Source organism: Paenibacillus sp. SER-28 (assembly GCF_052906305.1).
The window spans coordinates 57,672-173,014 of sequence record NZ_JBRECM010000003.1 but is presented as its reverse complement, the minus strand read 5'-3'; the positions used below and the strand labels follow the sequence as shown (position 1 = coordinate 173,014).

The following is a 115,343-nucleotide window of genomic DNA, read 5'->3' as shown; positions in this document are numbered from 1 at the left end:
AATACGGCCGTGTCCCTGTATTGAAAGGAAGTGCTGTCCTGGCTGCTATCGGTATCATTCTAGTGATCTGGGGACAGCATTACCTCATAGCCGGATTGGGCGTCGTATTATGGGGGCTTGGAGCCTCACTTGGTTTTCCTGTGGGCTTATCTGCTGCCGGAGATGACCCTCGTGGTGCAGCTATCCGGGTTGGAGCCGTAGCCACGATCGGTTACATTGCCTTTTTAGTAGGTCCCCCAGGATTAGGGTTTTTAGGTGAACATGTTGGACTTCTGCATGCCTTGATTGTAGTGCTTGTTGGCGTTATTGTTGCTGGTTGGATATCCGGTGCAGCCCAACCTATTGGGGTGAAAGAAAAGAAATCAGATTAAAATATAAAGGGGATTGTCGCATGACTATGAAAACGGAAAAACAAAAGATGATGGATGGGGAACTGTATGTAGCTGCTGATCCTCAATTAACGCAAGAAAGAGAGTATGCGAGAAGATGTGTACGTCTTTTTAATCAGACGGCAGAGACGGATCGTGAGTACCGTGAAAAGTTACTTAAGGAGCTTTTCGGATCAACTGGTGAAAATATAGGCATGGAACCCAATATACGCTGTGACTACGGATACAATATCCATGTTGGGGAAAATTTCTACGCCAACTTTGACTGTACCATTTTGGATGTTTGCGAAGTGCGTATTGGAGATAATTGTTTCCTGGCTCCAGGAGTTCATATTTACACAGCAACTCACCCCATAGATCCGTTTGAGCGAATCGCTGGCCCAGAGTATGGGAAACCTGTAACGATTGGCAACAATGTATGGATTGGCGGTAGAGCAGTTATTAATCCCGGTGTTACGATAGGTAATAATGTCGTCGTGGCATCAGGAGCAGTAGTAACCAAGGATGTTCCAGATCATGTGGTTGTAGCTGGAAATCCGGCACGAATAATTAAGCAAATTAAAATCTCCTAGAACAGCATACAAGTAAATCATTTAATTTTTGTACCGATGATCCTATTAAAAGGGCTCCTTATTTTAATAGGATCATTTAATTTAAAGACTTGAACACTTAGGATCTCTTGGAGGACTATACAGAGTAATAAATAATCATATTCATCCGAACCAGTGTTTCTCCTAGATTATAGTAAATGTGTGGCCGGTCTGCTTTAAAGCGGATCGAATCTCCAGCTTTAACCGTGTACATTTCTACGCTGATTTTTACCACCATCTCACCCTCAAATACCGTAATAAACTCTTCAGTACCTTCACGGTGCGGCGCTGAACTCAGTTCTCCGCCTACTTCAATCTCTACGGTGTAAACCTCAAAATTTCTACTTCCTTCATAGGGGAAAAACGGATACAACCGATAGTGATTATTTTCTTCAAGCACTTGTACTTTGCTTTTAGGAACGACTACTGCATCTGCAGGTGGTTCATTAATCAGAGCAGTGAAAGAGATTTTTAAGCCGTTCGCAATTTTCCATACGGTTGTAATCGAGGGATTAGATTCTCCCCGCTCAATCTGACCGAGCATCGTTTTACTGATCCCCGTCAGATCAGCTAATTTATCTAGACTTAATTTTCTTTCATTTCTTAGATACTTCAAATTTTTACTTAAAATCAGATTAATATTCTCCATAATTCTTCGCTCCTATTGTGCTTTATAAAGAACATATTGTACAATCATAAAGTACAAATGTGCGCTTAAACGTACATTTCATTCAATTATAACATACGGGAGTTGATTGTTGCATGCCGTTTATTCCGTTCCTTTCTTATGTACTTGTTACCAGCTTTACGCCAGGTCCCAACAATATTATGTCTTTAGACAGTGCCAGACGGTTGGGTTTGAAAAAAGCATTCCCATTCTTGCTGGGAGTAACAGCAGGCTGTTTCGCTATTATGCTGTTAGCCTGCTATTTTAATCTTGCTTTGTATCATTTTTTGCCACGGGTTAAGATCTGGATGAATGTCCTCGGCAGTCTGTATATGCTCTATCTGGCGGTGAAAATTGCAAAGAGCAAATCCTCTACGGACGATAGTGATCACAATGAGGGATATTCCTTCAAATCAGGACTGCTGCTGCAATTTATCAATTTAAAAATCATTTTGTATGGTATTACGGTCATTTCAACGTTTGTAATGCCTTATGATGTATCGTATATAGAGCTTATTACGATTTCATTACTCCTGACCTGTATTGGTTTTGTAGCTGTAGTATGCTGGGCGATTTTTGGCGCTGTGTTTCAACATTTCTTGAATAAGCATGAGCGTTCCTTCAATATCATAATGTCCTTATTGCTCCTTTATAGTGCACTATCGATATGGATGTAAATGAGCACCTTATTCATCATAGAAAAGAAGGGTTCCTGACTAAAGTCAGGAGCCTTTTTTTCGTGTGAATTGAGCTTATTTTACGAGTCATAACATACAATCGAACAGAATGGATGAGTCTCCTGATCATTTAGCTGCAAAACGGGTATTACCTTAATAGATAAAGCTGTTGACATCTTGTATATACATGACTTAATCTTGTATATACAAGATGTTGAAAGCGTTATATTATTTTTACGCTACTTCATTTCGTAAGAAAGGAATGAGCATGAATGGAAGCAATGAACAAGACTTTAATTCCTCAAGATAAAGACTGGTGGCGTAAATCAGTAGTCTATCAGGTTTATCCCAAAAGTTTTAACGATACAACGGGCAAAGGAACCGGTGATATAAGAGGACTGACGCAAAAGCTGGATTATTTGAAAAAACTGGGTGTTGATATTGTCTGGTTGCAGCCCGTATATGTCTCACCACAACGTGATAACGGGTATGATGTAGCTGATTATTGCCAGATTAATCCTGATTATGGAACCATGCAGGATTTTGAAGAATTGAGCGAGGGAATCCGGGCACGTGGGATGTACTTAATGATCGACATCGTGGTTAACCATTCTTCCACAGAACATGCCTGGTTTCAGGAGGCACGGCTTTCTAAGGATAGTGAGTATAGAGACTATTATATCTGGCGTGATCCAGCAACCGATGGTGGACCTCCAAACAATTGGGTTTCCAAATTTGGTGGACCTGCTTGGCAATATGACGAGGCAACAGGCCAATATTTCCTGACACTATTTGATAAAACTCAGGCGGATCTAAACTGGGAAAATCCCAAAGTCCGTCAGGAAGTTGTCAATCTGCTGGAATTTTGGGCTGAGAAGGGAGTCAGTGGTTTCCGGCTCGATGTCATTAACTTGATCTCCAAAGATCAACAATTCTCGAATGATGATGGGAGCACGGTTCCTGGCGACGGACGTAAATATTATACGGACGGTCCACATGTGCATGAATACATTCATGAGTTACATGAGAAAGTATTTGCGAAACAGAATAGCGTTACTGTGGGTGAGATGTCCTCTACCTCCCTAGAGCACTGCATCCGTTATTCCAATCCAGAGAGAAAAGAATTGTCCATGACCTTTAATTTTCATCATTTGAAGGTGGATTACCCAAATGGACAGAAGTGGGAACTCATGCCATATGATTTTGAAATGCTGAAAAAGCTATTCTCGGATTGGCAAACGGGCATGCAACAGGGTGGCGGCTGGAGTGCATTGTTTTTTAATAATCATGATCAGCCAAGAGCAATCTCTCGCTTTTTGGATGATGGCCAATACCATGCGGAAAGCGCCAAGCTGCTGGCAACCACGCTACATGGTCTTCAAGGTACACCTTATATATTTCAAGGTGAAGAAATTGGGATGGCCAACCCGCAGTGGGCAGACATTGAAGAGTTTCGGGATGTTGAATCTCTGAATATGTATCGTATTTTACAGGAGCAAGGCAAAAGTGCAGAAGAAGCATTGAATATCATTCGAGAGCGGTCTCGTGATAATTCGAGAACACCGATGCAGTGGGATGGCACTCGCAATGCGGGCTTCACTACAGGCACTCCTTGGATTAAAGTAGATGAACGATATCCACAGATTAATGTTCAGGCTCAGTTAGAGGACCCGAACTCTATCTATCACCATTATCGTAAGCTAATTCATCTGCGTAAGACGGTGCAAGTCATTACCGATGGGAATTATCAACGCTTGGACGAAGCTCATCCTCAGGTCTACGCCTATCAACGCAGCAATGAAGAGGAGACTTTGATCGTCATCTCTAATTTTAGCGGACAGGATGCGCAATTCCGTATACCGGATTCATTTTATTCACGATTAATAAATCAAGCGTTGGATGCGGCTGAGCTCTTAATTGGTAATACCCAGCACGCCCCAGAGCTAAAACAAGTGATCTCTTTAACCCCATATGCTTCATATATGTGGATTGTTCGTAGACTTAGTGAATAGTATGGAGACATCTAGTAGCACCCCGGGCACGTTATTTTGATAACCGGGGTTGCTACTTTAAAATGAGCAAACGTTAAGGGAGTGGGCTAAATGGCGATTGAAAGATCACAGGTAGAAGACATTATAAAAGCCGTTGGTGGCAAAGACAACATAGAGGCCTCTACGCATTGCGTAACTCGTCTGCGATTTGCCCTTTATGATGATAAGCTGGTTGATAAAGATGCACTTGAACAAAATGATCTGGTCAAAGGCCAATTTTCTTCACAAGGACAATATCAGGTCGTGATTGGCCCAGGTCTGGTGGATAAAGTATATGACGAAATGATCTCCATTACAGGAGGTAGTCGGGCTTCTAAAGATGATGTCAAAAATGCGGCAAGCAAAAAACAAAATCCAATTCAGCGTGCCATCAAGACGCTGGCAGATATTTTTATCCCCATCTTGCCCGCAATCGTGACTGCAGGCTTATTGCTTGGAATAAATAATATTTTGACTGGCAAGGGAATCTTCTTCGAAGGTATGGCTCTGGTTCAAGTCTATCCTCAATGGACCGACTTTGCTGCTATCATTAACACCATTGCCAGCACCGCCTTTACATTTCTACCTGCCTTAATTGGATGGTCGGCTGTTGTCCGGTTTGGCGGCAGTCCTTTACTCGGGATCGTACTGGGTTTGATTCTGGTTCATCCGGATCTGCTAAGTGCATACGGTTATGCAGATGCTGTTACCAAAGGAACCGTCCCGGTTTGGAATTTGTTTGGGTGGGAAGTGAACAAGATTGGTTATCAAGGACAGGTTTTACCCGTTTTAGTATCCGCTTACGTGCTCGCGCACATTGAGAAATTCCTAAATAAGAAGATAGCAGATTCATTTAAACTGTTACTTGTAGCACCGATTACATTATTAATAACGGGATTTCTGGCATTTACAGTGATCGGTCCGGTTACTTTTATGATTGGTAATGCTATTACGTCTGGTCTTGTATACGTTTTCGATTTGGCTCCTGCGCTGGGAGGCCTGATTTATGGAGGCTTGTACTCCTTGCTCGTGATTACGGGAATGCACCATACTTTCCTGGCCGTGGACGTGCAATTAATTGGTACGCAGGGTGGAACATTCCTTTGGCCGATGCTGGCGCTGTCCAATATCGCTCAGGGTGCCGGAGCACTGGCAATGATGCTGGTATTGAAGGAGCAAAAGGGAAAAGGATTGGCTCTTACCTCTTCAGTGTCTGCATTTCTGGGTGTAACCGAGCCTGCCATATTCGGAGTGAATATCCGATATAAATATCCGTTTGTATTCGCAATGATCGGTTCCGGTATTGCAGGTATACTGCTCACCGTAAATCATGTGATGGCTTCTTCCATTGGTGTGGGCGGGATTCCAGGCTTCTTGTCTATTTTCCCAAACAACTGGGGTGTATTCTTCATCGGGATGGCGATCGTGTTAATTGTGCCATTTGCTTTAACTTTAATGTATGGCAAGTTGTTAACTAAGCGCCGTCAGGCTGCACCAGCCAATGATTCCGTACAAAAAGACTCGCTTCCGCAAAATACCGCAATAGATGTGCTTGAAGTGAGGACTCCCGTACGAGGACGTGTTGTACCGTTGGAACAAGTTCCTGACCCGGCTTTTGCCGAACGGCAGATGGGGCAAGGTATTGCAGTGGAACCGAAGGATGGCAAGATTCTTGCCCCATTCAGGGGAAAAGTTATTCATATCATGATGAAAAGCAAGCATGCCTTGATTTTGGAGCATTCGACAGGTGTACAGATTCTGGTACATGTGGGGATCAATACGGTGTCACTGAAGGGTGAGGGATTCACCATGCATGTGGAGACCAATCAAACCGTGGAGCAAGGACAACTATTGATGGAATTTGACCGTGATCTGATTCAGAAATCCGGATATCCCGTCATTACACCAGTCATTGTCCCGGATGGTCAGAGTATGATTGAATCGGTTGAGGAACTGCCAGGTGAGGCAGACGATTTGCAGTATACCTTAATGAGAATTCATTTGAATTCTTCATCAGGTCATAGGAATTAATTCAGATTCAATTCGCACAGTCTATTATAGTGAACAGGGAAGTGAAAGAATGCTACAATGAACGTGGTGATGAAAATTGACAAAGAATATATTTTTGCAAATTTATCAGGAGTACTCGGGACAGATCCAGACAGGCGAATTGGCTCCAGGCACGAAAATGCCATCTGAAAATGAACTGGCCCGAGAGTATAACACTTCTCGTGAAACCGTACGTAAAGCACTTCACTTGCTTGCACAAAATGGGTATATCCATAAAATAAAAGCTAAAGGATCTTTTGTTCTGGATATTGGACGGATGGATTTTCCTATAGGAGGACTGGTCAGTTTCAAGGAAATGTCTGAACGAATTGGGCGTACATCACGAACCATTGTACATGAAAATCAGCTAATTCCAGTTCCAGATGACATAGCCAATCATCTTGAGATTGACAAAGACAAGTATTTGGTCTGGAAAGTTATTCGTGCGCGTGAGATTGAAGGTGAATGCGTCATACTGGATAAAGATTACTTTCGATCAGACATTGTACCTGTGCTTACCGAGGAAATTAGTCGTGGGTCCATCTACGAATATTTGGAGGGAGAGCTCCATCTTCAAATTAGTTATGCCAAAAAAGTGGTTTCTGTAGAAAATGCAGACGAAGAAGATCATAGGCTGATGGACCTTCAGAACTACACTCATGTGGTCGTAGTGCGTAACTATGTTTATCTGGAGGACACCACGTTGTTCCAGTATACCGAGTCAAGGCATCGGCTAGACAAATTCCAATTTATCGACTTTGCCAGACGTTCCCACGGTGAAGACAAGAAAGCAGATTTTTTAAAATAACGATCATAAAATAGTTAAGAAACCCCGTCTTTTAAGACGAGGGTTTCTTTTTTACCTTGGATGCAACTGCTAAGCAGCTTGTATACTGGCATTTGAGGGATTTGAATTTGCGTTTTATCCAAAAGCTGTTTATTGGATATTAAAAGGTTATATACTGTTTAGAATACAATTCCATGATCAATGCAATGGGAACGAGGTGTATGTTATTTATGTATAGAGTGGCTATCTGCGATGATGAGCACAAGCAGAGAGAACTTGTTAAAAATATGCTGATTACTTTGTCGATAAAGACCAGTATAGAATTTAAAGTTGAATTATTCGACTCCGGAGAACAGCTGGTATCTCATTATCAAAACCATGAGTCTCCATTCCATATCTTAATATTGGATGTTGAAATGAATGGCATGAACGGAATTCAAACCGCCCAAAAAATAAGGAGTTTAAATCACCTGGATGAACAGATTGTTTTTTTAACGAGCTACCCTGAATATATGGTGGAAAGTTTTGACGTAGTCACATTTCAGTATTTAATAAAACCGATTGCTCCCCATATCTTTGAGGAAAAAATGATAAAGCTGTGTCAATATTTTCAATCTCTCGATAAAAAATTCGTTATCATCAAGTCAGCTTATGAGGAAGTGCTTTTAAAATATGATGATATCATTAGTATTGAAGTGGTCAAAAGCTTAACCATAAAAAACAAACTGCATTTTGTAACCTCTACTCAAACCTATGATAGCAAAGGGATTCTTTCGGACTATGCTTCAGCATTAAAAGAACATAATTTTCTACAAATTCATCGTTCGATTATTATAAACTTAATTCATGTGAAAAAATTTGCTGGCGGTGATGTTTTGATGTCAAATGATGTGAAGTTACCTATTGGGCGTTCTAAAATAAAAGAAGTTAAAGATCTATATACCAAATTTATGATCATGAAGATGCATTAATATGATGGAATATAATTCCATGCTTCTTAATCTTTGCGTTGTCCTTGTTATGTGCTTTCAAGTGAATTTTTACTTTAACTCGGTTTTTGATAAGTCCAATCGAAAGCCGAACAGATTCGTGTACTTCATTGTTTTTGGGTTGCTGGATTCCTTATATTTAAGTGTTTATTTGACTCCTGCGGTATCTTCGATTTTAGCATTACTTGTCATATTTAGTTTAGCGCAATCGTATACAGTGGAAATAAAGACAAAGATCATTTTTTCTATTCTTTATGCTGTATTGATAACCATCGTTAATTTTATATCTCTTTATATTTTATATGCTGTAGGCTCCGTTAAAATTAGCAACTTCAGCCATTTGAGTGGACAAGATCACTTGATATTCTCTAAGGTTATGTTACTCAGCTGCATTATCATGTTTGCTGTCATTCAGATTATACGGCTATTTGCCAAACGCAGAACCTTCCCTTTGCAGCATCGTTACTATATTTTATTTCTAATCGTTCCCATCATAAGTTTATACCAGGTCAATGTTTTATCTGTTTATAGTGAAAAGAATATGTATTATTTTGGTTCTATTATTGGCTTTATTTCCTTAAATGTTTTTATCATATATATTTTTGATAATGTCATTGAAAAATTTCAATTAATGCATGAAAATGCTCAATTACAACATCAGATGGACTACCAAGATGCCAACTACGAAAAAACGGTTCACAGCTTCAAAAATATAAAAAGAATCATTCATGATACACACCAACAGTTTTTGTATATTGAAGAATGTATCAAGAGAAATGAATTGGCAGAGGCGAGTGAACATATTAAGGTTACCTTAAATAAAATCGAAGGAGCATATCAAAGGGTTAATACCGGTAATCTGGTTATAGATGCCCTTGTCACGAATAGTCTTAATATTGGGCAAGCCAATGGCATAAAGATAGATACCCAACTTAACTTATATTCACAGAAAGTAAATATTGAACGTTATGATTTATGTGTAGTTCTAGGGAATATGCTGGATAATGCCATAGAAGCATCCAAAAAGATCAAGATTGCCGATGACAGGTACATTCTTATTAAAATACATTCCAATGAGTCTGCGCTTTTCATTCACATCCTTAATCATGTGGAGAATGAAGTGGCTCATTTGCATAGTCAAAAATCAAATCCGGATGTTCATGGCATTGGCTTAACCAATATATCTAGAATATGTGACAAATATGGTGGGAATATGACCATTGAAACGAAAAATAAAGTATTCAATAATATGGTTTTATTGCCATTTTATAAAGACATTCCTTAGACATTATGTTGTTTAGGGATTGTTTTTTACATTTAAGGGTGTTTTTTTATATAGAATCCTCGTTCATTGTATGATCAGGTCAGTAATAAAGCCTGGTGAAGCTATAAGAGGAGGAAATATGGAATGAAGAAAATAATAGCTGTGTTCGTTTCTGCTATGCTTTTTGTACTGCCGATGACGAATACTTTTGCTCAAGGCACTGCTGAACCCATCAAGGAAAAGGCTCGCAGTCTAGCCTCGGAGCTGGTATCCAAATACGGTGCTAGCGGTGTACAGTATGCCATTATGGACCAAGGAAACATTGTATTATCGGATAGCGTGGGTGTAAAGAATAAAGCAACCAACGAGCCGATCACCAAAGATACGATGTTCGGTATAGGCTCTACAAGCAAAATGTATGTATCTGCTGCAACGATGATGCTGGTCGATGCCCATAAGGTAGATATTGATCAGCCGCTAACAACATACATTAAGGACTTTAAAATGTCTGATGAAAGATACAAACAAATTACACCCCGTATGCTGTTAAATCATTCGTCAGGTCTTTACGGTGCTCACTATAAAAATAGTATGTTATTTAATGACAATGATACAGAAAATCATGATGAGCTCTTGCTAAGGTTGCAATCAGAAACTTTAAAATCAAACCCTGGCGAATATTCCGTATATACCAATGATGGATTTCAATTGCTTGAAATATTGGTTGAGCGGGTGAGCGGTCTAAGTTACACCGATTTCCTGGCAAAGCATATTAGTACACCTTTAGGTTTGAAATCTACCAAAACACCTCTCGATCAATTTGATAGACAAAAGCTGTCCAAAACTTATTTTCCTGCGATTGAGGGAGCTTTACCGGTTGAAAATGCCAATGTCATCGGGACAGGGGGCTTATACTCCACCGCAGAAGAGGTGGCTATGTTTTCAGAAGTATTAACGGGGAACAGACCCGATATTCTGTCTGCACAATCGGCGAAGTCCATGAAAAGTCATGAATATCGAAATGGAATATGGGTACCTGAAGAGACAAACAGCTTTAATTATGGACTTGGTTGGGATGCGGTTCAGTTGGCACCGTTTAGTGATTACGGAATAACTGCGTTATCCAAGGGTGGGGATACTGTTTTGTATCACTCTACTTTGATCACCATACCAGAGCATCATATTTCTATGGCTGTGCTTTCATCTGGAGGGTCTTCCATCTTAGATAGTATTTTTGCTTCTAACATTTTATTGGAAGTTTTAAAAGATAAGGGCATCATTAAAGACATCATACCGGAGAAAACATTTGAGCCTCCTGTAAAAGTGGAAATGCCATCTGATTTACTTTCTTATTCGGGATTATACGGTTCTGTGGGTACAACCATCAATGTAGAGATTAAAAACGGTGAGTTTGATTTACCTGCTTTCTTGGATGGATTCGTCCCGGCGCAAAAATATGTGTATACAGGCAATGGACAATTCAAAAGCAGTGATGGCAGTGTAGCCATAAGCTTTGACAAACAAAAAAACGGGAAAACGTATATTAAGGCTAACCTATATTTAAACTTTTCGGGATTAGGTCAAATGGTTATGGTGACTTATGAATATCAAAAGCTAGATGCCAATCCTGTAAATCCCACAGTTAAAAAGGCATGGGAAAACAGAAACGGGAAAAATTATTATGCTTTGGATGAAAAGATATCCTCCATATTTTATCTGGCCCCCTCATTTATAACGAAAAAAATATCCTTTGATCATGATGGATACGCAAGTGGTACTAAAATTGTGGATGAGAATAAAGCAGTAAATGCCGTTGAGATTCCTGTTATGAGTGGAAGAGATGCATTTGATCTGAATTTTTATACCAAGGATGGTTCGGAGTATTTAACCATAGATGGACAATCCTATATCAGTGAAGATGCTGTTAAACCTATCTTGGGAGGAAAGTCAGTGTACACCATACCATCTAATGGCCAAGCCACATGGTATAAAATAGATAAAAACTCAGCCAATAAAACGATGACCGTTGATTTTCCAACAAGCGGAGGGTTCGCTGTCTATGATGAAAACGGAGCGGTTGTACAATTTTCAACTGCTAGCAATAACAATTCGGTTGTACTGCCCAAAGGTGGCTTGATCGTTTTGGGTGGCAATGCAGGGGATGTATTTAAAATCAATTTGAATTAAGCGTGTAGCCGCTTCTGGAAATTCAGGAACGACCGTTGCAGCGTTGGAAGGTTAAGTAGATAACCGCGAATTTTAAGTCGAATTGGCCTTTATATAAGGCCAATTCGACTTTTTCATTCAGCAGATGAGCCTAAATCCGTAATAGATAATTTTATATCGAAGGTTACGGGTATTTTGCTGAATTTGTAATCCCAATCATCCTTTACCTTTTTCCACACCTGAGGTTTCTCGATATGCAAATGATCACCAAAACCGGCAACATCGACTTTATATTCTGACTGTAATTTGTGCATAACAGACTTAATCCTGCGAGTTACTTGTTCTTCAAACTCTTTCTCAGCCTCCTTCATGTTTTGTGTCTCAGTCGGGTCCGCTTTATCATCCCAGTTTTCGATTAGACGTCCTTTAGATTCAATTTTTACGTGGAACGAGATATCGTTGCCCTCGGTCACCTTGGTTGTTATTTTGCTTTTTACCGATTTGATTTCGTAAGTTATGGCTTCATTCCGCTTGTCATACGTTTTGACAGCCCCACCCTTAACATCACCTGTAATCCATCCAATACTCTCCACGTCTTGTTGGTCCAAACTGCCTATCCAGTGACCGGTATCTCCTTTAATAATGCCAGCCCCTGAAAATTCTAATTCCCCATCGGATTCAGTGATGTTTTGTAATATATAGCTTTTTTTGGAATGCATCATCCCATCCAATTCAGACAAATTGACCCCCCTCATTACCTTGCTGGTTCTGAAATGGTTACGAAGCATATACAGAATATGAATGGATGGGACTTCTTCTTTATATTTGGTAACTAAAGTACTAGCTGCTCGTCCCTTGCTTAAAAAGACCAAACAACTCGGGCGAATATCATTATCACGAAGCACAAAATCCATTAATTGCTGCATCGTCTGTTGTTTTGCCAGTTCGGTGGAAACCACCATGACCTTTAGATGGTGGCCAATAACGGGGCGATCCAAACGGAGAGAGAGTTGGCGGAAGATTTCAAGCAAAGAATCTCCTGTGCCAGTTATGTTGTTATAGTTTGGCTCTTGTCCCCCTCCTCCGCCTTGTTGGTTTGGGCTTCCAGATGATTTTTTGGGGACGATTTGTACGCTGGCCGTAATTTTATTTTTCTTGAAGTAACGGCTGCCTTTCTTCTCCAGATCCTGTTCCAATGGAGTGAGCTCCCCCTGATCCAGAGAAAGTCCTGTATATATGCTAAGTTCCTCTACTTCTTTGCTGCTCCAACAACCGACTTGAGTCACCAGAAGAATAAAGGCAAGCAGTACAGATAGGATAGGTCGTCTACACATTTTGCTTCATTCCCTTCTTCCTGATCATGAACACAATGGAGAGAAAAACCGGAATCAAAATAAATAATAGGATTCCCATATATCCGATCGCATCGCCCAGGCTAAACACTTCCATCATACGAACAGGAGTCATTGTGGAGATAAAGATTATCGGGATTAAACCGAAAACCGCATAACGATATTTAAAACCAAACACCTGTGAAACACCTAAGGATGCATTGAAGAAAAAACTGCAGGAATTACAAAACATTTGCATCATCCAGATCACTAGCAGTGGAAACTCAAGCCGTTCAAAAAGAAATCCGGGGATTTCAAAACTGCGCATCAAATTGATGGTAGGCCAAGTACTTGTCACAGTGGAATCTACCGATAGCCCGCCGATCACCATAACTACGGTCAAAAAGTACAAAATTAAAGGGATACTGATCCCCACTACCATGGCCTTAAATGCTTTCTCAGGGTGCTGCATAAAAGCGACCAGTGTCATGACGACTTCACATCCACTGAAAACAAGGATAGTTGATTTCAGCCCCTTGATGACAGGTAAAATCCCCTCACTCAGTACAGGGCGAAGATGATCAATCTCAAAAATCCTTAAGCTAAAGAGAAAACAGAAAAGCAGAAAGAAGAGGCTGATAGGAAGTACAATCTGGTACAGTCGCGCGATAGGATTAATGCCTCCAAAAACCAAATAACTCCCTACCCAGATAAATGGAATCACAATCGCCCAGATGGGTGTGCCTTCGAGTAGAAAAAAAATCGTAACTTCAGCTAACACACGGATTTCAAAGCCGGCGATGATTATAAAGTATATAATTAATAGCACGCTTAAGAATCCTCCCGGAATAGTGCCTACAATTCTTCTGGAGTATTGATATATGGTGTTTTCAGGAAACTGTTGACTTAATTTCACCATGAGCCAGACGACGAATATGACAATACATCCACCGAGAAGGACAGAAAGCCATGCATCAGGAGTCTGTACCTTTTCAGTTACACCTCTCGGCAGTGTCAAAATCCCTGCGCCCAATACGGTGTTGGTCAGAAATACAGCCGCCTGCTTAGTTGTAATCTTGTCATCAGAGCGTCTAAACACCATAGCTCCTCCTTCGTCTTGGCGTCATGGTCTACGCTTGCGTTGCTGCGTTTTCATCATAACAGGTCTTCGTTTCATCAGAGATATAGGAGCCCGGATGTACACATCCTTCCAATCGCTTGGTCGCATGGGGGAAAAGGGAGTTACATACGGTACACCAAAGCTTTTCAACTTCGTCAGATGGATACAAATTAACAGAAAGAACAATATGGTTCCGAGCATACCCAGGATTGCCGCAAAGAACATGCCGACGAAACGCAAAAGACGCAAGGTAATGCCCGCACTGTATGTCGGTATCGAAAACGAAGAAATGGCAGTAACCGCAACCACAATCACCAGGAAGGGGCTAACAATACCCGCATTGACAGCAGCGTCGCCGATAACCAAGCCTCCCACAATGCCCATCGCAGGACCAATGGGTTTGGGCAAGCGAATGCCGGCTTCCCGCAGGATTTCGATCGAAATTTCCAGAATCATAACTTCAATGACGGATGGAAAAGGGACGCCTTGACGAGTCTGAATGATGCTAATGACCAGCTTGGTCGGAATCAAACCGGGATGAAACGATATAAAAGAGATATACAAAGCAGGACCCATCAGCGCTATGAAAGCTCCAAAAAATCGCAGAAGACGTAAAAGTGAACCTGGAATCCAGCGCTCATAATAGTCTTCAGGTGATTGAAGCAGCATACTGAAGGTCACCGGAACAATAAGTGCAAAGGGAGTCCCATCCAGCAAAATAGCTATTCTTCCTTCCAACAAAGCATTAATGACACGGTCGGGACGCTCTGTGTTGTGAGCCTGCTGGAACGGACTTAAATAATTGTCTTCAATAAGTTGTTCCACATAACCGGATTCAGCCAAAAAATCCATATCTATCTTTGAAATTCTGCGGGTTACTTCTTCGAGGAGATCTGGATTCACAATATCCTTTATATACGCGACAACCAGGTCTTTTTTGATTCGGCTTCCCACTTGAAATTTTTTCATTTCCAGACTTTTGTTTAAGCCTTGGCGTCGAAGCATCGAAGTATTTTCACTTAATACCTCCGTAAAACCAATGCGGGGACCCCGAAGTAATGCTTCAGAGGTTGGTTCATTGACGGAGCGAATGGCGCCATTGGGCGAGCCCACCAGCAGTGCTCCCTTCATTCCTTCAATTAATAAAGCAGTATGGCCTAAAAGTATAGACTCCTGCAGGTCCTCCATATCAGCAACTTCACTAATTTGCGTAAGTGGCATCAAGTTTTCTTTTATAAAGGAGTTACTTATACTTTCCTGCTGTTCCTGTGGGCGCTGTGGGTCTTGCTGGCCCTCGAACATCAAGACCTCCAATACCTGCTTGCTCATAAGCTTTTCATCCTGCATACCTTCTATGAAGACTAACACGGACCGAGCATGATATTTCTTTACTACAAACTCACGAAAATGCACATCACTATTTTCGCCTATAGCCTCTCGGATCGACTTTAAGTCGGAATCATAATTCCCTGTAATTTTGGAGCTTGGTTCATGCTGTTGATCAGCATCGCCTTCGTTATGTTCGTCGGAAAGCGGACGATCAGAAGAATGTTTGGATTTTGCCCCCTTACTGCCGACAAACGAATAAATCGATGTGTTTATATAATAAATTCCTAAAGGAATAACCAACGCGAGGCCTGCTTGAAAGAGTGTACTCCAGCTTGGAATATAAGAAATAATTTTAGACCACATGATGATCACCTCCATACGATTCAATTCATGTTTCCTTAAGATACAAGTTGTTCCTAAAGTATTCCTTATAAAGGTTGTAATTACACATGAAATGGAAAGATTCGTTCGATGAATTGGGCAAGTGATGTATTTAATATTGTGAAATTTGATTTCGGGCTCTTACCTTTATCCCTTGAAATAGAATAGGGAAATCCCTAAACATTCTTAATTTGAACTATATTGTGACTGTAATCACATATAGCTCTGTCTGCTGTATTAGAATAGAAGCATAAGCAATATTCATAGGAACGTAGGAGATGTCGTCGGATAGGGAGTATCGTCGAATGAATGGAGGAACCGGTATATGATAAACAGTAAACAGAAACTTGTGGTTATAGGGAACGGGATGGCTGGTATCAATACGGTCGAACAAATTTTAAAATTAACAGATAAGTATGAAATTACGGTCCTGGGAAATGAGCCGCATCCGAACTATAACAGGATCATGCTCTCTTATGTGTTGGAAGGCAGTAAAACGATTGATGATATCATACTGAACGATTTGCAATGGTATGCGGATCAAGGGATTACTTTGTATACAGGAAAAATGGTGAAAAGCATCGACGGTGAGAACAAGAAGATTCACACCGAAGACGGACTGGAAATTGATTACGATGTAGCTTTGGTAGCTACTGGCTCACAATCATTTATTCTACCTATTCCGGGTAAAGAATTACCGGGTGTCATCGGTTTCCGAGATATCGCCGATTGCTCGGCAATGCTTGAGGCAGCGAAGACCTTTAAAAAGGCAGCTGTCATTGGTGGAGGTCTGTTAGGGCTGGAAGCAGCTAAAGGCTTGGTCAACCTGGGAATGGATGTTACGGTCGTTCATTTAATGGAGGATTTGATGGAACGCCAGCTGGACCGGGAAGCCTCTGCGATGCTGAAAGCAGAACTAGAACGCCAGGGAATCAAGTTTGCTATGCAAATGCAAACTGCGGAGGTGTACGGTCAAGATCGGGTACAAGGGCTGCGGTTTTCAGACGGAAGCGAGCTAGAAGCGGATTTGGTCGTTATGGCCGTCGGGATCAAGCCTAATATTCAGGTGGCTGTGCAAAGTGGTATGGAAACGAACCGTGGTATCGTAGTCGATGATTTGATGAGAACCTCCGTACCGGATGTATACGCCGTAGGGGAATGTGTTGAACATCGCGGAATCTGTTATGGTCTGGTAGCTCCGCTGTTTGAGCAGGGAAGTGTCATTGCCAAACATTTGGCAGGTGTGGATACTGAAGGTTATATGGGATCGGTAGTTTCCACCAAGCTCAAAATTTCAGGGGTGGACGTTTTCTCAGCTGGCGAATTCATAACCCAGCCTGAACATACGGTGATTGTTGCAAAGGATGAGTGGAAGCGCACATACAAAAAAGTGCTGCTTCGTGAAAATAAGATTGTTGGAACTGTACTGTTTGGCGATGTGAGTGAATCTGCTAGTCTTCAAAAATATGTGCGTCAGCAAACGCAGATGACAGATGAGATATATGGACAGATCATGGGTACTGGATGTAGCAATCACGGGGCGAAAACATTATCCGCTGAAACGATGGCGGATGATGAAATTGTCTGCGGCTGTAACGGTGTGACTAAAAAGGCGATTGTGGATGCAATTAATGATAATGGACTGACCACAGTCGATGAAATTAAGGCATGCACCGGAGCAACGCGTTCCTGTGGAGGATGTAAGCCTGTCGTTGAGCAAATTTTACAATATGTTCTTGGAGACAGCTTCAAGACGTCAGCCAAGCAAGGAATATGTGGTTGCACATCATTGAGTCGGGACGAGATTGTGGAAGCGATCAAAACCAAAGGGCTGACAACAACGCGTGAAGTTATGAATGTACTGGGTTGGCATAATGATGAAGGATGCTCCAAATGCCGCCCGGCGCTGAATTACTATTTGGGAATGATTAACCCGGATACCTATGAAAATGAGGGAGATTCCCGTTTTGTAAATGAGCGATTGCACGCAAACATTCAAAAGGATGGAACGTTTACAGTTGTTCCTAGAATGTACGGCGGTGTAACGACTCCAGAAGATTTGAAGAAGATAGCAGATGTTTCTCTTAAATACAACGTTAAGGTCGTTAAAGTAACAGGAGGACAGCGGTTGGATTTGATCGGTGTCCGTAAAGAGGATCTGCCTAAAGTATGGGAAGAACTCGATATGCCGTCGGGATATGCGTACGCGAAGTCGCTTCGTACAGTTAAAACCTGTGTTGGATCGCAATTTTGCCGGTTTGGTACACAGGACTCGATGGGAATGGGAGAAGTGCTGGAACGGAAATTCGAACGATTGGATTTCCCAGCAAAATTCAAATTAGCGGTTAATGGGTGTCCACGCAACTGTGCGGAATCATGTACCAAAGATATCGGGATCGTAGGCAACGATGGGGGCTGGGAGATCTTTATCGGTGGTAATGGCGGTATTAAAGCACGGTTGGCTGATTCACTCTGTAAAGTGAAAACCGATGCCGAGTTGATTGATATTGTAGGTAGCGTAATGCAACTCTACCGGGAAACAGGACAATACCTGGAGCGCACGTCGGAGTGGGTGGAACGGATCGGTCTGGAAGAGATTCAGAAGGCTGTCGTTCAGGATACAGATCATCGACAAGCTTTAGTAGAACGCATCGAATTTGCACTACAACAGGTGGAAGACCCGTGGAAAAAGATCATCAATGATGAGGATACTCGCAAAAATCTATTTGAGGTTGTCACTCCGTCTATTGTGTAATTGTATCTAAAATGCCTGAGGAAGGGAGCGATCAAGCAAATGATCAAAAATGCCGAATGGCTTGTTGTCGGTCACAGTAAGGATTTTCCGATCAGAATAGGGCGTACCATCCATATCAAAGGTGCTGAAATTGCTGTTTTCCGCACTTCGGAGAATGAGCTTTATGCCGTTGAAAATATCAATCCTCATCCCAAAAGAGGTCCTCTTACAGAGGCGATAGTATCTGGTCATTATATTTATGATCCTTTATATGACTGGAAAATTGATCTGCAGACAGGCATCGTTCAAGAGCCTGATCATGGACAAGTTAAAACATTCGCCGTTTGTGAAGAGGGAGAAGAAGTTAAAGTATCACTCGAAACGGTTTAGTTCGTCTGATGGAATACAAATAAAAAAGGGCTTGACAGGAACAATCCTGTTGGGCCCTTTTTTCGTCTTGGATCAGGTAATGGTAACGCCTGCACTTGCATAACCTACGATAGTGTTTACGAGGGAAAGTCCCGTAGCTGTTGCAGAGAAGACAAGGAGCAGACGAGTCTGTGCGGTTACCGGTATAGCCAACCCGGTAGTAATACCGCTAGAGATCGTTCCCAAAGCAATAATGCCAGCCAGTGAAGGGGCCAATGTAACGATAGCTCCGGGAACTGCTGTGAAGGTATTATTAGGTGTTGGGGAACTAAACAATTGGGCAGTAATCGTCGCAGTTGAACCCACGAGAGTTAACGCAGCTGTTGTACTGAAGTAACCAGCAATAGATGTAATTACGCCATCCCGTGGTACGGAAAAAGCAAAGTTGATCAGAGGTCCTACAAGTGTACCTGTCAGGTCAATGGCCCCGCCTACAAGGCTAATCCCTGTTGCTGAGCTTCCAAAGCCGATCAAACTGGTGGTTCCTACCACCCCGCCAAGAACGGTTGTCAGGATAGCAGGTCCGCCCGAAGCAAACGGAATGATGGCTCCCGAACCGGTCGCTCCAGTAACACCAGCCGTGCCCGTGGCTCCGGTAGCGCCAACCGCGCCTGGCAGCCCATCAGCTCCGGTCGGCCCTGTGACCCCAGCAGGTCCGACTGCGCCAACCGCGCCCGTAGCGCCCGTGGCGCCTGTCACACCCCCGGCAGGTCCCGCAGCACCCGTAGCGCCGACAGGTCCGGCAGGGCCTTCCGGTCCAGCGGCCCCGATAGGCCCGGCGGCGCCAATAGGTCCAGCTGCTCCAACTGGTCCGGCAGGCCCCACAGGCCCCACAGGCCCCACAGGCCCGGCAGGGCCGACTGGTCCAGCCGCACCGATAGGTCCAGCGGCGCCGATAGGTCCGGGAGCCCCTTGTGGGCCTGGTCCACCTACTGGTCCAGGCACACCGCCGGGTCCCGCAGGTCCAGGAGGTCCTTGTGCACCGGGCTCCCCTGACAAGTATGTTTCACCTAATACGTTGCTAACCGTCTTTCCAGCGATTCTGATCGCGCTGATTAAGCTGTCTTTAAGAGCAGGATCGAGGGATTCTTGTAAAACGATGGACAATAGGGCATCCAGCAATTGTTGCAGTGCAGTACCTACGCCGATCGGAGAGAAGGGTGTAGCTTCTAACGCAACAATAGCAAGCTCCAGCGCTGCCAGTAAGTCTGCCTTAACCCCGCCTCTAAGTCTTAAGCTTTTCGCCAGAGACAACAAACGTCTTAAAATCTGTTGCAAGGAAGATACATTAGTCGCAGAGGGGTTTGCGAATACGATGGGGATGATCGCGGTCAATTCATTAATCAGTCTGAGAAGATCTTCGATACTTCTATTTACTCTTGTTGGTTTACAGTCTTCGTCTTTTTTTGAAGCACCACTGAACCTGAACGGTTTTTTATGTTTCATGCTCAAATATCTCCTCCTCATTCTTCCTACTGTAGAGGTGACAGGTGGTTCATCGCCCCGCTTCGCAGATATTCATAATATATTTACTGAAGCGAAAAGGGTGAATATACAAGCAAAAATGATTGTTAAAGGCTTGTACATAAAATATACATAAAAAAATACGGCCCCCAAAAAGCATGGAGGCCGCGTTGTATGTGCGTATACTCATCTGATCTATGAAGCTTAAAACGTCTTATTTAAGAATACGTACCAGCAGTTCAGCCATCTCACCTCTGCTGATAGCCGCTTTTGGCTTGAGTGTTCCATCTGGATAACCGCTGATCCAACCGGAGGATACTGCATTCTGGAATGCTGCGGAGGCCCATGCTGCAATCTGCTGCTCATCCTTGTAGGATTGCAGTGCGGCAGTGCTGGAAATGGATGTCTGATTCTGCATCGCGTGTGACAGGATCACCATCGCCTGTTCACGGGTAAGACTCTCATCAGGTCCGAAAGTTTGAGCTGTTAGCCCTTGAATCCATCCCTGGCGGTGAGCAAAATCCACGGCTGATCCAGCCCAGTGTCCCTGCATATCTGTAAATGAGGTAGAAGGGCTCTCATCTCCAGCAGTTCCCAATGCTCTGGTCAGTATGGCTACAAATTCTGCACGGCTTACAGCGCGATCAGGGCGTATGTTGCCGTCTTTATAGCCTTGTATCCAGCCTTTGTCTGCAAGAGATTGCAGGGATTTCGCTGCCCAATGGCCTTGTACATCCGGCCATACCTGAGCTAGCCCTTGCGAATCTGACGAATTGATGGGGTCATTTTGCACACTGGCATTATTGGTTTGAGTCTTGGCATCTGTGGCGACGGCAAAGGTACCTAACCCGGTCGTATTCAGACTCACACCCGACAACATCCCTTTTGAATCCATTACAGCAGTCCCTTTTAGAATCTCACGCTCACCATTCTCATGAATAACAAGAATGGAGAACTGGGGCTCTGCATTGTGTAACTCACCTAAGGATTCGTTATCCAGCGGTAGAATGATCGACGAGGTCCCAGTCACATTGGCTTTGATGTCTGTAACCGGACCCATCAGCGTCAGGCTGGATTGTTGCTCGGCCCAGTCACGGATCTGCTGTGCACGTTGTACATCTGCCTGCTGGAATGACAATGTAACGTCCTGCTTGCCTGAGGCCATGCTGGTTAGAGTGTCACTGGACATCATCAGTGTTCCATATCGGGATATTACCGATGCACCAACCTTATCCCATTTATTCAGTAAAGAATGAGAAAGGATAACACGACTCAGTTGCTTTTCCTGCTCCAAACGAATGTCTGCGTATGTTTTGCCTTCGCGAAGTGCTTGCTGTATCTGCTCATCCAGAAATGCCGGCGAAGGAACAAAGAGGGAGAACTCTTTCCCTTGTTCGGAAAATCCGATCTGTGGTACGAAAGCAGATAGATCCTCATTCTTATCTTTGTTAGATTTGCCTGTGTTCGCAATTACCTTGGCAGGGACCGTGACTTCTATGGCTTGCGTGAAAGCATGAGAACCATCGCTTACCCTCATAACATCCAGCATGATAGTTACAACGGAAGGAGTATCTGCTTGAATAATAGTTCGGTCTGTACGCACGATGTCTGGTTGGCTACTGCTGCTGATGGTCACACGGAAGCCATCAGGTACAACAGGCAACCTGAGCAGTGTATCACTTGTTGTAGGAGCTGCTATGCTTGTGATGGAATCCGCAACGCGCTGCGCGGTTAACCCTTGCGGATACACTAGCCCTGACGGAGCACTCTTCATGCCATTTACGTTCTGCAGCACATAGTAGCTGGCTCCTTCAGGAACAGGTGTAAATGTATATCTTCCCTCTCCCGAAGCAATTCCTTCCGCTATAAGCTCCTGCTGGGCATTGTACAGCTCAAGCCGTGCGCTCGGTAAGGCGCCTGTAACGATCACTGAGGCTATATCCTCAGTGCCTGCTGCGGCTGTAACAGCACGAGGCAGCACGTTTATACGGCGTTCTGCCGGTTCTGCCGTCCAGCCCCCATTGTCGCTATAAGCATAGTTCAATACGTATACGCCAGGTACATTTGTATCGACATTCCCGCTACCTGAAAGCTCAGGGATCAGGATATTGCCGTATACGCTGTCCAGTACGCTGGCTCCTGGATCAGTGAAGCTATCGCCGGTTTCCAGAACAATTGGATTACTGCCGTTCAATCGTACGTAAGGTGTATTCGGTAATGCCTTCAGTACTGTGATCGTGAATGTTCTTTGTACAGAAGCTGCACCTTTAGAAATAATGGCCATTAATTGTACATTCACATCACCATCTGTATATTTAGGCCGATTCACCTGACCGCTGTTGCTGAGGATATCTGGTTGATCCGAAGACCAGTCGATCTGGGTGTCAAATGCTCCTGTACGAGGTAGAGCGATGGAATCCTTAATCCCTTGCGGATAATCCAGATTCAGTGTATTTGCTGCCAAATTTACGGCTTCATCAGCGCTTACAGGCAGTGCGGGCACGAGCAGACTAAATGTTTTTCGTAGCTCAACCGCGCCTCGTGATACAACTGCTTCCAGCGTGATGGTCTGATCGCCCTGTACATAGCTTGGGAAGGTTACATGCCCAGTATGATCCAAGAACTGGGGTTGATTCGATGACCATGACACCTGAACACCATTCAGAGCATCTTTTGGCAAATATACGTCTCCCGTTACTGTCGTTATCGGCAGTTCAAGTGCTTTGTATGCTGCGTCTACGGCTTCAGTGTCGCTCATCGGCAGACGGAGTACGTGTGCAGTAAAATCCTTTGTTTTCGTTAAGCCTGCAAGTTGCAGGGTAGCCGTTAGGGTAACATCCGTATCTCCACTGTTATAGGAGGGTCTGGTGAGTGTTCCATCTGCTGCAATGACAAGAGGTTTGGACGAGGACCATTCGATCTGCGCTCCGCCATAACCGGATAAAGGAAGAGAAATATTTTCTGTTAGCGCAGACAAATCGCCAAGCGAGAGGGTGTCTGCTGCTTGATTTAATGTATCTTGAGCAGTGATCTTCGCTACGGTAACCTCAAAAGTTTGGGTATCTGAGGCGCTTCCCTTCGCAATCGTTGCTGTCAGTTTTACTTTTCGGTCACCCAGATCATACTGTGGGCGTGTGACAGCCCCCTCGTTCGTAATGATGTCAGGAGTATCCGAACTCCAGCTCACCGTCGTATCATTCAACCCAGCGAGTGGTAGCGTCAGCTTTTGGGATACGGAATCAGCTGTATCTCCAGGTGCGAAGCCTAATGCAAGAGCAGCTTTTGCCTGTGCAACTCTCTCGGCATCGGTAAGTATGTTCACTTTAACCTCTGAGGGAGTGCTCTCTCCCTTAGCATTCACAGCCTGAACCGTGTAAATTGCTTCACCTGGCGGCAATTCTGAAGTGTCTATGAATTGAGTTAAGTTACCTGAGTAAAGCGTTACACTATCTCGTATGACTTTGTATGAGGTTGCATAAGGAACAGCATCCCAGCTTAACTCCACTGTATTTCCATTTTTGGTTCCTGTAAAATGACCCGGAGCCTGCGGAACGGGCAATCGCTCGCCATAAGCTGCGAATTCCATGATGGAAGCCCATTGATTGTTTCTCGCATTTCCTTGATCAATATATACTCGCAAGTATCGTGTAGTTACAGGAGTAATACTCTTTTCAACATTAGAGCTCCCATTATTCTGGACGGTATCCACAGTTACCCAATTACTTCCGTTGCTGCTTGTTTGCAATCGGAAACTGTATGGATCACGTTGATCATGCCACCCATAATGGACACCCATACCTGTAACAACGTATCGATCTACGATATACCAGTCTCTCAGATCTACCTGAATCCATTTCTCACCGTTGCTGGCTTGATACCAGCGGCTTGTCGGTCCGATTGACCCATCCACAGCTCTGGAGGGATCATAGGGCTGGCTATAGCCACTGGATGTCGCTGGTTTGCTAAGTACCACATTTTCCCACCCGGCAGCGTGAACCTCATTCGTCCCTATGAGCAGGAACGTACCGCCGATAAATGGCAGCAATGGAACCAGCAAGCGATACGGTTTAAAATTGTTGCGTGTGAAGTTATTGCCTTCGAGCACGCCATCACCTCTTCTTCATTAAGTAGCACACCATTGAACATTTCATTATGGACGGGACGGGAATCCTCCTACGGTTGCAATGTAGTAATCTACATTCGGCATTGGAGAGGCTCCACGCAAATCAGGCAATGCAAATGTGGTTGTTCCATTCCCCCCGAAATTAGTACCCAATAGACTGAACAGTGCTGTATTTTGCGAAATAGATAAGAGCTGACCTTCACACTTTAGCCATCCATTGGGAGCGAACGTGTAAGGATACATCGTAATTTCCCCAAGATAAGGTTCGGTCGATGCTTGAGCCTGTTTGGGACTGATCGCCGTTCCCCCTAACAAAATGACCGCTAACAAACTCAACACAGCGGCTTTCTTCCAAAAATGCTTCTTCATACCTACAACTCCTTTTTAGATTCGAATAATGGCCCACGAATTCAACAAATTTGTGACATTAGTCATAGAATGAATAGATATTATCATGGAATTCCACTTTTGGCACTACAGTTCATCTATCAAATTCACCTTTTTATTCCTTTTGTGAGTAAAGAAATTTATTCCATTGTCCATGCATCTTTTTTCTAATCCAGGTAAATCTATATACAAATCATCTGGAAGTGAAGGAGGAAAGAGTATGTGGCAGGTCATCGGAACTCATATGCCCAAATGGAACGTGTGGATGGAAGCCTTCTTTTTATCCATCATACCTTTGATTATTTTTCTGACGGTACGACAAATCAGAGCGATGGATGGTCGAGAGAGCAGACGTATGGAACGATTAAAGCTTTTAGAAGAAGAAGACCGTTCGCAGCATGCAGATCATGATCCGTCTGTAAGTGAGGCTGAGAAGGAAAAGGGAACCTTTACCGAAGATTATGAAGCCAATGTAGCAAAAATCAGACAAGCCGTCACGGATATGTCGGACGTGAACGAACGATCCATTTTTCTGGAAAAATTGAACGCTGTAGGTACACTTTTTTTTGTGGATGGATTAACAGACAAGGTTGGCATGGATCAGAACATACTAAAGCCGCTGATGGATTGGGGCAGCTCCGGACAAGGCGGGGAGGATCTTCCGAGAGGAAAAGAGCTCCGGGATATGTTTATTCGTCAGGTCATGTTGGTATCGGAGACACAGTACACGTTAGAGGTGCAGTTCTCCTTGCAAAAGGTGCTGTTCGGTTCAGTCATACTCATGATACAGGGCATACCGGGTGCTTTTGTGCTGGGCACACCCAAAGGGAGCACACGAGGGGTGGAAGACCCCATATCGGAATCGGTGCTGCGGGGACCGCGAGTTGGTTTTACCGAGACCCTTAGCGACAATACGGCAATGCTGCGCAGGCATGGAGAAAGTACAGAACTGGCCATGTCGTCCTTCAAAGTGGGCAAAAGAGTGGAAAAGCAGCTGATGGTGGTGTATTTCAGAGACATTGCCGACCCGGAGCTTGTGGACGAGGTGAAGCGGCGGGTCAAAACCATTGATATGGATGAGGTGTTGGAGTCGGGCTATGTAGAGCAGCTTATTGAGGATAATTTTCTTAGTCCCTTTCTGCAAATTCAAAATACGGAGAGACCGGATCGGGTTATGGCTGCATTGCTGGAGGGACGGGTGGCGATTCTGCTGGATGGTACACCTTTTGCGCTCCTTATGCCTGTGACGTACGGGATGATGCTCCAGTCTCCCGAAGATTACTATGAACGATGGATACCGGGGTCGCTTATTCGATTTCTTCGTTTTATGGCAACTACGATATCTCTGTTCGCCCCGGCGCTCTATATCTCCTTTATCTCGTTTCATCCCGGACTGATTCCAACCAAGCTGGTCATTTCCATTATCAGTGCGAGACAGGGGGTTCCGTTTTCGACGCTGATTGAGGCCCTAATTATGGAAATTTCCATCGAAATTTTACGCGAGGCGGGACTACGGCTGCCCAAACCCATCGGTCCAGCGATGGGCATCGTCGGCGGTCTGATCATTGGACAGGCCGCTGTTGACGCCGGGATTGTAAGTCCGATTCTCGTTATTGTGGTAGCAGTCACGGCAATTTCTTCCTTTGCCTCCCCTGTATACAGCGCAGGGATCTCTATGCGTATTCTTCGTTTTGGGGCCATGTTCACGGCGTCTATCTTTGGTTTGTATGGAGTGATCATGTTTTTCCTGCTGCTGAGCATTCATATGGCTAAATTACACAGCTTCGGCGTGCCATATCTTAGTTTAACGGTCCCCCGTTCATTAAAGGACTGGAAAGATTACTTCTTGCGAGCACCGCTACAATTTATGAAAAATAGGCCCATTCTATTGAAGCATAAAGACCCTAAGCGACAAGGATGAGTTCAACAACACAGGAGGGAGCAAGATGGCCCGTGGGAAAAAAATAGATAAAATTACAACATTACAGACGACGGCAATTGTGCTTTGCTTTATGCTGGCAGCCGGGCTGCTTACTCTTCCCAGAGTAGCCGTTGAAACTGCAAAAACACCGGATGCATGGATGTCTGTCATTTTAGCAGGGGCTGCCACTTTCCTGTTCGGATGGATTATAGTCAAACTAAGTTCACGGTTTCCAGAAAGCACCTTTTACCAGTATGTTCAGCAGATAACCGGCAAAGCCATCGGCAAAGTGATGGGCATGTTGTTCGTCATCTATTTTATTTGTATAGCTGCATATGAAATTCGATCTGTGGAGGAAGTAACGTCGTTCTTTTTGCTTGAAGGAACTCCAGCGTGGGCTATTTCAGCACCTTTTATGTGGATCTCTCTGTATCTTTGCTTGGGGGGGATAGGCACGTTGGGGAAAATATGCCAATTTATATTCCCGATTACGGCGTCTATCTTTTTGTTAATATGCTTGCTGAGTTTGAATATTTTCGAATTGAATAATTTGCGTCCTGTTTTGTCCGAGGGTGTGATGCCAGTGCTTAAAGCTCTCAAGACTACAACCCTAACCTTAACAGGGACAGAGTGCTTGCTGTTTATTCTTTGTCGGATGGAAAAACCAAAGAGAGCAACCAGGGCAATCGGACTGGCGATCGGGATCTCGACCGTTTTTTATATAGCTACGCTGATCTTATGCATTGGTGCCTTTTCGGTGGAAGGGGTTATGAGCAGAACCTGGCCTTTTTTAGATTTGGCCCGCAGTTTTGAAGTGGAGTATCTGTTATTGGAACGGTTCGAATCCTTATTGTTGACCATTTGGATCATGCAAATTTTTGCTACATTCAGCATAGCTTTTTATTGCGCTTCGCTCGGAGTTTCTCAAATTTTGAATAGCTCTTATTCCAAGGTGTTATTTATTTTGCTCCCGATCATCTACGTCCTGTCCCAAATACCCAAAAATTTGAATGAGTTATTTTCTTTTGGAACGATCATCGGGAATGCAGCATTCGTTTTATTTGCTGTACTTCCACTGCCACTGCTGCTTATTTCTCGCTGGAGGGGTGTGGGGTCATGATGAAGTTCCGTTCAGGAATACTCGGAATAGCGGTTCTTCTAATATGCAGTACACTTTCAGGTTGCTGGAGCAGCTCTCCCGTGGAGGATCTAAATCTGGAGACAGGCATTGCTATGGATATAGCGACAGAATCTTCACAAGAAGAGCAAATTAATCAAAAAGGAGGAGATTATCCGAAAAAAGAGTTAATTACGGGAACCTTTCAATTTATCATCCCAGAGGAAAGCGGCGGTTCCAATAGCTCCTCACCGCAAGCTAAAAAATTTTTTAATATTACAGAAACAGGGGATTCCGTTTTTGAGATGTTAAGAGAAATTTCATTGCGAACCAACCGACCGCCCATTGGGCAACATTTGAAAACGGTTATTATCAGCTCCAGTCTGCTTCGCAAGATCCCGTTGTACGAGCTGCTGGACTTTTTCTTGGGGGATAATGACATTCGGCTCAGTGTCCAGCTACTGATTAGTACAGACAAGGCGAGCAATGCGCTTCAGGAAAAAACTCCTGGTCAAATTCCTGCCTATATCCTAAAGGATATTTTCCAAAATCGTAAACGGAACGCACGGTTGATAAAGCCCGTGGCTTTGGTTAAAGTGGTCGGGCCCATGAAGAGTAAGGGAAGTTTTATATTACCCAATGTCATTTCGACGGAGAATGAAATCAAGGTCGCAGGTGCGGGGATCATCAAAGGAAAGACGCAAACATACGGTGGTTTTCTGAATGAATCAGAGGTCGAGGGTCTTATGTGGATCAAGGGCCAATTGGTTGGAGGCGTGTTGAAAGGTAACGATCCTCAAACCGGTAAAAATATAGCCTATGAGATCAAAGCAGTGAAAAGCAGGATCAAGGCCATCGTTCAGGGGGACGACATTTCCTTCCAAGTAAAAATGACCTCAGAGGGGCGCGTTTCCGAGGTTTTAAACAAGAAAGAAAATTTGCGCAGCAACGCTGTGCTCGGACAAGAAGAAAGTATCTTTCAGGAGAAAGTGAATTCATTAGCTGAACAAACTGTAGCCAAAATGCAAAAGCTGCAGGCTGATGTCGGAGGTTTCGGAGAAGCCTTGAGGATTCAGCATCCTAAAGCTTGGCGTAAGGTCAAAGAGGATTGGGATACCACTTTTAGTACCATTCCCGTACGTTTTAGCACAGATATCCATATTGAAGATTACGGCTCTTCGATTACGACGGCAGACTAGTTTGTATGTATTTTAGAAAAACCTTCAATACCACGAATCTACGTGGCGTTGAAGGTTTTTTAGGCTATTCAAACAGGGATAGTGTATCTTCCAGCCACGTAATATAGCTTTCTTCCCGATTAATGGCACGGCTCAGCACCAGATAATGCCCGAATTGATTAGAACCGGGGGCCTGAAGGTTCTCGTCCTGCCGTTGGAGGGATTTCTTACTTTCGTACAGATACTCCAGCTTCTCTTTACGTTTGGTTATCTGGTCCTCGAACAATCGCTTGTTCTCTTCCTTGGGGATGGCTGCTGAGAAATACAGCATGAGCATAAACTCATCCTTTTCCGTTTCTGGTAACTCTTTGGGACTTAGAAGCCATTCGGTCAGTTCTTGGGTCCCTTTGGGGGTAATGCAGTACAGCTTCTTTTCCAGCTTGGCTCCTGTAATGGAGGTGCGATATTCAATAAGCTCCTCTTCGGTCAGCCTTTTTAACTCAGGATAAATCTGACTGTGTTTGGCGCTCCAAAATTGTCCGATTTCCTTTTTGAATTGACTCGTAATATCGTAGCCGCTCATTTCCTCTTTATGAACCAGGCCCAAAATGGCGTATTTTAATGTGCGTTTCAACGTAGCTCTCCTTGTCAAACGTTATTTGACACTAGTATACCATAGTGCTACAATTTATATGTATTTAAAAACATGTTTAATATTACATGTTTTGAATTGAATATTTATTATCTTTGGTCTCCTATTCAATTCATAAAAACTTATAATTTAGGAAAGAAGGATGCAAGATGGACAAGTTTATCGGCAGCCACATGATCTACACTTATGAGAATGGTTGGGAGTACGAAATATATATTAAAAATGAAGATACGATCGATTATCGCATTCATAGTGGTATGGTAGGCGGCCGCTGGGTACGTGATCAGAAGGTCAATCTGGTGAAGCTGGTGGAAAATGTGTATAAAGTATCGTGGACCGAACCGACAGGCACTGACGTTTCTCTGAACTTTATGCCTGAGGAAAAACGTATGCATGGCATTATTTTCTTCCCTAAATGGGTTCATGAGCATCCGGAAATCACTGTGCGCTATCAAAACGATTTTATTCCGCTGATGGAGGAATCGCGCGAAAAGTATGAAACGTATCCGAAGTATGTGGTTCCTGAATTTGCAGATATTACATTCATCGAAAATGCGGGTGTGAACAACGAACAATTAATTTCCCAAGCACCTTATACAGGAATGACAGACGACATTCGTGCAGGTAAACTGCAAGTGTAATCAACTCTGTGCTGAAAGTGTAAAAGCCTGGCCTGTGATACACAGTCTCAGGCTTTTTTACGTGAACTGGAAAGTGGATTGACAATGGAGTTGTGGACGATATCTAGAATGAATAGTAGACCAGGCCATGCTCTATGAGATATGAACGACTAATCCGAGAGGGGAGGATGGTCGCTGTTGGGGAGAGAATGTGCTGGTTCGCATGGGCAGTCAGATCGGATAAGGCAGATAGAGCCAGCTCTGTTTTATCAGGTCCCCAGTGATCAGCGTGGTGCTGAATATATTGCTCAGCCTCGGTTAAGGACAGACCCTTGAGCGAGGTAAACACGGAAGCCCAGCGGACGAGGTCAAAAGCGCCTTTAATTTTAGGTAGCTCATATTCCGCCAGACCTTGAGCGCCGTTACACGACATAGTAAGCAAGCCACAGCAATGGTGTTGATAAGGTTTTGAGTCAGGAAATTGACGATAGTCGTATTGAATCATTTCCATGGAACCAATGCGTAATTGGGTCGCTTGGGACGTTGTGGGCTGGGCAAGCGTCATGCTCATGCTAGAACGGCCTCCTTCTTGGATTCACTGTAAATAGGGATGGAAGAATCATACGTCACAGAGGATGTAATGTAAATCACGGATACAAGTGTAAAATGAGGATATATGGCAAAAAACGAGCTTTAATGCCAATGGAAACGGATACTTGCATCCATTTCTTTTATTATCTTGGGGAACGTCTTTATATCATAAAAAAACAACCCCAGATCTCCCCAGGGTCGTCTCTACTAAAAATATAGTTCAGCATTTCGCAAAATGCTTGTTTTGCTGATCACACGGGTGTGACGTCCTGAATCTCTTCTTCTTTCCAGATCACGTTCTCGCGATAGTTTGATCCCCAATCGTACATTGCTCTTAGTACCGGAATCAGGCTTTCGCCATGCTCTGTCAGTGAATATTCCACATGCGGAGGGACGACAGGATAGACTTTACGAAGAATGAGCTTATCTTCTTCCAGCTCACGCAATTGGTTGGTCAGCATTTTTTGCGTAATGTGGGGGATTAGCTTCTTCAATTCACCAAACCGCTTGGTGCCTTCCATACCGAGATGCCACAAAATAATCAGCTTCCATTTTCCACCGATGACCGCGAGAGTCAATTCCTTATCACAATTAATCAGCTTCAAATCAATCCGGTCTTTTACAGTAGTGATATTCATCGACCTCCTGTCCGTAGTTATTCCAAGTATACTATCTATAGCTACTATACGCAAAAGGATATACATCCATTTTGGAAACTATGCATATGCTTGGGCACTTATAGACCGGACAGGGATACCTAATGATGTGTGCAAGACTGGAAGAGTCCAGAAATCTGCGGCGTTAAGAAGGAATCACAATAGTGTTAAAGGACTCCGGCTCCAGCTCCAAGCGGTGTGTTGTTTCACCGAGAGACAGATTCAGCACACGCGATTCCTTGAACGGATTGGCGATGACTACCACCCTTTGCCCGTCTGTATTTTGAAAAGCAACTGCATTTCCAGTCCATGAGCCACGAAGTCCGATGCGTCGGGCACCCGGTAATACAAAATGAGAAAAGTGCTTCATGACGTAATATTCTGGATTCAGGACTGGTTTTCGATCCGCCGGATCAACGGTGATCATCGAATTTTGCTCCCAGCCCCATGTACTCTTGCCTTTCGGTTCCAAAACCATATTCCAGTAAATATAAGCATTCACGCCATTGGTAAAGTAGTGCTGGTACAGATTATATACATATTTGGCGTAGTCCCATGAGTTTTCTCCGTTCCCGCATTCATTTTCTGTTTGCATGTAACGAAGCTCAGGATAACTGCCAACAGTGCGCTGAATGGCATTTTTGCCTGCCCACTGGTAGCCTACGCCTTTAATATATTTGTAGGCCTCGGGGTCACTCAACACGGTGTGGGCATACTCATCGAATCCGGTCGAAGTCTTTTTCATTAATTCCTCCCACGGATCGGGTGCGTTAATGGTGCCCAGCCAAATTTCCGTATCCAGTCCGTGTTCCTCAAAAGCAGGACCCAAATAGTCGCGAATAAATTCACGCAGTTGCTCTCCGGTCCATACACAGGAAGGGAACTTCTGATCGGCAATGACTTCATTTTGAACATGAATCTGATGGATCGTAATACCTGCCTCTCGATAAGCCTGAACAAATTTGACAAAGTATAATGCATACGCTTTCAAAATATCCTTTTCCCAGCGCAGCGTGCCGTAATTGTAGGCCTTCGGTGATTTCATCCATGTTGGCGGGCTCCACGGTGAAGCGAACAGCTTCAAGTCCGGATTGAGTTGTAACGCTTCCCGAATAAAAGGAATGAGATATTGCTGATCACGCTTAATGGAAAAGTGCTGCATCTCCACGTCACCGTCTGTTTCATTGTGGCTATACCACTCCAGCGCGTAGTCACTCGCTCCAATAGGAAGTCGGCAAATCGCAAATTTGTGCTCGCCCTCTGGATGAAAGAGAGAATGAAGCACCCGATCTCGTTCGTCTTTTTCCAAATGGTTCAGGGCCACATAACCTAATTCATTAAAACAGCCACCAAATCCTTCGACAAGCTGATGTGTTTCTCCCGTAAGGATTAGATTGGCACTCTCTTGAGTATCGGTCAAATGATGAGCTTGGGATTGCCAAGCTTTAGCTTTGGAAGTGGAAAACCACTGAATGGTTTGATTACTCATGTATTACCCTCCTGTTCAAGCTTTTGTATCTCTTCTTATTATAGGGTAGGATCATAGGAGATGAGATGGTCTGAGCCACGACAAATTTGCCCTAATCCATGGTTGAATTTGCGGATGAGAAGTGTCAAGAACACATAAAGTACACATGTCTTTGATATGCTGGTGTCCTAGAATGACCGAAAGAGGGAAGTCGATTGAAGAAAAGAGTTCTTCTCGTGGAGGATGAAATACGTATTCGTGAAGTGATTGCTGACTATTTTAAACAGAATAATTGGGAAGTCTATGAAGCAGGCAATGGAAAAGATGCACTGATCTGGTTTGATTCGGTGCAGCCGGACCTGATTATACTCGATATTATGATGCCGGAACTGGATGGTTGGGAAGTGTGTCGCCAGGTGCGTAGCCGCTCAGGTGTGCCGATCATTTTGTTGACAGCCAAATCCGGTGATGATGATAAAATATTAGGCTTTGAACTGGGAGCCGATGATTACGTGACCAAACCCTTCAGCCCCAAGGTGCTGATCGCCCGCGCCAACGCGCTGATGAAACGGGTGGAGGGACATGTACAGCCGGAGTCGCATATTTTGCGGTTCGGTAGTGCCATTCTCAACACGATGGCTCATCGGCTTGAGGTGGATCAGGCGGAAGTCGAGCTGACGCCCAAGGAGTATGAGCTGCTGCGGCTGCTTATACATAATAAAGGCATAGTTATTTCACGGGATGCGATACTGAACCGGGTGTGGGGCATCGACTTTGAAGGAGATACACGAGTTGTCGATACGCATATCAAAAAGCTGAGAAGTAAGTTAGGCCGTGAATCACGCCATATCCGTACGGTTTTTGGTACAGGTTATAGGTTTGAGGAGGAAGAATGAACAAACGGGGAGTTACCTTTAAGTTGTTCATTATGACGGTTGTGTTTTTCCTGTGTTTTTACGGTATGGTGATTCTAAGTCAATTGCTGTTTTTTGAAAATTTTTATCAAGAACAGAAGATTGGTCGTGTGGAAAGCCGCTTGCAAAGCTTCGGTCAAAGTTATGTCCAGGAGGCTTGGGGATCGGGCAGGGTTTCCCGTGAGGCAGCTCGCTTTATGCTTCAGAATAAAAACCAGCTGGCGATTGTAACGCTGGACGGCAAAGTAAAGCTGGATGATGCGTTTCATATCAATCTAAGAAAAGCGGATGGTAAAATCGTTAAAATATCGCTGTCTCTGTTTATGAGCGAGTACGGAGATGAACTGAGAGCTGCTCGGATTCAGCCCGGTGATACGGTAACGGTTGAAGGTGAGGGATTAGGAACGGACGGCATCTCTACCGCCAATTTAATTTATCCAACCGGCATACAGAAGTTTGGTTTCAAAAATATAGGATCGACTTCGGAAGAGGCAAGCACAGCTGGCAGTGTAAGGTTTTCCGGTACGGTGACAGAGATTGTACTGCCGGATCTGAAAACATGGAGTCAGCGACAAGGCTTACTGTTTAGTGCGCTGGAGGAATGGTTCCCTTTATCACAGGCGCATCTGGAGAAACTTAAGAATTTCGAAGTGTTGGAGGAAGAATGGACGGAACCTTGGACAGGGGTACGCAATGCAGTCATAGTCCATCCTGTTCGTCAGGACACAGGCGAGATCGACCTCCTGTTCACAGTGACATCGTTGCAGGAAATTAGTGAGACGAATGAAGCTCTGCGCTGGTTTTATCTGTACCTAGGGATCGGGGGATTTGCACTCATTCTGATTTTGTCCCTGTTCTATTCTCGGATGGTGACCCGTCCGCTCATTGCTTTGAATAATACCGCCAAGCGGATGGCTAAGCTCGATTTTACAGCCCATACACCAATCCGGCAGAATGATGAACTGGGCAGCCTGTCCTACAGCATGTATACCCTGTCCCAGAACCTGGACACAGCTTTGCGCGAGCTTCAGGAGGCCAATCAGCAATTGGTGGAGGACATGGAACAGAAGCAGAGGATGGAGGCTGTGCAACAAGACTTTTTTGCCAACGCTTCTCATGAACTGAAAACCCCGCTGAGTATTATTAAAGGCTTCGCAGAAGGATTACAAGATGGGGTTAGCGCCGGGAAGCAGGATCATTATATGAAAGTCATTGTAGAGGAAGCGGACAAAATGGAGCGATTGGTCAAAGATATGCTGGACCTCGCCAAATTGGAATCGGGTACCCTCAAGCTTCGCAAGACGACCTTTATCTTGAGTGAGCTGGTGGAGGAGGTCGTGGACAAGTTATTCCATTTGTTGAAGGAGAAAAAGCTGGAAGTGGTCATTATTCCCGCCAATGAGATGCCGATCCATGCCGATGTAGGATGGCTGGAACAGGTGATTATCAACTTTGTTGTCAATGCCATACGACATGCTGAGGAAGGAAGCTCGATCACGATTCGTATCGAAGGTGCTGGGGAAATCAGTTTTTTTTCCATTGAAAATAAAGGTGAGACCATTCCTGACGATCAACTGGAGCAGATATGGGATCGCTTTTACCGGGCCGAGCTGTCCCGAAGTCGCCAGACAGGTGGGACAGGGCTCGGGCTGTCGATCGTCAAACGAATTTTGGATTTGCACGAATTTCGCTATAAGGCGGAGAATACCAAGGACGGCGTCCGTTTTGTTGTTATATTCGGAGGCTAAGCTACGGCAAAGGAGTTAAGAGTATGAAATGGAATTGGTTGCCCTCACTATGCACGATTGCAAACCTGGGGGCAGGGGTCTTATCCCTGTATTTCACGATTCATGAGCAATACATGACCGCTTTTATTCTCGTGGTGGTGGCTGCTTTATGGGATGTATTAGACGGTTTGCTGGCAAGGCTGCTGCATTGCTCCAGTGATTTTGGCAAACAGCTCGATTCGCTGGCGGATGTTGTCTCATTTGGGGTTGCCCCTGCTTTCTTGATCTTGTTATACAAGCTGGGAGATACCCATTGGATAGGACCGCTTGTGGCTGTTTTGTTTGTCATATGCGGTGCGGTAAGATTGGCAAGATTCAATCTAATGGCTTTTAGCAAAGGCTTTGTAGGTATGCCGATTACGGCGGCGGGTGTGATTTTGTCCTTTATGTTTTTATGGAGTGAGCATTTGAAGCCGGGGTTGTTGCTTGCATTAATGGTAGTGCTGTCGTTCCTGATGGTTAGCCGTATTCCCTTTCCGTCCTTCAAAAAATAATCGGTCAGGAGGTGGCTCCCCTATGGAATGGGTCATCAGCATGATTACACAATACGGATATATCGCTATTTTTGCTCTTCTTGCTCTTGGGATTATCGGCCTACCGGTTCCAGATGAAATTATTATGGTGTTTGTCGGCTATTTATCTTCTATTATGGTACTGAATTATTCGGTGTCTATATTAGTCAGCTTCATCGGTGCAATGACAGGGATGATGATCAGCTACACGCTAGGCAAAAAGCTGGGTCAGCCCTTGGTGGATAAGCACGGCAAGTGGGTTGGATTGACACCGAAGCGATTTGCAAGAGTTAAGGGGTGGTTTGCACGCTTTGGGTTGTGGACCATTTTGTTCGGTTATTTTATCCCAGGAGTCAGACATGCGACAAGCTATTTGTCCGGCATTAGTGCGATGCCTGTCCGAAAATATATGCTGGTGGCAAGCGCAGGTTCTCTGATATGGACGCTTATCTTTATCTCCATTGGTTATATTGCAGGGGCGAATATAAACTTTCATTAAGGTGACCCCAAAAGTAATGTAGCATTTTTCACGTATACCACCGATAATATAAATAAAGATACTGTACAACCAGTGAGGGGATCTGTATTGAATGTACTAATGAAGTATATTGAGAAGTTACCTAGTTTTCTGCAAATGATCTTGAATATCTCGCTGTTTCTGGTCGGGCTGATTTTAAGCTTCTTACTGCTAAAAGAAACATGGTCCATTTTTTCTTATGTTTTTTTGTACGCAGAGGCCGACAAAAATTACTATGAATTCACGGAAGAGTTGCTTGTGTTTTTCTTGTACTTTGAATTCATAGCATTAATAGTTAAGTACTTTAAAACCAATTTTCATTTTCCATTACGTTATTTTATCTATATTGGGATCACGGCTGTCATCAGGCTCATTATTGTAGATCATGATGATGCTAAAAATACATTCTGGTGGTCTATTGCTATCCTAGTCATGGTAGGTTCTCTATTGATCGCTAACAGTAAATTGTTAAAAAGAGAAAGTTGATGCTCAGGAAGATTGCAAAGTTGACAGTCAAGTGGGAGAGAGGGAATAAAGACGAATGGTAAGAAACTGGATGAATCATGCGGGCGTCAGGCGGGTAGCCGTCCTTGCGATAATCGTTTTGCTGTTGTTTATGTTAAGAAGCATGATGAATATTATGTTGTTAACACTGCTGCTTACGATCTTGATTGGCAGTATATATAACGGAGTGAATAAGCTGGTCAAGCGGTTCGTCAATGTGCCGTCAATGATCGTGCTACTACTGGTGTATGGGTTGCTAATTCTGATTATGGTGTGGGGCGTTTACCGAATGGTGCCGCTAATCGTTGTACAGGTCAAGCAGGTGTATCTCATGATTCAGCAAGCGTATATGTATCCTGATCGTAATCAATGGAACGAAACGATTATCGAATTTATGGACACGCTGAATGTTCAGCGGCTATTTGAGCCTGGCCTGAGTGCAGTGATGAAGGTCAGTCAATTGGGAACACAGCTTCTGGTGTCGATTATTTTGAGCTTGTTCTTCCTGATGGAAAAATCCTATATTACACGTTTTACAGCTACGTTTGTAGATAGCAAGCTGGGTTGGTTTTTCAAGGAAGTGGGTCATTTTGGCCGTATGTTTCTGGGTACGTTCGGGAAGGTATTGGAGGCTCAACTGCTGATTTCACTTATTAACTGTATATTGACCACGATTGCGCTCTGGATTATGGGCTTCCCTAATCTGCTCGGTCTTGCGCTCATCATTTTCGTACTGGGATTGGTTCCGGTGGCAGGTGTGTTTATCTCACTGGCACCGCTTGGCCTGATCGCTTTCAGTGTCGGCGGCATTCAATATGTGGTTTATCTGGTTATTCTGATCGTGGTGATTCATGCAATTGAGGCCTATTTCTTAAATCCGAAGCTGATGTCATCCAAAACGAATTTACCGATCTTCTTTACCTTTGTCGTACTTATTTTCTCTGAGCATCTGATTGGTATTTGGGGCTTGATTGTAGGTATTCCGTTGTTTGTTTTCTTCCTGGATCTGATTGGGATAAAACGCAAGCAAGAGAAGGATACTTGATTCAGCACTACAGATTCCACCCTAGTATAGTGACTATTGATTCATTACCAATGCCTGCGAAGCCGCAGGCATTTTTTTATTGCCCGTTTGTTCATAGGAAGAATCGCTGACGTTCATTATCATGCAGGAGGTGTCCAACGGCATTCTAATGCATTTTCACTTACTTTTTAATTCTCTTGTTAGCTATAGTACACTAAATATGCAAGATTAGATCAAGCTTAAAGAAATGAGATGATCGGATGGAACGGAAAATTAAGGTATTGGCTATATCGGGTAGCCTTCGTCAAAAATCCTCCAATACAGCGCTTATGAAGGCTACTATGGGGCTGGCTTCTGAAAATATGATGTTTACAGTCTATGATGGATTGGGGGATCTTCCGCATTTTAACCCTGACTTGGATGTAGAGGAGGGGGCAGCTTCCGTAAGAGAGCTGCGGGAACAATTGAAACAAGTGGATGGAGTGCTGATCTGTACACCGGAATATGGGAATGGTGTGCCGGGTGCTTTGAAAAATGCCTTGGATTGGCTCGTATCTTCAGGTGAATTTGTAAATAAACCTACAGCAGTCATCAGCGCGTCACCGTCTCCTATGGGCGGCCATCTGGCGCATGCCTCGCTACTGCTCACATTGCAAATGATCAATGCAGAGATTGTGGAGAATGGAAAGGTCATTATTCCGCATATCACCTTGAAGCTAAGCCAGGAAGGTGAAATTACAAACGCTGAAACTAGGCAGGAGCTAGAAGCATTACTTCAAGGGCTTGAGCAAGCTTGCTTAAGCACAGGAACTCTTTAGATTTTTGAAGTTTAATAAAGGAAAAGCAGCGGCAGTCTAAGATTTCATTGTCACCTTCGAAGCTGCCGCTTCCTCTTTTAATTGATTTTAAAGTTTGAATTTTAGACGGTGTCCAATAAGTTCTCGTATACCTTTAATCGGGCATATACCGTTTCGAGTATGGGGTAAACAGTATTACTGGTTGAAGCCAATGCAAGCAGTGAACCATGTAGATGACTGGCTTCAATCGGAAGCTTTTTATGCATATCGCGTTGCATGGATGACATCATCTCTGGTCGTAAGGATTCCATCGTTTTCAGTGTATGAGCTTCCATCTCCGAATCAATCGGCATCCCTGTGTTGCGAGCAAGTGTGACAATCTCATGCAGCAGCTTTTCGTAAATAGCACGTGACTCTGCCGTGGCAAGTATAGTCCCAACCGAGGCATCCATCAGTGTTGTAATTGCACTCAAGCTGGCAACGAATATATATTTCTGCCAAACTTCACGCTGAATATCGTGACTTCGTGCCACTGTGAAGCCTGCATGATCAAGATGATTCAGCAGCAGTTGTGTACGCTCTGATTGCACTCCGTTCCATTCACCGAAGACGATACGGTGGAACGGACTTGTCTGAACAATAGAACCATCATGATCCAACGTAGTTTCAATATAACAAAGTCCACCCAGCACTTTTTCAGAACCGAATTGTTTGCGCAAAAAGTCAAAATGTTCGTAACCATTAAGTAACGGAAGAATCATGGTATGATCACCGACATAAGGCTCAAGATCGAATTGCAATTGGGGAAGATGATACGCTTTGACCGAAATGATAATACAGTCGAACGGATCGGCAGCTTCACCATTTGTAATAGCACGGATTGGCGTCTGGAAATCTCCATGAACACTTCTAACAATTAGACCGTCTTCTGCCAACTGAGATTTTTTTGAAGGGCGTACGAGGAAGGTCACGTCTTCTCCTTTTTGAACAAGAAGTCCCCCAAAATAACCTCCAATCGCCCCTGCACCTACAATCAGAAATCGCATTATAGGGTCCCTGCCTTTACTTTTGCATTCCCGTATAATCCTTCTACTACGTTCTCATCTGCCTTAAAAACATGCTCCTCGCCTGGGAAAGAACGATTCTTCACGTCTTCGACATATTGCCCGATGCTGTTACGAATCAAAGCACCTATATCCGAATAGGTTTTGACGAACTTTTTCTCCCGGTAAGGTGCTGAGTATTGTAACATGTCATGATACACCAAAACCTGACCATCACAGTATCTCCCCGCACCGATGCCAATGACCGGAATAGATATCTCCTGGGTGATGTTCTTCGCCACTTCCTCTGTCACCAGCTCCAGCACGATGGCAAAAGCTCCCGCTTGCTCCAGGGCCCGGGCATCATTTAGAAGGCGTTCAGCGGCCTGTGAGTTTTTACCTTGAATGAAGTATCCGCCGATTTGATGCACAGACTGTGGTGTAAGTCCGATATGTCCCAGCAGGGGAACGCCAGATTGAACAATTCGCTTCACGGTGTCGCAAATTTCCATGCCCCCTTCTAGTTTTACGGCATGAGCATGTCCCTCTTGCATGAGCCTGCGCACATTAGTAAGGGCTTCTTGACTACTCCCGTGGTACGTCATAAAAGGCATATCCGCGACAATAAATGTATGTTCCGCACCGCGCACGACAGACCGTGTATGATAGACCATATCATCCATAGTGACGGGCAGTGTGGAGTTATAATTAGATAACACATTACCTACGGAATCACCGACAAGGATGATATCGATCCCGGCTTCCTCAGCCAAACGAGCAGATGGATAGTCATACGCCGTAATCATACTTATAGGTGAACCTTCTTGTTTCATTTTCTTCAATTGCAAAATATGAAGTGCTTTCGAGGTTGCCATGGTTGCATTCAAATCCTTTCCTACCTTTATTTTAGATCACAAAAAAAACCTTTCAGCACATGGCTGAAAAGGTCCGAAAGGCAAAAAAAGAGTCAATTTGCGACCGTTCTTTTGTCTCGGTCCTTGCGGATCAGAGCAAAATCCAACGAGTTCACCTCCATAGGCTCACACATCTACATATTGAATTACACTAACTAGAGTACCGTTCGAATGTATCGATACAGCCTCTCACGGAAGTATACCAAAATATAGGGCTGTTGCATAACATTCTCTACTATATGAACAAAACAAGCCCCTCTAACTTCCTGTTCGGAAGTGAAGGACTGTCAGCTTGCAGATACAGTATGTAAAATATCGCTAAATCTTTAGGACGTGTATGAAGTCATGGACGGTCGATAAATTCATATAGAAAGGATTGACCCTTCCGGTAGAAACGCCTTTTTGCTTGCGCGTCATATCTGGCTTTTTGACTGAGCCGTATAAGGCCAAGCCAAACAATGTGTGTGTGAGGGTATCCATAATGACTCTCCTTTTAGCACAGTTCCCTAATTGTAGCACGGACCCGGTGTATTCGGAGTGCACGGAGATGATATAATAGGGCGCAAATAGGTTCATAGTTCGACAACTTGGAGCAGAGGAGAGAAGGCTGGTGTTTGAGCAAATTGTAGCATATGGTCTGAGCCAAAAAGAGGCTGTTAAGGATTATCCATTTGGTGCTGATCCCCTGGTACTAAAAGTAGGGGGCAAGATGTTTGCACTTCTAACTGAAAAGGATGACATTTGCCACGTATCCTTGAAATGTGATCCAGTCATTGCGGTAAATCTGCGTGAACAAAACAAGGCGATTAAGCCAGGCTATCATTTGAATAAAAAGCATTGGAATACGATTGAGGTTGATGCTACCTTCCCACTGGAGGATTTGTACAGCATGATCGACCATTCGTATGAGCTGGTCTTCAAGAGCTTAACCAAAGCGCAACGCGAAGCGATTACGATGAGAATACGGGCAACGGATCTGTAAAGGGCTGGTATAAGCCCTTAGGTTGTATCCAAAAATACTTATTAACATTATTATAGTTTTACTTGACAGAAATCACGAATGGATATATTCTTAATTTAAAGATAATTCATTTGAAAATAATATCAAGGAGTGGAACTTAACATGAGCGAACTGGTGAATATTATTCAAGAGAGAAGATCAGCTTCTAAATTTATTCCTGATGTTACTATAGATGCAAAAGAACTAGAAGAAATATTTCAGCTGGTGAAGTTTGCTCCATCGGCTTTTAATTTACAGCATGCGCGTTATATCGTAGTGCAGGATGCTGATACCAAACAAAGACTGCATGATGAGGCAAGTAAGCAGTATAAAATATTAACGGCTTCGGCGACCATTGTAGTGCTGGGGGATACAGAGGCTTATACCAAGGTAGCCGACCTCAACGAAGGATTCCTGAATTTGGGCGTTCTGAGCAAGCAGGAATATGATAGCACAGTAGAGTCGGTAACTCAGTTTTATCGCGAGCGGGGACCTGTCTTCCAGAGAGAAGAAGCGATCCGTAATGCCAGCCTGTCGGCTATGCAATTGATGTTGATTGCCAAGGACAAAGGCTGGGATACATGCCCGATGATCGGTTTTGATCCGGCGAAGGTGCAGGAAGTACTGAATATTCCAGAGCAATTTGTACCGGTAATGATGATTACCTTGGGTAAAGAGGACGAATCGGGTCAGCGGGCACGGGGATACCGCAAGCCGGTTGGACAATTTGTCAGCTACAATGGATTTTGAAATTTGTAAATCATTTGTGTAAATAAATCAACATGTTAATGAAGGAGTGATAAAGATGTCATTGAAAACCGCTGGAATTCACCATATCACGTCCTTTGCAGGCGACCCGCAGGGCAACGTTGATTTTTACGCAGGCGTACTTGGTTTGCGATTGATTAAAAAGACGATCAACTTTGATGCTCCAGAAGTATACCATTTGTACTTTGGTAATGAAGAGGGCAGCCCGGGCACGATCATTACTTTTTTTCCAGCTCCGGGTACACGCAAGGGTAAGATTGGAGGCGGACAGGTCGGGATTACGACGTATGTCGTGCCGTCCGGTGCTTTGGAATACTGGGAAAACCGTCTGCACAGCTTGAAAGTATCTTTCACGAAGGCCACTCGTTTTGACGAGTCATTCATCCAGTTCCGAGACAACGAGGGCTTGCATCTGGAGTTGGTGGAACGGGAAGATGGCACGTTGAACACGTGGACAGCCGGGGGTGTGCCTACGGATAAAGCTATCAAGGGCTTTGGCGGGGCGGTACTGTACAGTGCGGATTCCAAACATACGCAAGGGGTGTTGGAGAACGTCCTGGGGATGACTCTTATCGGAGAAGACGCAAATGCAGGCTACATCCGCTATCAGACGACAGGTGATTTGGGCAACCTAATCGATATTCCGGTCAAAGATGTCCCGTGGGGGAATGGCGGCGCCGGTACGGTTCACCATATTGCCTGGCGCGCGCAGGATGATACGGAGCATCAGGCGTGGAACGAATGGGTTCATCAGCATGGTTTTGGGACCAGTGGTATTGTAGATCGCCAATACTTCAATGCCGTATACTTCCGCGAGCGGGGCGGTATTTTATTCGAGATCGCAACCGATCCACCCGGATTTACCGTGGATGAGGAATTGAATGAGTTGGGACATAAGCTGATGCTGCCTGAATGGTATGAGCCTCAGCGTACCCAGATTGAGTCTAACCTGGTTCCCATTGAACCTAGAGTATTAAAACAGGATTAATCTGTTTGATCCAAACAATCATATTAGAACGAAAAAGGTCCAATGCGGGAAAATTTTTACCGTCAATTGGACCTTTTTTGCATGTGGAATTGTCATACTAACGTAAAAATAAGCGTGGAGAGTTGGCTAGATCATGAGCAGTTCGCGAATCTCCAGCTCGGTCAGTGCCGAAAGGGTTTCTTGCCCCGGCTGAATGACCTGGTCGATCATATTTTTCTTTTTTTGTTGCAGCTCATACATTTTGTCCTCTACCGTACCTTGGGCGACGAGACGAATAACCTGCACGACTTTTTTCTGGCCCATTCGGTGTGCTCGGTTGGTAGCCTGCTCCTCTACAGCGGGATTCCACCACAGGTCATACAAAATGACCGTATCTGCACCAGTGAGATTCAGGCCAGTACCTCCTGCTTTTAGGGAAATCAGGAACAGCTCGCGTTCTCCTTCGTTGAAGCGACTGCACAGCTCGACTCGTTCCAGAGCGGGAGTCTGCCCATCCAGGTAAAAGTAGGACACCCCTTCTCGAGCAAGCTCGCGTCCGATCATTTGAAGCATTGTGGTGAACTGTGAAAAAATGAGCATCCGTTTCCCGGAGCTGAGACATTCCGTAATGATCTCCAACAGCTGTTCAAATTTGGCAGAGCTACCTGTATATCCTTCGATGAACAAGCCTGGATGACAGCAGAGCTGACGAAGTCGGGTCAGGCCTGCGAGAATTTTAATCCGATTTTTCTGAAATCCTTCCTCGTTGAGATGCTTCAACGTTTCATGCTGAAGCTTGGCCAGATAGGCGGTGTACAGCTTTTTTTGATCTGGCAGAAGCCGGGATACCTGCACGGATTCGATTTTCTCCGGCAGCTCCTTGAGGACATCACTCTTAAGACGGCGCAGCAAAAACGGACGAACCCGCTTGGCGATCACATTTCGAGGCAGGTTGTGAAACGCTCTTTTCCCGCCGGGAAATAGCGCGGGAAATACAACGTCAAAGATGGACCACAGCTCTTCCAGCGTATTTTCTACGGGCGTTCCTGTCAGGGCAAACCGGTAACGAGCTTTTACATCCTTAACAGCCTGTGCCGTCTGGGTGGCATGGTTCTTGAAAGCCTGCGCCTCGTCCAGAATGAGCGTATGAAACGATGGCTTGCTGTACACATCTGCATCGCGCCGTAGCAGCGGATAGGACGTAATGACGACGTCATAACTGGCGGCATCCCGTATGATTCGGCCGCGTTCTTCCGGGCTGCCATCTGCGATAGTGACGCGGACGTGTGGAGCAAATTTCTCCAGCTCATTCCGCCAGTTGTACACCAGTGATGCAGGGGACACGATCATGGCTGGAAGCTGCTGGCTGCGAATCTCCGGCAATACTGAGACGAGAAAGGCGATACTTTGCAGCGTTTTACCCAGCCCCATATCATCTGCCAAAATGCCCCCAAAACGGTAATGCGCCAATGTCTTAAGCCATTGAAAGCCGTAAACCTGATAATCTCTCAAGATTGGGGCAAGCATGTCTGGAACTGGAAAGTCGAGATGGTCTGGGTTGCGTATATTTTCCAGTAGCTTGCGAAAGGTTTTACCCAAAGTCAGATTTTTTCCATGATCGTGAGGATCAATTAAGTACAGTCCTTGCGTGACGGGAACACGAATTTGTGCTGCATCCAGATCACTTTTGCGGATACCTGTTTCATTCATGAACCGAATCAATTCCTTGTACTCCTCTGTTTCGAGCGGCAGCAAGGCACCATTCGGCAGACGGTGATATTTCTGTTTTTCCTCTAACGATTTGAGCAGTTTGCGAATTTCCGGTTCCGGTATGCCCTCCATATCAAATTTAAATTCAAGCCAATCTGTACGTTCATCCCACTCCGCGCGTATCCTTGGGGTAGGCAGAGTATTGTTTATTTTTGCTTTGACTGCACCTGTAGCATAGACGTCCAGCAGCTTTTCCAGCTGCGGAACAGTATGATACAAAAAATCATACTCTGCATCTTCATCTTCCATAAAATATCCGCTATCTGTTCTGGCAAAGGAGCTATGCTCCATCAGCTCCAAAATCCGCTGCTCCTGTTCCCCATCACGTATTAGAATTCGGTCGATACCAGGCGTTCGTGTATCTGTTTCCAGCGGGTTGATGATGATATCCCCATATTGGAACTCCAGCCCTGCCAGCAGCTTGTCTCTTACCCGGTCCAGATATAGCTTTGCCTTCAATGGCTGCTGTGTGACCCGATCTGAGACGGACCGAGTCATATGAACACGTCCGAGCTTCATTAACCCGGGTACAACCTTGTCCATAAAAGATTCCATCTGCTCTGGCGCAATCTGAACTTTTCGCCTGTGGTGTACTTCTACCATCCGTTTTAGCTCGGACAAACGCCGTAAGGGATCGGCTTTCTGTTTGACAAGCTTGCCATCGGCAATGACGACACCATAGTCTTCCATGATGGTCAAGTCATCTAATCCTTGAATGCTTAGCTGGTAGCCTTCGATTTCGGCCTCATCAAATTCAAATTGCAGCGGAAGCATCAGGTCGGACTGGGGAATACCCTCGCTCATGTTTCCGTGAATTTCAAAGTAGACGCCCTGTGCTGCTGTCAGCAAGGGGAGCAGCTTTTCCCAAGCCGCAGGCGGGATGAGGAGCATTCGCTCGCCGCTCATATGACTACTGGAAGATGAATACGTGCCTGAGGTTTCCCGAATCATACGCTCATGGTGGCACACTTGGGATAATTGCTGGAGAATAGCGTCATGTTCAGGTCGGAAGCGGTATACCTCAGGCTCGTATGAGAAGCTTTTCGTGAACATGTAGCTATCCCCACGGTCAATACTATCCAGAAACGGACGAATTTTCTGCACGATATATAATCGTTTGGGCCCAGCCTTCATTTCCACACCAAACATATATTTTTGGTAACCGTAGGCAAAAGGCCGGATGATGAACTGAAAATCCAAGACCGCGCGAGTATCCAGCAGGGTTGGTGTGCTGCGAAGCGGTCGCTTGCGGTCAAATAGTTTTAACATACTGTCGGTCAGCTGGAGATCGCCTCGTGTGATGTCAGAGGATCGTGCCGTTCTAGCAGTGTGATCATATGGAGCATCTGTAGATGTGTACATCCCGTCTGAATCCATGCTTCCTGCTGTATCTGGGGCAGTACCGGGATGAAGCCTGGAGGCATAGGAGCGCACAGACAGACTTTTTCCACGGCGTATATCATGGGCGTTAAGGAGAACAGCTGCGATATGTTTACAATATCGTCCAGTGTTCTGAAATGTGCTACAGGTGCATTCTGCTCGGATACTTCCATTGGATCGGATCATCGCCGCAACAGCATAAAAGCTGCTTCCTTTGACCGTAGCTTCGTACACACCTTCATCATGATCTATTTGTGTAAAGGCCACTCTTTTGGCCCGGTAATAGGCATCCCCGTCGTCATAAGCGGCTTGACTGCATAGTTGTCTGATGGCTCGCCGGGTAAGTTCAAAACTCATGATTCGTAATCCTTTCCTGGGTTATTCCGTTTTCTTACATGATAACAGAACAGACAGGAGGATGGACACTTGGGTGCTTATCTGTGGGTTAGAGAAGCTTTTACAAGCTGCACATAGCAGGATACAATGGAAGTGTTAAAGAAAGGAGACGGATACCTTTGCAAAATGAAGAGAAAAAGACCGATTCCAAATCCGGCTCATCCAAATGGTACCTTGGTAGTGCAGCAGCATTGCTTCTTCTGAAAGGCAAGTCGTTACTTGCCCTTTTAAAATTCAGTAAATTTGGCGGTGCGCTGATATCTATGGCGATAACGATTAGCACATATGCGATCATTTACCCGTGGGGATTTGCGGTTGGATTCGTGTTGCTGTTGTTTGTGCATGAGCTGGGACATGTATTGGCTGCCAAGCGCAAGGGGCTTCCCGTGTCAGCACCGTTATTTATTCCTTTTCTCGGTGCGCTGATTACAATGAAACGGCAACCTTTGGATGCGCAGACAGAGGCTTATGTAGCCATGGGCGGCCCGTTACTGGGGACGGTTGGGGCTATGGCGGTATACGCAGGAGCCTATGCAACAGGCAGTCCCCTGTTGTATGCGCTCTCGTATGTCGGTTTTTTCCTGAACCTGATCAACCTGCTGCCGATTCATCCGCTCGACGGAGGACGGATTTCCACGGCAGTGACGCGTTGGCTGTGGCTGGTGGGCTTATTGGGTGGAATTGTAGTCGTAGTATATTTAAAATCCTTTTTATTTTTCTTCATATGGGCGTTCTTTGCCTACGATTTGTACAAAAAATATGTTAAACGCAATAAAGGAGAGGTCAAGATCCAATCCTTTTTGCAAAAGCCGCTGGTGAACGTACAGCATCTGTATGAGCAAGGATATCCACTGCCCGGACCGGAGCACACACGCAGATTATCCTTTAATACCTACTCGGATTTGGAGGGGCAGCAATATGTGACGGTGTATATGGAAAGTTTGGATGTGGAGCAGACACTTAAGCTGCCACAGCAGTGTCTTGTCCAGCATGTATGGCTGAACGGTGTGGAACATATACCGACGCCGGATGCGTACCAGCTCAGATTGCTGTGTGGGATTGATTACATTCCGTTTGAAAATGATAAATATTACGAAGTGCCCGCATCATCGCGCTGGAAATTTGGCATCAGTTACTTAGCTTTGGCCGTATTCCTGATGGGGATGATGTATGTGGTGCACCAGCATATAGGGGATATTAGGCTGTGATCTGAATAATGAGTGCTTGGTCAAGATTTTAGATCATTAAGGCAACGGTACAGCTTATAGAAAATAGAGACAAAAGAGCGTGACAACCGCGATATTCGGTGTCACGCTCTTTTTTTGGTTGAATAACACGGTGGAGCTTTTGCTATCCGTCCTTATATCTTAATCCTTTGTTCATCAGTAATCGGTTTTAACGTCTGGCGGTATTTAAGTGGGCTGGTGCCTGTCCAGCGCTTGAACTGTCTGCTGAAATGAGCCAGACTGGAGTATCCGAGCAGGGAAGCTACCTTGTTGAGTGGCAGATTGGGTTGCTGGATCAGCACCTTAGCCTCATGCAGCTTGGTCTCCGATAGATAGTGACGTGGAGAATAACCGTATACCTTGCGGAACACTTCCTGGGCATAGCCGGGACTGATCCCGAGGGAAGCCGCCACATCTTCAAGACGGAATGCTTGCTCGCCAGATTCATCTTCCCGATAAGGCTTAAACCTTGATTGAATGGCTTCCATGATGGCCTTGGCATATTGAACGGATGAAGGCGCAATTCTGGGCTCCAAACCGGTAGATATCATTTGCGAGAATATCCCGAATAGCTCAAATAAGGCAATTTGCATACGAAAACGGTCTGCTGTCGTATATTCTCCGCTTTCCTGCACCATGTCAATCCAGCTATGGACGACCTTTTGCAGCTTGGTATTCGTTTCAGTACCCGCTGGAAAAAAGAGCTGATTGCTCTTAATCATTTCCTGACGGAATAATGGATCATCGACATTAAAATGAGAGCTAAAATAGTACATGCCGTTTGGGGAAACACATTGACTAACATGCTTGAAACCCGGCGGAATAATTAAAATATCACCTTCCCCAACCGAATATACGTTATTTTCCATAATCGTTTCCTGACGACCTTCTAAAATGAGTGCAATTTCAAAACCGATATGAGACTCCTCCGGCATGCACCAATCCGCTTGGACCCGGTGAATATGGGCGCCAAAAAATTTCACATTCCAGTCAATAATGGGCAGCCATTGGCAATCATGAAATAGAGCTGGATCAACATCAGGATTTAATATCATCAGATCACCTTCGATTAGGGCAAATTTTACACCGCTTAGACAATCTCATTGTATCTAACATTTAACTATAATAAAAGAGCGTTTACAAATGCTATAGTATAAGCTTTTATATATAAAAGAAAGCGCTTGCTCTGCTATTTATACGGATTATGTTGGCATATCTGTTTCTATTATCAGTACTTTATTCGTACTAGCCCGTATATGGGATGCACTTAGCGCTCCGATCTTCAGCGTGATCATTGACCGGGCCAATCTAAAGGGCGGCTTGGTTCGTCTATATCTTGCACTTCGGAGCGACTGGAATTGAATTTTGCAAAATCCTGATGAACCTAATTGGAGGACGACTTGATGAAAAAGCTACTGTACGGTGTTGCCTATTATGATGAGTATATGCCTTATGACCGTTTGGACCAAGATATTCAAATGATGAAGGATGCGGGCATCAACGTGGTGCGGATTGCCGAATCCACTTGGAGTACGCATGAACCGCAAAACGGCGTGTTTGATTTTACTTCTGTGGATCGGGTGCTGGACGCCATGCATAAGGCGGGCATTGAAGTCATTGTGGGGACGCCCACCTATGCCGTACCCACATGGCTGGTGAAAGAGCATCCTGATGTATTGGCGACAACGCCTCAAGGTCCGGGCAAATATGGAGCTCGCCAGATTATGGACATTACGAACCCGGTGTACCTGTTCCATGCCGAGCGAATCATACGCAAGCTGATTGGGCGGGTGAGTCAGCATCCGGCGGTTATTGGCTTTCAGACGGATAACGAGACGAAGCATTACAACACGAGCGGGCCCAATGTGCAATTGCAATTTGTAAAGTATCTGCGGGAGCGGTTCGAATCGCTGGAGGAGCTTAACCGCAAATTTGGTCTGGATTACTGGAGTAATCGCATCAATAGCTGGGAGGACTTTCCTTCGGTGGTCGGAACGATTAATGGAAGTTTGGGCGCAGCCTTTTCCCAATTCCAGCGCAAGCTGGTGACGGACTTTCTGGCATGGCAGGTTGCGCTGGTGAATGAGTATAAGCGGGAGGACCAATTTGTTACGCAAAACTTTGATTTTGCGTGGAGAGGTCATTCCTTTGGTGTTCAGCCAGACGTGGATCACTTTGCGGCATCGCAAGCCTTTGATGTGACTGGGGTGGATATTTACCATCCATCACAGGATGACCTGACTGGCACTGAAATTTCCTTCGGTGGCGATGTGGCACGTTCGACGAAAAATAACAACTATCTAGTGCTGGAAACGGAAGCGCAGGCCTTTACCCACTGGGTTCCCTATCCGGGGCAATTGCGTCTGCAAGCGTTCAGCCATCTGGCTTCTGGGGCCAATATGGTGGCATACTGGCACTGGCATTCCATCCATAATTCCTTCGAAACCTACTGGAAGGGTCTGCTGAGCCATGATTTTGAGCCGAATCCTGTGTATGAAGAAGCACAGACCATAGGGAAGGATTTTGCAAGATTGTCTCCGCATCTGGTCAACCTGAAAAAGAAAAATAAAACGGCGATTCTGGTCAGCAACGAAGCATTGACGTCGATTGACTGGTTTAAATTTAATATGAGTAGCCCGTTAAATTACAATGACATCGTACGTCGTTTGTATGACGAGTTGTATAAACTGAATATCGCGACGGATATCGTTCATCCAGGTACAGAATCGTTTGACGACTATGATCTCTTGATCGTCCCAGTTCTCTATTCTGCCCCAGATGCACTACTGGAGAAGCTGAACCGATATGTGGAGAAAGGTGGTCATGTAGTATACACATTCCGAAGCGGATTTACCGACGAGCATGTGCAGGTAAGAACGTCCCGGCAGCCGGGCGTGATTAGCGAAGCCTGCGGCATTCATTACAGCTTGTTCGTGGAGCCGAAGAAGGTGACGCTTAAGAATAATCCTTTTGAGGTGGCAGCAGAGGACAATCAGGTAGATACGTGGATGGAGCTGATTACCCCGACGACTGCTGAAGTATTGGCCTATTACGATCATCCGCATTGGGGAAAATATGCCGCGATTACGCAAAACCGCTATGGTCAGGGAACAGCGACCTACATCGGCTGTGTCGTCAGCCCGGCGGTTATCCGCGAACTACTCAGCTCTGTAGCCAAAAAGGCAGGAGTATGGGGACTGGATCAGGAAGCGTCTTATCCGATCATTGTTAAATCCGGCACGAATGAGCTGGGACGGACAATCCGGTACTATTTTAACTATTCCGAACAAGCAGGCTCGGTGGTATATCCTCATGGAGACGGCAAGGAGCTGATTGGGGAGCATGCGGTTACCCAAGAGCAAACGCTTACATTAGAGCCTTGGGGTGTTATAATTATCGAAGAAGCGTAAATGATGAATAGTGAGCCGAAACCGACTCACGAATAATATCATATAGGTATTCTCCGGGAGTATCCGGTACATGAAGCGCCCCTGCGAATTGCGGGGCGTTTTCGCATATGGCTGAATAGAGGAGTGCATCGCTATGACAACCCGAGCAGTCCACTGGTTCCGGGCGCTGACGGCCCCGTATCGACGCAGCATTCAGCTCAAGCTGATCTTGACGATGATTGTTCTATCTGTGCTGCCGGTCATTGCTGTCACGGTGCTGGCTGCGGAAAAAAGTAGAGCTTCCATGGAAGCTGAAGTAGTAGAGACGAACATGTCCAATATGAAATGGACGGGGATCTATATCAGCGACCAGCTAGATCGTCTAAATCATCTGATTTACAGCATTCAGATCAGCCCTGATCTGAGCGATTATTTGAATGAGCGCGAGCCTGACAATCTTTCAAGCCAATTTAATGCCCAGCGAAAAATGCTGAATACGATGGCGAATGTGTATTATTCGGCCGGAAGTCATGTGATCGGCATCCAGCTTTATTTGAAGCAATCGCAAACCTTGTTTACCTTCAATAGTATGCAAAATGAAATTACGACAGTGAGCGGTATTCCCCCACAGTATACCGAGATGTGGCAAGCGAATAAGGATTATTCGATTCGTCCAAGCTCTGCTGACCCGGAACGCTTTATTTTGACGCGCAGTATTCGGCGTTTTGAAGACCAGAAGCAGACGGGGGCTATTTCTTTGGATGTATTGTGGTCGCAATTCGATCAGACGCTGGGCCTGCTGGGACGAGGGGATCAGCATCAGGTGCTTATTACAGATGCAGATGGCGGGGTTATGTATCCAGCACAGGCTCGGCAGTCGCCTCCTCCTGCAAGTGTGCTGTCAGCTCTTCATGACGTTAAGCCGGGCCCCGGGATGATTCAAACTGCTGAACATTATGTATTCTATAATGATCTGGATGTAGTTGGGCTGAAGCTGGTCAAAATCGTACCTACTTCCTCCATTAACCACAGCGCTTTTTCAACGATGCTGTATGGTATTATCGTCGGCGTAATTTCAATCCTGGTTTCCATCTGCATTGCCGTTTTCATCGCATGGCGGACTGCACGTCCGATTGTTCATTTGGCGCGTTCCGTACAGGAGTTGGATATGATCAAAGGACCGATTGGACAGCCAAGTACACGCCCGGATGAGATAGGGCTGCTGGAAAGAAGTCTGCATGGGATGGCAGGCCGAATTCGCGAGCATATTCAGGCGGAATACAGTATAAATTTGCAAAAAAAGACGGCTGAATTGAAAGCGCTCCAAGCGCAGATTCATCCACATTTTCTGCAAAATACGCTGCAAATGATCGGAAGTATGGTGTTTTCGCAAAAGCCGGAGGACACCTATGAAGTCATTCGGTCGCTGAGTGAGATGTTCCGTTACGTGGTACGGGAACCTCAGGATTTGGCCTCTTTACGCGCAGAGCTCGACCATGTGGGACACTATATGCGCATCCAGCAACGGCGATTTCCACAAAGATTGGTGTTTCAGGTGGAGACGGAAGAACAGGCGATGGATATTCGATTGCCTAAGCTATCGCTTCAGCCATTGTTGGAAAACGCGTTTCAGCACGGTCTTGATCGAAAGGCGGGGGCATGGAGAATGGGGATTCGGGTGGAGATTATGAAAGAAGATGTGTGTATTACGGTTTGCGATAATGGAAACGGCATGGCCCCGGACAAGCTGGAAAAAGTACGGGCAAGGCTGGAAAACGCGTCGGAGGAACCGATCTGGGCGCAGGGTAGTCATATCGGATTGAGCAATGTGTCTTCACGCATACGGATGAATTTTGGAGTGCGCTACGGAGTGACGATAGATAGTGAGCAGGGAGTCGGTACACGTGTCACTATCCGCATTCCATTTACCTCAGCAGAGGAGGGAAAAGTATGATCAGAGTATTAATTGTGGACGATGAGCCGTGGAACCGCGATATTCTAAAGACATTTGGCACATGGGAAAAACTTGGAATGTTGGTAGTAGGGGAGGCTGAAGACGGAGACGAGGCGTTCAGGCTGGTCGGGGAGTTAGCTCCCCATATTGTGATTACTGATATGCACATGCCGGGTGCGGACGGAGTGGAGCTGCTGCAAGCGCTAAATAACCATTGTCCTGATGTAAAAATCATTGTCGTGAGCGGATATGATGACTTTGCGTATGCCAAACATGCCATCCGTTACAAGGCCGTCGATTATTTGTTAAAGCCAGTCAATCCTGCAGAGCTGAATGCAGTGTTGCTCAAATGCAAAAACGATCTGGAGGTCAAGGCTGCTGAACAGCAGCAAGAAGCGACGGAGCTGGATTATGAGTTTTTTCACAAGCTGACCCGGTATAAGCAACTGCTGCGTCTTTATTTTAATGAGTTGAACCGTGACGGGGTGAACATAACTTGTAGGCAGGTTATGCAGGAGCTGGAGAGTTATGGAGCACCAAGTCCACATATGCTGGGCAGGCTGGTGCAGGAGCTTCTTTCCCTGCTAAAAGAGCTCGCAGCGGATAACGGGCTGGGTACTTCTACGGCAAAGGCAGGATTCCCACTGTCGCAGGATGCCGTATCCTCTGTAGAACATGCGCTGGAATTCGTATCGTCGTGCTATGTTCAGGAACTGGATCAGCTCATTCGGCAGCGGAAATACAAAAACAAACTGAATTTAGAAGAAGTACGGCGATATATCGACAGTCACTTTGCTGGGCCGATTACACTGGAGCAGTTGGCAAAAAACTTTTTTGTGAGCAAAGAGTATATGAGCAAGGTATTTAAGCAGGAGTATGGTCAAAATGTAACGGACTACATTGTAGAGCGAAGAATGGAAAAGGCGCGGGAATGGCTGGTCAATAAACAGATTTCAATCAAAGCAGTCGCGGAGATGGCAGGATATGAGGATGTGTCTTATTTCTATCGGGTATTTAAAAAGCATTTTGGCATGGCACCCGGTGAAATGAGGAAGGAAGTTTAAAAAAGTCCAATCCAATAAGCTAAGGGTGTCCAATGGCAGAAGTGACCTCTCATTCTATAATGAAAGCGTATACAAAACGAGCAGTACAAAGGAATTTGGCCTTTATGAAGTTTGCACAGAGCTGAATAGAGGTTGAAGACCGGCGGCATAGCTGCTTTGAATAACAACTGATTTGCCGATGGGCAACAGTTATTTTCAAAATAGGGGAGGTCATTTTTCATGAAAATGTGGAAATGTGTATTGAGCACGATGCTGGTTGGCACGTTATTGGCCGGGTGTGGAGCGAATTCTTCAGGCAGTGACAGCAACGGTTCCGGTGGAGACGGCAAAACGGTGAATCTCAAAATGTTTATTGCTCAGCCCCGTTTGAAGGAGCACTACGATAAATACATTAATGCTTTCGTAGCGAAAGAGAAGAAAGATAAAAATATCGACGTTACGGTGCAACTGGAGATGCCGCCTGCTGACAACGCCGCACAAATTTTGAAGACAAGACTTGCATCCAACGATGCGCCGGACGTATTTGCATTGCACGCGGTGAATGAAATTCCTCCGTTTTATAAAGCGGGCTATTTGGAGGATTTGTCCGGTCAGCCTTTTGTCAACAAATTGATGGATAGTGTGAAGCCTTCGGTGACAACCAAAGACGGAAAGGTCGTAGCTGTTCCTTTAGAAACGATCTCATGGGGCTATTTGTACAATAAAAAGATATTTAAGGATTTGGATTTGCAGCCGCCGGGAACGTTGACCGAAATGAAAGCTGTGGTGGAGAAGCTGAAAGCGAATAATGTGAAACCGTTCCTGTTGTCTTACAAGGAATCCTGGATTCCACAGCTGTTCGTGCCTCTGACAGCAGGTGCGATGATGAACACACAGAATAAAGATTTTATCGAACGGATGAATCAGGACCAAGGCTCCTTTTCCGAAATGAAGAGCATGTTCGATATTATTGATCTGGTGAATAGCAACGGTACTGACAAGGCGCTGGAAATCGGCGGGGATGATGGATCGGCTGCGTTTGCCTCGGGTAAAGCGGCGATGTGGATTCAAGGACCGTGGTTTGCGGAAACGATTTTAAAATCTGATCCGAAGATGGATTTTGGGGTAGCAGCGCTGCCGATCAATGACGATCCCAATGCGACATTGATCAATTTGTCCACTTCGACTTCGCTGGCTGTATCCTCCACAAGCAAGAACAAGGAGGTTGCGCTCGATTTTGTTAACTATGTGCTGGATGACAAGGATTCTAGCGCGTTCTATGAAGCATTGAAATTTAATCCGATCTCCAAAGTGCATACGTTTAAAAGCTATCCTTGGGTTAATGACGCTACCGAATACGTGAAAGCAGGCAAGTCGTACCAAGATCCATCTATCCCGCAAGCGGTTAAGGACGAGGCAGGCAAATCGCTACAATCCTATTATGCTGGTCAGCTCTCGCAGGATGACGTCATTAAGGCGCTGGATAAGGCATGGAAATCGTATAACAAAGTGAACAAGTAACGGTAACCTATAGATTACACCAGGAGGGAGAGACTCCATGCCTTTTAAAATCTATAAAAAATACGTCATGCTACTGGCGTTTACGGCTCCGGCGCTGATCTTTTATGCTATCTTCCTGCTCATTCCAACGATCAGCGGCATGTACTACAGCTTTACAGACTGGAACGGATTGAATCCCAATTACAGCTTTATCGGCTTGGGGAACTTTGTGGAATCGTTGAAGGAAGACCCCGATTTTCTCAATTCCCTTTGGTTTACTCTTAAATACGTATTAGTGATGATTGTGCTGCAAAATGTACTGGCACTGGCTCTGGCAGTGTTGATTGAGTCGCGTACACGTACCAAAGGATTTTTCCGGACGATATTTTTCATGCCCAATATGATCAGTACCATTATTAGCGCATTTATGTGGACATTCGTTTTTTCTTCCGTGCTGCCACAGATCGCCGAAAAGACGGCTATCGCCTTTTTGGGCCAATCGTGGCTGGGCGATCCGAAGGTATCTTTCTTCTCTATCATTATTGTGTCGCTCTGGAATGGTGTCGGCTATATGATGATCATCTATCTGGCTGCGCTTCAAGGTGTACCACAAAGCTTGAAGGAGGCTGCTATTATTGACGGGGCGAACGCATTTCAGACATTGCGAAGCGTAACGATGCCGATGATTACTCATGCGATTACGATCTGTTTCTTCCTGACGCTGAATGGTGCCTTCAAGGTGTACGAGGTCGTATACGGACTGACTGGCGGGGGGCCGGGGCGCAGTACACAGGTGATTACGATGAACATTTATGAGGAGGCGTTCTCCAACAACTTCCGTTATGGTTATGCGAGCGCCAAATCTGTTATTTTGTTCGCGATCGTTCTTATTTTCACCCTGATTCAGTTGCGCGTCATGAAGAAGAGGGAGGTGGAGGCATGAGGCTGAAGAAAGCCAATTCCTTACTGATTACGCTGATTCTGTGCGTGGGCGCTGTTGTGTCCTTCTTCCCAATCTACATGGCGGTAATTAACTCGTTTAAAACACAGGGTGAGATGTTTGCATCCTTTACGGCGCTGCCGACGAAGCTTCACTTTGAAAATTACAGTCAGGCTTTTCATCAGACTCATTTGCTGAACAGCGCTCTTAATTCCATGATTATTTCTTTTATCGGCATTGGTGGCATTGTGATCTGTTCGGCACTGGCAGGCTACAAGCTGTCTCGTACACAGGGGAAACTGAGCGGTGCGATTTTCTTCCTGTTTGTCGCATCGATGCTGGTACCGTTTCACTCTATTATGATACCGCTTACGCGAATGGCAAAAGATTTGTCCGTTCAAGGCAGTACGTACGGCTTGGCCCTGATCTATATCGGCTTGGGTGTGAATATGGCGATCTTTTTGTATCATGGATTCGTCAAATCCATCCCGCGTGAGCTGGAAGAATCCGCACAAATGGACGGCTGTAATGAGTTTCAAACGTTCTTTCGCATTATATTTCCTTTGCTGCTGCCAATCACAGTTACCATCGCGATTTTGGATTTTCTGTGGATTTGGAATGACTTTTTGCTTCCATTGTTAATGCTGACGGATGTGAACCATTACACCCTGATTCTCTCGACCAATATGCTGTTTGGAGAGTACAACAAGGATTGGTCGCTTATTCTGGCCGCACTTGTGCTGACCTCCATCCCGGTTATCCTGATCTATGCATTCTTTCAGAAATTCATTATGGAGGGCATCGCAGAGGGAGCGGTTAAGGGATAAGGTGGAAAGCCTTCCTATCAACAAGGAAGGCTTTTTCTCTGATTCAGCTTTTTTCGCGCCAACGTTTCAATAAAAAGATAGGAAGGGTTACAAAAAAAATTGCAAAGGCTACAATGATCCACCACTGAGGGTCAATGATATACAACACGACTCCGATCAGCAGAACTGTTGTTATTATGGAAATTCTCACTTTCAACATTGTTCTCTTACTCACCCTAGCTTCTAATTTTGGCAACGTTATGAGGGAGATTGCAGTTAACGCAGCAAAAAATATGGAGGTAAATGAATTATAGATAATATCAGCTCCTTGATCTAATTACCCACCCAGGATTGTTCGGAATTAATGTGATAAAACAGAAACCCCCCGCTGAGGAAGGCTTTTGTTTTGGAACGACGCACATCCAACGTTACTTCGAGAAAATACTTATAATAAAAAATAAAAGCGAAATGATGATCAAAGTTAGATATATACTAGAAACCCGTTTTCCGATCGTAGCTCCAAACTCTTTAGGATTTTTATATCCAATGATTAAACTGGGAATAAAAAAAATACTGGATAGAAAAATGGTGTAGTGAAACCTAGTATTATCAACACTGTTAGACCAGGCGGGCAATCCTAAAAAGGAAAGCAACTGGTCTCCCAATATGTAATTGCCAAATTCGAAAGAAACAGCCATACCAAGAAGAGATAAAAGCAGTGAAAGTGATCCCCAACCTATTTTTTTTCTGTTGTTTCTCAACCATTCAAAGATAATTAGTAAAATTACAATTGCTTGTATGCTGTATGTCAACATGATTGAAAACATAAAGTACCTCCTCGAACATTAGAATCAAATGATAAGATGTCAATTTCGGAAATGAGTATACCATTTTTTGGAATGTTTTCATATGCCTTTCAATACAGCGATCGTAAGATCAAAAGGAACGCGAAGCGGCCTTAGCCATACAATATTTCATCTGAATGTAAAAGGAGATGATTATGTTGGCTACCTTCTCGGCCGCGCTTCAAGTGAAAAAGCGGATGGCCAAGCGAGTCTTAAAAATGTCCGGTGTCCACGGCATTGGCGTAGGATACAGGGACCCTGCCCATCCTAAAAAGGGAGCCGCTGTCATTGTGTATACGGACCGTCTAGCGTCGGCCTCTACTGGACTCCTGTCGGCCACCGCCTTAGGAAAGAAAACGAACGTTCCAGTCCGAATTGTAAAAACTGGAAAGATCAGAGCCAATGCCACGGACTACAAAGTGCGCATACGCCCGGTCATCGCCGGCTACAGTGTCGGGACGATTGAAGGCTCCGGTTCAACCGGACTCATCGTTGCCCCAACTGGAGCGCCGGCGACGCGTTATCTTTTTAGCAATAACCATGTCCTTAATCCCTCCAATACAGACAATCGGGAGGCTACAATACAGCCAGGCGGAGCCGATGGGGGGACGGTTACTCAGGATCGTATAGGAAGGCTGTATCGTTACGTACGCTTGAATCCCACCGGTACAAACCTGATTGATGCGGCGCTTTCGCTTCCGACCCGTAACAACCTACTCAATCCGCGTTACGCTACGGTAGGAGCGATTCCAGGTCATGTTACCGCATATCGCATAGGAGAAAGATTGAAGAAGGTTGGGCGTACGACCGGACGGGTTAATGGCACGGTAGAGTCCGTCTATACGGACCTGCAAATCAATTATGGCGGGGAGTTGGGCCTGCTGACCTTCGAAGATCAGACGGTTATTAGAGGTACGACTCCCGTATCACTACCTGGGGATTCTGGCTCTGTATGGCTCAGACAGTCAGATAATTATGCAGCTGCGGTCAACTATGCAGGCACGGCAGATGGTCGCTTATCCATAGCCTTTCCGGTGCAGTGGGCGATGCAGGTATTCAACACACGGGTAGCCCGCCCCAACGGGGCAGGCAGGGTGCTCAGGGTAGATACAGGTTCTTCCCCTCGCTCCTATACTAGGCAGCTCACCAGTGAGGAACTGGTTCGCTTAAGACCAAGAACGACACGCATTAGACGGAGCTAAACGCTCTCCAGATGGAAAAGCTGCCGCTGATCGTCCCGATAAAGCGGTCGCTTTAAAAGCTTTCCGAAGGACTGCTTGCTTCGGAAGCATCATCTCCCCGGATTTCTCCCCTGATTATAGACTTAACTTAAGTAATCCGGGGGTGGAGCTAATATAGCAAGAATCATTCACGATACCAATCATTTACGACGATAATGATTCACGACGCAAATCATTCACGGTACAAATCATTCATAATCTAAAACGTTAACGGCATGAATGAATACATTCTAATCTGCTCCTTCAGCATATGAATGGGCTCCCACATCATGGGCTGTAATGGTGCTGCTTGCCGAGGCCAAGCCCCGGATTTCCTGAGCGGTTAGGGCTCTGTTGTAAATAATCAGTTCATCCACTGCACCGTTCAGGTAGGGATCATCAAACTGGGATTTCCCAATGTAGTTCCGGTCTGTCAGTCCAAGGCTGGATGGCTTCAGCGTCATGTTCGTGTTACGCGTCGCCTCTACACCGTCCAGATACATCATTCCAGTATTGCCTGACAAAGTCACGGCGACATGCTTCCAAACCCCTGTTGCCAGCTCTGGCGCATTCAACTGTTGTTCCTCTCCGTTCCCCGAGACGGTGATAGCAAAGCGCATACCGGTTCCCTCGGCTTTGGGTGTCAAAAACATATACCGATTCGTGCCTGCCCCAAAATCAAACAGGCGTGCCCAGCCGTTATGCGTGTTCACCCGTACCCACGCGGCAATCGTAAAGTCATTTAGGCTGCTAACGATACCACCGGGCAGGCTAGCATAGGCGTCTGTACCGTTAAAGTGCAGGGCATTGCCTTTCCGTCCGGCTCCCCACGCACCTTCATTTACACTGGCCTGCTGTCCATAACCTGACGAATCGGCTGCGGTAGATCCGGCCGTTTCGTCAAATTCATAACGGGCTACAATGTCTCCGGCGGGAGACGGGTTGTCTGTACTCGACTGGATACGGATATCATAGTTGGCTGCCGTACCGATATTCAGTCTGACCGTGGTCGTAGAGCTGTTAGCAGCCGTGACTGATCCGTTTTTTGTGCCGTCTACGAGCACGTCATACGTACCTGCCGCAAGTCCGGTCAAGCTCATAACGGTGGTGTGAGTCGTGCCTGGGGTCATGTTTTTCAGCTTCAGGCGGATGCTGTTCTTGGACTTAGACACGATGTCCGAGCTATATTGGTCCCGATTCAGCTCCAAACTCAGCTTTTGGGTGATCAGATGCAGTCGCTGGAATACACCGTCCTTTGGAGTGATCGTGTAGCTGTTACTGCTTTCTGTAACGTCACAGCCATAGCCGAACAAGCCGAATATTGGATCTACAGCAACATCCGAGCTTAGGATTTTAATGGCTCCAAATAGCCCCAAGTCGGCTTCCCCGGACATCCCGCGCCATCCGTTAAAGAGGGGGCCGCCGTCCAGACCGAGTGCGCCATAATTGCCCTTGCCCGCCTGATATGTCCACGATACCGCCCCGATATTGGCAGGATCAGAGCTGATCTGTCCCGAGTTAATCGCCCCGATGTTCGCCAGCTTGGCGGCATAGGACAGACGCTGATCCACTTCGGGCTTGGACGAATGCCGACGTGTCCAGTCATCCATCGCATAGCCGGCCAGTGAAGTGGTGTACTGGAAGTTCCACCAATTCTCTCCGGTGATGGTGACCGGATCGGCGTAATAGTACCAGACAGGCATCTGACCGCGTGCAGCACGCGTTTTGGCGTTGATTTTGCTCATCATGGTCGTGTTGTTGTTCATTTTGGCGAGTGTATATACGGCTTCTTCACCTGTATTGTCATAGTTATACTCAGAGCCATAAGGATAGGTGGTGTTTTTGAAATTGTTATACTTGGTAGCCATTTTGGCAATCAGGTCGTTAGCCTCGGTGGTCAAGCCTTCTTCCTGAAGCGCTTTAATCATATCAGGTGTAGTTAGCTCACCCATGAGTCCCGTGTTCCAATTATAAGCAACAGGGCCTTCATACAACGCTTTAAAAATACGATAAGCACGTAGCAAATATGTGTTTTTGCTATTGCGATAGCTGATCAGGTTGGGATACAGCTTGGCAAGTTTATACATGCTAAAAAATGTATTATAAATGTGCGGATAGGCATAGCCCCGGTACGTTGGTGTCGTATTAGGCTGCGGCATCAGGAAATCAGGAACCAGATAATCGGTATGATGGCCTTCCATCAAATTCGTCCAGATGGCCACCTCCAAATAATCATCGACTGCCTTGATTTCAGATGCTACGGGCTTCTGAACGTTTTTCTCCGCCAGAAACTGGCCGTGAGTTAGTCCCCAATCATCACCCCAGCCCCAGTAGCCAGCAAAGCTGTTGCGTTTGGCCTTGTATTGCATCATCCAGTCATCAAAGACCTTGTCCCTCAGGTCGCCCGGCACGTTCCATTGGGTGCTGTTGACCATGAAGGTAGAGTGACGCTGAAGTGCAGCTTCGACTGGCTCGATGGCATAGAACTGGAGAACGGTTTTTTCGCCGTTACCATAGTTTACAGTAATATTGTTATGTCCCAGTCGTCCCAGTGTAAGTTCATATATTTTATGGTTTGTAGGGGCTGTTTCCAGATAGCTGATGGTCGTTTCGGACGGATATTGCGCTGTGACAGAAGTAATGGATTTGCTGGTATGCAGATCGAATTTGGCCTTGAGATTGGTCGGGAAAATCATACCCGGAACCACGGTCACATCCACATGTCCCTCACTGTACAGCCTGTCCTTTACAGCCTGCTCGTCCGCTACTTTATAAAATTTAAAGGCATACGTTTTGCTTTCACCAGGAGCCAGCGACAGACTGGTGCTTTCGAGATAACCACGGTTGGTGCTCTTGATGACATTGGAGTGGATATAGAACACATTCAGTCCTTCGGACCAGCCGCCTTGCTCCATAGCCCAAGTGCAGCCGGGATGCTCCTCAGTTCTCCAATGGTCCTGATATTCGAGACCAGCACCCGTTGAGGCATCAGGGATTAGCAGTACATACGGTCCGATGCCGCTAGGTCGTCCGGCGGTAATAAAGGAGCTATTATGGCCTACAAAGGAGTGTGAGAGTACTCTGGTTTCATAAATTTGTTCATTATTGCCACCGGACCAGTACTCGTTAAACGGAAGCGGCAGTCCCCAATCTCCGATCTCCAGCGTTTGATTAGAGGTGTTTGTTACTTTCATTTGCCAATGCAAATAATCGTTAACCAACGAATAAGTTTCATGTAAAATGAAATTACGTATTCCCTGATTGTTTGATGAATTCTGATAGGCTACCTGGACACTGTTTCCAGAAGAGGTGATCTGGCGCGCATCAGCAGAATTACTTGTCCATGCCCGAGTCCACGCTCCGTTGCCGAGACGATAGGTGAACATGAGTTCACCCAGCCACTGATGATCCGACGTATTCTGTTTAGGTGCGTTGGAGCTATTCATGACATAGTTGGTATTAAAAGTGTCCCCTACCAGCTGTAAGGAAGAGAGATCGCCGTAATCTCCGACAGAGATGGAGAACACTTGATTAGATAGTTGTACTGCCATGCTATCAACCTCCTAACAAAGGTTCGTGAGCGTGCTCACTACGTTAATATATGTGTGAGAAATACTTTTGCTACCCTATGTATGAGAATTGATAGAAAATAGATTCATATAAATGTCCTAGAGGGCGCTCAATCGTGGAGGTAGAGGTATTATGAAAATTAAAATGGAGTTGCCGAAGATTCCTGTCGACTTGCCCGTATTAAATGAAGAAATGTATTCCTTACGATCCAAAGGCGAATATCGTATGGGGTCTGTAGAAGATATGATTTTGGATAATGTGGAAGCGGTTAAGGTTTCATTAGAGAAGATGACTTTTAAAAATGTAACGATCCTGGAATCGTCATTGCCGGAAAGTGAATGGACAGACGTCATTTTTGATAAATGCGATCTGTCTAATGTTCATTTTTCCGGTTCCTTTATCCATCGGGTAGAGTTCAGGAACTGCAAATTGCTTGGAACAGACTTTTCCAGAAGCAGGCTCCAAAACGTTCGTTTTTCGGATTGCTTAGGGGATTATTCGATGTTCCGTTTTGCTAATTTTAAGCAAGTTGGTTTTGAAGATTGTTCTTTAATAAGTGCCGATCTGTATCATTTAACACTACAAAAAACCTTTTTTAACCGTTGCAATCTGGATCAAGCGATGCTATCCGAGTCCAAGCTCAAAGGGATTGATCTGAGCGATTGCGAATTTGATGGGTTACAGGTGGAGATAGAAGATTTGAATGGCTGCATCATTTCACCGCATCAGGCTTCATCATTTGTAGGGCTGTTGGGGCTAGTGATTAAATAAGGGATTCCTCACTGATTTTTATTACGGCCCCATGCCTGGCGCAGACGTTTAATATGATGTTTGCTTATCATCCGTAAGGGGTCTATGTTCCGCCCATAACAAAAAAAGATCCGCCTAAGCGGATCTCTTGCATTTATTGATAGCTTATTTTTTTTTAATAACCGGCCGTACAGGCTTCGTTGTCAAGACATTAAGCGCGTCACGCACTTCAGTGGCGAAAACAAGCGGCTTTTCTACTTTTTCGAAGTGGATGTACCAGAGATTGGGGTTATCGAATAGCCAGTGATTGTGCAGTGCCGTTACTTTGACACCATGTTTACGAAGTCGAGAAATAAATGGATTAATTTCTGCGGTCAAAATCACGGTTTCACCAAGACATAATCCTTTTCCGTTACGGCCAATACTTTCGAAAGAAAAAGCTTGGGGGATTGCAAGAAAGGATCTGGTCTTTTTCCCTAAAATGATCGGCTTGATGTTATTTCTGACTGTAGATGCAGTACAAACTCCGTTAATGATTTGAGGTGTTGCTTTTAATATAGCTGCAAACTGTCTACAAAGCGGACTAATTGCCATTTCTCTCACTCCAATTCTTTTGAATTACTAGCATCATATGAAAAAGTAAGGGAATGGGAAGGGTAAGTCTTCTTTATCATTAGTCTAATTTGCTATATACAAAGTGCGAATGGAGCACCCTTTTAAAGCTTCAGCTTTGCTCCGTGATACTCATGTTTGATACTGTCCCATGCCTGGCGCAGACGGTTAAACCCTTCAATAATTTGTTGCTCCGTTAAATGGGCAAAGATAAAGCAGGCTGATGGAGGTCCCGGTGTCAGTTGATAATCGGCGGCATCACGCCATGTGACTCCGTAAAATCGTGCTGTCTGCATCAAATGATGATACTGGACAGACTCATGCTTCCAGATGGCATAGGCATGTAGTCCGCAATCGTTCTGATGCCAGTGAAACAGTTCACTTAACTGCTGTATTTCACGCTGAAACACGTCGTAGCGTGATCTGTATATTCGAGTCATCCGACGCACATGGCGTACATAGTCGCCGCGCATCATAAAGCGTGCCAGTGCGCGCTGTTCCAAGCGGGCAGGCGGCAGGGGATCATATAGTCGTTTGGCAGCTGTCAGCGCTTGGGCCAATTCAACGGGCAGAATCGCAAATCCGAGTCGAAGGCTGCTGAACATGCTTTTGGAAAAGGAACCGACATAGATCACACATTCCGCGCGATCCAGTGCTTTTAACGGCTCAATGGGTCGTCCTGCCCAGCGGAATTCACTGTCATAATCGTCCTCAATGATCCACGCTCCCTTGGATGCTGCCCATTGCAAAATGTGTTGACGGCGTGCTAATGGCAACACAGCACCCGTTGGAAACTGACGTCCCGGCGTAACAAACAGCAATTTTGAATCCCAATCCTGTGGGACAATTCCATGTTGATCCATTTCAGCAGCATGTATCTGTCCGCCTGAGGCAGTAACTGCACGATAGATGCCGGAATAACAGGGATTCTCCAATACAATTCGATCTTGTTCATGAATAAGCAACTGACTTAATAACGTGATCACTTCCATGGAACCACTGCATAATACGACTTGATCCGGGGTAGCCGTTATTCCGCGTGTTCTGCCAACATGATGGCAAATCGCTTCGCGCAGCCATTCATCACCGTTCACGGGTGCAGTCGTCGTATCAGCCGAGGGCCTTTGCAGATCTTTTCCAGCGGCAGTCATTGCGCTTTTCCATGCGATCTGTGAATTGCCCTCCAATACAACTTCTCCTGCCTGGAAAGAAATCAAAGGCGGTTGCGCACTGTCTCTATCTGTAGCAGAAGCAGGAGACGACTGTAAGTTTCGTTCCCTTTCGATCTGCATGATTCGTTGTCCCCATGCTGATAGAGCAGGGGCTTTTTGTTTTGCGACAGGTGAATTTTGGTTCTGCTCTCTGATTAGAGATTTGTCGGGCAGCGTCGCTGTCTGTTCCATAACAAAGGTTCCTCTGCCTACTGTCGAATCTACATATCCTTCTGCCAACAGCATATCGTATGCTTCTTTAACGCTCCCTCGCGAAATTCCATACATCACAGCCAGATCACGAGTGGAAGGCAGACGCGTACCACTGGCAAGGGAACCATTGAGGATTCCCTCACGAAGAGCATGATACAATGCCAAATATTTTAAATGATACTTTTGAAGCGCACGCTGATAAGCAATTGTAATATCCATACTCTTCTCCTTCGATTGGACCACTCATTTTCGTTCATATTGGATCTTTTTATGAATCCATTTTCAACATAATCTGAAATGTATCATTGGTCAATAGATGGAAGGAGAGTTCCCTGTGAGAAGAAAAGAATTTACGGTGGCAGAACAAGAGGAAATAGAGCAGTTTCTGAGCGAGGTCAGTTTCGGATTTTTAGGCATGAACAGCGAGGATGGTTTTCCGCGTGTGGTTCCCTTGAATTTCGCTTATGGAAACGGCGTTTTTTATATTCATGGCAGCCGTGCTGGAGAAAAGATGGAACGGATGAAAGAGGATAATCGGGTTACTTTTTCAGCCGCCAAAGAATATGCGCTCATTCCGTCTTATTTTACGGATGAACATATGGCATGTCCTGCGACATCATTTTTTAAAAGTATTACCGTGCGTGGTCATGCGGAGCATGTAGTGGATTTGGAAGAAAAAGCATCGGCCTTTTCTATTTTTATGAGTAAGCTGCAACCGGAAGGCGGGTATGACACGATTGATGCCAGCGATTCTCGGTATGCTTCACGCTTGAAAGGGGTCGCTCTGATCAAAATTGTACCAGAGGAATGGACTGCCAAGTTTAAATTCGGTCAAAATGTCAAGGATCAGGAACGTCAGCAAATTATCGACGGCTTGCGACAACGGGGGCTAGATGATGATCTGACAACGATTGAGATGATGCGCAAATATTGTCCTCATCACTGAGCGTAATAAATTCCTGCTCGCTCACCATCCAATTGGTTAATTATACCTTGTAGGGAGATGCCCTTGATTTTCCAAAACTTTCAGTCCTTCTGTATTAGGACTTTTGAAGGACAGGTATATTTCATCCTCAAGCCCGTTGTTCTTACTGCAAAGGAACTTTATAATACGATAGATTTGTGGCGTAAGGGGGCAAGACCGTGATGAGAGCAGGAGTCAGAAGTCGGGAAAGTCGAAGGTTGTTACTGGAAGCGGGGGCTGAAGAGTTCGCTCAGACGGGGTTTTATCAGACTAAGGTAAGTTCGATCGCGGCACGTGCAGGATTGACGCAGCCGGATTTTTATATTCATTTTGAAAGCAAGGAACAAATGTATGAGGAGCTTGTGGAGAGCTTTCGTACTTTGGTGAATGATACGGTACAAAGCATGAAGATTGGCCCAGACCTAAGCGAGGCTGAAATTTTGAGACGGGGACAAGTGTTTCTGGAAGCTATTTTTCGCGTGTTGTCTAACAATCCGGCGATCACTCGTGTCGGATTTTACCAGGCGGCAGACTCGGTGCGCATTAAGGCGGAAATGGCCGAGCATATTAAAAAGCATCTGCTGGCGGCGCAACGATGGGGCTCCTGCCGTGAGGAACTGGACCCTGAACTGACAGCAGAATGCGTGATCGGCTTGATTGAACGGCTGACGTTAACTAAATTGCTACCTGGACGTGAAAGTCCGTCTGTGCTTGCCAAGCAGGCACGAAACCTCCTGTATCACGGTATGCTCGGGTCCGAAGAATAACAGGACTATACAATCCCAACCTAGATTTAGGCGGCAGGCGCGGCATTTGTCCCTATCATGAATGATGGCATAAGCATAAGATGCTCTTGTAAACCATGAAGGGAGGAATCACCATGTCTGGAGTAGGCGCTGGTTATGGAGCTTTTACATCTACAGGAGCGATTCTGGTACTTTTCATTCTGCTCGTTATTATTTCCAAAGCATTCGTCATCTAATTCGTAGCTCATGAATCTGATTTCGGGCGATTTGTTGTAATCGACAGAGGGAGGAGGAACTTAAGATGGGTGAAGTAGAAAGAGGTTGCGGTGGTGGTGGCTACAACATGTTTACTTCCACTGGTGTTATTCTGGTACTCTTCATTTTGTTGGTTATCATCACACGTACCATTTTCATCTAAAGCGATATTCATGGGCTTGAGCACCGATGCTCGGGTCTATGACCGTGCAAGCCAAACTAGGAACCGTCTCTAATAGAGGCGGTTTCTTTTTTATATAAAAGTTTACGTTGACGTTAACGTTATAGAGGCGTAGTATTTATATATAATCTTTTTCATAAGGTGGGTGTCATGGTTACGTATAAAATTGATGAGGTCGCCAAGCAAAGTGGTCTGACGAAGCGAACCATTCGTTATTATGAGGAAATCGGCTTATTGCCCTCTCCGCAGCGCAGTGAAGGGAATATGCGTCTGTATACGCAGGAGGATGTGGATTTACTAAAAAAAATAGTGAGTGCCAAGGAAGTACTTGGATTCTCCTTGCAAGAGCTTCAGCGTTACATGTCCGCAGCGGAAATGCTCAAAGGTCAGCGGGAGGAATATCGCGAGCGAACAGAGCATTTGCAACCAAACGAACGACGGGCCATGTTGGAGGATATGGAAGGTACACTGAACGAACAGTTGGAATTAATGGAGGGAAAAATCAACAGCATCCGTATGCTCCAGACTGAGCTGGAGGAGTTGCGGGTTAGGGTTCGTGAACGCAAGGTTCTTCTGGATGAGGAACTCAATCACGACCCGTCATAATAAGAACATTTACATTCAGATGTGGAGGTAACATCATAATATGAGTTCACAACATGCATTACCTGAAGAGTTAAAAGAACGCTCAGGCTTGCTGTCTCAACCGAAAGCGGTATGGGCAGTCGCCTTTGCTTGTGTTATTTCATTTATGGGTCTGGGATTGGTCGATCCGATTCTTCCGGCCATTGCTGATCAGCTTCATGCTACGAAAAGCCAAGTGTCATTGCTGTTCACCAGCTACAATCTGGTAACAGGCGTTGCGATGCTGATTACGGGCGTTGTATCTAGTCGATTGGGTGTCAAATGGACACTACTAACCGGGATTTTGTTTATTATTGTGTTTGCCGGACTGGGCGGCACAGCCAATACAGTTGGCGGAATTGTGGGCTACCGGGCAGGCTGGGGTTTGGGGAACGCTTTGTTTATCGCAACAGCGTTGTCTGCGATTGTAGGTCTGTCCACTTCTGGAACAGCTAAAGCAATTATTTTGTATGAAGCGGCATTGGGCCTTGGGATTTCAGTGGGTCCGTTGCTGGGCGGTGAGTTAGGTTCCATTTCCTGGCGCGGTCCGTTTTTCGGTGTAGCCGGACTGATGGTAGTGGGATTTTTGTTCATTACGTTTATGCTGCCTTCGATTCCAAAGCCCAAAAAACGCGGTTCCATAGCCGATCCATTCAAAGCGCTCAGTTATCCGGCTTTGCTCACGCTCGGTATTGTAGCGTTGTTATATAACTTTGGATTTTTTACGTTGATGGCGTATTCTCCATATGTAATGAATCTGGACGAGCATGGTTTAGGTTATGTGTTTTTTGGCTGGGGAATTATGCTGGCCTTTACCTCGGTGTTTGTAGCACCGAAGATTCAAGCACGCTTGAGCGTGGTATCTTCCATTAGTATCATGCTGACGCTGTTTGCCATTGATTTAGGTGTTATGGCGATTGGGACGATAGCTGGTTCGCCAACGACTGTCATTGTCGCCGTCATTGTAGCTGGTATTTTTCTGGGAATTAACAATACATTGATTACAACTGCTGTTATGCAGGCTGCTCCAGTGGAGCGTTCGACAGCATCTGCGGCCTACAGCTTCATGCGGTTTTTGGGCGGGGCAATTTCGCCGTGGCTTGCAGGGAAGCTGTCAGAGTGGTACTCAGCAGAAACCCCGTTTTATTTTGGAGCATTGATGGTACTGATTGGTGTAGCTGTGCTGATCGTACGTCGTCGACATATGCAGGATATTCAGGTGGATGCACACTAAGATCGAACTTCTGAGGAGGAAAAGAGTATGAGCGAATACAAACATATTCTGGTCGCGATTGATGGTTCGGAACATGCTATGAATGCGTTGCAGACAGCCAAAACGTTGTCTAAGCAGCTTCAGGGGAATCCACATCTGACTGTATTGCATGTAAACCCGGCTTTATCCATGAATGAGCCGCCGGTTGGGGTTGATGTGGATGAGCGGATCGAAGAGGAAGGTCGTCATATCTTAGAACCTGCATCCGACTATTTGAAGGACGAGGGTATTTCTTACCGTATGCTGGCGGGTCACGGTGATCCGGCCAGTGTCATTTGCGAAAGTGCAAAGCAGGAAAAGACGGATTTGATCATTATGGGGACGCGGGGCAAAGGACTTGTTTCCGAAATGATACTGGGTAGCGTGAGCCATCAGGTGATTCAGCATGCACCTTGTCCGGTGTTGACGGTAAAATAGATGGTAAAAGGAACGTTGATATCAAGAGAAGGAGGGAAAAGCATGCAGCAGCATTTATTTATTGGTGGAGAATGGAAAGCTGCTTCATCGTACACGACGTTGAAATCACCGTATTCCGGGGAAATCATTGCTGAGGTGGCAGAGGCCACGTCAGAGGATGCCAAGGCTGCTATTCAAGCGGCCTCTGATGCACGCTCGGAGATGCGGGCCATGCCAGCGCACCAGCGGTCAGCCATTTTGGAGAAGCTGGCTAACCTGCTGGAAGAGCGGCGTGAGGATGCAGCGCGCATCATTTCACGTGAAGCGTCCAAACCATGGAAGGCTGCGCTGGCGGAGGTTGATCGGACGGTGCAAACCTACAAGTTCGCAGCTGAAGAAGCCAAACGGATTCACGGGGAAACCATTCCGCTGGATGCCGCACCGGGCGGCGAGGGTCGTATGGCCTACACGCTCAAAGAACCAGTAGGGGTAGTCGGAGCTATTACACCATTTAACTTCCCGATGAACCTGGTTGCTCATAAAGTGGGTCCCGCGCTGGCAGCAGGCAATACGGTCGTATTGAAGCCTGCGGAGCAGACGCCGTTGTCGGCTTACTTGATTGCGGAGCTGCTGGAGCAGGCTGGATTGCCTGCGGGCGCTCTTAACGTGATCAGCGGCGATGGTAAAACCATTGGCGACGTACTTGTCACTGATCCGCGCGTCAGCTATATCACTTTTACCGGTAGCCCAGCGGTCGGTACAGAAATTCGCTCTAAGGCTGGCTTGAAGCGGGTCACGCTGGAGCTGGGTTCCAACGCGGCCGTTATTATCGACCGTGATACGGATGTGGACGCGGTCATCGACCGCTGTGTGAGTGGAGCTTTTGCCAATCAGGGACAGGTGTGCATATCGGTTCAGCGTATTTACGTTGTTGATGAACTGTATGATACCTTTGTATCCCGATTTATAGAAGCGACTCAACGTTTAAAAATTGGAGATCCGCTAGAGCCGGACACGGATGTATCCGCGCTTATTTCAGCCAAGGATGTCGAACGTGTCCGTGAGTGGCTGGAAGAAGCGGTTCAAGCAGGTGCGAGGATCGCTCTGGGTGGCCAAGCCAAGGGAGGTATTTTGGAGCCGACGGTTTTGCTTAATGTGGACCCGACTTCCAAGGTGTCCTGTCGTGAAGTGTTTGCCCCGCTTGTGCTGATTCATTCTGTTAGCTCTATAGATGAAGCCGTAAACCATGTGAATAATTCGATTTATGGCCTGCAGGCGGGAATTTACACGCGTGATATCACGACCGCGCTGGATGCAGCGGACAAGCTTGAGGTGGGCGGCGTGATGATCAATGACATTCCAAGCTTCCGTGTTGACCATATGCCGTATGGTGGTGTGAAGCAAAGCGGCACTGGACGAGAAGGCGTAAAGTATGCCATGGAAGAAATGCTGGAAACAAAGCTGGTCGTTATTAAACGGTAGTAGTTATATAAAAGCCTATCTGATGGACATAGATATACGTTTTGCGTATGTCTGCTCATTAGATGGGCTTTTTTTCCACCTTTTGCGCGATTGTCAGATGAAAATAAAGTGTTAGACCGTTGGAACTGTTCCACCGTCAATATTATATTCACTTCCTGTAATTGAAGCGGCCCGGTCGGATACCAGAAAAGCAACAAGCTCAGCGACTTCTTCTGGTAGTCCTGGACGACCAATTGGAATTCCTCCCAACGAGTCCATCAGTTGCTTTAATGCACTTTCTCGGTCACCTGTCGTTTCAGCAATCCGATCAATCAAACTTTGTGCTGCCTTCGTTTCGATAAAGCCTGGCGCAACTGTATTAATACGAATGCCTTGAGGCGAAAACTGCTTGGATAACCCTTTGCTGTAAGTAGTTAAAGCTGGCTTTGGCTGCAGCATAAGCCAATGTTGCATCATATAGCGGCAAGCGACGTTGAATAGATGAAATATGAATAATAACACCGGAACCCTTTTCCACCATAGCCGGCAGCAGTCCACGGTCTAAACGGACGGCAGCAAACAGATTGGCGTTAAAAGTTTGCTGCCAATGCTCGTCTGTCAAGATAAGAGCTCCCCCGGATGGGGCTGACGAGCCTCCAACATTGTTGACAAGAATATCTACACCGCCTAGGCGCTCAAGAACACTGTTTACTACTTTATCTACACCTTCAGGCGTACTAATATCGGCTGGAATAAACAGGTCTGGATTTTCTAAATTAACTGGAGTAGTTCGAGCCGTAGTTATTACGGTAGCACCTGCAGCTGTAAGTCTCTTAGCAATAGCCTCTCCCATTCCTTTGGTACCGCCTGTGACCAAGGCCCTTTTGCCTTTAAACTCACTTAAAATGCTTTCTAATTGAAAACTCATGCGAATAATTCCTCCTAAATTCTACAATGTGGTTGAGAAATACCTCTAGGTATCTCCACTTCGAGTTCACTTGTCTTGCGAACCTTACAAACTATCGACAATGACACCCCGGTACCGCCCTCCGCGCAGTCGATGCTTTAGGGCTTTTTGATAGGCTGGACTAAAGTACCAAGCTTGTGCTTCCTCAAAAGTGGGGAATTCCAAGATGGCCAGCCCTTCAATAGCGGGTCCTTCGAGGACTTGGTATGCGCCATACATTGCTAGGGGGTTGACGGAATGTCCCGCCAAACCTGCCGGTGCCAACTCAGAATAGAGTTGGAGTTCAGTTTGATCGGTACTCTGTTCACGTATAAAAACAACATAAGCGGGCATATTCGTTGTCCCTTTCTTATTTTTTTAATTCCTTTATGGAAGTGTAATAATCAGTTCTTTAATTTTATTGTTGTTTACTAGAAATTGATGTTTAAGTAGGAGTGGATCGGGAAGATTTGATTTATCAAAGTCTCCGTCTACTTTCGCAATTACGACGATGGTATTATTACTGTCATCCATATCCACGATCTCAAAGGTGACATTCGGCCTCAATATTTCTGCTTCACACCATGATTTTATGGCTTCCATACCTTTGATTTCGCGATGATTATCCAAGATCAACGCATCTTTATCGAAAGCGGAAGTAAGTACTTCAAGCTGGGATTTGTTCGCTGATGTAAAATAAGTTTCTACTGCCGGTGGCAGGATTCTATGTGGATTCATTGATCCTTCAACCTCCTATGGTGAGTATGTTGTGAGCGATAACTTCAAACTCATCATAGCAGTAATAATATGACTACATGGTGTCATATTATAGAGGATCATTTAAATTTCTTTTCATCGTTTCTAAATGAGACAATATTCTTGTACGTACTTGTTCGGGGCTAACCTCTATAAGGAGGGGACCAAAGGACAGCAGATAACTGTCCAGCCAATTGCCTACAGGAAATTGTGCTGTGACGGTATAAGAGCCGTCTTCCTTCTGAGTAATTGTTTTCTCGGCAAATTCATCGTATACGCGGTAAGCTCCTTGAGCAGAAATGTGAAGAGTTACTTCAATGGTATGAAGCAAGTCGTTCATCTTTGTATCTGTAGATGCTACGACTGTTCTTGGCTCATAACTAGTTTCGGTAACTGCAATCTCTTTCATTCGGCTAATCTTAAATACACGATGACTTTCGGTATTTAAACAGTAACCTTCCACATACCAGGATTTATCTTTAAACAAGAGCTTGGCAGGTTCGACGCTACGATAACTCTGTTCCCCGGCGACGTTATAATAGCGGAACTTTATAACACGGTTTGTGATTATTGCGTTGCGTATAAGAGTGAATAGCTGTCTCTGGCTGTTTTGGCTTCCCCATGGCGAAAAATCTACTTCGATCCAGTTTCCCATGTCTTTTTTAAAAAGCCTACTCAACTTGTTTAGCACTTCTTCTACCTGTGGGATGGTAGCTGTAGCCACACTCTGAAGGGCCATTAAGATATCATCTTGTTCCTGCTCGGACAGTAAAGAGGTGTTAAAGACATAACCCTCCATCAATGATATTCCGCCACCCTTGCCTCTACTGCTATAGATGGGAATCCCAGCTGCGCTTAAGGCATCTATGTCCCGATAAATCGTTCGTGTGGAAACCTCAAAATGCTCTGCCAATTCATCAGCAGTCACTTTTTTCTTATGGAGTAACATATAAACGATTTCAAAATGTCTGCTTAACGGCATACGCTTCACCTCTCTCGGTAGCATACACCTTATAACATGACATTATAAAGTCATATTAAGTGATTGCTCTACATCACACCCTAATGGGCATCAACTGGGGGACTTTATTTTCTTTGAACAGCGATAATAACACTGCCTTGGGATCAGATCTTTAAATAATCTTTTTGACAAGTTGAACAAAAAGCACTTGCAAAGTAAAAAGGAATAAACTATACTGAGGCCAATCATTGGTAATTGATCAATCACTAACTGAATTAACAAGCAACGGAGGTGATATTCATGAGCAGGATACCGCTCAAGTTTACTGAACGTATCTTTATCGGAACTATGGATTGAGCATATTCAGTTAATTGAAGGAGTACGAAGTTAAGTAATTGATCAATCACTTATTTTAAAGTAAATGGAGGAGAGAACATGAAGCATCTTATTATTTACGCACATCCATCCGAGGGAAGCTTTAATCATGCAATTTTGACCACAGCAGTCGAGGGGCTGAAGCAAAAAGGACATGATGTGGTTGTTCGTGATCTATATGCAATCAACTTTCAACCTGTGATTAGCAGCAGCGAGGTCATTGAAGGAATCGGAGAAGATGTTGTACGGGAACAGGAATTTTTGCAATGGGCAGAGGTAATCACCCTTATTTATCCGATTTGGTGGACTGGGATGCCAGCCATTATGAAAGGGTATATAGACCGCGTATTCTCTTACGGATTTGCTTATAAATATGTAAATGGAGTGCAGATGGGATTACTCAAGGGTAAGAAAGCCATTATCCTCAATACACAAGGAAAATCACATGCGGAATATGCCAGCAATGGTATGGATCAAGCCCTTCGCTTGACGTCTGACAAAGGCATATTTGAATATTGTGGACTTGATATCATGTACCATCTATTTTTCGAGTCGGTACCTCAATCTGATGAAGATACGCGTAAGAAGTGGCTTCGCCAGATTGCAGACATGGCCAGCAAAGCCTAATATTTATGTTCAGAGCCAGAGGATTAAGCATTAGGGGAATCGAAGTAGCCAGTGGCTAACCCAAAAGGCATCGCGTGCATTTGCAGGCGACGCCCTTTGGGTTGGTCCAATATTGAATGTGTTCCAAGCGACACTCGCTCATGGCAAGCATCAATTTGCCATACTAAGGGTTAGGCATTAGTTTTTCCGATTTTTCCGATTGACGCTACGAGATCCACTGGAAGGCCACTGTGACCCACCACCTTGACCACCGCTTTGACCATGAGGAGGCCACCATTGTGAGCCACCACCCTGATGACCGCCGCCTTGATTATGAGGAGGCCACCACTGTGAGCCACCACCCTGATGACCGCCACCTTGATTATGAGGAGGCCAATGCGATCCACCGCCTTGACCGCCGCCCTGACCACCGCTTTGTCCTGCAATAGATGGCATACTTGGATAAGGACCTTGTGCCTGACTGATTTGAGTAACATCAATATAAGACTGTGTCTCATTAGGATATAGCACTAACATTGATTTATTAGTGGGATCTACGCTTTTTACGAAAGCAACGATCTGTTGACCATTCACAGTAAATATTCCCCATAGATTAACAAAATTACTCACTTCAGTAGTGGTTGCAAAATGTGGTTGTAACGACCCCATCGAACGATGAGAAACAAGGTATATATCTCTCCTTTAGATTGAATTTTGTGACATCATATGTGCAAACGCACTGATTGGAATGGGCAATGTTGCTATAAATCGAGATAAATGCATCTTAGAGAATTTAATTAATCAATTGAAACAATTTGCCATGCGCCATCTTTATCTTTTTCAAAGTAAAAGGTATATCGTATATCGGGTGAATATCCTTCTTCATTATTCAGCCGTTCCCCTACAACGGGTATCAATGTCCGATTATTTTCTTTTATAGCTTCAGCAATACCAGTAAACTTCACCGGATGATCGAAGAGGTAATCGTGACCTGTTCCAACGTCTGGACCGAGCGTAGCATGGAATTGTTCCAAATCTTTTGACACGAAGGCAGCTATTGTTGCTTTGAGTTTTGTTATCATGGCATCTTCAATTAGAGGATCTTTAACATCATTCCATTTGATCTCGTCTAAGCTTTGCAGGCCGGCTGATTGATCTATTCCTTCTTTTACTACTGTTTCTGAGATTGTTGGTACTGTTTCATTGGTAGATGTATCCGTTGTTTTCTGCTCTCCACAACCAGCAAACACACTTACACTTACGGAAAGTAGAAGAATAGAAATAGTTTGAGCAGGTTTGTTCATATTAGATTCACACATCCTTTCTCTTTCTATAACGAATACTATTTTTTATGAGGAGGAGATGTAATGAAATTACGAAAAGCTGACGAAATGGAAAAGCGTGGGGTGGTTTACCATAGAAAAATGAATAAATAAATGAAATGACCTTCTCAGATTAAAGAAGGTCATTTTTTAATTCAGGAATCATTATTAAATGTAGCACGCCTTCTGCTTATAGGCGTTATCGCTTGCAAGTCATGAAGTGGTTCTTTATACCTAGTGTGGAATTTTCGCATGGACGTTCATGCGTTTTGTCGGTTAGCTATGATGCTGCGTATCACGGTTCAAAAGTAGCTGCACATGATGAAATCTCTGGTGTATATCTATGTAGGGTATCAAGCTGTAGTTAGAGCATTTTTTTGAGCTGGGATATACGGGCTTGGGAAACCTCAAGTATTTTGGCATATTCGTGCTGTGCTGCATTGGGGTGTTTTTGCATTAATTCTTTTAGACTTTCGATCATTTGTTGTGTCGATCGCCGCAGACGTTTGGACTCTTTATTAGATCGTTGTGAGTTGGATAAAGCTGATTTGGATGGTCTTAAGATAGGGCTAAAATTTATCCCCTTCTTTAAACTTTCAATACATTCCCCGCAAATAAAGCTGTCTCTAAAATAAGTTAACTGTTCTGTTGAACCACACATTTTACACGTCACCCCAGTGTACTTTCGAAAGGCGAGAATACCAGTTTCCTCATCTGCAAAAATCTCAACAGGATCACCCACATTATAATCCATGGAAATTCGCATTTCTTTGGGAATAACGATGCGGCCTAACGCATCTAGGGGACGTGTCATACCTGTACTTTTCAAATGATAACCTCCTTTTTTTATATCCTTATAATACTAAATAGTTATGATAAAAAAGAATAGGCTTAGAGAAGCAATCGCATATATTTAGTAAACTGTTGAAAAGTATACAAGTAATTACCAAAATATGTTTTATTATTGAGAGAAACGTATTGAGGAGATTATAAAGAATTTCCGATATATATTCATAAAGAATATTCTAGGTGGTAATGAAATTTTTAGTAACACGGGATAAGGAACTGTGAATTACACTATTATAGGGAACTACTTAATTTTGCACTCTTTACTATGAAAACTTATACTTATCGTTAAAGCTGACTTGAAGAGAAAATAAAAGAACGAGGAGGGGAATAACTATGTACTCCATTAAAGAAGTTCAAATGAAGAGCGGATTGCCCGCATCTACTCTTCGTTACTATGAAAAAGAAGGCATATTACCTGATGTGGGTCGGGATGAAGGTGGAAGAAGGGTATATACCGAAAAACAAATCGATTGGATTAGGTTCCTTATGGCTATGAAAGATACAGGGATGACCATTGAAGAAATTAAGGCATACCTTGAGCTAAATGTAAAAGGAGAAGCCACAATCCAAGAGAGAAGAGACTTCCTTGTAGCCCACAAAAAGAAAGTAGAGGAACATGTGGCACAAACGCAGCACAATTTGGAGAAAATTATTCAAAAGATAGCTTTTTATGATCATGTGGTTATGGGGAAAAGCCTCTCTTAGGTATCGTATGATCTGTAAATAGTGGTAAAGTCAAATCGAATATATGGAGCCCCCGGCATATTTGAGAATACGTGCTGGAGGGCTTTTTTGCATAGATTTCTAAAGATGCAGATTCTAGGTCGTAAGTATGGAAAATGGTTGGCAAATGGGCGGTTCACAACGCGCTTACAGGGTAAAAGTGTAGTACCAAGGTGGGCAAGTGGGGGGCGTTGACTCTCACGCCACGTGAGACTGTAGACTGTCAAGCAAGGGAGGTGAAGCGGAATGGCTTATACGGTGAAGGAAGTATCTAATCTGTCGGGAATCAGCGTACGAACATTGCATTATTATGATGAAATCGGATTGCTGAAACCGCATCATATTGGAAATAATGGATATCGCTATTACGAACAGGAACAACTGTTGAGGCTTCAGCAAATCATGATGTACAGGGAACTGGATTTGCCTTTATCTGAAATTGGAAATGTGCTGGAGCAAACCAAGGAACAAAAGGCCGAGGTTTTGCAGGAGCATCGAGCCAAGGTCGAGGCCAAAGTCTTCCGCTTGCATACTCTCCTACAGACCATCGACGAAACGGTGGCTCATTTGAAAGGGGAACAAGCAATGAAACCAGAGCACATGTACCAAGGATTTAATCGGGAAAAGCAGGAAATGTATGAACGTGATTTAACAGACCGTTATGGTCAAGAGGCTGAGGAAACAATTCAGGAGAGCAAGACGGTGACGAAGAACTGGAGCAAAGAGGATTATTTGGATTCGCAGGCAGAGGCTGACCAGATTCATCGGCGGCTGGCAGAAGCCATGAATAAAGGATTGAAGCATAACAGTGAAGAGGTACAGGCGCTAATCCGCCGTCATCTTCAATGGGTAAGCCGATTCTATACCCCTACAGCAGAAATTTATAGCGGGCTGGGAGACTTGTATGTAGAGCATGAGGATTTCAATAAAATGTATGAAGGCTATCGCCCCGGACTGGCTGAGTATTTGCGAGACGGGATGAAGGTTCTAGCCGAACGGGAATTAAATTAACAAAGGGGTGAACAACAAGCCGATTCCGATGGCCTGCTGTTCACCCTTTTTGTGTGTAAAGCAGCTTACATGCTGCTTTGTGCTGTTCTCATGCCTTGCTGACTGCTGTTTCCGTAATGTTGCATGCCACTGCTTGCGAAATGTTGTCCAGTCGTTCCCATATGTTGCGGAAAGCTGTTATTCATGTGGCTACCTGTATTAAAGGAGGTTGGTTGCATACTGCGGGAAGCAAAGCTATCGCCAAATCCAGGCTGAGTCATTTGGTTGCTGGAACGGATGGAGTTTTCCAACTGACTACACAGTTGAATCACTTGCTGGTATTGCTGCATAGCCTGTTGGTGATGCTGAATTGCAGTTTGGATCATTTGAGCTGCGCTTCGTTCACGTTGCACCAGGCTTTCAAGACTGGATGCATTTTGTTGTTCCTGTTGCAGCAACTGCTGATACATCGCAGTTCCTTGCTGTGTTTGTTGTACCAATTGTTGCATGATTTGTTCACATTGATGAAGTTGTTGTTGTGGAGCCATGTTGTTGTACATGAATCATCAATCTCCTTCGCCGGATAGTTTTGGGTTTCAGACCCTCCTATATTGTGGCGAAGGAAGACGATATATATGCGCTATTTTTGGTTATAGGCTGGCTACCAGAATAGCCGTAAATTCCTCTAGGAATACACGATCTTCGTGATCAAAGCGGCCTTTTAGTGGGCTGTCAATGTCCAGCACTCCAATCAGTTCCCCATTCTTGACAAGGGGAATAACGATTTCACTATTGGAAGCAGCGTCACAGGCAATATGTCCTGGAAACGCATGTACATCATCTATAACAAGCGTCCGTTGTTCTGCGGCTGCGGTACCGCATACGCCACGTCCTAATGGAATCCGTATACATGCAGGTAAGCCCTGGAAAGGACCAAGTACAAGCTCATTGCCGTCATAAAGATAGAAACCGCTCCAATTAATATCAGGAAGGAAATGACCAAGTAATGCTGAAGCATTTGCCAGATTGGCAATGGTATTGGATTCATCATGAATAAGTGCCCGGAGTTGCCCGAGAACCGATTCGAATTGTTCATGACGTGTGCCTTCGTAAGGAATAGCTTGAAACATGTAGGGTTCACGCTCCTAACATTAAATTTTTACATTAAGTGTTGTATATATCGTAAAAAATAGGTAATTATCCAATTCGCTTTTACCATTGGTTAATTAATTCAAGATATAACGATTGTATATATTCAGTCAAGTGGAAAATCACTCTGTAACCTTTTCGTACTCTCCGTACTCTACCCTCTATACAGAATCATTTTGGGAAGGGAAAGCTATACGTTTTAGCGGGGCAAACAATATAGAAAGCAATTCAGCGAGGGTTGTCCTCATCTGTTTCCAGCTTATCCTCTATGGGTAAAAACAGTGTAACATGGTGGCCTAGGCCAGGGAGGAGTTACAATTATGCATGCAGATGTTCAGAACTTGTTTATCCGTATACAGATGCTTTCTTATGCACATCAGAACGATCTCACGGTAAGAGATATTCAACCTGTGTTGGAAGAGCGCGGTTACCGTGTAGGAGAACGTGAGGTCAAGCAGGAGCTTGAAAACCTGACGCAGGAAAACTTTCTGACACCGCATGATGATATGTTCAGCATTACCGGCGCAGGGATCGATGAATTACAGGAAATTCAGTCGATGCTGGGCGTACTGTACAAGGATGTTGTGAAGAAACCGACTCGCACCACAGTTTAATCTCTTATAATATAGAAGATGCCCTTCTAATTCCTAATCCTAGGAACAGGAGGGCTATTTATATATATAAGCTTTGCAGCTTTAAATAAGGTTGTGTTTGTTGAAGGTGTATGCTTAAATGTAGCGTATATTTATCGTCATTTTAATGCTGGAAGGATGATTGAACATGTGTGCATATGCATGTAAGGGGCATATACCACTGCTGGAAAGTGCGCGTCTTCGGCTGCGAAGGATGGAAAGCAGGGATGCGGCTACTATGTTCGCTTGCTGGTCTGACCCGGAGGTTCACCGTTATATGAACCTTTCTGGTATGTCAGGACGTGAGGACGCAGAGGATATGATTGAGCTGTTGAATGAGCTGGCGAAGACGGAGGATGCGCTGCGCTGGGGAATAGAGCTGAAGGAGAACGAGAAGTTGATTGGAAGCTGTGGTTTTAATTATTGGCAGACGGAGGGAGCTTATAAAGCCGAGATTGGTTATGAAATAGCCAAGCCTTATTGGCGACAGGGTTACATGACCGAGGCGCTACGCTTGGTGCTGTCATTCGGGTATAACACGATTCGGTTGAATCGGATCGAAGCGCTGGTGGACCCGCGCAATACAGGCTCGCAAGCCCTGCTTTCCTCGATGTCCTGGACACAGGAAGGACTGTTGCGGCAGGTACAGCATACATCTACAGGTTTTAAGGATATGCTGATGTATTCTTTACTGCATGAAGAATGGCTCAGACTGGAGGCACAACGAAATGCTGTTTCAGTATAACGGCGGTTCGTCGCCGCTGCACAGGTTAGGGCCGTTAAGTAAGCTAATATGGGTGGGATGTTTTAGCCTCCTGTCGATGGCTTGGGATTCGACGCTGCGGGAAGCAGCACTCTTGGCTGTACTGATTGCTGTGGCTGGCTTGGGCGCACGTTTGCCCTTAGCACGCCAACTTCGGGCTATGTCGTTCCTGATTGGTTTAGGTATTCCGTATTTTATATTGTCTATCCTAGCGATTCGAGAAGGACATACCGTGGCTGCATGGGGACCTATTGTCATTACAGCAGAGGGGCTGGACATCGCAGGGGCGTTAACGTTGCGGATTTTTGTGTTGTTTTTGGCATCTTATATCTATCTCTCGACGACCGATCCCCGAGATTTTGTGCAGGCATTGAATCTGCGCTTGCGTGTTCCTTATCGGTTTGCGTTCGGTATTTCGGTGGCACTGACGTTTCTCCCCTTATTGGAAGAAGAAGGGAGAACAATTATGGCAGCACGGCGTGTTCGTGGACAGGAACCACCACGAGGGTGGAGCAATCGGTTATCATGGTGGAGCGGGTATGCGGCTGCCGTGTTGGTGAATGCTGTAAGACGGGTTCAGCAGACGGCGCTGGCTATGGAGGGCAAAGGTTTCGGTGCTTATGCAGAACGGACATATCTTCGTACACTGAACAATGGGCGTTTAGGCAACTTATGTGCGGTGACTGCTGTATTAGCTACGGCTGCTTTATGGTGGAGCTTATAAAGTGAAGCCTCTTATTTTTGATCTTATTGTCAACCTGTTAAATATAATTGGGTTGACAATAAGGCCGCAGATGAATACATTTATACAGTAACAGCTTGTACAAGGAACAGAGCTGTAATCTTATAGATTAGATAGGGAGAGGAGTCAAGAAATACATATGAAGGAATCTCGTATGTTTGCAAAGTTTACAACGCTGGATATCGTACTCATGGCGATGCTGGCCACGTTGAACGGCGTCATGACCGTGTATTTGTCGCTCATTAACAAAACATTAAACAGTCTGGGAGGGCCTATCGCTACTTCCTCTATTGTCGGGCTGTACATGATATACGGCTTGTTGGCTTATTATATTATTCGTAAGCCGGGTACGGCGGTTATTGCTTATGCATTTGGCGCGGTGGTGCAATCCTTTATGGGCTCTGCCTATGGAATTGCTTCTATTATCGCGGCGGCTGTCTGCTATATGATTGCGGCTGAGTTGGTATTTGCCTTGTTGCGGTATCGACGCTGGAACGCAGTTTCGCTGATGCTAGTGGGTGGGGCTATGGTTCCGCTGTGGTTTATTGTCGCAGCCAATATGTTTGGCTATATGCATTGGGGCTGGAAGGTGCTGACGATTGCACTGGTCGTTCGTATCCTGAGCGGCATTGTCCTGTGCGGTCTGCTGACGAAAGTGTTGGGTGATGCTTTAAATCGTACGGGACTGTTAAAACGTTTTGAACTGGGACGCACTTCACGTGCATAGCCGTGGCTATACATGTGGTTATATCTTCAACAATGGGGATCGAGGATATTTCAGTTATGAATGAACATAACGATTATAACTCTAGCAGTAAAATAGCCGTATCCTTGAAGAATTTTGGCTATCGGTATGATGACCAGGTGGAGCCAGCTTTACATGGTCTGACACTGGACATTGCGGTGGGCGAACATGTAGCCATTGTCGGAGCCAGTGGAAGTGGAAAGTCTACGCTATGTCAGCTACTTCATGGCGGGTTGTCCCGTTCCGGTGAAGGCGAACGGACGGGGGAGCTGACCGTGTACGGGATGGACCCCGATACCGCTGATTTGGCTACTGTCGCCACCACTGTCGGCGTCGTGCTTCAGGACCCGGATGCCCAGCTGGTGCAGGGAATCGTCGAAGACGAGATTGCTTTTGGGCCGGAGAACCTGCGCGTGCCTCCGGCAGAAATAGCGCAGCGCATTGCTGCTGCGCTGGAGGCCGTCGGCCTAGCTCCCGAGCGCGACTCCTTCGTGCGGCGCCTCTCGGGAGGCCAGCGCCAACGCACCGCGATTGCAGCGGTACTGGCGTTGGAAGCGCCGCTGGTCGTGTTCGACGACGCAGCTGCGCAGTTGGACCCGCCGGCTGTACGCGACTTCGCCCTGCTATGTCGGCGGCTCCATGCCGAAGGCCGGACGGTAGTTACCGCGTCCGGCCGCATAGACGATGGCGCGCGGGCAGCACAGCGCGTCATTGTCTTGAAGGGCGGGACTGTGCAGATGCAGGGTCCGCCCGAAACGCTGCTGCGCGAACATGGTGCGCAGCTGGCCGCCTTGGGGCTGCTCCCCTCTTCCGCAGGGAGGGGAGACATGCCGCGTGAGCCGGGGGTGAATCCCGGCTCAGCAGCGGACCGCGCTGGGCAGCCGTTGTTGGAGGTGAAGGGATTGACCTTCACCTATCCTGGCAGCCAGCGGGCAGCGCTAAAGGGCGTGAGCCTAGCTCTTGCGCCCGGTGAACGAGCCGTGCTGCTGGGTGAGAACGGCTCGGGTAAAACCACACTCGGCAAGCTGCTCATGGGTCTACTCCCAGCACCGAAGGGGTGCATGCGGTGGGAGGGGCAGGATATGGCGAAGCTGCCCATTCACCGACTGGCTGCCGGGATTGGTTATGTGTTCCAGCAACCAGAGCATCAGTTTGCAGCTGCAACGGTGTGGGAGGAGTGCTTGTACAGCGTGCGCGCCAAGCTTGGTTTACGGACCGGGGAGCCGGTTCCCGCCGCATATGTGGAACGGGCGCAGCGCTTACTGGCTTCCGCCAGGCTGGAGCACAGACTGGATGCCTCCCCGTACCTGCTAAGTGGAGGCGAAAAAAGGCTCTTGAGCGTTGCGGCACAGTTCATCTTGCCCAAAAAGCTATACATTTTGGATGAGCCTACCGCAGGAACGGATTACGAAGGAGCGAATATTCTGCTCCGTATGTGCACAGAGCAGTCTGCCGAAGGTGCGGCTTTTCTGGTCATCACCCACGATATGCAGGTAGCTGAAAGCTTTGCCAGCGATGTTCTGTGCATGGAAGAGGGTCATCTCTATAAAATGGAAAATAGTGAGATTTATCATACGATTATAGTTGACAAAAATTAACGATATGTAGACAATAATATATATACATCGTACAAAACAGGCGGCCTATATAGGCCGCCTGTTTACGATTATGCGGTGCGGGTAATAATCCATTCTGGAAAGGCAAACCGCACAGATACAACACAGTTTTTATAAGGGAAGGATTTGTGATTTGCTTGGGAAACGATAAACCCATGAAGCGCGGACTCGTGCTGACAGGTGTTCTATTGGCCACTTTTCTGGCCGCAATTGAAGGAACGGTTATCGGTCCAGCGGGACCGACGATTGTTAGCGAGCTGGGTAGCGTGAATTTGCTCAGTTGGATTTTCACGGCATATTTGCTGACGATGGCTGTGACCACGCCCATTTTCGGCAAGCTTAGCGATTTGTTTGGCCGAAAGCCCATTTTTTTAATCGGCTGTTCGTTGTTTGTACTTGGCTCGTTGCTTTGTATGATGGCTGGTAGTATGGAGCAGCTTATTATCTACCGGGCTATACAAGGGATTGGTGCGGGTGGTGTCATTCCCGTTACCTTTACCATCATCGGTGATATATACAAAATGGAGGAACGCGGCAAAGTCCAAGGCATGATCAGCTCCGTATGGGGAATTTCTTCCCTGATCGGGCCTCTCTTGGGCGGTTATGTGGTTACCTATTTTGGCTGGGAGTGGATTTTCGGCTTTAACGTCCCCTTTGGATTGCTGGCTATGTTCTTCATCGCCCGTTACTTGCGTGAACAGGTAAGCAAGCGTACCGCACGTATTGACGTGCCGGGAGCGGTTACCTTTACCATCGGGATGACGGCCCTCTTGCTCGTATTGGCACTGGGTGGGCAGTATATCGGCTGGGCTTCTCCTGAATTGCTGGCCTTGGCTGCCGTAGCCATTTTGTTCCTGATTCTGTTTTTGGTTATTGAAAAACGCGCTCAGGAACCGATGGTGCCACTAAAGCTATTTCGGATACGGGATATTGCTTTTTCCTGTGCCGCAGCCCTGTTAGTCAGCACTCTATTGATCGGACTGACTAGCTATCTTCCACTATGGATTCAAGGTATACACGGTGGAGATGCCGCTTCATCTGGTCTCGCCTTGGCTCCAATGTCCGTAGGTTGGCTATTTGGCTCCATGATCGGAGGACGCATTTTGTTGACGCTGGGCTCGCGTCGAACCTCTTTGATCGGGCTGACCCTGATTGTATTGGGTGCCTTCGTCATGACCTTGATGGGCCAAACGGCTCCGATCTGGCTGCTGTTCCTGTCTACATTGTTGTATGGACTGGGATTCGGCTTCTCGATAACTGTGTTCACGATTATTGCCCAGTCCTCGGTCGGGTTCCAGCTGCGTGGCGCCTCTACAGCTTTGAATACATTCCTGCGCACGTTGGGGCAAACGATTGGGGTTGCAGCCTTCGGTTCATGGCTGAACTATCGCATCGCTGCCCAGACAGCCGATGGACAGCTAACTCAGCAAGGGGTTACGCAGGAGGATATTAATGGTCTGCTGGCCCCGCATGCTTCACAAAGTCTAAGTGACAAGGTTGCCGGATTACTTCGTTCTGTACTGGAAAACAGTCTGCATTCCCTGTTCGTTATCATGGTCGTTATTGCAGTTATTAGCTGGTTTGTCGTCCTCGGACTGCGGAACCGTCCGCCGGGTACGGAAGAAGAGGCAGATCAGCGCGTAAAGACACCACAAAGAGAACACGCATAAAAAATAATATAAATCTTTCATGATAAAGAGACAGTCCGGTACACCAAATAAGGGTCCGGGCTGTCTCTTTATGCAATGGTCTCTCCCCCTACTGATCAGCAAAATAGCCACCTCGTATAGGACCGATAAATTCCCCGGTATACAAAAAGGAGATAAAAACACCCTAGAGTTGTTATATATTCATAGGGTATAGGTAACAAAATGGTAAAAAAGTCTTAAGAAATTGTAACAAAAAATATGTTTCTGAATTGAGCTGTAGGGTACTAAGGAACCATTTTTTTGAACCCGCTTACAAATCGGGCTTTGTATGATTTATTTTAGGACGATTTTGCATGTGAATGAAGCAACCAACCTAGCAAAATGGGACACGGAAAAAATCAAGTAGCAAATATTTCTGAATGTAATAGGAATGAAAAAAAGAGGGATTTTCAGAAAATTACTAGGAAAATATGAGGATGAAATTCATAGAGGAACCTGTTTTCTTACCTCACATAATAGGGCTTTTCAGTCTATATCAATCGTTTGACATACCATATAAAATGGCCCTACCAACGAAAAAGTTGGGTTTCAAATCTAGAAGCATAATTAGATTAAGGGAGATGGAGTACTTGAAGTTTAACAAATGGTTCAGTAAAGCAGCCACTGCAACAGTAGCAACTACCTTGCTGTTAGGAGGCGGCGTTCAGGCTTTTGCCGAGGAAAATGATGCATCTGATCTCAAAACAGACAATGCATTTACGCAAATTACGCGTAATGACATGCTGAATATTTTCAAACAGCAAGGCAAAGAGAAATATGAGGTTCCGTCCTTCGATGCGTCTACAATTAAGAATATTCCTTCTGCTATGGGTCGCGACAGCTCAGGCAAGCTGATTGATTTCGATGTCTGGGACTCTTGGCCGTTACAAAATGCCGATGGCACAGTAGCCAATTACAAGGGGTACAATATCGTTTTTGGACTGGCAGGCGATCCTAAAAGAGGCGAGGATACATTCATATACCTGTTCTATCAAAAAGCGGGCAATACTTCACTGAGCGGCTGGAAAAACGCTGGCAGAGTATTTAAAGACAATGATAAACTGCTTGCCAACGATCCAATTCTAAAAAATCAGTCAGAAGAATGGTCAGGTTCAGCTACCTTAACCTCTGATGGACAAGTACGTTTATTCTATACCAGCAGACAGCCGTATGATCCGAATAACAAATTATACGGCAAGCAAACCTTGAGCACGGCTCAAATTAATGTCTCTCAGCCTGATGATAAGACACTGAAAGTAGATGGAGTCGAGGATTTGAAATCGATCTATGACGGTGGAGATGGGAAAATCTATCAAAATGTACAGCAAAGCGTCGGAGTCGATATGGATAATCATACCTTTAGAGACCCTCACTATGTCGAGGATCAAGGCCACAAATATATTATATTTGAAGCCAACACAGGGACAGAAACAGGCTATCAGGGCGAAGATTCGATTCAAAACCCAGCTTATTATGGCGGCAATAAGAAATTCTTCACGGAAGAGCAACAAAACCTGCTGCAAAGTCCTAAGAAAAAGGGAGCTGAGCTGGCGAACGGCGCACTGGGTATCGTTGAATTGAATGATGATTATACGTTGAAAAATGTAATGCCTCCTTTGATTGCATCCAATCTGGTAACAGATGAAATTGAACGGGCGAATGTGTTCAAAATGAACGGTTTGTGGTATTTATTTACGAGTACAAGAGGTTCTAAGGTGACTGTAGATGCGATCGGTGACGATGATATTTACATGCTGGGTTATGTTTCTACTTCCTTGACAGGGCCTTATAAACCGTTGAATGGAACCGGTCTCGTTCTTCATCAGGATCTGGATCGTGATGATATTACCTGGACGTATGCCCATTTTGCTATCCCGCAAGGCAAAGGCAATAACGTAGTTGTGTCGAGTTATATGACCAATCGAGGGCTTTTCCCGGATCACAAATCTACTTTCGCGCCAAGCTTCCTGCTGAATATTAAAGGTTCGAAAACCTCTGTTGTGAAAAACGGTATTCTGGAACAAGGGCAAATCACGATTGATCCAGAAAAGGACAAAAAAGAACCCCAAAATGAGTATGGCAAGAAATAAGTAGGTATAAGCAGTATGTCCGAAGGCGGCAGCTTGGTAGCAACCCGATCTGTCGTCCATCGGACGATACATAACGATGCAATGAGAGGTAAGGAGGATCGTCATAATGAGAAACAAAGCTCCCAAGAATATTTGGATACGATCCGTTGTAATCATCACAGGCTTAACTATATTTATAGCTATGGGTTGGAGTATGTACCAACAGGATACAGCCGAACCCCCAAAATCTGCTGCAACTCCAAAAAATCAAGCGAATCAAAATAAGCCAACAACACCGACCTACCGGTCAGCCTATCATTTTACCGTTCCGGATAAGTGGAAGAATGATCCGCAACGGCCTATTTATATGGATGGAAAATATCATTATTATTATTTATATAATCGTGATTATCCCAAAAAGAACGGTACAGAATGGCGACATGCCACATCCACCGATCTGGTTCATTGGAAAGATGAAGGGGTGGCGATTCCAAAATATACGAATCCGAATGGAGATCCTTGGTCCGGTTCGGTCGTGATCGATGATAATAATACCGCAGGTTTTGGAAAAGGCACGCTGGTAGCCATTGTGACACAGCCCTCCGCAGATGGCGGAAAGCAGGAACAATTTTTGTGGTACAGTAAAGACAAAGGCAAGACGTTTACTTCTTACCGCAACAAGCCTGTGATGTCCAACCCCGGTACAAAGGACTTCAGAGATCCCAAAATCATCCGAGATCCTCAACGTAATCAATGGGTGATGGTCATGGCAGAGGGAACGAAGATTGGCTTTTATGAGTCTGATAATTTAAAGAATTGGCGGTATACGAGCGGCTTTCAAACAGAAAATATTGGGCTTGTGGAATGTCCTGACCTTTACCGGATGCGTGCGGATGATGGAACCTATCAATGGATTCTGGGTGTGAGCGCCAATAGCAAATCAACAGGCGGACCCAACACGTATGCCTACTGGACGGGAGATTTTAATGGAGAAGCATTTCTCCCTAATCACAGTGAACCTGAGTGGCTGGATTATGGGTTTGACTGGTATGGTGCAGTTACGTTCGAGGAAGGAAAAGACAAAGATAAATATAGTCACCGTTATGCTCTGGCCTGGATGAATAATTGGGATTATGCCAATAACACGCCTACCCTAAAGGAAGGCTTTAATGGAATGGATTCGATTGTTCGCCAAATTCGACTGAAACATACGGAAGATGTTGGATATCGTTTGGTTTCACAGCCGGTACCCCATTTGGAGCGATTCCAAACATCCAAAAAATCATTAGGAACGATTAAAGTAGAGGGTGCTCACCGTCTTCCGGTAGCAGGCGATGCCTATCAGTTAGAGGCGGATGTATCTTGGTCCACGATTAAAAATGTAGGATTGAGGCTTCGAGAGTCGACGGATGGCAAGCGTCATGTCGATGTGGGTGTCTCAGTGGACGGTCAATACTCCTACGTAAATAGAGCCAACACCGGGCAGCCGGATCAGAGTGGAAAATATGTAGAGAGCAAGGCGCCTTTTGATGCTAATAAGAAAAAGGTCCACCTGAACATTCTCGTCGATAAAACCAGCATTGAAGTGTTTGTAGATGGTGGAGAAGTAGCTTATTCCTCCTTAATATTTCCACGATTAGAGGATCAGAAAATTACTCTTTTTTCCGATGGCGGTCCGGCTGTTTTTAACAATGTAGTGGTCAAACATTTTAGCCGATAGCAGGTACTTATGCTGTTCTGTAAGCTTGGGCATATTTCGCTCTATTCAGGTATATAAAAAGTCCACCCATGAATATAAGGGTGGACTTTTCTGTGTAAATCTAAATTTTCGTTTTAGCACAGCTATAAGATTGTTCGTTTATTCACAAACGATTAGTTGCTAAAATTACTATTCATTCTATTTGTGATAAGGTGACAAGTTATCAGCGCTACGGCCCATTTTTTTGAGCAAGCCGATGAGTTGATCTCTTTCGGTTTCACTGATTCCGCTAAAGGCACGTTCAATCTGACGTGTATAATCAGGATAAATTTCGTCCATGACACGTTGTCCTTCATCCGTCAATTCTGCATATATAATCCGACGATCTTGGTCGCACGGGTGACGATGCAAATAACCGCGGCTTTCTAGTTTGTCGATAACATAAGTGACATTTCCGCTTTGCAGAAGCAGCTTTGCTCCAATTTGTTGGATTGGCTGCGCGCCCTTGTGATATAAAACTTCCATCACGGCGAAGGCCGTGGGGTTGAAGCCCACCGTTTTGATGCCAGCAACCGCATGTTCGTTTACACTTTTGAATGACTTGGCAAACACGCTATACAAATGCATGGATTGCTGTGTCACCAATGTTCGGTAATCTATCATCTTCATTCCGCCTTTATGTATGGATTTGGGCATCCTTTGACCGCTCGGCTCGGATGACCGGGCAACCATACCCTTGTTACTAGCATAAAGGGATTTACGTAGCGAAAACATGCGATTTGTCACAGTAGCTGCTTTTTTAACTATTTAATTTCAAAGCTTTAAGTAAATTTTTGAAAAATAAAGGTTTTGAATGTAAAAATACTGTTCCGGTTGGTTATATTAAAAATAACATACCTAGCTTGATGAACCCCAATTAACCAAATAAGCTACTTCAGAGGAGATGAAACACATGGATACAGGTTCTTTCCGTTTTCAATTTCGTGATCCGCAGCAAGCCGCCCAAGCCTGTGAAACATTAAAGGAAATTGGATACTCCGCCAGCACAAATGGTGACACAGGTCTCAGTGTTCATATTGAGAACCAGGATGTGCTATCAGCATTGGAAATTTGCCAAGCCTATGAAGGAAGCATGATTGAGGTAGGGACTCTTTTCTCTAAACCGGATCAATATCCCGGTTTGCAAGGAAATATAGGTGTACAACATCCAGGTTATAGCACGGAAGATTGGATTATTCCGGCACACACGATCAACGAAGACTGGAGCGAAGCTTATAAAAATGGCTCCTCTCAAACGTACACTAATACGATGGAGGAGCACAACGTCAGCTCTGATCAACAACCTGAAGACGATGTGGATGGATTTTCTGGAAGCATCCATATCTGATTTTGTCCTAAAAGTCATGATTCGAATTTGAGTCTTCACTGTTCAGCTCATATTAGGATAAAGCTCCTATAAGACCATTAATTATTGTGGCTTTGAAGGAGCTTTTTTTGTGTGAGAAGAACTCAGTTAGAGTTTTCACCAAAATTGAAATTCTGTAGGATATGCATAAATAGCAACGACAGCAGGGAATAACAATTTCAGAAAGGAGGTCTTGACCTTGCAAAAATTAGGAGTTCACGAAAAATTGGAATTACATGAGCTACTTACGTTTAAAACAACTTGCCTGACAAAAGCCCAAACCATGATTCCTTTAGTATCAGACACAAATTTAAAAAACATTTTGCAGCAGGATGTAAACGGTGGTACACAAGATATTCAACAACTTAAAAATCTGCTCGTGTAATTTAAAGGAGGATTAACGTGAATTCTATTGTTCAGAACATGACTGGAATGGGCGGAATGACGGATCAGGTGATCGCTTCAGACCTGTTGATTTCGGCTAAAAGTGGAATTAAAAGCTATGCAATTGCCCTGACAGAGTCAACCAGCTCGGAAGTTCGCAATGTTCTTTGTGACCAATTGAGCAAAGCTGTTAATCTTCATGAACAAATTTTTAATTATATGAAGAACAATGGCTACTATAATGCTTATGATCCAGAGCAGCAAATTCAAATGGATATCCAAAATGCGGACAAGGCACTTTCTATGTCTAAATTTTGATAATTAATCATTAACGCAACAAAAGATCTATGTAGTCCCAAATGAAGTCTCTGGTTTTATGTAGAAAAAGTATCAGCAAACCTTAAACGAGTTTGCTGGTGCTTTTTTATTATATAAATAATCACACTAATCCTAGAAATCACAAATAACGAAATGAATTGCTGTCCACATGAAATATGGTGAAGAAGGCAAACATAATATCGGAGAACTAGGTCTCAATATCAGGAATAGGGTGATTTTCATTATGGGCAAGTCTTCAGCTGTTAAGCAAAAAGATCAAAAACTAAAATGGTGGCAACTTAGCTTATTAGGAGTTGCAGGTACCATTGGTACAGGATATTTCCTCGGGTCTGGCTTAGCGATCTCCATAGGTGGTCCAGCCGTGCTGATTGCATACTTTTTTGCAGCAGTGGGAACATATGTGGTGTTTGATGCCCTTTCGCGCATGACGGCAGATCATCCTGAACAGGGTTCTTTTCGTTCCTATGCCCAAAAAGCATTTGGAAGTTGGGCAGGATTCGGCAGTGGATGGGTGTATTGGTTCTCAGAATTGCTTATCAATGGGAGTCAACTAACCGCGCTATCTATATTCTCACGCTTTTGGTTTCCTCAGGTACCGATGTGGATATTTGCAGCAGGCTTCGGGCTTTTAGGGCTTGTGATTGTTTTTTTTGGCAATAAGGGTTTTGATCGAGTTGAAAATGTACTGGCCATCATTAAGATGGCAGCTATTGTTATGTTTCTGGTCTTGGCCGTTGCTCTTTTGGCAGGCTGGATTGGAGGAGGAAAATATAATCCGAAGTTCCCCATCAGTTACAAAGAATTTTTTCCGACTGGGGGCATAGGATTGTGGTCATCTTTTATTTTTGCCTTTTATGCATACGGAGGTATTGAAGTACTCGGAATTATGTCTAATCGGCTTCAAAAACCGGAGGATGCACCTAAAGCAGGCAAGGTAATGCTGATTACACTGGTTGCAGTGTATGTGCTTTCGATTGGTCTGGCTGTGTCTATGGTGCCATTAAGTGCCTTTAACCCGAAAGAAAGTCCTTTTGTGCTTGCGCTTAGCAGCGATCATCTGGTTTTTGTGCCTCATTTATTTAATGGAGTGCTTATTATTGCAGGGTTCTCCACAATGACAGCATCTCTATATGCAGAGACATCTATGATGCTTACGCTTGCACAGGAAGGAGATGCGCCCACATTGTTTTCACAGAAGTGGAAGGGCAAATATCCTCTTTATGCACTTAGTTTGATCTCCGTTGGATTAATATCAGCCATCGTAATGTCGTTGCTGCTACCGGGAAAAGTATATGAATATATCACTACAGCAGCGGGTTTAATGCTGTTGTATAATTGGTGCTTTATTTTGCTGTCTTCAGGTAAGCTACTGGAATCGAGCAGATCAAATAATATTAAACGTTGGATTGGATTATTGTTGATAGCTATGGCCGTGGTCGGATCATTTTTTCATAAACTTAGCCGCCCGGGAGTGTATATCAGCTTACTGCTTGTCTTGTTAATTGCAATATGTGACCTTATTGTACAATGGGTTCGCCGAAAGCACGCCAAGGAATCTCATTAACGTTGTCAGTGAGTTAAGCGTTAGCGTAAAAAAAGTAATTGAAATGCTTGTAGGCCAAAATAAAAGCCAAAACCGATAAGAGATAATCCGGACATCCAAGAGATGGTTTTAAGCAAGCCGGTTTTTAGGAACCTCCGGAAAATACTTGAAGCGGCTGCCATGGTCACATCCCAGAGTAACACGCCTAATACAATCGCTCCGCTATAGATCATTAGTTGTTGTACTGGATATGTATTAGCGACGTTTGCGAGTATGGATCCGTAAATGCCAAGCCAAAAAAGGATGGAGAGGGGATTAAATAATGACATTAGAAAACCGGACATAAATGAGTTACTTAATGTATTACCATTTCCCCTTAATTCGGATTCTGAAATCACACCTGCATTTTTGATGCTTTCAATACCTGTATACACAAGTACGAAAAAACCAAACAGCCATAAAAAAGCTTTGACAAACGGAGCATTAAGAAGGTGAATCATTCCCAAATAAACAAGTAGCATATAGATAATGTCTGCGGTTATTGCACCAAGCCCAATAAACCAGGCGTGCCAAAAACCATTCTTGATACCCCGATCCAACTGTGCGGCATTAATTGGTCCAATGGGGGCCGAAAGTGACAGACCAAGAAAAATATAACTGATAAATGTATTAATGGTGACTCCCTCCTTGATTTTTTATTGGATGTTATGTATTTTGTCTACTTAAGTTTATTCGGACAAACCCATTTATAAGACTATATTTTTTGTGCGTATATTGTAGGAGTAGCCTCGTTGTTGCCAACCACCTATCAATGAATTAAATCTAAAAAAGGAGCTCTAATTCCGTTCACACAAGGATTAGAGCTTTTTTAATGACAGGTTATAAAAAAAGTTTATTTGATCGAATAATTGGGGTTGACACTTTTATTGAAAGCGCTTATATTTATCTCGTAAACAATACGTTATATAACGTTATATAAAAAGGAGAGATAAAAATGAATGTACAACAGACGGTTCAGACGATTTATGAACAAGCAAGCGGAGAGATTTCTGAGGTGTATTTAGTAGCCTGCGGGGGCTCATTAGTCGATATGTATCCCTCAAAATATTTTTTGGATAGTGAAGCAAAGAAGCTGGTAGCAGGGATGTATACGGCGAATGAGTTTGTGCACGCACTGCCAAAACGATTAGGTAAAAACGCTGTAGTCATCGTGTGTTCCCATGGAGGAAACACGCCGGAATCGGTTGCAGCTGCTAAATCAGCCAAAGAGAAAGGCGCTTACACCATCGGCTTAACCCACAATAGTGAAGCGACACTGCTCAATTATTCTGATTATTCATTCCTCTACGAGTGGGGAGATGAGAGCGATGTCAAAAATAACCCGATGGCTATTATTTTGGAGCTTGCTGTTGAGCTGCTTCAAATCGCTGAAGGCTATGTGCATTATCAAGCTTTCCAGAACGGCTTGGGAGCAATCAATGGAATTATTAACCGGGCAAAAATACAAGTTGAACCGCGTGCCAGTGTATTCGCTGACAAATATCGCAATGAAGACCTCTTCTATATCCTGACCAGCGGAGCTTCTTATGGACATGCGTACGGATTTGCTATCTGCTCTCTAATGGAAATGCAATGGCTTCATGCGGCTTCAATCCATTCGGGTGAATTTTTCCACGGACCGTTTGAAGTAACGGATAAAGAAACTCCATTTATTCTGATGATCAACGAAGGACGCACACGGGCATTGGATGAGCGGGCACAGACTTTCCTGAATCAATATGCCGAGAAAGTGGAAGTGATTGATGCAAAGGAGCTTGGAATCGGAACTATTGCCGACGAGGTCGTCGAGTTTTTTAACCCGGTTTTATTTTACAGCATTGTATGTGTTTATCGTGAAGCACTCGCAAATGTACGCAATCACCCACTGGAGACTCGCCGTTATATGGGCAAAGTAGTTTACTAAGCGCACTTACCAACAGGAGGAAACCATCATGAAAGTTCTAGGCATTGGCGATAATGTGGTAGATAAATATGTTCATCTGCGCATGATGTATCCTGGCGGCAATGCGCTTAATTTCAGTGTGTTTGCCAAAAAAGCGGGAGTAGATGCAGCCTTTATCGGAGTATTCGGAGATGATAACGAAGCACAGCATGTAGAACACATTCTCCGTGAGCTGGAAATCGACATTTCACGGTGCAGATATCACAGCGGTGAGAACGGCTGCGCACGTGTAACCCTGGAAGACGGAGACAGAGTATTTCTAGGCAGCAATGAGGGAGGAGTTACACGTCTCCATCCGCTGAAGCTGAGTGAAGATGACAAGGCCTATGTTGGCGGGTTCGACCTTATTCACACCGGCTTGTACAGTCATACAGGACACTTGCTGCCTGAATTGAAGATGCTGGGAATCCCTCTTTCTTTTGACTTTTCGGATGATTTCATAGATGCACAGGTGGAGAAATATATTGCGTACGCCGATTTCGCTTTCTTCTCTTGCAGCCATATGACGGATGAAGAGACGCAGAACTATATCCGCTCCAATCGAAAAAAAGAGAGGCAAATTCTGGTAGCCACACGCGGCGGAGATAGATCTATTGCCTATGATGGTACTAAGTTCTATTTTCAAATGCCTGATTCCGTGGACGCTGTGGATACGATGGGGGCAGGAGACTCTTATATAACCGCCTTTTTACTGAGCTTTTTGAAAAATGGCAACATTCAGGACGCTATGGTAGAAGGCTCGAGGGTTGCTGCTCAGAGCTGTCTGGTAGAAGGTTCTTTTGGATACGGCGTCCGCTACTAAAAAATTATGTTCAAATATCTTCACTTGTAAGAATATGTAACATTTGATACTCTAAGTGGGAGTAATATAACGTTATATGACAAGTGAGGGCACATTATGTTGAATTCGGACCAAGCAGAGCCATTATATATTCAATTACAAAAAGCGGTCAAAACGGCTATTCATAATGGAACATTTACGCAGGGAAGCCGTATACCGACCGAAACTGAGCTAAGCGAGACCTACAATGTAAGTCGAATTACCGTAAGAAAAGCCATTGCCGAATTGGTTCATGAAGGTTATCTGACCAAACGTCAAGGAAAAGGTACCTTTGTCAATGTACCCAAAATTGGGCGGAAGATTGAACATGTCATCAGCTTTACGGCTGCCTGCAAATCCAACGGCCTATCTTCACACAGTGTGGTCACAGAACGTGAAATCATAGAAGCAGATGAGGAAATTGCACATCAGTTGCAGCTGCAACAAGGAGAAAAGGTGTTATATATTCAGCGCAAAAGATACGCCGGTGATCGACCGCTAATGCTGGAGAATAATTTTTATCCTTATGACCGATTTTCTTTTCTAATGGAAGAGCAGTTGGTGGACTCTGTATACGAACTGTTACGTCATAAATACAGCATTGATCCTAACCAACCGGGAGAGACGATATTACAAATCGCTTTGGCGGATGAATACCAGGCAAAGCTGCTGGAGACGGCCATCGGACAGGCGTTGTTCTACATGCACACGATTATTTATGATCAGCATGGAGGCCCCGTTCATGTAGGTAAACAGTACATCATTGGAGATCGTTATCAATTCTCAATATAAATCCGTTGCCTGTTATGTAAATGTATTCAGGTACGGCGCAGCTTCTGCTTCCACTCTATAAGAGAAGCAGAAGCTATATTATAACGTTATATTACGTTATGTAGTGAGGCGGATGAATAATGAGGGGGTGAAATTGTGCAAGGGAAGAATGATACATTAGCGGACAAAGTTTTACTGTCAAATGCTATTTTTAATGGCTTAGAAAATGAAGCCTCGCCGGGGTTTATTGCACTGCGAGGAGAATGTATTGCAGCAGTGGGGCGTCCCGAGGAGGCACAAGCTTGGATAGGAGCGGGAACGGTTGTCTGTGATTTGGGCGATGCTTTTATCATGCCAGGAGTTCATGACAACCATGTATTTTTTACCGGATATATGTCGATGCATCGGGGCGTGGATTTGACTCATGCAGCCTCTATTGAAGAAGCAATGGAATCCATGCTACAAGCGGCAAACAACCTTCCGCCAGGGAAAGATGTAACCGCTTACGGCTGGAGCGAGGAAGGTTGGGGCAAGCTGCCTGAGCAAAGCTTGTTGGACGAGCTGTTCCCTGATCGGGCGGTGATTGCCATTAACCTAAATAAAAGCTACTGCTGGATGAACCGACTGGCACAGGAGAAATATCAATTTTTGCCGGATCAATGCAGTGCTGAGGCACGCGCTTTGCTGCTCCAAGCTATGATGAAGGATCACAGCCTTGTCAAACAAGAGTTTATGGAGTTTTGCCGCATACTAGCTGCACGAGGAGTTACCTCCATAAAAGATATTGGCTTTGACCGGCATAGCGAGCTGCTGCCGATTCTAGAAGAATTGAAAGAAACAGGAGAACTGCCGCTCCGATTTCATTTCTCACTTGAACCCGTTGTTGAACCGTTGGATATTGGCACCGGTATGAAGTATAAAGCACTTTATAATGGGGACCTTATTCGTTTCCAAGGATACAAGCTGATGCTTGACGGCGTCGTAGCAGATCATACGGGGGACATGCTGGAACCGTACGCAGATATGCCTGAAGTCACGAATTTGAGGACGGTTGATTACGAAAAAATTGAAGCCTCTGTGCTGGAAGCGGACAGCCAAGGTATCAAATGCTGCCTAACTGCAGAAGGTGATGCTGCGATTCGCCAAGCGGTATCCATGATTGAAAAATGCCGCGAACAACAAGGTAATAACCTTATCAGACATTCTATCAGTGATCTAGAGTATCCTCATCCAGATGATTTGATCAGAATGGGCGAAAACGAAATTTTTGCCGAAGTCTACGCCCAAATCCTGCTACTGAATCCAACCTATGAAGAGGCCTATATGCCTGTTGTGGTAGGCAAAGGTAATGAGAACCGATTTTATAATTATAAATCTATGCTGGAGGCTAACGTGCCAATAACCATTGGGACTGACCTGCCTTTATTTATCACAAGTGTTCCTGATTCACTGTACTCAGCTTCTCATCGGTTATTTCCGGACGGATCACCTGCTGGAGGCTGGTATCCCGATCGTGGGATGCCGCCATCCGAAGTTTTAAAGGCATGGACCATTAATGGAGCCAGACATTGTTATATGGAAGAGGTCACAGGCACGCTGGAGGCTGGAAAATATGCTGACATCGCCGTTTTTGACCGCAACCTTCTTAATGCATCTGCTGGTGATATCAGGGATGCCCAAGTGATACTGACCATTATGGGAGGGAAGGTTACTTATAACCATTCTTGGAATGAGGGATAAACATGAACATCGAGAAAAAGAAATGGAAATTATCCTTGCCCCATAGCTATACCTTAATATTTTTGATTATTATTACAGTCGCCGCATTGACATGGATTGTACCCAGCGGACAATTTGACCGGCATGAAGTTACAGTGAACGGTGTGACCAAAACCGCGATCGTTTCGGGAACCTATCACACTGTGCCCAAAACGGGTGAGAACGGTGATTTAAGACAAGGACTCCCCCAAATCCTAAGCGCTCCTATTGAGGGGATTATCAATGCCGCCGATGTGGTCTCTTTTGTCCTTATTGTGGGCGGCTCCTTCGGGATTATACTGCAGACAGGAGCCATTGACCGTGCCCTGACAGCTCTTGCCAGACGGCTGAAGAATAAGGGGATTCTGCTTATTCCAATTGCCATGGTTATATTCAGTCTCGGAGGCTCTACCTTTGGGATGAGCGAAGAAATTATTCCGCTTTATGCGATTTTTATTCCATTAATGTTTGCCCTAGGCTTCGATTCTATGACTGCTATTCTCATTCTATTTCTGGGAACGCAAATTGGCTATGTTGGTTCGACTGTTAATCCATTTTCAGTATTGATTGCCCAGGGGATCGCAGGGGTGAAGGGGAATCCTCAGCTCTGGCTGAGATTTATTGAATGGCTTGTATTTACTATGATTTCTATTGTCTTTACGATGTGGTACGCGCACCGGGTTAAGAGAAATCCGGAGAAATCCATTGTTTTTCAGAGTGATATTATAAATCGCGAGCAGTTTATAAAAGAAAATACAGGTGAGGACGTCGTCTTCACGTTTCGGGACAAATTAATTATAGGTGGATTTATTGTAACGCTTGGAGCAATTGTCTGGGGAATTTTGGCCAAAGGCTGGTATATGACTGAAATCGGCGCCCTTTTCTTCGCACTCGGTCTTTTTGTCGGGGTAGTTACTAAAATGAGCCAGAAGGAAATAGCTGAGAATTTTGTAAAAGGGTGTGGAGAATTCATCTACGCTGCAGTGATCATAGGTCTCGCCCGCGGAATTCTGATTATCGCCGAGCAGGGTATGATCATCGATACCGTATTGAATGCACTCGCAAGCATTCTGGAAGGATTGCCAAGTTACTTGTTCACTACCATTATGTTGGTTGCACACAATATTATTACTTTCCTGGTCCCATCTTCTTCGGGGGAAGCAGCACTAACAATGCCTGTACTTGCACCGCTTGGCGATCTTGTAGGTATCAATCGTGAAGCAGTAGTCACAGCGTACCAATTCGGTAACGGGTTAACCAATCTCATTTCACCGACAGGCGGAGTACTGCTGGCGGGATTGGCCATTGCCCGGATCAGCTTTGGACAGTGGCTGAAGGTAATCTTCAAGCTATTCCCCATCCTGTGGTTAGTTGCTGCTATTTTTGCTGCAATTTCGGCTGCGGTGGGTATCTAATAAATCAAGTGAGAGCCCCTGTCTTTTAGAGACAAGGGTTCTTTTTGTGCATAAGTTTACGTGAAAAATGAATAATATGGATAGCATTTTCCTAAGGAGGAAATAAAATTGATGCATGCTGATAATAGATTACTCGTTGCTGCTCTAGGCGGTGTTAATGAAATCGGGAAAAACATGTATTTCATCCAATACGATCAGGATATTGTCGTTATCGATTGTGGCTCCAAGTTTCCTGATGAGAACCTGCCTGGTATTGACCTTATTGTGCCCGATGTCACCTATCTGCTGGAAAATCAGGATAAAGTCAGAGCGCTCATTGTGACTCATGGGCATGAGGATCACATCGGAGGTATTCCCTATCTGCTGAAACAGATTAATATGCCCGTTTTTGGCACAAAGCTCACCATCGAATTAATTAAGATTAAGTTAAGGGAGCACAATCTTTTACGTGATGCTGAGCTTCATCTTATAGATGCAGATTCAACCGTTCAAGCGGGAACGATTCAGGCCTCTTTTTTCACCACGGTCCACAGTATCCCGGATTGCCTGGGTGTCTTTTTTCAGACACCGGAAGGCAATGTGGTCCATACCGGGGATTTCAAATTCGATATGTCTCCCGTAAGCGGACCTTTTCCCGATCTTCATCGAATGGCTGAAATAGGAAAGAAGGGGGTAAAAGTGCTGCTCTCCGAAAGTACAAATGCGGAAAGACCGGGATTTACCCCTTCAGAACGTTTGGTTGGCGGGCATATTCTAGATGCCTTTGCCAGAGCCAAGCAGCAGGTATTTATCTCCACGTTCGCTTCTAATGTGAACCGTGTACAACAAGTCATTGACGCGGCTGTGGAAACAGGTCGCAAACTGGTTTTACTCGGACGCAGTATGGTAAATGTGGTTTCGGTGGCGAAGGAGCTGGGCTTCTTGCATATGCCTGAGGATTTGTTGATTGAGCCGGGGGAAACAGAGCGGTTCCCCGCAGAAGAAATTGCAGTTTTATGTACCGGAAGTCAGGGAGAGCCGATGGCCGCATTGTCACGTTTAGCCAATTCCCTGCATCCCAAAATCGAAATTTTGCCTGGTGATACGGTCATCATTGCTGCGGGAGCCATACCGGGGAATGAGCGAAACCTTTCCCAGGTCATTGATAATTTGTATGTGCTGGGTGCCCAGGTTATTTATGGATCAGGCAGCTCCACGGGAATGCACGTATCCGGTCATGGCAGCCAGGAAGAATTAAAATTAATGATGACCCTGATGAAACCTGAGTATTTAATTCCCATACACGGTGAATTCAGGATGTTGTATCAGCATCGTCAGCTAGCGGAGTCTGTGGGGATTCCGATGGAGAATGTATTTATCGTCCATAACGGTGACACTGTTCAAATCGAAGAGGGAAGAGCATCCCTGGGGCCCAAAGTATCAGCCGGCAATAGCTTGGTAGACGGGTTGGTAACAGGGGACGTAGGTAATATTGTACTACGAGACCGTAAAAAGCTTTCTTCAGACGGAATGCTGATTATTGTGATGACGTTGAGTAAAAATGAGAAACAAATGCTCGCAACGCCAGAGGTCATTTCAAGAGGCTTTGTATATGTTAAGGATTCCGAAGAGCTCATGAGTCAGATCCACGACACGATTATGTCCACAGTGAACGAGTTAACAGAAATCGAAATGAGTCAGTGGGGACTGATTAAGCAGATGTTAAAAGATGATGTTGGCCGGTTTATTTACAGTCAGACGAAGAGAAGACCCATGATTTTACCTATCATTATTGAGGTATAGAATAGCGACAAATGTCAAAACAAGATAGAGCTTGTTCAATACGCGATTACACAAAAAAAGACTTAAATCAGCAATATGACTGATTTAAGTCTTTTTCACTTCCTGTTTTTCCTAAAAATGCGGATGTAATGGCGGTTTGCAGCGCAGCGGAGGATTTGAATCTGGAGAAGCAACAGCGATCGTAAGATCAAAGCCTACGCGTAGTCCCTCCCACTCCTACAGCATCTCGTTTAAAGCCGCTTGGGTTCCTGCTGTATGCCCTGTCGTAAACGCCGCTGTAATATTATAACCACCTGTGTAACCGTGAATATCGAGAATCTCACCGCAGAAGAACAATCCAGGCATCAGCTTGGACTCCATCGTTTTCGGATTAATTTCCTTCAAATTCACACCGCCCCCGGTAACAAATGCTTCCTTCAGAGAGAGCGTACCGTTCACACGGATTGGAAACGCCTTAATGCGATGAGCAAGTTCTTGCCATTGCTGCTTGGGGATATGATCATAGGTCAAGTCCTCACGCAGTTCGGCTTGCTGGAGCAACAATGGAATCAAGCGTTCCGGTAAATAAGGCTTAAGCACATTTTTGATCGCTTTTTTAGCATCGACCGATGCCAATTCCAGCGTCTCACGATAGACTTCATCGGCATGTTTGTGAGGTTGTAAATCCAGAGTCAACAACACCGTGTTTACCTTATCCTTTTTCATTCCCTTGACGACAAACTGACTGCACCGCAAAGCAGTTGGGCCAGATAAACCGAAATGTGTAAAAATCATATCTCCTTCATGGACGACAACTTTTTTTTGCTTCGCATTCCATACGGTCAGACTGATATCGCGTAAGGATAGTCCCTGAAGCTCTTTCGTCTGGATGAACGTCTCGCCTGAGGTCAACGGCACCTCTGTTGGGTACAGTTCCGTAATCGTATGCCCTGCTTGTTCTGCCCATGCATAGCCGTCACCTTCCGAGCCTGTATGCGGGACGGATTTGCCGCCAACGGCTACAATGACATTACGGCTATGTAGGATTTCACCGGAACGCAGCCGCACCCCAGCCGTATGACCTTCATTGTAAATAACCTCTTGAACAGGACAGCTTGTCCGAATCTCGACTCCTTGAGAGCGTACCTTGTTGATCAAAGCATCGACAACTGTTTTGGCTTTGTCCGTCACTGGAAACATACGCCCATTGTCTTCTTCCTTTAAGGCTATACCCAGCTGTTCAAAAAAGGCGATGATATCCCGATTGCCGAAAGCCGCCAGTGCACTGTGCAGAAAACGGCCATTGCCGGGAATGTGCCGAATGAGTTCGTCCAGCTCTTTGGCATTCGTGACATTGCAACGGCCTCCACCAGAGATCCCCAGCTTTCGCCCGAGCTTATTTCCTTTTTCAAGCAAAAGCACCTTGGCGCCCTCACCGCTGGCAGCGGCAGCAGCCATTAATCCGGCTGAGCCGCCTCCGATCACAATAACGTCGTAAGTCATAAACCTCTTCCTTTTCGTCGACAAATTTTCAAAAAATTCAGAATGGTGTAACCGATTTTTCATCATATCGTAATACCGTCGCTACAGATAGCCTTAGAGCACAGTAAACACGTATATATTTCAATTTGCAGGAATTTAAAACGCGTAAAAACGTTCCTGTTATATACATCTAGTATTTAGCAGATTTTGTCGTTCTACACCGGGATTTTAACACATATATTGTAATATATTGTAGCCTGTGCTTTAATTCAACTAACGGCGTCAAGGAAAGATGATGAGGGGGAGAAGTCCTTGTTAATTGCGTTGAAGGAAAGTGTGCTCCAAGTTCTCCTTGCCGTTATATCGGCGGGTTTTTTCTCTATATTAACGGATTATGGGGATAAGAAAAAGGTTTGGGGCGGCAATCTGCTTCCTGGACCCAATCAAGGAATACTGTATCTGTGTTGCTTGCCAGCCATATTGCTATGTACACTCTTTCAATATCAGTCTCCGTATGGTCTACCTTCCAATCTCGGTATTATTCCCCTTGCTGTTGGCATCATGTACGGTAGACGTCGCACTGCCTTCGTGCTCGCCGCTTCCGCACTGATGGGTGTCCTGATTATAGCCCAGTCGACAGAAATGTCCCCGATGTATGTGGGCACGGGTTTTATCCTTTTTCCTTTTATGCTGCTGCATGTCAAGTTTTTTCAAAGAGGAACCTTGTTGGACAAAAAACTCCTAATCTCCGCATATGTTGTGGCTGATATGCTGTTTAAGGCGATATTTCCGCTACTGTGGGGCAAACAGGATATTGCGGTATACGTTCCTGACTTACTTACAACGTTCTGGAATATTGGTGCAGGGGTGCTGGCAAGTTTTACGGTCGTGAGTCTGATGCATAATGCCTTTGAGAAGCTGGCGCTGCGGCGTGATGTGACTGAATTTACGAGCAAATACTTAATTGAAGTGGATAAGCTGCGTCAAGTTATGGATTTGATGCCGTTATCTCTTGTTACTCTGGACAGCGAAGAACGAGTTATACATATGAACAAAACGATGCTGGAACTCTACCAGGACTTCGATCCCTACATTACACTGCCTGAGGTAGTAGGCCGTCCATTGACCTCGTTATATGGTTTTAGCGCTTTGCCTGTGGTTAACGAACGAGTTGCAAAAGCGTTGCAAGGAGAGGCGGGTGCTGATTTTATAAATGTTCCTCCCAAAGTATTCTTCTCAAGTTTCCTTCCTATTCGGGATAAACACGTAAACCAAACGACAGGCGTCATTATCGCCTTGCAAGATATTACAGAGCTGGAGACGCTGCGCAGTGAGCTAGGCAATTTTGAAAGGCTCAGTCTGGTCGGACAGATGGCAGCGGGCATTACTCATGAAATACGTAATCCGATGGCGGTTGTGCGTGGTTTTTTACAGCTTATGCGTGAGAAAAGTCCAGAATCTCTCAACCATTACTACCGCATTGTGATGGAGGAACTCGATCGGGCGAACGGAATTATTAACGATTTCCTTTCACTGGCCCAGAATCGGATTGTCGAGAAGGAGCAATGTCATCTGCATGATATTATTCGCGAACTGACGCCTTTATTGTGGGCAGATGCGAATCTGAGGGGGCAGACGATTGAGCTAAAGCTGGAGGAGCATGTGACGATGCTGCATTTGAACCCTAAGGAAATGAAGCAGTTGCTGCTTAATTTATCACGTAATGCGATGGAAGCTATGGGAGAAAAGGGGGTGTTGACCATTTCGACTCATGAGGAAGGGGATTTCGTGGAACTCGAAGTAAAGGACACAGGTCCGGGAATTCCGCAAAAACAGCTTGAAAAGCTGTTCCAACCTTTTTACACCACCAAAACGAAAGGTACAGGTTTGGGGCTGGCCTTATGTCAAAGTATAGTGGAGCGTCATCACGGTACGATTGCCGTAGACTCGGTGGAGGGAATGGGCACGCAGTTTAAAGTCCGATTGCGCAGAACCGTCCCGACTTACCGGGATCACGCTGAACCTTCTGTCATAAATTCGATACAGAAATAATCGTGCAAATATATAGCCGGATTTTTGCAAATTACGTGAAAAAGATTGTATAATGAAGTTTAGATGTCCATGCCTTTACTACGGCAAAGGATGAAATTAAAAACGTAGTATACATGATTTTTGGAAAAGGAGTGAAAGAATATGTCTATGTCTTTCGATCAATATATGAGAGATTCAGTTCAGCCAATGCGCGATGAACTGACGAATCTTGGGATTCAGGAACTGCGTACTTCTGAAGATGTGGAGGCCAAGCTTCCTAATGCTAAAGGGACAGTGTTGGTTGTTGTGAACTCGGTATGTGGTTGTGCCGCAGGCCAATGCCGCCCGGGTGTGGCTGAAGCGCTGAAGCATGATCTTACGCCAGATCATCTGTATTCGGTTTTTGCCGGACAGGACAAGGAAGCAACGGCAAAGGCTCGCGAATTTTTCGCACCTTACCCACCGTCATCCCCTTCTATCGCGCTGTTGAAAGACGGCGAACTGGTTCACTTCATCGAGCGTCATCAGGTGGAGGATCGTTCGGCAGATCAGATCGCTGCTGATTTGACCAGTGCATTTGATCGTTTTTGCCGGTAAGACTGCTCAAGCTATGCCCCGCATTTTTCGCCTGCGAAACTTGCCGGGGCTTTTGCATGTTGGCTTGTGAAGGAAATTCCTAAAAAAGAGGTGCTTATCTGATGAGTTTGCAGGAACAGATTATTGCTGAATTGGGAGTACAGCCTACGATTAATGTAGAGGCGGAGGTCCGTAAGCGTGTGGATTTCCTCAAGTCGTATGTAACGAAAACGGGAAGCAAAGGGCTGTTAATCGCCATCAGTGGCGGGATTGATAGTGCCGTAGCAGCCGCTTTGTGCAAGCGGGCTACAGATGAATTGACGCAGGAACAAGGGGACGAATACAAAACGCTGGGTGTATTCCAGCCATACGGCCAACAGGAAGATATCGAGCATAGCTACGCGGTAGCCAAAGCGTTCGACCTGAAATATGCTGGGGAAACGAACATTAAGGAAGCCGTGGATAAGGTTGCCGTGGAAGTAGAGCATACGTTAAAGGATATCGGTCTAGAGCGTTCCATTACTCCGCAAGTGAGAGGGAATGTAAAGGCAAGAACACGTATGGTGGTTCAGTACGCACTCGCGAATGAGCTGAATCTGCTCGTCGTTGGCACAGATCACGCTTCAGAAGCTATCACAGGCTTTTATACCAAATGGGGCGACGGTGCGGTTGATATTACGCCACTTAGCACGCTCAACAAACGTCAGGTGCGCTTGCTCGCTAGCTATCTTGGAGTCCCGCAGGCCATTTTGGACAAAGCGCCTACAGCAGGATTGTGGGAAGGCCAGACGGATGAAAAAGAACTGGGGATCTCCTACGAAGCAAACAGCGACTACCTGGAAGGCAAGGAAATTGACCCGGCGGCACGCGAAAAGCTGGAAAGCTTCTTTACACGTACAGCGCATAAGCGGACAAGCATCCCAGGAGTGTAAGCATTAGTCATTATGGAATTGTAAAATCCTGAAGTAAATAAATGCGGCGATCCGCCCGGCGGATCGCCGTTTGTATTGAAGGGGCAATAATTTAATTGGTGATCCACTCAATGAAGCGGCGGGTTTCAGTAATCGCTTGATCCAGTGGAAGGCTACCTCCCTGGAATGGATGAACGGTATTAAAGGTATGATTGCCGCCTTGAATTTGTACCCATTCGATGTCGGGACGAACGGATGTGAGCAGGGCAGAGCCTTCCCGTAGACGTTTGGAATCTTCGGTTCCCTGGATCAGTACAGCTGGGAGCTGGCTGTTGGCAAGTCTGTCTACAATGGCAAAACGCTGGCGATTTTGTTTCAGGTCTTCCAGAATGACAGCATCCAGCGGAAGCTGTTGTCCGGTTCTAGCGTTCTCCACATAGCTGCGCCCCTTGGCGCGCATTTCTTCTTTTTGCGGTAAAGTAAACAAATCAAGATCTGTCACGCCATTCCATGAAATGACGCCAGCAATCTCGCCGGGATGATCTAGAGCATATACAAAGCAGCTTCCCGCGCCTCGGCTATGTCCTAACAGAAACAACGGCAATTCTCTGAACTCATGACGTGCTCTCAGATTGGACAGCAATAGTTCCAAATCCTCTTGTTCGCGGCTATAGGTGTTGCGTGCGAACTTTTCCAGCTCGGTAAAATTCTCTAGATCCTCACCTATGCCATTATGTGAAAAGTTGAAGGTCACAACATGGTTATCCTTACTCAATGCTTCTGCTATATAGGGGAACATGCCCCAATCCTTAAATCCTTTGTAGCCGTGAGCGATGATGAGCAGGCTTTTGGCTGTATTTTTAGCGGGAAACCAGGAAGCCCGGATCACCGCATCTGTTCCTGCTTCGGTACCTGCTTCAACAATAATGGTTTCTGACATCCTATCCTTCCTTTCTACGGGAATTTTTTAAAATGGGCATATCAGCTGAATTCAAAACATTCACCTATAGCCTTTCTCATTTTAACATATTTTGGTGTCGTTTTTACGCCTTTATGACTCGCCAGGGTGTGGACGCACTGTTACAATAGATCCAGTAAAGTAAAAAGGACGGGGAATACCCAAATGATCTACGGAATTGGACATGATGTGCTGGAAATAAGCCGTATGGCTCATATTTTAGCAGGTAAATATGCAGATGCGTTTTTGAATCGGGTGCTGACCCCGGCAGAACGTGAGCTTGCTGTGGAACGCAAGGGTAGACTAACGGAGTTCGTAGCAGGGCGCTTTGCCGCCAAGGAAGCGATAACGAAAGCCTTCGGTTGCGGAATTGGGCAAATCATCGGGTTCGGCGATATGGATATTTTACCGGAACCTGGGGGGAAGCCAGCCGTTTACTTGTCTTCATCCGCATGGGATAGACTGAGATTGCCGTCTACAGGTGACTCGAATTACAGCATTCACTTGAGTATTACACATCAGCCTAACATTGCCTCTGCTTTTGTGATTGTCGAATATAAGGAGATGTGATGTGATGACTACAAATACATTGGAACAAAAGCGTTATTTCAGCTTTGAACTGTTGAATTGGTATACACGTAACAAGCGCGATTTGCCGTGGCGCCGCCATCGGAATCCTTTTTATATCTGGATCTCGGAAATTATGCTTCAGCAGACGCGTGTGGATACGGTCATTCCGTATTTTAATCGCTTTATTGCACGTTTTCCTACAATTGAAGCGTTGGCGGAAGCACCCGAGGAGGATGTGCTTAAGCTGTGGGAAGGGCTGGGTTATTATTCGCGGGCCCGGAATTTGCAAACTGCGGCAAAACAAGTAGTTGAGCTTCACGGCGGGCAGGTGCCGGATGATACACAGGCTGTCGCTGCACTGAAAGGAGTAGGCCCGTATACGACGGGGGCGATTATGAGTATCGCCTTCAATCGACCAGAGCCTGCTGTGGACGGAAATGTGATGCGTGTGCTGTCGCGTTATTTTCTCATTGAAGAGGATATTATGAAGGGCAGCACGCGGGCGCATATGGAAAGTCTGGTACGGGAGCTGATTCCCGAAGGAAGGGCTTCTGATTTTAATCAGGCTCTGATGGAGCTGGGGGCGCTGGTCTGCACGCCGAAGTCGCCTCATTGTCTGACCTGCCCGGTCATGGAGCATTGCTCGGGCAGGTTGGCAGGTCGCGAGGAGACGCTGCCAGTCAAGACCAAGGCGAAGCCGCCGCGGCTGGAGCCGCGTTCCGTAGCCCTCATCGAGGGCAGCGGAGCGAACGCAGGCCGCCTGCTCGTACGGCAGCGCCCGGCCAAGGGCCTGTTGGCCCGCATGTGGGAGCTGCCGCATGAGCTTGCCGGGCCGGAGGGCTACAACGGCCCGGTGCCGGATGAGCCCGCCATGGACCATTTGGCGGCTCATTTGCTGGCAGAGGGCGTGCTTGCGCGCCCGGTGCGGTTTGTACGTGAGGCGGAGCACACGTTCAGCCACATTCACTGGAACCTGCGTGTGTTCCAGTGTGAAGAGGTCGCCGTCCCTGCCGGGGAGGCGGGAGGACATCCGCTGGCTGCCGAACAGCGGGCCAGCTACAGCACCGAAGCGAAGCCGGGTGCGTTGATTGCGCTGGCTGAGCAGGCGGAGCACACGCGCAATGCGCTGCCAGCGGGGTACCGCTGGATCAGCGAAGCGGATATGGCCACCTTGGCGTTTCCAAAGGTGTTCCTCGATCTGATCACCGAGTATTATGCGAAGCAAAAAGAGAACTAATTAAGAGAACATGCAGTTAATAAAATAGCGGCAGTATGGACATGAGGTTGATCCATGCTGCCGCTATTTTTCTGTTTTTGGAATGAATATGCCTAATTTAGTTGCGAACGAAGCGTGTTATTCCTGGGGATTTTTTCGGTATTCGGATGGAGTCACCTTGTTGACCGTTTTGAACATTTTGGAGAATAGGAGTACATCTTTATACCCTACAGACCGAGCAATATCCCCGACTTTAAGGGAAGTATTTCTTAATAGGGAGCACGATTTTTCAATCCTCAAATGTAATAAAAATTCCTGCGGTGACTTATTTAGTTGCTGTTTAAATAAACGATGCAAATACGAACGGTCAATTGAAATGTACTTGGCAATGTCGCTTACGGTAATGAAGTGTGAATAGTTTTGTTGAATGAAGAGAAGCGCTTCTTTAATATACCGCTGCTGTCTTACCTCAGGGTTGACTTCCTGATTAGGGTAATGTTCAAACATCAGATACAGAAATTCATACAGCTTGGATGCAAGCAGTAGGTCTTTGTTGGATTTCAGTGTAGAAGAAACGACGATACTCTCCATACAGCGGGCAAGGCTGCCCTCTGCTTCAAACCGGAAAATGGGATTGTCCCTATTGATACAGGTCCGGCTTAGATATTCTTTTGCTTGCACCCCATTAAAACCAATCCAGGCATATTCCCATGGGTCGACTTCATCCGCTTCGTAGTAAATTAAAACCTTCGGCTCAATAAAGAAAGCATCGTTTTTCTCCAAATGATAGATTTTATCGTTGACTTTAAAGATCCCTTTTCCCTTTAAAATATAATGCACCATATACCCGCTTCGAATGGCTGGACCATAAGAGTGCTTGCTGGTACAGCTTTCTTTGCCACATGTGTATAAATTGAGATCCAGGTTGTTATAGGAATGATTGGAAAAATGCGAACTCATTTGGTTTCACCCCTTAATTCATCTCTGCATATTATCACACCGTTTCATATAGAGTCTACATTATTCCATATAATTATTGAAACTATTCAATTATTATTAGGATGTAAACAATAAGTAAACAACATAATTTATACTTTTTGGAAATCGTACTATTGGCGCTATAAGGGGGTTGCTATGGCTATACACATCGATAAAGAGAAGCTTTTATTCCATTTACAAGGCAGCAATACGAGTTATGTCATGCAGGTTATACGAGATGGTTATTTAGCCCATCTGTATTGGGGAAAGAAAATTCAGAACTATCGGGGAAGCAATAAAATCATCTTTATGGATAGAGGATTTTCACCCAATCCCGATGGCTCGGATCGAGCCTTTTCACTGGATACTATCCCGCAAGAATATCCGTCATTTGGAAATAGTGATTTCAGGATTCCTGCGTATCAGCTTCAATTGGAGAATGGTTCTACAGTGACAGACTTTCGCTATAAAGAACATCGGGTTTACCAAGGCAAACCAAAATTGAAAGGGCTTCCTTCTACTTATGCAGAAGATGCTGGCGAAGTAGAAACTCTGGAAATCGTCCTTGAAGACCTATTAATTAATGTAAAGGTTGTACTATCCTATAGCCTATATCCAAAGCGGGATGTCATTACCCGTTCAGTCCGTTTCGATAATGAAGGTCGGCAGCAGCTAAAACTACTTAAAGCGTTAAGTGCTAGTGTGGATTTTCGTGATGATGAATATGAACTAATTACCTTGTACGGTGCGCATAATAATGAAAAAAATATAGCAAGGCGAAAAATTTTACCTGGAATTCAAATGGTAGACAGCTGCCGTGGAGCCAGCAGCCCTCAACAGGCACCCTTTATGGCACTTGTAAGAGAAGGAACAGATGAAGAACAGGGTGAAGTGTACGCCTTTAATCTGGTGTACAGCGGGAACTTTACGGCCCAGACCCAGGTAGATTCCTATCGGAACACAAGAGTCACGATGGGGATTAATCCTTTTGATTTTACATGGCTGCTTGAACCTGAGGAATCGTTCCAAACACCAGAAGTGGTCATGGTATACACCGAAAACGGCTTGGGCGGCATGTCGAGAATTTATCATGAATTATACAGGAACAGATTATGTCGTGGGCCTTTTCGTGACAAAGAGCGGCCGATCCTGATTAATAACTGGGAAGCCACTTACTTTAACTTTGATGCCGACAAGATTGAGCAGTTGGCGAAGGAAGCTCAAAGTGTAGGAGTGGAACTGTTTGTATTGGATGATGGTTGGTTTGGAAAACGGGATGATGACAATACTTCATTAGGCGATTGGGTGGTGGATCGTCGCAAACTTCCAGATGGATTGCTGGATCTTGCAAACCGCATACGAAACCTGGGTATGGAGTTTGGTTTGTGGTTTGAACCTGAAATGGTATCCATAGACAGCGATTTATACAGAAAGCATCCCGATTGGTGTATCCATGTCCCTGATCGTCCGTATACGTTGGGAAGAAATCAACTGATGTTGGATTTATCGAGGAAGGAAGTGAGTGAGTACATTATTAAGTCGGTTTCCGATATTTTATCGGACGTTCCAATTACTTATGTAAAATGGGACATGAATCGTCACATGACGGATGTGGGTTCGGCTGCCTTGCCACCTGAGAGACAGAGGGAGACTGCGCATCGTTATATCCTGGGACTCTATAGTGTTATGGAAGAGCTTACATCAAGATTTCCCCATGTCTTATTTGAGAGCTGTTCTAGTGGAGGAGGCCGTTTTGATGCCGGCATGCTCTATTACATGCCTCAGACCTGGACGAGTGACAATACGGATGCCATTTGCCGACTGAAGATTCAATGGGGAACAAGTCTTGTCTACCCTCCGATTACTATGGGGGCACACGTCTCCACGGTACCCAACCATCAAGTGGGTAGAATAACTCCCTTGGAGACAAGAGGTTATGTCGCCATGGCCGGGAATTTTGGATATGAGCTGGATCTGACGACATTAACCGTTGAGGAAAAAGAAATAGTAAAAAAACAGATAGCTCTATATAAAGAAATTAGATCGCTCATTCAATTTGGGAAGTTTTATAGAATAATTAATCCGTTTGATGAAAATGAAGCTGCATGGAACTTTGTGTCGGAAGATCAAACGGAAATGGCGGCCAGCTATTTCAAGGTTTTATCCCAACCCGCTGCCGCGATTAAAACGTTAAAATTCAAAGGTTTGAATCCAGACTACATTTATAGAAATATAGAAACTGGTGAGCTGTTTGGCGGTGATGAATTAATGCATGTAGGCATAACGCTTGCCAGGGTAAAGCAGGACTTTTTAGGGATGTTCTGGAGATTTGTTAAAGAAGACATCTGATTCAGCTAGAGGGGGGTTTACTAGATGGAAGCAAAAGAAAAGCAGTATAAGCAAATTTCTCAAGAAATTTTAAAATATATCGGTGGTGAAGGCAACATTATCGGTGTGGCCCATTGTGCCATCAGATTAAGAATTGTACTTGAGGACAATGAAAAAGCGGAATTAAAAAAGATTGAAGATATTGATCTGGTTAAAGGCGTTTTCATAGCGGGGGATCAACTACAGATCATTTTTGGAGCAGGGTTGGTCAATAATATCTATGCCGTATTTTCCAAACTGACCGGAACGGAAGATATGTCATTAAGTGATGTCAAAACGAAGTCCGCACAAAGGCAAAATCCTTTTCAAAAAGCCATTAAATCGCTGTCAGATGTCTTCATTGAGATCATGCCGGGAATTCTTGCCGCCGCATTGTTAATGGGGATAACCGGGTTATTAGGTCAGAAGGGGTTATTCGGTCCTAAATCGATTGTGGAGATGTATCCAATTTTTCAAGGGATCAATCGCTTCGTTCAAATCGTTTCTACGGGTATTTTCACCATCCTGCCGCTGCTTGTTGTTTATTCTGCAACCAAGAGATACGGCGGTCGTCCGATTCTGGGGCTTGTGCTGGGTGCGATTATGCTTCATCCAGCACTGGCGGATGCCTTTGAGGTAGCTAAAGGAAGTCAAAATCCGGAATCGATCAGTCTTTTCGGCCTTCCCGTACAGTTGGTTGGATTTCAGGGTGGTATTATTATTGCTCTAATGATGGGATATGTGGTAGCCAAGTTGGATCAGTTTTTTAACAAAAAGGTTCCAGACATGATTAAACTATTTTTGGCTCCGTTGCTGACGGTCTTTGTTTCTTCCTTGCTATTGT

At 45.2% G+C, this 115,343-nt stretch carries 103 protein-coding genes and 1 pseudogene (2 of these 104 cut by a window edge); 70 read left to right on the top strand and 34 right to left on the bottom strand.

Annotation, left to right across the window (positions count from 1 at the left end):
* Together ACUYLD_RS10880 and ACUYLD_RS10875 are read left to right on the top strand one after the other, a co-directional pair.
* Nucleotides 1-371, top strand: the 3' portion of a protein-coding gene (locus tag ACUYLD_RS10880; protein WP_446675001.1) for an MFS transporter. It extends 838 nt beyond the left edge of the window; the window shows 371 of its 1,209 coding nt (coding positions 839-1,209); its start codon lies off the left edge, out of view; the stop codon is at nucleotides 369-371.
* 20 nt (nucleotides 372-391) lie between these two features.
* Nucleotides 392-961 (top strand): sugar O-acetyltransferase, encoded by a 570-nt coding sequence (locus ACUYLD_RS10875; RefSeq protein ID WP_341162352.1) that lies wholly within the window; start codon nucleotides 392-394, stop codon nucleotides 959-961.
* A 115-nt stretch (nucleotides 962-1,076) separates the two neighbouring features.
* On the opposite strand, the gene ACUYLD_RS10870 is transcribed toward ACUYLD_RS10875, so the two are convergent.
* The gene (locus tag ACUYLD_RS10870) at nucleotides 1,077-1,628 is read right to left on the bottom strand and encodes a helix-turn-helix domain-containing protein (protein ID WP_446675000.1); all 552 of its coding nucleotides are present in this window, start codon (nucleotides 1,626-1,628) and stop codon (nucleotides 1,077-1,079) included.
* 113 nt (nucleotides 1,629-1,741) lie between these two features.
* Here ACUYLD_RS10870 and ACUYLD_RS10865 point away from each other — a divergent pair, with 113 nt between their 5' ends.
* From ACUYLD_RS10865 to ACUYLD_RS10835, 7 genes are all read left to right on the top strand, one after another.
* Entirely contained in the window at nucleotides 1,742-2,323 is a 582-nt protein-coding gene (locus ACUYLD_RS10865; protein ID WP_446674999.1) for a LysE family transporter, read from the top strand.
* 272 nt (nucleotides 2,324-2,595) lie between these two features.
* Nucleotides 2,596-4,335, top strand: coding sequence for an alpha,alpha-phosphotrehalase (gene treC, locus ACUYLD_RS10860; protein WP_446674998.1), 1,740 nt, complete (start codon nucleotides 2,596-2,598; stop codon nucleotides 4,333-4,335).
* Between the two features lie 90 nt (nucleotides 4,336-4,425).
* Complete coding sequence (gene treP, locus ACUYLD_RS10855) at nucleotides 4,426-6,384, top strand: PTS system trehalose-specific EIIBC component (protein ID WP_069291029.1); 1,959 nt, start codon at nucleotides 4,426-4,428, stop codon at nucleotides 6,382-6,384.
* Between the two features lie 76 nt (nucleotides 6,385-6,460).
* Nucleotides 6,461-7,210 (top strand): trehalose operon repressor, encoded by a 750-nt coding sequence (gene treR, locus ACUYLD_RS10850; RefSeq protein WP_446674997.1) that lies wholly within the window; start codon nucleotides 6,461-6,463, stop codon nucleotides 7,208-7,210.
* A 209-nt stretch (nucleotides 7,211-7,419) separates the two neighbouring features.
* The gene (locus ACUYLD_RS10845) at nucleotides 7,420-8,160 is read left to right on the top strand and encodes a LytR/AlgR family response regulator transcription factor (protein ID WP_069291031.1); all 741 of its coding nucleotides are present in this window, start codon (nucleotides 7,420-7,422) and stop codon (nucleotides 8,158-8,160) included.
* 1 nt (nucleotide 8,161) lies between these two features.
* Nucleotides 8,162-9,463, top strand: coding sequence for a GHKL domain-containing protein (locus ACUYLD_RS10840; protein ID WP_446674996.1), 1,302 nt, complete (start codon nucleotides 8,162-8,164; stop codon nucleotides 9,461-9,463).
* A gap of 123 nt (nucleotides 9,464-9,586) precedes the next feature.
* Nucleotides 9,587-11,629 (top strand): serine hydrolase domain-containing protein, encoded by a 2,043-nt coding sequence (locus ACUYLD_RS10835; protein WP_069291033.1) that lies wholly within the window; start codon nucleotides 9,587-9,589, stop codon nucleotides 11,627-11,629.
* A 113-nt stretch (nucleotides 11,630-11,742) separates the two neighbouring features.
* Here ACUYLD_RS10835 and ACUYLD_RS10830 read toward each other — a convergent pair whose 3' ends face one another.
* Genes ACUYLD_RS10830 through ACUYLD_RS10820 form a run of 3 tightly spaced genes read right to left on the bottom strand, consistent with a single transcriptional unit; the run spans nucleotide 11,743 to nucleotide 15,751 of the window.
* A complete protein-coding gene (locus tag ACUYLD_RS10830) occupies nucleotides 11,743-12,942 on the bottom strand; it encodes a Ger(x)C family spore germination protein (protein WP_446674995.1) in 1,200 nt (399 codons plus the stop codon).
* Nucleotides 12,935-14,038, bottom strand: a complete 1,104-nt coding sequence (locus ACUYLD_RS10825) for a GerAB/ArcD/ProY family transporter (protein WP_446675183.1) — start codon at nucleotides 14,036-14,038, stop codon at nucleotides 12,935-12,937. Before ACUYLD_RS10825 ends, ACUYLD_RS10830 begins: the two co-directional genes overlap by 8 nt.
* 24 nt (nucleotides 14,039-14,062) lie before the next feature.
* On the bottom strand, nucleotides 14,063-15,751 hold the full coding sequence (locus ACUYLD_RS10820; RefSeq protein WP_446674994.1) for a spore germination protein: 1,689 nt from the start codon (nucleotides 15,749-15,751) through the stop codon (nucleotides 14,063-14,065).
* A 343-nt stretch (nucleotides 15,752-16,094) separates the two neighbouring features.
* Here ACUYLD_RS10820 and nirB point away from each other — a divergent pair, with 343 nt between their 5' ends.
* Both nirB and nirD read left to right on the top strand, forming a co-directional pair.
* Nucleotides 16,095-18,524: a nitrite reductase large subunit NirB gene (gene nirB / locus ACUYLD_RS10815; protein ID WP_446674993.1), complete on the top strand. Its 2,430-nt coding sequence runs from the start codon at nucleotides 16,095-16,097 to the stop codon at nucleotides 18,522-18,524.
* Between the two features lie 39 nt (nucleotides 18,525-18,563).
* Nucleotides 18,564-18,893 (top strand): nitrite reductase small subunit NirD, encoded by a 330-nt coding sequence (gene nirD, locus ACUYLD_RS10810; RefSeq protein ID WP_250267393.1) that lies wholly within the window; start codon nucleotides 18,564-18,566, stop codon nucleotides 18,891-18,893.
* A 72-nt stretch (nucleotides 18,894-18,965) separates the two neighbouring features.
* On the opposite strand, the gene ACUYLD_RS10805 is transcribed toward nirD, so the two are convergent.
* From ACUYLD_RS10805 to ACUYLD_RS10795, 3 genes are all read right to left on the bottom strand, one after another.
* Nucleotides 18,966-20,378, bottom strand: coding sequence for an exosporium glycoprotein BclB-related protein (locus ACUYLD_RS10805; RefSeq protein WP_446674992.1), 1,413 nt, complete (start codon nucleotides 20,376-20,378; stop codon nucleotides 18,966-18,968).
* A 232-nt stretch (nucleotides 20,379-20,610) separates the two neighbouring features.
* Nucleotides 20,611-24,501 carry an immunoglobulin-like domain-containing protein gene (locus ACUYLD_RS10800; RefSeq protein WP_446674991.1) on the bottom strand — a complete coding sequence of 1,297 codons (3,891 nt, stop codon included), beginning with the start codon at nucleotides 24,499-24,501 and terminating at the stop codon, nucleotides 20,611-20,613.
* A gap of 45 nt (nucleotides 24,502-24,546) precedes the next feature.
* The gene (locus tag ACUYLD_RS10795) at nucleotides 24,547-24,888 is read right to left on the bottom strand and encodes a phage tail protein (protein WP_254327320.1); all 342 of its coding nucleotides are present in this window, start codon (nucleotides 24,886-24,888) and stop codon (nucleotides 24,547-24,549) included.
* Between the two features lie 238 nt (nucleotides 24,889-25,126).
* Here ACUYLD_RS10795 and ACUYLD_RS10790 point away from each other — a divergent pair, with 238 nt between their 5' ends.
* The 3 genes from ACUYLD_RS10790 to ACUYLD_RS10780 are packed head-to-tail and all read left to right on the top strand — an operon-like array spanning nucleotide 25,127 to nucleotide 29,143.
* Nucleotides 25,127-26,827, top strand: a complete 1,701-nt coding sequence (locus ACUYLD_RS10790; protein ID WP_446674990.1) for a spore germination protein — start codon at nucleotides 25,127-25,129, stop codon at nucleotides 26,825-26,827.
* Nucleotides 26,828-26,852: 25 nt separating this feature from the next.
* Complete coding sequence (locus ACUYLD_RS10785) at nucleotides 26,853-27,947, top strand: GerAB/ArcD/ProY family transporter (RefSeq protein WP_446674989.1); 1,095 nt, start codon at nucleotides 26,853-26,855, stop codon at nucleotides 27,945-27,947.
* Nucleotides 27,944-29,143: a Ger(x)C family spore germination protein gene (locus tag ACUYLD_RS10780; protein WP_446674988.1), complete on the top strand. Its 1,200-nt coding sequence runs from the start codon at nucleotides 27,944-27,946 to the stop codon at nucleotides 29,141-29,143. Before ACUYLD_RS10785 ends, ACUYLD_RS10780 begins: the two co-directional genes overlap by 4 nt.
* A 64-nt stretch (nucleotides 29,144-29,207) precedes the next feature.
* Here the strand turns inward: ACUYLD_RS10780 and ACUYLD_RS10775 are convergent, their stop codons facing one another.
* Nucleotides 29,208-29,756 (bottom strand): PadR family transcriptional regulator, encoded by a 549-nt coding sequence (locus ACUYLD_RS10775; RefSeq protein WP_061831257.1) that lies wholly within the window; start codon nucleotides 29,754-29,756, stop codon nucleotides 29,208-29,210.
* A 167-nt stretch (nucleotides 29,757-29,923) separates the two neighbouring features.
* Here ACUYLD_RS10775 and ACUYLD_RS10770 point away from each other — a divergent pair, with 167 nt between their 5' ends.
* The gene (locus tag ACUYLD_RS10770; RefSeq protein WP_069291044.1) at nucleotides 29,924-30,415 is read left to right on the top strand and encodes a phenolic acid decarboxylase; all 492 of its coding nucleotides are present in this window, start codon (nucleotides 29,924-29,926) and stop codon (nucleotides 30,413-30,415) included.
* Nucleotides 30,416-30,518: 103 nt separating this feature from the next.
* Here ACUYLD_RS10770 and ACUYLD_RS10765 read toward each other — a convergent pair whose 3' ends face one another.
* From ACUYLD_RS10765 to ACUYLD_RS10755, 3 genes are all read right to left on the bottom strand, one after another.
* Nucleotides 30,519-30,965, bottom strand: a complete 447-nt coding sequence (locus tag ACUYLD_RS10765) for a hypothetical protein (protein ID WP_446674987.1) — start codon at nucleotides 30,963-30,965, stop codon at nucleotides 30,519-30,521.
* A 271-nt stretch (nucleotides 30,966-31,236) separates the two neighbouring features.
* A complete protein-coding gene (locus tag ACUYLD_RS10760) occupies nucleotides 31,237-31,623 on the bottom strand; it encodes a winged helix-turn-helix transcriptional regulator (protein WP_250259483.1) in 387 nt (128 codons plus the stop codon).
* Nucleotides 31,624-31,786: 163 nt separating this feature from the next.
* A complete protein-coding gene (locus tag ACUYLD_RS10755; RefSeq protein ID WP_446674986.1) occupies nucleotides 31,787-33,130 on the bottom strand; it encodes a glycoside hydrolase family 30 protein in 1,344 nt (447 codons plus the stop codon).
* Between the two features lie 194 nt (nucleotides 33,131-33,324).
* Here ACUYLD_RS10755 and ACUYLD_RS10750 point away from each other — a divergent pair, with 194 nt between their 5' ends.
* The 7 genes from ACUYLD_RS10750 (at nucleotide 33,325) to ACUYLD_RS10720 (ending at nucleotide 39,185) form a co-directional block, all read left to right on the top strand.
* Complete coding sequence (locus ACUYLD_RS10750; RefSeq protein WP_061831262.1) at nucleotides 33,325-34,005, top strand: response regulator transcription factor; 681 nt, start codon at nucleotides 33,325-33,327, stop codon at nucleotides 34,003-34,005.
* A complete protein-coding gene (locus tag ACUYLD_RS10745) occupies nucleotides 34,002-35,771 on the top strand; it encodes a sensor histidine kinase (protein WP_446674985.1) in 1,770 nt (589 codons plus the stop codon). Before ACUYLD_RS10750 ends, ACUYLD_RS10745 begins: the two co-directional genes overlap by 4 nt.
* Before the next feature lie 23 nt (nucleotides 35,772-35,794).
* Entirely contained in the window at nucleotides 35,795-36,304 is a 510-nt protein-coding gene (gene pssA, locus ACUYLD_RS10740) for a CDP-diacylglycerol--serine O-phosphatidyltransferase (RefSeq protein ID WP_025677988.1), read from the top strand.
* 22 nt (nucleotides 36,305-36,326) lie between these two features.
* Nucleotides 36,327-36,821, top strand: coding sequence for a DedA family protein (locus tag ACUYLD_RS10735; protein ID WP_013308662.1), 495 nt, complete (start codon nucleotides 36,327-36,329; stop codon nucleotides 36,819-36,821).
* A gap of 87 nt (nucleotides 36,822-36,908) precedes the next feature.
* Entirely contained in the window at nucleotides 36,909-37,325 is a 417-nt protein-coding gene (gene psiE / locus ACUYLD_RS10730; RefSeq protein ID WP_254327328.1) for a phosphate-starvation-inducible protein PsiE, read from the top strand.
* Between the two features lie 55 nt (nucleotides 37,326-37,380).
* The gene (locus ACUYLD_RS10725) at nucleotides 37,381-38,388 is read left to right on the top strand and encodes an AI-2E family transporter (RefSeq protein ID WP_061831264.1); all 1,008 of its coding nucleotides are present in this window, start codon (nucleotides 37,381-37,383) and stop codon (nucleotides 38,386-38,388) included.
* 239 nt (nucleotides 38,389-38,627) lie between these two features.
* Nucleotides 38,628-39,185 carry an NADPH-dependent FMN reductase gene (locus tag ACUYLD_RS10720; RefSeq protein WP_446674984.1) on the top strand — a complete coding sequence of 186 codons (558 nt, stop codon included), beginning with the start codon at nucleotides 38,628-38,630 and terminating at the stop codon, nucleotides 39,183-39,185.
* 101 nt (nucleotides 39,186-39,286) lie between these two features.
* Here the strand turns inward: ACUYLD_RS10720 and ACUYLD_RS10715 are convergent, their stop codons facing one another.
* The 3 genes from ACUYLD_RS10715 to ACUYLD_RS10705 all read right to left on the bottom strand — a co-directional run bounded on the left by ACUYLD_RS10715 (nucleotide 39,287) and on the right by ACUYLD_RS10705 (nucleotide 41,601).
* On the bottom strand, nucleotides 39,287-40,210 hold the full coding sequence (locus ACUYLD_RS10715; RefSeq protein ID WP_446674983.1) for a ketopantoate reductase family protein: 924 nt from the start codon (nucleotides 40,208-40,210) through the stop codon (nucleotides 39,287-39,289).
* A complete protein-coding gene (panB, locus tag ACUYLD_RS10710) occupies nucleotides 40,210-41,082 on the bottom strand; it encodes a 3-methyl-2-oxobutanoate hydroxymethyltransferase (RefSeq protein WP_446675182.1) in 873 nt (290 codons plus the stop codon). The genes ACUYLD_RS10715 and panB overlap by 1 nt, the downstream gene beginning before the upstream one ends.
* A gap of 357 nt (nucleotides 41,083-41,439) precedes the next feature.
* Entirely contained in the window at nucleotides 41,440-41,601 is a 162-nt protein-coding gene (locus ACUYLD_RS10705; RefSeq protein ID WP_446674982.1) for a hypothetical protein, read from the bottom strand.
* A 130-nt stretch (nucleotides 41,602-41,731) separates the two neighbouring features.
* Here ACUYLD_RS10705 and ACUYLD_RS10700 point away from each other — a divergent pair, with 130 nt between their 5' ends.
* The 3 genes from ACUYLD_RS10700 to ACUYLD_RS10690 all read left to right on the top strand — a co-directional run bounded on the left by ACUYLD_RS10700 (nucleotide 41,732) and on the right by ACUYLD_RS10690 (nucleotide 43,877).
* On the top strand, nucleotides 41,732-42,103 hold the full coding sequence (locus ACUYLD_RS10700; RefSeq protein WP_165178939.1) for an MmcQ/YjbR family DNA-binding protein: 372 nt from the start codon (nucleotides 41,732-41,734) through the stop codon (nucleotides 42,101-42,103).
* A 141-nt stretch (nucleotides 42,104-42,244) separates the two neighbouring features.
* On the top strand, nucleotides 42,245-42,871 hold the full coding sequence (locus tag ACUYLD_RS10695; RefSeq protein ID WP_039270528.1) for a nitroreductase family protein: 627 nt from the start codon (nucleotides 42,245-42,247) through the stop codon (nucleotides 42,869-42,871).
* 55 nt (nucleotides 42,872-42,926) lie between these two features.
* Nucleotides 42,927-43,877, top strand: coding sequence for a ring-cleaving dioxygenase (locus ACUYLD_RS10690; protein ID WP_446674981.1), 951 nt, complete (start codon nucleotides 42,927-42,929; stop codon nucleotides 43,875-43,877).
* Nucleotides 43,878-44,003: 126 nt separating this feature from the next.
* Here the strand turns inward: ACUYLD_RS10690 and ACUYLD_RS10685 are convergent, their stop codons facing one another.
* Nucleotides 44,004-47,363 carry a DEAD/DEAH box helicase gene (locus ACUYLD_RS10685; protein WP_446674980.1) on the bottom strand — a complete coding sequence of 1,120 codons (3,360 nt, stop codon included), beginning with the start codon at nucleotides 47,361-47,363 and terminating at the stop codon, nucleotides 44,004-44,006.
* A gap of 158 nt (nucleotides 47,364-47,521) precedes the next feature.
* On the opposite strand from ACUYLD_RS10685, the gene ACUYLD_RS10680 reads away from it, so the two are divergent.
* Nucleotides 47,522-48,610, top strand: a complete 1,089-nt coding sequence (locus ACUYLD_RS10680; protein WP_254351248.1) for a site-2 protease family protein — start codon at nucleotides 47,522-47,524, stop codon at nucleotides 48,608-48,610.
* Nucleotides 48,611-48,762: 152 nt separating this feature from the next.
* On the opposite strand, the gene ACUYLD_RS10675 is transcribed toward ACUYLD_RS10680, so the two are convergent.
* Nucleotides 48,763-49,683 (bottom strand): AraC family transcriptional regulator, encoded by a 921-nt coding sequence (locus ACUYLD_RS10675; RefSeq protein ID WP_250259472.1) that lies wholly within the window; start codon nucleotides 49,681-49,683, stop codon nucleotides 48,763-48,765.
* Between the two features lie 112 nt (nucleotides 49,684-49,795).
* On the opposite strand from ACUYLD_RS10675, the gene ACUYLD_RS10670 reads away from it, so the two are divergent.
* The 7 genes from ACUYLD_RS10670 to ACUYLD_RS10640 all read left to right on the top strand — a co-directional run bounded on the left by ACUYLD_RS10670 (nucleotide 49,796) and on the right by ACUYLD_RS10640 (nucleotide 58,281).
* The gene (locus ACUYLD_RS10670) at nucleotides 49,796-49,990 is read left to right on the top strand and encodes an MFS transporter (RefSeq protein WP_322161728.1); all 195 of its coding nucleotides are present in this window, start codon (nucleotides 49,796-49,798) and stop codon (nucleotides 49,988-49,990) included.
* Nucleotides 49,991-50,031: 41 nt separating this feature from the next.
* Entirely contained in the window at nucleotides 50,032-52,038 is a 2,007-nt protein-coding gene (locus ACUYLD_RS10665) for a beta-galactosidase (RefSeq protein ID WP_446674979.1), read from the top strand.
* Between the two features lie 133 nt (nucleotides 52,039-52,171).
* A complete protein-coding gene (locus ACUYLD_RS10660; protein WP_446674978.1) occupies nucleotides 52,172-53,971 on the top strand; it encodes a sensor histidine kinase in 1,800 nt (599 codons plus the stop codon).
* Nucleotides 53,968-55,035 carry a response regulator transcription factor gene (locus ACUYLD_RS10655; RefSeq protein WP_254351244.1) on the top strand — a complete coding sequence of 356 codons (1,068 nt, stop codon included), beginning with the start codon at nucleotides 53,968-53,970 and terminating at the stop codon, nucleotides 55,033-55,035. The genes ACUYLD_RS10660 and ACUYLD_RS10655 overlap by 4 nt, the downstream gene beginning before the upstream one ends.
* Before the next feature lie 219 nt (nucleotides 55,036-55,254).
* A complete protein-coding gene (locus ACUYLD_RS10650; RefSeq protein WP_235307185.1) occupies nucleotides 55,255-56,535 on the top strand; it encodes an ABC transporter substrate-binding protein in 1,281 nt (426 codons plus the stop codon).
* A 37-nt stretch (nucleotides 56,536-56,572) separates the two neighbouring features.
* Nucleotides 56,573-57,457, top strand: coding sequence for a carbohydrate ABC transporter permease (locus ACUYLD_RS10645; protein ID WP_023986930.1), 885 nt, complete (start codon nucleotides 56,573-56,575; stop codon nucleotides 57,455-57,457).
* The gene (locus tag ACUYLD_RS10640; RefSeq protein WP_446674977.1) at nucleotides 57,454-58,281 is read left to right on the top strand and encodes a carbohydrate ABC transporter permease; all 828 of its coding nucleotides are present in this window, start codon (nucleotides 57,454-57,456) and stop codon (nucleotides 58,279-58,281) included. The genes ACUYLD_RS10645 and ACUYLD_RS10640 overlap by 4 nt, the downstream gene beginning before the upstream one ends.
* A 407-nt stretch (nucleotides 58,282-58,688) precedes the next feature.
* On the opposite strand, the gene ACUYLD_RS10635 is transcribed toward ACUYLD_RS10640, so the two are convergent.
* Nucleotides 58,689-59,087 carry a hypothetical protein gene (locus ACUYLD_RS10635; RefSeq protein ID WP_250259466.1) on the bottom strand — a complete coding sequence of 133 codons (399 nt, stop codon included), beginning with the start codon at nucleotides 59,085-59,087 and terminating at the stop codon, nucleotides 58,689-58,691.
* Nucleotides 59,088-59,260: 173 nt separating this feature from the next.
* Here ACUYLD_RS10635 and ACUYLD_RS10630 point away from each other — a divergent pair, with 173 nt between their 5' ends.
* On the top strand, nucleotides 59,261-60,307 hold the full coding sequence (locus tag ACUYLD_RS10630; RefSeq protein ID WP_134904622.1) for a hypothetical protein: 1,047 nt from the start codon (nucleotides 59,261-59,263) through the stop codon (nucleotides 60,305-60,307).
* Nucleotides 60,308-60,576: 269 nt separating this feature from the next.
* Here ACUYLD_RS10630 and ACUYLD_RS10625 read toward each other — a convergent pair whose 3' ends face one another.
* Nucleotides 60,577-63,876, bottom strand: coding sequence for a DUF5695 domain-containing protein (locus ACUYLD_RS10625; RefSeq protein ID WP_446674976.1), 3,300 nt, complete (start codon nucleotides 63,874-63,876; stop codon nucleotides 60,577-60,579).
* Between the two features lie 151 nt (nucleotides 63,877-64,027).
* On the opposite strand from ACUYLD_RS10625, the gene ACUYLD_RS10620 reads away from it, so the two are divergent.
* Entirely contained in the window at nucleotides 64,028-64,666 is a 639-nt protein-coding gene (locus ACUYLD_RS10620; protein ID WP_446674975.1) for a pentapeptide repeat-containing protein, read from the top strand.
* A 144-nt stretch (nucleotides 64,667-64,810) separates the two neighbouring features.
* Here ACUYLD_RS10620 and ACUYLD_RS10615 read toward each other — a convergent pair whose 3' ends face one another.
* Both ACUYLD_RS10615 and pdxR read right to left on the bottom strand, forming a co-directional pair.
* Nucleotides 64,811-65,239: a DUF1259 domain-containing protein gene (locus tag ACUYLD_RS10615; protein ID WP_061831282.1), complete on the bottom strand. Its 429-nt coding sequence runs from the start codon at nucleotides 65,237-65,239 to the stop codon at nucleotides 64,811-64,813.
* Between the two features lie 122 nt (nucleotides 65,240-65,361).
* Nucleotides 65,362-66,900, bottom strand: coding sequence for a MocR-like pyridoxine biosynthesis transcription factor PdxR (pdxR, locus tag ACUYLD_RS10610; protein WP_446674974.1), 1,539 nt, complete (start codon nucleotides 66,898-66,900; stop codon nucleotides 65,362-65,364).
* 115 nt (nucleotides 66,901-67,015) lie between these two features.
* Between pdxR and ACUYLD_RS10605 the strand changes: the two genes are divergently transcribed.
* The 7 genes from ACUYLD_RS10605 (at nucleotide 67,016) to ACUYLD_RS10575 (ending at nucleotide 72,602) form a co-directional block, all read left to right on the top strand.
* Nucleotides 67,016-67,627, top strand: a complete 612-nt coding sequence (locus ACUYLD_RS10605; protein WP_446674973.1) for a pyridoxamine 5'-phosphate oxidase family protein — start codon at nucleotides 67,016-67,018, stop codon at nucleotides 67,625-67,627.
* Nucleotides 67,628-67,827: 200 nt separating this feature from the next.
* Nucleotides 67,828-68,412, top strand: coding sequence for a TetR/AcrR family transcriptional regulator (locus ACUYLD_RS10600; RefSeq protein WP_043882439.1), 585 nt, complete (start codon nucleotides 67,828-67,830; stop codon nucleotides 68,410-68,412).
* Nucleotides 68,413-68,525: 113 nt separating this feature from the next.
* Complete coding sequence (locus ACUYLD_RS10595; RefSeq protein WP_014599460.1) at nucleotides 68,526-68,627, top strand: hypothetical protein; 102 nt, start codon at nucleotides 68,526-68,528, stop codon at nucleotides 68,625-68,627.
* Between the two features lie 350 nt (nucleotides 68,628-68,977).
* Nucleotides 68,978-69,433, top strand: a complete 456-nt coding sequence (locus tag ACUYLD_RS10590) for a MerR family transcriptional regulator (protein WP_061831286.1) — start codon at nucleotides 68,978-68,980, stop codon at nucleotides 69,431-69,433.
* A 40-nt stretch (nucleotides 69,434-69,473) separates the two neighbouring features.
* Nucleotides 69,474-70,685, top strand: coding sequence for an MFS transporter (locus tag ACUYLD_RS10585; protein ID WP_061831287.1), 1,212 nt, complete (start codon nucleotides 69,474-69,476; stop codon nucleotides 70,683-70,685).
* Nucleotides 70,686-70,712: 27 nt separating this feature from the next.
* A complete protein-coding gene (locus ACUYLD_RS10580) occupies nucleotides 70,713-71,141 on the top strand; it encodes a universal stress protein (RefSeq protein ID WP_023986945.1) in 429 nt (142 codons plus the stop codon).
* 42 nt (nucleotides 71,142-71,183) lie between these two features.
* Nucleotides 71,184-72,602: an aldehyde dehydrogenase family protein gene (locus ACUYLD_RS10575; protein WP_446674972.1), complete on the top strand. Its 1,419-nt coding sequence runs from the start codon at nucleotides 71,184-71,186 to the stop codon at nucleotides 72,600-72,602.
* A 111-nt stretch (nucleotides 72,603-72,713) separates the two neighbouring features.
* Here ACUYLD_RS10575 and ACUYLD_RS10570 read toward each other — a convergent pair.
* The 4 genes and pseudogenes from ACUYLD_RS10570 to ACUYLD_RS10555 form a co-directional block, all read right to left on the bottom strand.
* Nucleotides 72,714-73,509: pseudogene (locus tag ACUYLD_RS10570) on the bottom strand (SDR family oxidoreductase).
* Between the two features lie 84 nt (nucleotides 73,510-73,593).
* Nucleotides 73,594-73,881 carry a DUF1330 domain-containing protein gene (locus ACUYLD_RS10565; RefSeq protein ID WP_165178959.1) on the bottom strand — a complete coding sequence of 96 codons (288 nt, stop codon included), beginning with the start codon at nucleotides 73,879-73,881 and terminating at the stop codon, nucleotides 73,594-73,596.
* A 33-nt stretch (nucleotides 73,882-73,914) separates the two neighbouring features.
* The gene (locus tag ACUYLD_RS10560) at nucleotides 73,915-74,265 is read right to left on the bottom strand and encodes a nuclear transport factor 2 family protein (RefSeq protein ID WP_446674971.1); all 351 of its coding nucleotides are present in this window, start codon (nucleotides 74,263-74,265) and stop codon (nucleotides 73,915-73,917) included.
* Between the two features lie 88 nt (nucleotides 74,266-74,353).
* The gene (locus tag ACUYLD_RS10555) at nucleotides 74,354-75,265 is read right to left on the bottom strand and encodes a helix-turn-helix transcriptional regulator (RefSeq protein WP_446674970.1); all 912 of its coding nucleotides are present in this window, start codon (nucleotides 75,263-75,265) and stop codon (nucleotides 74,354-74,356) included.
* A gap of 414 nt (nucleotides 75,266-75,679) precedes the next feature.
* Here ACUYLD_RS10555 and ACUYLD_RS10550 point away from each other — a divergent pair, with 414 nt between their 5' ends.
* Entirely contained in the window at nucleotides 75,680-76,246 is a 567-nt protein-coding gene (locus ACUYLD_RS10550; protein ID WP_446674969.1) for an NAD(P)H-dependent oxidoreductase, read from the top strand.
* Between the two features lie 177 nt (nucleotides 76,247-76,423).
* On the opposite strand, the gene ACUYLD_RS10545 is transcribed toward ACUYLD_RS10550, so the two are convergent.
* The 3 genes from ACUYLD_RS10545 to ACUYLD_RS10535 form a co-directional block, all read right to left on the bottom strand.
* Nucleotides 76,424-76,819 carry a hypothetical protein gene (locus ACUYLD_RS10545; RefSeq protein WP_446674968.1) on the bottom strand — a complete coding sequence of 132 codons (396 nt, stop codon included), beginning with the start codon at nucleotides 76,817-76,819 and terminating at the stop codon, nucleotides 76,424-76,426.
* A 203-nt stretch (nucleotides 76,820-77,022) separates the two neighbouring features.
* Nucleotides 77,023-77,529 carry a hypothetical protein gene (locus ACUYLD_RS10540; protein ID WP_446674967.1) on the bottom strand — a complete coding sequence of 169 codons (507 nt, stop codon included), beginning with the start codon at nucleotides 77,527-77,529 and terminating at the stop codon, nucleotides 77,023-77,025.
* Nucleotides 77,530-77,911: 382 nt separating this feature from the next.
* Nucleotides 77,912-78,376 (bottom strand): AbrB/MazE/SpoVT family DNA-binding domain-containing protein, encoded by a 465-nt coding sequence (locus tag ACUYLD_RS10535; protein WP_069291068.1) that lies wholly within the window; start codon nucleotides 78,374-78,376, stop codon nucleotides 77,912-77,914.
* A gap of 353 nt (nucleotides 78,377-78,729) precedes the next feature.
* Between ACUYLD_RS10535 and ACUYLD_RS10530 the strand changes: the two genes are divergently transcribed.
* Together ACUYLD_RS10530 and ACUYLD_RS10525 are read left to right on the top strand one after the other, a co-directional pair.
* Nucleotides 78,730-79,101: a MerR family transcriptional regulator gene (locus ACUYLD_RS10530; RefSeq protein ID WP_069291070.1), complete on the top strand. Its 372-nt coding sequence runs from the start codon at nucleotides 78,730-78,732 to the stop codon at nucleotides 79,099-79,101.
* Between the two features lie 264 nt (nucleotides 79,102-79,365).
* A complete protein-coding gene (locus ACUYLD_RS10525) occupies nucleotides 79,366-80,130 on the top strand; it encodes a MerR family transcriptional regulator (RefSeq protein ID WP_446674966.1) in 765 nt (254 codons plus the stop codon).
* 65 nt (nucleotides 80,131-80,195) lie between these two features.
* On the opposite strand, the gene ACUYLD_RS10520 is transcribed toward ACUYLD_RS10525, so the two are convergent.
* Nucleotides 80,196-80,669, bottom strand: a complete 474-nt coding sequence (locus ACUYLD_RS10520) for a hypothetical protein (RefSeq protein WP_069291072.1) — start codon at nucleotides 80,667-80,669, stop codon at nucleotides 80,196-80,198.
* 90 nt (nucleotides 80,670-80,759) lie between these two features.
* A complete protein-coding gene (locus ACUYLD_RS10515; protein ID WP_254329068.1) occupies nucleotides 80,760-81,239 on the bottom strand; it encodes a GAF domain-containing protein in 480 nt (159 codons plus the stop codon).
* Nucleotides 81,240-81,578: 339 nt separating this feature from the next.
* Here ACUYLD_RS10515 and ACUYLD_RS10510 point away from each other — a divergent pair, with 339 nt between their 5' ends.
* From ACUYLD_RS10510 to ACUYLD_RS10475, 8 genes are all read left to right on the top strand, one after another.
* Nucleotides 81,579-81,872 (top strand): hypothetical protein, encoded by a 294-nt coding sequence (locus tag ACUYLD_RS10510; protein WP_061831300.1) that lies wholly within the window; start codon nucleotides 81,579-81,581, stop codon nucleotides 81,870-81,872.
* A gap of 166 nt (nucleotides 81,873-82,038) precedes the next feature.
* Nucleotides 82,039-82,635, top strand: a complete 597-nt coding sequence (locus tag ACUYLD_RS10505; protein WP_446674965.1) for a GNAT family N-acetyltransferase — start codon at nucleotides 82,039-82,041, stop codon at nucleotides 82,633-82,635.
* The gene (locus ACUYLD_RS10500) at nucleotides 82,619-83,377 is read left to right on the top strand and encodes an energy-coupling factor transporter transmembrane component T family protein (protein ID WP_446674964.1); all 759 of its coding nucleotides are present in this window, start codon (nucleotides 82,619-82,621) and stop codon (nucleotides 83,375-83,377) included. The genes ACUYLD_RS10505 and ACUYLD_RS10500 overlap by 17 nt, the downstream gene beginning before the upstream one ends.
* Before the next feature lie 157 nt (nucleotides 83,378-83,534).
* On the top strand, nucleotides 83,535-84,122 hold the full coding sequence (locus ACUYLD_RS10495) for an ECF transporter S component (RefSeq protein WP_446674963.1): 588 nt from the start codon (nucleotides 83,535-83,537) through the stop codon (nucleotides 84,120-84,122).
* 56 nt (nucleotides 84,123-84,178) lie between these two features.
* Nucleotides 84,179-85,738 (top strand): ABC transporter ATP-binding protein, encoded by a 1,560-nt coding sequence (locus ACUYLD_RS10490; protein ID WP_446674962.1) that lies wholly within the window; start codon nucleotides 84,179-84,181, stop codon nucleotides 85,736-85,738.
* Between the two features lie 173 nt (nucleotides 85,739-85,911).
* Nucleotides 85,912-87,426: an MDR family MFS transporter gene (locus ACUYLD_RS10485; protein WP_322162793.1), complete on the top strand. Its 1,515-nt coding sequence runs from the start codon at nucleotides 85,912-85,914 to the stop codon at nucleotides 87,424-87,426.
* Nucleotides 87,427-88,034: 608 nt separating this feature from the next.
* Nucleotides 88,035-89,534 (top strand): glycoside hydrolase family 68 protein, encoded by a 1,500-nt coding sequence (locus ACUYLD_RS10480; protein ID WP_069291079.1) that lies wholly within the window; start codon nucleotides 88,035-88,037, stop codon nucleotides 89,532-89,534.
* A gap of 106 nt (nucleotides 89,535-89,640) precedes the next feature.
* Nucleotides 89,641-91,233 carry a glycoside hydrolase family 32 protein gene (locus ACUYLD_RS10475; RefSeq protein ID WP_446674961.1) on the top strand — a complete coding sequence of 531 codons (1,593 nt, stop codon included), beginning with the start codon at nucleotides 89,641-89,643 and terminating at the stop codon, nucleotides 91,231-91,233.
* Between the two features lie 177 nt (nucleotides 91,234-91,410).
* Here ACUYLD_RS10475 and ACUYLD_RS10470 read toward each other — a convergent pair whose 3' ends face one another.
* Nucleotides 91,411-91,875 (bottom strand): MarR family winged helix-turn-helix transcriptional regulator, encoded by a 465-nt coding sequence (locus ACUYLD_RS10470; RefSeq protein WP_250259446.1) that lies wholly within the window; start codon nucleotides 91,873-91,875, stop codon nucleotides 91,411-91,413.
* A gap of 289 nt (nucleotides 91,876-92,164) precedes the next feature.
* Here ACUYLD_RS10470 and ACUYLD_RS10465 point away from each other — a divergent pair, with 289 nt between their 5' ends.
* The 4 genes from ACUYLD_RS10465 (at nucleotide 92,165) to ACUYLD_RS10450 (ending at nucleotide 94,904) form a co-directional block, all read left to right on the top strand.
* On the top strand, nucleotides 92,165-92,599 hold the full coding sequence (locus tag ACUYLD_RS10465; protein ID WP_446674960.1) for a hypothetical protein: 435 nt from the start codon (nucleotides 92,165-92,167) through the stop codon (nucleotides 92,597-92,599).
* 217 nt (nucleotides 92,600-92,816) lie between these two features.
* Nucleotides 92,817-93,002 carry a hypothetical protein gene (locus ACUYLD_RS10460; protein ID WP_061831982.1) on the top strand — a complete coding sequence of 62 codons (186 nt, stop codon included), beginning with the start codon at nucleotides 92,817-92,819 and terminating at the stop codon, nucleotides 93,000-93,002.
* Between the two features lie 17 nt (nucleotides 93,003-93,019).
* Nucleotides 93,020-93,319, top strand: coding sequence for a spore coat protein (locus ACUYLD_RS10455; protein WP_061831981.1), 300 nt, complete (start codon nucleotides 93,020-93,022; stop codon nucleotides 93,317-93,319).
* A gap of 244 nt (nucleotides 93,320-93,563) precedes the next feature.
* Nucleotides 93,564-94,904, top strand: coding sequence for an amino acid permease (locus ACUYLD_RS10450; RefSeq protein ID WP_446674959.1), 1,341 nt, complete (start codon nucleotides 93,564-93,566; stop codon nucleotides 94,902-94,904).
* Between the two features lie 20 nt (nucleotides 94,905-94,924).
* Here ACUYLD_RS10450 and ACUYLD_RS10445 read toward each other — a convergent pair whose 3' ends face one another.
* On the bottom strand, nucleotides 94,925-95,557 hold the full coding sequence (locus ACUYLD_RS10445) for a LysE family transporter (RefSeq protein ID WP_254351284.1): 633 nt from the start codon (nucleotides 95,555-95,557) through the stop codon (nucleotides 94,925-94,927).
* 320 nt (nucleotides 95,558-95,877) lie between these two features.
* Between ACUYLD_RS10445 and ACUYLD_RS10440 the strand changes: the two genes are divergently transcribed.
* From ACUYLD_RS10440 to ACUYLD_RS10415, 6 genes are all read left to right on the top strand, one after another.
* Complete coding sequence (locus tag ACUYLD_RS10440) at nucleotides 95,878-96,846, top strand: SIS domain-containing protein (RefSeq protein ID WP_446674958.1); 969 nt, start codon at nucleotides 95,878-95,880, stop codon at nucleotides 96,844-96,846.
* A 28-nt stretch (nucleotides 96,847-96,874) separates the two neighbouring features.
* The gene (locus tag ACUYLD_RS10435) at nucleotides 96,875-97,687 is read left to right on the top strand and encodes a PfkB family carbohydrate kinase (RefSeq protein ID WP_446674957.1); all 813 of its coding nucleotides are present in this window, start codon (nucleotides 96,875-96,877) and stop codon (nucleotides 97,685-97,687) included.
* Nucleotides 97,688-97,783: 96 nt separating this feature from the next.
* Entirely contained in the window at nucleotides 97,784-98,497 is a 714-nt protein-coding gene (locus ACUYLD_RS10430; protein ID WP_061831977.1) for a GntR family transcriptional regulator, read from the top strand.
* Nucleotides 98,498-98,632: 135 nt separating this feature from the next.
* Nucleotides 98,633-100,216 carry an amidohydrolase gene (locus ACUYLD_RS10425; RefSeq protein ID WP_446674956.1) on the top strand — a complete coding sequence of 528 codons (1,584 nt, stop codon included), beginning with the start codon at nucleotides 98,633-98,635 and terminating at the stop codon, nucleotides 100,214-100,216.
* Between the two features lie 2 nt (nucleotides 100,217-100,218).
* A complete protein-coding gene (locus ACUYLD_RS10420; protein ID WP_446674955.1) occupies nucleotides 100,219-101,649 on the top strand; it encodes a YfcC family protein in 1,431 nt (476 codons plus the stop codon).
* A 111-nt stretch (nucleotides 101,650-101,760) separates the two neighbouring features.
* Nucleotides 101,761-103,431, top strand: coding sequence for a ribonuclease J (locus tag ACUYLD_RS10415; RefSeq protein WP_069291088.1), 1,671 nt, complete (start codon nucleotides 101,761-101,763; stop codon nucleotides 103,429-103,431).
* Nucleotides 103,432-103,647: 216 nt separating this feature from the next.
* Here ACUYLD_RS10415 and ACUYLD_RS10410 read toward each other — a convergent pair whose 3' ends face one another.
* Nucleotides 103,648-104,913 carry an NAD(P)/FAD-dependent oxidoreductase gene (locus ACUYLD_RS10410; RefSeq protein ID WP_446674954.1) on the bottom strand — a complete coding sequence of 422 codons (1,266 nt, stop codon included), beginning with the start codon at nucleotides 104,911-104,913 and terminating at the stop codon, nucleotides 103,648-103,650.
* A 291-nt stretch (nucleotides 104,914-105,204) separates the two neighbouring features.
* On the opposite strand from ACUYLD_RS10410, the gene ACUYLD_RS10405 reads away from it, so the two are divergent.
* The 3 genes from ACUYLD_RS10405 (at nucleotide 105,205) to nadE (ending at nucleotide 108,431) form a co-directional block, all read left to right on the top strand.
* Entirely contained in the window at nucleotides 105,205-106,944 is a 1,740-nt protein-coding gene (locus ACUYLD_RS10405; protein WP_446674953.1) for a two-component system sensor histidine kinase NtrB, read from the top strand.
* Nucleotides 106,945-107,085: 141 nt separating this feature from the next.
* Nucleotides 107,086-107,520 (top strand): BrxA/BrxB family bacilliredoxin, encoded by a 435-nt coding sequence (locus tag ACUYLD_RS10400; protein WP_023986978.1) that lies wholly within the window; start codon nucleotides 107,086-107,088, stop codon nucleotides 107,518-107,520.
* A gap of 101 nt (nucleotides 107,521-107,621) precedes the next feature.
* Nucleotides 107,622-108,431, top strand: a complete 810-nt coding sequence (gene nadE / locus ACUYLD_RS10395; RefSeq protein ID WP_025722646.1) for an ammonia-dependent NAD(+) synthetase — start codon at nucleotides 107,622-107,624, stop codon at nucleotides 108,429-108,431.
* A gap of 91 nt (nucleotides 108,432-108,522) precedes the next feature.
* Here nadE and ACUYLD_RS10390 read toward each other — a convergent pair whose 3' ends face one another.
* Entirely contained in the window at nucleotides 108,523-109,350 is an 828-nt protein-coding gene (locus ACUYLD_RS10390) for an alpha/beta hydrolase family protein (RefSeq protein ID WP_446674952.1), read from the bottom strand.
* Nucleotides 109,351-109,533: 183 nt separating this feature from the next.
* Between ACUYLD_RS10390 and acpS the strand changes: the two genes are divergently transcribed.
* Both acpS and mutY read left to right on the top strand, forming a co-directional pair.
* Nucleotides 109,534-109,938, top strand: a complete 405-nt coding sequence (gene acpS, locus ACUYLD_RS10385; RefSeq protein ID WP_069291092.1) for a holo-ACP synthase — start codon at nucleotides 109,534-109,536, stop codon at nucleotides 109,936-109,938.
* Between the two features lie 4 nt (nucleotides 109,939-109,942).
* Nucleotides 109,943-111,175, top strand: a complete 1,233-nt coding sequence (mutY, locus tag ACUYLD_RS10380; RefSeq protein WP_348621493.1) for an A/G-specific adenine glycosylase — start codon at nucleotides 109,943-109,945, stop codon at nucleotides 111,173-111,175.
* A gap of 117 nt (nucleotides 111,176-111,292) precedes the next feature.
* Here mutY and ACUYLD_RS10375 read toward each other — a convergent pair whose 3' ends face one another.
* Nucleotides 111,293-112,114: an AraC family transcriptional regulator gene (locus ACUYLD_RS10375; protein WP_446674951.1), complete on the bottom strand. Its 822-nt coding sequence runs from the start codon at nucleotides 112,112-112,114 to the stop codon at nucleotides 111,293-111,295.
* A 174-nt stretch (nucleotides 112,115-112,288) separates the two neighbouring features.
* On the opposite strand from ACUYLD_RS10375, the gene ACUYLD_RS10370 reads away from it, so the two are divergent.
* Nucleotides 112,289-114,481, top strand: coding sequence for an alpha-galactosidase (locus tag ACUYLD_RS10370; protein WP_446674950.1), 2,193 nt, complete (start codon nucleotides 112,289-112,291; stop codon nucleotides 114,479-114,481).
* Nucleotides 114,482-114,505: 24 nt separating this feature from the next.
* A protein-coding gene (locus ACUYLD_RS10365) for a PTS transporter subunit EIIC (protein ID WP_446674949.1) crosses the window boundary here: on the top strand, nucleotides 114,506-115,343 show its 5' portion. The gene runs 596 nt beyond the window's last position; only the first 838 of its 1,434 coding nucleotides appear in the window; it begins with the start codon at nucleotides 114,506-114,508; its stop codon lies beyond the right edge, outside the window.

Coding starts and splice junctions, on each gene's coding strand:
- ACUYLD_RS10875 (WP_341162352.1), top strand. CDS start 392: ATGACTATGAAAACGGAAAAACAAAAGATGATGGATGGGGAACTGTAT.
- ACUYLD_RS10870 (WP_446675000.1), bottom strand. CDS start 1,628: ATGGAGAATATTAATCTGATTTTAAGTAAAAATTTGAAGTATCTAAGA.
- ACUYLD_RS10865 (WP_446674999.1), top strand. CDS start 1,742: ATGCCGTTTATTCCGTTCCTTTCTTATGTACTTGTTACCAGCTTTACG.
- treC (WP_446674998.1), top strand. CDS start 2,596: ATGGAAGCAATGAACAAGACTTTAATTCCTCAAGATAAAGACTGGTGG.
- treP (WP_069291029.1), top strand. CDS start 4,426: ATGGCGATTGAAAGATCACAGGTAGAAGACATTATAAAAGCCGTTGGT.
- ACUYLD_RS10845 (WP_069291031.1), top strand. CDS start 7,420: ATGTATAGAGTGGCTATCTGCGATGATGAGCACAAGCAGAGAGAACTT.
- ACUYLD_RS10840 (WP_446674996.1), top strand. CDS start 8,162: ATGATGGAATATAATTCCATGCTTCTTAATCTTTGCGTTGTCCTTGTT.
- ACUYLD_RS10835 (WP_069291033.1), top strand. CDS start 9,587: ATGAAGAAAATAATAGCTGTGTTCGTTTCTGCTATGCTTTTTGTACTG.
- ACUYLD_RS10830 (WP_446674995.1), bottom strand. CDS start 12,942: ATGTGTAGACGACCTATCCTATCTGTACTGCTTGCCTTTATTCTTCTG.
- ACUYLD_RS10820 (WP_446674994.1), bottom strand. CDS start 15,751: ATGTGGTCTAAAATTATTTCTTATATTCCAAGCTGGAGTACACTCTTT.
- nirB (WP_446674993.1), top strand. CDS start 16,095: ATGATAAACAGTAAACAGAAACTTGTGGTTATAGGGAACGGGATGGCT.
- nirD (WP_250267393.1), top strand. CDS start 18,564: ATGATCAAAAATGCCGAATGGCTTGTTGTCGGTCACAGTAAGGATTTT.
- ACUYLD_RS10805 (WP_446674992.1), bottom strand. CDS start 20,378: ATGAAACATAAAAAACCGTTCAGGTTCAGTGGTGCTTCAAAAAAAGAC.
- ACUYLD_RS10795 (WP_254327320.1), bottom strand. CDS start 24,888: ATGAAGAAGCATTTTTGGAAGAAAGCCGCTGTGTTGAGTTTGTTAGCG.
- ACUYLD_RS10790 (WP_446674990.1), top strand. CDS start 25,127: ATGTGGCAGGTCATCGGAACTCATATGCCCAAATGGAACGTGTGGATG.
- ACUYLD_RS10785 (WP_446674989.1), top strand. CDS start 26,853: ATGGCCCGTGGGAAAAAAATAGATAAAATTACAACATTACAGACGACG.
- ACUYLD_RS10780 (WP_446674988.1), top strand. CDS start 27,944: ATGATGAAGTTCCGTTCAGGAATACTCGGAATAGCGGTTCTTCTAATA.
- ACUYLD_RS10770 (WP_069291044.1), top strand. CDS start 29,924: ATGGACAAGTTTATCGGCAGCCACATGATCTACACTTATGAGAATGGT.
- ACUYLD_RS10765 (WP_446674987.1), bottom strand. CDS start 30,965: ATGAGCATGACGCTTGCCCAGCCCACAACGTCCCAAGCGACCCAATTA.
- ACUYLD_RS10760 (WP_250259483.1), bottom strand. CDS start 31,623: ATGAATATCACTACTGTAAAAGACCGGATTGATTTGAAGCTGATTAAT.
- ACUYLD_RS10755 (WP_446674986.1), bottom strand. CDS start 33,130: ATGAGTAATCAAACCATTCAGTGGTTTTCCACTTCCAAAGCTAAAGCT.
- ACUYLD_RS10745 (WP_446674985.1), top strand. CDS start 34,002: ATGAACAAACGGGGAGTTACCTTTAAGTTGTTCATTATGACGGTTGTG.
- pssA (WP_025677988.1), top strand. CDS start 35,795: ATGAAATGGAATTGGTTGCCCTCACTATGCACGATTGCAAACCTGGGG.
- ACUYLD_RS10735 (WP_013308662.1), top strand. CDS start 36,327: ATGGAATGGGTCATCAGCATGATTACACAATACGGATATATCGCTATT.
- ACUYLD_RS10725 (WP_061831264.1), top strand. CDS start 37,381: ATGGTAAGAAACTGGATGAATCATGCGGGCGTCAGGCGGGTAGCCGTC.
- ACUYLD_RS10720 (WP_446674984.1), top strand. CDS start 38,628: ATGGAACGGAAAATTAAGGTATTGGCTATATCGGGTAGCCTTCGTCAA.
- ACUYLD_RS10715 (WP_446674983.1), bottom strand. CDS start 40,210: ATGCGATTTCTGATTGTAGGTGCAGGGGCGATTGGAGGTTATTTTGGG.
- panB (WP_446675182.1), bottom strand. CDS start 41,082: ATGGCAACCTCGAAAGCACTTCATATTTTGCAATTGAAGAAAATGAAA.
- ACUYLD_RS10705 (WP_446674982.1), bottom strand. CDS start 41,601: ATGGATACCCTCACACACACATTGTTTGGCTTGGCCTTATACGGCTCA.
- ACUYLD_RS10695 (WP_039270528.1), top strand. CDS start 42,245: ATGAGCGAACTGGTGAATATTATTCAAGAGAGAAGATCAGCTTCTAAA.
- ACUYLD_RS10690 (WP_446674981.1), top strand. CDS start 42,927: ATGTCATTGAAAACCGCTGGAATTCACCATATCACGTCCTTTGCAGGC.
- ACUYLD_RS10685 (WP_446674980.1), bottom strand. CDS start 47,363: ATGAGTTTTGAACTTACCCGGCGAGCCATCAGACAACTATGCAGTCAA.
- ACUYLD_RS10675 (WP_250259472.1), bottom strand. CDS start 49,683: ATGATATTAAATCCTGATGTTGATCCAGCTCTATTTCATGATTGCCAA.
- ACUYLD_RS10665 (WP_446674979.1), top strand. CDS start 50,032: ATGAAAAAGCTACTGTACGGTGTTGCCTATTATGATGAGTATATGCCT.
- ACUYLD_RS10660 (WP_446674978.1), top strand. CDS start 52,172: ATGACAACCCGAGCAGTCCACTGGTTCCGGGCGCTGACGGCCCCGTAT.
- ACUYLD_RS10655 (WP_254351244.1), top strand. CDS start 53,968: ATGATCAGAGTATTAATTGTGGACGATGAGCCGTGGAACCGCGATATT.
- ACUYLD_RS10650 (WP_235307185.1), top strand. CDS start 55,255: ATGAAAATGTGGAAATGTGTATTGAGCACGATGCTGGTTGGCACGTTA.
- ACUYLD_RS10645 (WP_023986930.1), top strand. CDS start 56,573: ATGCCTTTTAAAATCTATAAAAAATACGTCATGCTACTGGCGTTTACG.
- ACUYLD_RS10640 (WP_446674977.1), top strand. CDS start 57,454: ATGAGGCTGAAGAAAGCCAATTCCTTACTGATTACGCTGATTCTGTGC.
- ACUYLD_RS10635 (WP_250259466.1), bottom strand. CDS start 59,087: ATGTTTTCAATCATGTTGACATACAGCATACAAGCAATTGTAATTTTA.
- ACUYLD_RS10630 (WP_134904622.1), top strand. CDS start 59,261: ATGTTGGCTACCTTCTCGGCCGCGCTTCAAGTGAAAAAGCGGATGGCC.
- ACUYLD_RS10625 (WP_446674976.1), bottom strand. CDS start 63,876: ATGGCAGTACAACTATCTAATCAAGTGTTCTCCATCTCTGTCGGAGAT.
- ACUYLD_RS10620 (WP_446674975.1), top strand. CDS start 64,028: ATGAAAATTAAAATGGAGTTGCCGAAGATTCCTGTCGACTTGCCCGTA.
- ACUYLD_RS10615 (WP_061831282.1), bottom strand. CDS start 65,239: ATGGCAATTAGTCCGCTTTGTAGACAGTTTGCAGCTATATTAAAAGCA.
- pdxR (WP_446674974.1), bottom strand. CDS start 66,900: ATGGATATTACAATTGCTTATCAGCGTGCGCTTCAAAAGTATCATTTA.
- ACUYLD_RS10600 (WP_043882439.1), top strand. CDS start 67,828: ATGAGAGCAGGAGTCAGAAGTCGGGAAAGTCGAAGGTTGTTACTGGAA.
- ACUYLD_RS10595 (WP_014599460.1), top strand. CDS start 68,526: ATGTCTGGAGTAGGCGCTGGTTATGGAGCTTTTACATCTACAGGAGCG.
- ACUYLD_RS10590 (WP_061831286.1), top strand. CDS start 68,978: ATGGTTACGTATAAAATTGATGAGGTCGCCAAGCAAAGTGGTCTGACG.
- ACUYLD_RS10585 (WP_061831287.1), top strand. CDS start 69,474: ATGAGTTCACAACATGCATTACCTGAAGAGTTAAAAGAACGCTCAGGC.
- ACUYLD_RS10580 (WP_023986945.1), top strand. CDS start 70,713: ATGAGCGAATACAAACATATTCTGGTCGCGATTGATGGTTCGGAACAT.
- ACUYLD_RS10575 (WP_446674972.1), top strand. CDS start 71,184: ATGCAGCAGCATTTATTTATTGGTGGAGAATGGAAAGCTGCTTCATCG.
- ACUYLD_RS10565 (WP_165178959.1), bottom strand. CDS start 73,881: ATGCCCGCTTATGTTGTTTTTATACGTGAACAGAGTACCGATCAAACT.
- ACUYLD_RS10560 (WP_446674971.1), bottom strand. CDS start 74,265: ATGAATCCACATAGAATCCTGCCACCGGCAGTAGAAACTTATTTTACA.
- ACUYLD_RS10555 (WP_446674970.1), bottom strand. CDS start 75,265: ATGCCGTTAAGCAGACATTTTGAAATCGTTTATATGTTACTCCATAAG.
- ACUYLD_RS10550 (WP_446674969.1), top strand. CDS start 75,680: ATGAAGCATCTTATTATTTACGCACATCCATCCGAGGGAAGCTTTAAT.
- ACUYLD_RS10540 (WP_446674967.1), bottom strand. CDS start 77,529: ATGAACAAACCTGCTCAAACTATTTCTATTCTTCTACTTTCCGTAAGT.
- ACUYLD_RS10530 (WP_069291070.1), top strand. CDS start 78,730: ATGTACTCCATTAAAGAAGTTCAAATGAAGAGCGGATTGCCCGCATCT.
- ACUYLD_RS10525 (WP_446674966.1), top strand. CDS start 79,366: ATGGCTTATACGGTGAAGGAAGTATCTAATCTGTCGGGAATCAGCGTA.
- ACUYLD_RS10520 (WP_069291072.1), bottom strand. CDS start 80,669: ATGTACAACAACATGGCTCCACAACAACAACTTCATCAATGTGAACAA.
- ACUYLD_RS10515 (WP_254329068.1), bottom strand. CDS start 81,239: ATGTTTCAAGCTATTCCTTACGAAGGCACACGTCATGAACAATTCGAA.
- ACUYLD_RS10510 (WP_061831300.1), top strand. CDS start 81,579: ATGCATGCAGATGTTCAGAACTTGTTTATCCGTATACAGATGCTTTCT.
- ACUYLD_RS10505 (WP_446674965.1), top strand. CDS start 82,039: ATGTGTGCATATGCATGTAAGGGGCATATACCACTGCTGGAAAGTGCG.
- ACUYLD_RS10500 (WP_446674964.1), top strand. CDS start 82,619: ATGCTGTTTCAGTATAACGGCGGTTCGTCGCCGCTGCACAGGTTAGGG.
- ACUYLD_RS10495 (WP_446674963.1), top strand. CDS start 83,535: ATGAAGGAATCTCGTATGTTTGCAAAGTTTACAACGCTGGATATCGTA.
- ACUYLD_RS10490 (WP_446674962.1), top strand. CDS start 84,179: ATGAATGAACATAACGATTATAACTCTAGCAGTAAAATAGCCGTATCC.
- ACUYLD_RS10485 (WP_322162793.1), top strand. CDS start 85,912: ATGAAGCGCGGACTCGTGCTGACAGGTGTTCTATTGGCCACTTTTCTG.
- ACUYLD_RS10475 (WP_446674961.1), top strand. CDS start 89,641: ATGAGAAACAAAGCTCCCAAGAATATTTGGATACGATCCGTTGTAATC.
- ACUYLD_RS10470 (WP_250259446.1), bottom strand. CDS start 91,875: ATGATAGATTACCGAACATTGGTGACACAGCAATCCATGCATTTGTAT.
- ACUYLD_RS10465 (WP_446674960.1), top strand. CDS start 92,165: ATGGATACAGGTTCTTTCCGTTTTCAATTTCGTGATCCGCAGCAAGCC.
- ACUYLD_RS10450 (WP_446674959.1), top strand. CDS start 93,564: ATGGGCAAGTCTTCAGCTGTTAAGCAAAAAGATCAAAAACTAAAATGG.
- ACUYLD_RS10440 (WP_446674958.1), top strand. CDS start 95,878: ATGAATGTACAACAGACGGTTCAGACGATTTATGAACAAGCAAGCGGA.
- ACUYLD_RS10435 (WP_446674957.1), top strand. CDS start 96,875: ATGAAAGTTCTAGGCATTGGCGATAATGTGGTAGATAAATATGTTCAT.
- ACUYLD_RS10430 (WP_061831977.1), top strand. CDS start 97,784: ATGTTGAATTCGGACCAAGCAGAGCCATTATATATTCAATTACAAAAA.
- ACUYLD_RS10420 (WP_446674955.1), top strand. CDS start 100,219: ATGAACATCGAGAAAAAGAAATGGAAATTATCCTTGCCCCATAGCTAT.
- ACUYLD_RS10415 (WP_069291088.1), top strand. CDS start 101,761: ATGCATGCTGATAATAGATTACTCGTTGCTGCTCTAGGCGGTGTTAAT.
- ACUYLD_RS10410 (WP_446674954.1), bottom strand. CDS start 104,913: ATGACTTACGACGTTATTGTGATCGGAGGCGGCTCAGCCGGATTAATG.
- ACUYLD_RS10400 (WP_023986978.1), top strand. CDS start 107,086: ATGTCTATGTCTTTCGATCAATATATGAGAGATTCAGTTCAGCCAATG.
- nadE (WP_025722646.1), top strand. CDS start 107,622: ATGAGTTTGCAGGAACAGATTATTGCTGAATTGGGAGTACAGCCTACG.
- ACUYLD_RS10390 (WP_446674952.1), bottom strand. CDS start 109,350: ATGTCAGAAACCATTATTGTTGAAGCAGGTACCGAAGCAGGAACAGAT.
- acpS (WP_069291092.1), top strand. CDS start 109,534: ATGATCTACGGAATTGGACATGATGTGCTGGAAATAAGCCGTATGGCT.
- mutY (WP_348621493.1), top strand. CDS start 109,943: ATGACTACAAATACATTGGAACAAAAGCGTTATTTCAGCTTTGAACTG.
- ACUYLD_RS10375 (WP_446674951.1), bottom strand. CDS start 112,114: ATGAGTTCGCATTTTTCCAATCATTCCTATAACAACCTGGATCTCAAT.
- ACUYLD_RS10370 (WP_446674950.1), top strand. CDS start 112,289: ATGGCTATACACATCGATAAAGAGAAGCTTTTATTCCATTTACAAGGC.